General features: G+C 74.4%; 80 protein-coding genes (2 of these 80 running past the window's edge). 41 read left to right on the top strand and 39 right to left on the bottom strand.

Translation table 11 applies throughout. The annotated features are described in order from the left end of the window. Nucleotides 1–235, bottom strand: partial view of an NERD domain-containing protein gene (locus BKA00_RS14305; RefSeq protein WP_221493153.1) — the 5' portion only. It extends 533 nt beyond the left edge of the window; 235 of the gene's 768 nt are visible here — the first part of the coding sequence; the start codon lies at nt 233–235; the stop codon falls past the left edge of the window. A gap of 286 nt (nt 236–521) precedes the next feature. Here BKA00_RS14305 and hrpB point away from each other — a divergent pair, with 286 nt between their 5' ends. Beyond that, nucleotides 522–3029: an ATP-dependent helicase HrpB gene (hrpB, locus tag BKA00_RS14300; protein ID WP_185025357.1), complete on the top strand. Its 2508-nt coding sequence runs from the start codon at nt 522–524 to the stop codon at nt 3027–3029. On the opposite strand, the gene BKA00_RS14295 is transcribed toward hrpB, so the two are convergent. Next, nucleotides 3016–3765 carry a TetR/AcrR family transcriptional regulator gene (locus BKA00_RS14295; protein ID WP_185025356.1) on the bottom strand — a complete coding sequence of 250 codons (750 nt, stop codon included), beginning with the start codon at nt 3763–3765 and terminating at the stop codon, nt 3016–3018. The two genes, hrpB and BKA00_RS14295, sit on opposite strands and share 14 nt — an antisense overlap. Before the next feature lie 92 nt (nt 3766–3857). On the opposite strand from BKA00_RS14295, the gene BKA00_RS14290 reads away from it, so the two are divergent. After that, entirely contained in the window at nt 3858–4814 is a 957-nt protein-coding gene (locus BKA00_RS14290) for an ATP-binding cassette domain-containing protein (protein ID WP_230299084.1), read from the top strand. Then, nucleotides 4811–5650, top strand: a complete 840-nt coding sequence (locus tag BKA00_RS14285; RefSeq protein ID WP_185025354.1) for an ABC transporter permease — start codon at nt 4811–4813, stop codon at nt 5648–5650. Before BKA00_RS14290 ends, BKA00_RS14285 begins: the two co-directional genes overlap by 4 nt. Here the strand turns inward: BKA00_RS14285 and BKA00_RS14280 are convergent. The 3 genes from BKA00_RS14280 to BKA00_RS14270 are packed head-to-tail and all read right to left on the bottom strand — an operon-like array spanning nt 5647 to nt 7815. Then, nucleotides 5647–6378: a hypothetical protein gene (locus BKA00_RS14280; protein WP_230299083.1), complete on the bottom strand. Its 732-nt coding sequence runs from the start codon at nt 6376–6378 to the stop codon at nt 5647–5649. The two genes, BKA00_RS14285 and BKA00_RS14280, sit on opposite strands and share 4 nt — an antisense overlap. Before the next feature lie 58 nt (nt 6379–6436). Further along, nucleotides 6437–7162, bottom strand: coding sequence for a zf-HC2 domain-containing protein (locus BKA00_RS38900; protein ID WP_185025353.1), 726 nt, complete (start codon nt 7160–7162; stop codon nt 6437–6439). Continuing rightward, nucleotides 7159–7815 (bottom strand): sigma-70 family RNA polymerase sigma factor, encoded by a 657-nt coding sequence (locus BKA00_RS14270; protein ID WP_268248240.1) that lies wholly within the window; start codon nt 7813–7815, stop codon nt 7159–7161. The genes BKA00_RS38900 and BKA00_RS14270 overlap by 4 nt, the downstream gene beginning before the upstream one ends. Before the next feature lie 267 nt (nt 7816–8082). Here BKA00_RS14270 and BKA00_RS14265 point away from each other — a divergent pair, with 267 nt between their 5' ends. The 3 genes from BKA00_RS14265 to BKA00_RS14255 all read left to right on the top strand — a co-directional run bounded on the left by BKA00_RS14265 (nt 8083) and on the right by BKA00_RS14255 (nt 9848). Further along, nucleotides 8083–8766, top strand: a complete 684-nt coding sequence (locus BKA00_RS14265) for a hypothetical protein (RefSeq protein WP_230299082.1) — start codon at nt 8083–8085, stop codon at nt 8764–8766. A gap of 65 nt (nt 8767–8831) precedes the next feature. Continuing rightward, entirely contained in the window at nt 8832–9257 is a 426-nt protein-coding gene (locus BKA00_RS14260) for a PPOX class F420-dependent oxidoreductase (protein WP_185025352.1), read from the top strand. A gap of 141 nt (nt 9258–9398) precedes the next feature. Next, nucleotides 9399–9848 (top strand): SRPBCC family protein, encoded by a 450-nt coding sequence (locus BKA00_RS14255; RefSeq protein ID WP_185025351.1) that lies wholly within the window; start codon nt 9399–9401, stop codon nt 9846–9848. Between the two features lie 120 nt (nt 9849–9968). Here the strand turns inward: BKA00_RS14255 and BKA00_RS14250 are convergent, their stop codons facing one another. The 8 genes from BKA00_RS14250 to BKA00_RS14215 all read right to left on the bottom strand — a co-directional run bounded on the left by BKA00_RS14250 (nt 9969) and on the right by BKA00_RS14215 (nt 22269). Then, nucleotides 9969–12413 (bottom strand): GMC oxidoreductase, encoded by a 2445-nt coding sequence (locus tag BKA00_RS14250; RefSeq protein WP_185025350.1) that lies wholly within the window; start codon nt 12411–12413, stop codon nt 9969–9971. Between the two features lie 3 nt (nt 12414–12416). Then, the gene (locus tag BKA00_RS14245) at nt 12417–13511 is read right to left on the bottom strand and encodes an alpha/beta hydrolase (protein WP_185025349.1); all 1095 of its coding nucleotides are present in this window, start codon (nt 13509–13511) and stop codon (nt 12417–12419) included. 134 nt (nt 13512–13645) lie between these two features. After that, entirely contained in the window at nt 13646–16579 is a 2934-nt protein-coding gene (locus tag BKA00_RS14240; protein ID WP_185025348.1) for a helix-turn-helix transcriptional regulator, read from the bottom strand. Nucleotides 16580–16829: 250 nt separating this feature from the next. Beyond that, nucleotides 16830–18263 (bottom strand): rhamnulokinase, encoded by a 1434-nt coding sequence (locus tag BKA00_RS14235; RefSeq protein ID WP_185025347.1) that lies wholly within the window; start codon nt 18261–18263, stop codon nt 16830–16832. A 103-nt stretch (nt 18264–18366) separates the two neighbouring features. After that, nucleotides 18367–18987 (bottom strand): LutC/YkgG family protein, encoded by a 621-nt coding sequence (locus BKA00_RS14230; protein WP_185025346.1) that lies wholly within the window; start codon nt 18985–18987, stop codon nt 18367–18369. Continuing rightward, nucleotides 18984–20405, bottom strand: a complete 1422-nt coding sequence (locus BKA00_RS14225; RefSeq protein ID WP_221493873.1) for a LutB/LldF family L-lactate oxidation iron-sulfur protein — start codon at nt 20403–20405, stop codon at nt 18984–18986. The genes BKA00_RS14230 and BKA00_RS14225 overlap by 4 nt, the downstream gene beginning before the upstream one ends. Before the next feature lie 83 nt (nt 20406–20488). Then, nucleotides 20489–21202 (bottom strand): (Fe-S)-binding protein, encoded by a 714-nt coding sequence (locus BKA00_RS14220; protein ID WP_185025344.1) that lies wholly within the window; start codon nt 21200–21202, stop codon nt 20489–20491. Next, nucleotides 21199–22269 carry a LacI family DNA-binding transcriptional regulator gene (locus BKA00_RS14215; protein WP_185025343.1) on the bottom strand — a complete coding sequence of 357 codons (1071 nt, stop codon included), beginning with the start codon at nt 22267–22269 and terminating at the stop codon, nt 21199–21201. Before BKA00_RS14215 ends, BKA00_RS14220 begins: the two co-directional genes overlap by 4 nt. Before the next feature lie 312 nt (nt 22270–22581). On the opposite strand from BKA00_RS14215, the gene BKA00_RS14210 reads away from it, so the two are divergent. The 19 genes from BKA00_RS14210 to BKA00_RS14120 all read left to right on the top strand — a co-directional run bounded on the left by BKA00_RS14210 (nt 22582) and on the right by BKA00_RS14120 (nt 57974). Next, on the top strand, nt 22582–24120 hold the full coding sequence (locus tag BKA00_RS14210; RefSeq protein WP_185025342.1) for a sugar ABC transporter ATP-binding protein: 1539 nt from the start codon (nt 22582–22584) through the stop codon (nt 24118–24120). Between the two features lie 4 nt (nt 24121–24124). Continuing rightward, on the top strand, nt 24125–25213 hold the full coding sequence (locus BKA00_RS14205; protein ID WP_185025341.1) for an ABC transporter permease: 1089 nt from the start codon (nt 24125–24127) through the stop codon (nt 25211–25213). Next, complete coding sequence (locus BKA00_RS14200) at nt 25210–26199, top strand: ABC transporter permease (RefSeq protein WP_185025340.1); 990 nt, start codon at nt 25210–25212, stop codon at nt 26197–26199. The genes BKA00_RS14205 and BKA00_RS14200 overlap by 4 nt, the downstream gene beginning before the upstream one ends. 78 nt (nt 26200–26277) lie before the next feature. Beyond that, on the top strand, nt 26278–27363 hold the full coding sequence (rhaS, locus tag BKA00_RS14195; RefSeq protein WP_185025339.1) for a rhamnose ABC transporter substrate-binding protein: 1086 nt from the start codon (nt 26278–26280) through the stop codon (nt 27361–27363). A gap of 57 nt (nt 27364–27420) precedes the next feature. Then, entirely contained in the window at nt 27421–27750 is a 330-nt protein-coding gene (locus BKA00_RS14190; protein WP_179847793.1) for an L-rhamnose mutarotase, read from the top strand. Between the two features lie 29 nt (nt 27751–27779). Continuing rightward, nucleotides 27780–28994 carry an L-rhamnose isomerase gene (gene rhaI, locus BKA00_RS14185; protein WP_185025338.1) on the top strand — a complete coding sequence of 405 codons (1215 nt, stop codon included), beginning with the start codon at nt 27780–27782 and terminating at the stop codon, nt 28992–28994. A 2-nt stretch (nt 28995–28996) separates the two neighbouring features. Beyond that, nucleotides 28997–32227: a family 78 glycoside hydrolase catalytic domain gene (locus BKA00_RS14180; RefSeq protein ID WP_230299093.1), complete on the top strand. Its 3231-nt coding sequence runs from the start codon at nt 28997–28999 to the stop codon at nt 32225–32227. 28 nt (nt 32228–32255) lie between these two features. Next, nucleotides 32256–34307 (top strand): bifunctional aldolase/short-chain dehydrogenase, encoded by a 2052-nt coding sequence (locus BKA00_RS14175; RefSeq protein WP_185025336.1) that lies wholly within the window; start codon nt 32256–32258, stop codon nt 34305–34307. A 242-nt stretch (nt 34308–34549) separates the two neighbouring features. Beyond that, nucleotides 34550–35968 (top strand): L-fucose/L-arabinose isomerase family protein, encoded by a 1419-nt coding sequence (locus tag BKA00_RS14170; RefSeq protein WP_185025335.1) that lies wholly within the window; start codon nt 34550–34552, stop codon nt 35966–35968. Between the two features lie 65 nt (nt 35969–36033). Continuing rightward, nucleotides 36034–39996 (top strand): family 78 glycoside hydrolase catalytic domain, encoded by a 3963-nt coding sequence (locus BKA00_RS14165; protein ID WP_185025334.1) that lies wholly within the window; start codon nt 36034–36036, stop codon nt 39994–39996. Further along, on the top strand, nt 39993–43715 hold the full coding sequence (locus tag BKA00_RS14160) for a glycosyl hydrolase (protein WP_185025333.1): 3723 nt from the start codon (nt 39993–39995) through the stop codon (nt 43713–43715). The genes BKA00_RS14165 and BKA00_RS14160 overlap by 4 nt, the downstream gene beginning before the upstream one ends. Nucleotides 43716–43819: 104 nt before the next feature. After that, nucleotides 43820–44149, top strand: a complete 330-nt coding sequence (locus tag BKA00_RS14155; protein WP_185025332.1) for an alpha-L-rhamnosidase C-terminal domain-containing protein — start codon at nt 43820–43822, stop codon at nt 44147–44149. Between the two features lie 33 nt (nt 44150–44182). Beyond that, nucleotides 44183–47350 carry a family 78 glycoside hydrolase catalytic domain gene (locus BKA00_RS14150; protein WP_185025331.1) on the top strand — a complete coding sequence of 1056 codons (3168 nt, stop codon included), beginning with the start codon at nt 44183–44185 and terminating at the stop codon, nt 47348–47350. Beyond that, the gene (locus BKA00_RS14145; protein WP_185025330.1) at nt 47347–50301 is read left to right on the top strand and encodes a glycosyl hydrolase; all 2955 of its coding nucleotides are present in this window, start codon (nt 47347–47349) and stop codon (nt 50299–50301) included. The genes BKA00_RS14150 and BKA00_RS14145 overlap by 4 nt, the downstream gene beginning before the upstream one ends. 92 nt (nt 50302–50393) lie before the next feature. Further along, nucleotides 50394–52451 (top strand): alpha-L-rhamnosidase-related protein, encoded by a 2058-nt coding sequence (locus BKA00_RS14140; RefSeq protein ID WP_185025329.1) that lies wholly within the window; start codon nt 50394–50396, stop codon nt 52449–52451. 37 nt (nt 52452–52488) lie between these two features. Then, nucleotides 52489–55683 carry a family 78 glycoside hydrolase catalytic domain gene (locus BKA00_RS14135; protein WP_185025328.1) on the top strand — a complete coding sequence of 1065 codons (3195 nt, stop codon included), beginning with the start codon at nt 52489–52491 and terminating at the stop codon, nt 55681–55683. Between the two features lie 203 nt (nt 55684–55886). Further along, nucleotides 55887–56678 carry an aldo/keto reductase gene (locus BKA00_RS14130; RefSeq protein ID WP_185034195.1) on the top strand — a complete coding sequence of 264 codons (792 nt, stop codon included), beginning with the start codon at nt 55887–55889 and terminating at the stop codon, nt 56676–56678. A gap of 132 nt (nt 56679–56810) precedes the next feature. Continuing rightward, nucleotides 56811–57029, top strand: coding sequence for a hypothetical protein (locus tag BKA00_RS14125; RefSeq protein ID WP_185025327.1), 219 nt, complete (start codon nt 56811–56813; stop codon nt 57027–57029). A 39-nt stretch (nt 57030–57068) separates the two neighbouring features. After that, the gene (locus BKA00_RS14120; RefSeq protein ID WP_185025326.1) at nt 57069–57974 is read left to right on the top strand and encodes a PfkB family carbohydrate kinase; all 906 of its coding nucleotides are present in this window, start codon (nt 57069–57071) and stop codon (nt 57972–57974) included. A gap of 1 nt (nt 57975) precedes the next feature. Here the strand turns inward: BKA00_RS14120 and BKA00_RS14115 are convergent, their stop codons facing one another. Further along, the gene (locus BKA00_RS14115; RefSeq protein WP_185025325.1) at nt 57976–58404 is read right to left on the bottom strand and encodes a PH domain-containing protein; all 429 of its coding nucleotides are present in this window, start codon (nt 58402–58404) and stop codon (nt 57976–57978) included. A gap of 75 nt (nt 58405–58479) precedes the next feature. Between BKA00_RS14115 and BKA00_RS14110 the strand changes: the two genes are divergently transcribed. Next, on the top strand, nt 58480–59409 hold the full coding sequence (locus BKA00_RS14110) for a Ppx/GppA family phosphatase (RefSeq protein WP_185025324.1): 930 nt from the start codon (nt 58480–58482) through the stop codon (nt 59407–59409). Nucleotides 59410–59425: 16 nt separating this feature from the next. On the opposite strand, the gene BKA00_RS14105 is transcribed toward BKA00_RS14110, so the two are convergent. The 4 genes from BKA00_RS14105 to BKA00_RS14090 form a co-directional block, all read right to left on the bottom strand. Beyond that, on the bottom strand, nt 59426–61420 hold the full coding sequence (locus tag BKA00_RS14105; RefSeq protein ID WP_185025323.1) for a protein kinase domain-containing protein: 1995 nt from the start codon (nt 61418–61420) through the stop codon (nt 59426–59428). 129 nt (nt 61421–61549) lie between these two features. Then, the gene (locus tag BKA00_RS14100; protein WP_185025322.1) at nt 61550–64819 is read right to left on the bottom strand and encodes an error-prone DNA polymerase; all 3270 of its coding nucleotides are present in this window, start codon (nt 64817–64819) and stop codon (nt 61550–61552) included. 51 nt (nt 64820–64870) lie between these two features. Beyond that, complete coding sequence (locus BKA00_RS14095; protein WP_185025321.1) at nt 64871–66385, bottom strand: DNA polymerase Y family protein; 1515 nt, start codon at nt 66383–66385, stop codon at nt 64871–64873. Continuing rightward, entirely contained in the window at nt 66382–67176 is a 795-nt protein-coding gene (locus BKA00_RS14090) for a hypothetical protein (RefSeq protein WP_230299080.1), read from the bottom strand. The genes BKA00_RS14095 and BKA00_RS14090 overlap by 4 nt, the downstream gene beginning before the upstream one ends. 146 nt (nt 67177–67322) lie before the next feature. On the opposite strand from BKA00_RS14090, the gene mtnA reads away from it, so the two are divergent. Then, on the top strand, nt 67323–68369 hold the full coding sequence (gene mtnA, locus BKA00_RS14085; RefSeq protein ID WP_185025320.1) for an S-methyl-5-thioribose-1-phosphate isomerase: 1047 nt from the start codon (nt 67323–67325) through the stop codon (nt 68367–68369). A gap of 13 nt (nt 68370–68382) precedes the next feature. Here mtnA and BKA00_RS14080 read toward each other — a convergent pair whose 3' ends face one another. Then, the gene (locus tag BKA00_RS14080) at nt 68383–69681 is read right to left on the bottom strand and encodes a serine hydrolase domain-containing protein (protein WP_185025319.1); all 1299 of its coding nucleotides are present in this window, start codon (nt 69679–69681) and stop codon (nt 68383–68385) included. 255 nt (nt 69682–69936) lie between these two features. On the opposite strand from BKA00_RS14080, the gene recD2 reads away from it, so the two are divergent. Further along, complete coding sequence (gene recD2, locus BKA00_RS14075; RefSeq protein ID WP_420829683.1) at nt 69937–72168, top strand: SF1B family DNA helicase RecD2; 2232 nt, start codon at nt 69937–69939, stop codon at nt 72166–72168. Here the strand turns inward: recD2 and BKA00_RS14070 are convergent. Genes BKA00_RS14070 through BKA00_RS14055 form a run of 4 tightly spaced genes read right to left on the bottom strand, consistent with a single transcriptional unit; the run spans nt 72159 to nt 75640 of the window. Continuing rightward, nucleotides 72159–72944: an MBL fold metallo-hydrolase gene (locus tag BKA00_RS14070; RefSeq protein ID WP_185025317.1), complete on the bottom strand. Its 786-nt coding sequence runs from the start codon at nt 72942–72944 to the stop codon at nt 72159–72161. The two genes, recD2 and BKA00_RS14070, sit on opposite strands and share 10 nt — an antisense overlap. 11 nt (nt 72945–72955) lie before the next feature. Next, nucleotides 72956–73519, bottom strand: coding sequence for a TetR/AcrR family transcriptional regulator (locus tag BKA00_RS14065; RefSeq protein WP_185025316.1), 564 nt, complete (start codon nt 73517–73519; stop codon nt 72956–72958). Between the two features lie 31 nt (nt 73520–73550). Beyond that, nucleotides 73551–74093: an NADPH-dependent FMN reductase gene (locus BKA00_RS14060; protein ID WP_185025315.1), complete on the bottom strand. Its 543-nt coding sequence runs from the start codon at nt 74091–74093 to the stop codon at nt 73551–73553. Nucleotides 74094–74110: 17 nt separating this feature from the next. Beyond that, nucleotides 74111–75640, bottom strand: coding sequence for a peptide ABC transporter substrate-binding protein (locus BKA00_RS14055; protein ID WP_185025314.1), 1530 nt, complete (start codon nt 75638–75640; stop codon nt 74111–74113). Between the two features lie 164 nt (nt 75641–75804). Here BKA00_RS14055 and BKA00_RS14050 point away from each other — a divergent pair, with 164 nt between their 5' ends. Then, a complete protein-coding gene (locus tag BKA00_RS14050; protein ID WP_185025313.1) occupies nt 75805–77241 on the top strand; it encodes an LVIVD repeat-containing protein in 1437 nt (478 codons plus the stop codon). Nucleotides 77242–77282: 41 nt separating this feature from the next. On the opposite strand, the gene BKA00_RS14045 is transcribed toward BKA00_RS14050, so the two are convergent. The 3 genes from BKA00_RS14045 to BKA00_RS14035 all read right to left on the bottom strand — a co-directional run bounded on the left by BKA00_RS14045 (nt 77283) and on the right by BKA00_RS14035 (nt 80782). Continuing rightward, nucleotides 77283–78650, bottom strand: a complete 1368-nt coding sequence (locus tag BKA00_RS14045) for an aromatic acid exporter family protein (protein WP_230299079.1) — start codon at nt 78648–78650, stop codon at nt 77283–77285. Between the two features lie 72 nt (nt 78651–78722). Beyond that, the gene (locus tag BKA00_RS38895) at nt 78723–79256 is read right to left on the bottom strand and encodes a CGNR zinc finger domain-containing protein (RefSeq protein ID WP_230299078.1); all 534 of its coding nucleotides are present in this window, start codon (nt 79254–79256) and stop codon (nt 78723–78725) included. Nucleotides 79257–79336: 80 nt separating this feature from the next. Continuing rightward, nucleotides 79337–80782, bottom strand: coding sequence for a type I glutamate--ammonia ligase (locus BKA00_RS14035; protein WP_221493150.1), 1446 nt, complete (start codon nt 80780–80782; stop codon nt 79337–79339). Between the two features lie 99 nt (nt 80783–80881). Here BKA00_RS14035 and BKA00_RS14030 point away from each other — a divergent pair, with 99 nt between their 5' ends. The 5 genes from BKA00_RS14030 to BKA00_RS14010 all read left to right on the top strand — a co-directional run bounded on the left by BKA00_RS14030 (nt 80882) and on the right by BKA00_RS14010 (nt 90245). Next, nucleotides 80882–82006: an amidohydrolase family protein gene (locus BKA00_RS14030; RefSeq protein WP_230299077.1), complete on the top strand. Its 1125-nt coding sequence runs from the start codon at nt 80882–80884 to the stop codon at nt 82004–82006. A gap of 41 nt (nt 82007–82047) precedes the next feature. Further along, entirely contained in the window at nt 82048–83436 is a 1389-nt protein-coding gene (locus BKA00_RS14025) for an FAD-dependent oxidoreductase (RefSeq protein WP_185025311.1), read from the top strand. A gap of 37 nt (nt 83437–83473) precedes the next feature. Beyond that, nucleotides 83474–86827: a DUF4132 domain-containing protein gene (locus BKA00_RS14020; protein ID WP_185025310.1), complete on the top strand. Its 3354-nt coding sequence runs from the start codon at nt 83474–83476 to the stop codon at nt 86825–86827. A 12-nt stretch (nt 86828–86839) separates the two neighbouring features. Then, nucleotides 86840–89008 (top strand): DUF4132 domain-containing protein, encoded by a 2169-nt coding sequence (locus BKA00_RS14015; protein ID WP_185025309.1) that lies wholly within the window; start codon nt 86840–86842, stop codon nt 89006–89008. 76 nt (nt 89009–89084) lie between these two features. Next, complete coding sequence (locus BKA00_RS14010; RefSeq protein WP_221493078.1) at nt 89085–90245, top strand: IS30 family transposase; 1161 nt, start codon at nt 89085–89087, stop codon at nt 90243–90245. A gap of 34 nt (nt 90246–90279) precedes the next feature. Here BKA00_RS14010 and BKA00_RS14005 read toward each other — a convergent pair whose 3' ends face one another. Then, the gene (locus tag BKA00_RS14005) at nt 90280–91392 is read right to left on the bottom strand and encodes a cystathionine gamma-lyase (RefSeq protein WP_185025308.1); all 1113 of its coding nucleotides are present in this window, start codon (nt 91390–91392) and stop codon (nt 90280–90282) included. Nucleotides 91393–91556: 164 nt separating this feature from the next. Here BKA00_RS14005 and BKA00_RS14000 point away from each other — a divergent pair, with 164 nt between their 5' ends. After that, nucleotides 91557–94859, top strand: a complete 3303-nt coding sequence (locus BKA00_RS14000; RefSeq protein ID WP_185025307.1) for a DUF4132 domain-containing protein — start codon at nt 91557–91559, stop codon at nt 94857–94859. 64 nt (nt 94860–94923) lie between these two features. Here the strand turns inward: BKA00_RS14000 and BKA00_RS13995 are convergent, their stop codons facing one another. Both BKA00_RS13995 and BKA00_RS13990 read right to left on the bottom strand, forming a co-directional pair. Then, nucleotides 94924–95712, bottom strand: coding sequence for an SDR family oxidoreductase (locus BKA00_RS13995; RefSeq protein WP_185025306.1), 789 nt, complete (start codon nt 95710–95712; stop codon nt 94924–94926). 85 nt (nt 95713–95797) lie between these two features. Continuing rightward, entirely contained in the window at nt 95798–96373 is a 576-nt protein-coding gene (locus BKA00_RS13990; RefSeq protein WP_185025305.1) for a TetR/AcrR family transcriptional regulator, read from the bottom strand. A gap of 107 nt (nt 96374–96480) precedes the next feature. On the opposite strand from BKA00_RS13990, the gene BKA00_RS13985 reads away from it, so the two are divergent. From BKA00_RS13985 to BKA00_RS13970, 4 genes are read left to right on the top strand one after another with little or no spacing between them, the layout of a single operon-like run. Then, the gene (locus BKA00_RS13985; protein ID WP_185025304.1) at nt 96481–97644 is read left to right on the top strand and encodes an ATP-binding protein; all 1164 of its coding nucleotides are present in this window, start codon (nt 96481–96483) and stop codon (nt 97642–97644) included. Continuing rightward, a complete protein-coding gene (locus BKA00_RS13980; protein WP_185025303.1) occupies nt 97644–99953 on the top strand; it encodes a DUF5682 family protein in 2310 nt (769 codons plus the stop codon). The genes BKA00_RS13985 and BKA00_RS13980 overlap by 1 nt, the downstream gene beginning before the upstream one ends. Next, nucleotides 99950–101113: a VWA domain-containing protein gene (locus BKA00_RS13975; RefSeq protein WP_185025302.1), complete on the top strand. Its 1164-nt coding sequence runs from the start codon at nt 99950–99952 to the stop codon at nt 101111–101113. Before BKA00_RS13980 ends, BKA00_RS13975 begins: the two co-directional genes overlap by 4 nt. Beyond that, nucleotides 101110–103068, top strand: coding sequence for a hypothetical protein (locus tag BKA00_RS13970; protein ID WP_185025301.1), 1959 nt, complete (start codon nt 101110–101112; stop codon nt 103066–103068). The genes BKA00_RS13975 and BKA00_RS13970 overlap by 4 nt, the downstream gene beginning before the upstream one ends. Nucleotides 103069–103075: 7 nt before the next feature. Here the strand turns inward: BKA00_RS13970 and BKA00_RS13965 are convergent, their stop codons facing one another. The 10 genes from BKA00_RS13965 to treS all read right to left on the bottom strand — a co-directional run bounded on the left by BKA00_RS13965 (nt 103076) and on the right by treS (nt 114418). Further along, nucleotides 103076–104014 (bottom strand): MBL fold metallo-hydrolase, encoded by a 939-nt coding sequence (locus tag BKA00_RS13965; protein ID WP_185025300.1) that lies wholly within the window; start codon nt 104012–104014, stop codon nt 103076–103078. Nucleotides 104015–104072: 58 nt separating this feature from the next. After that, on the bottom strand, nt 104073–105131 hold the full coding sequence (locus BKA00_RS13960; protein WP_185025299.1) for a rod shape-determining protein: 1059 nt from the start codon (nt 105129–105131) through the stop codon (nt 104073–104075). A 187-nt stretch (nt 105132–105318) separates the two neighbouring features. After that, nucleotides 105319–106206: a metal ABC transporter permease gene (locus tag BKA00_RS13955; RefSeq protein ID WP_185025298.1), complete on the bottom strand. Its 888-nt coding sequence runs from the start codon at nt 106204–106206 to the stop codon at nt 105319–105321. Next, nucleotides 106203–106871, bottom strand: coding sequence for a metal ABC transporter ATP-binding protein (locus BKA00_RS13950; protein WP_185025297.1), 669 nt, complete (start codon nt 106869–106871; stop codon nt 106203–106205). The genes BKA00_RS13955 and BKA00_RS13950 overlap by 4 nt, the downstream gene beginning before the upstream one ends. Further along, the gene (locus tag BKA00_RS13945; protein ID WP_230299340.1) at nt 106868–107779 is read right to left on the bottom strand and encodes a metal ABC transporter solute-binding protein, Zn/Mn family; all 912 of its coding nucleotides are present in this window, start codon (nt 107777–107779) and stop codon (nt 106868–106870) included. The genes BKA00_RS13950 and BKA00_RS13945 overlap by 4 nt, the downstream gene beginning before the upstream one ends. A gap of 146 nt (nt 107780–107925) precedes the next feature. Continuing rightward, the gene (locus tag BKA00_RS13940) at nt 107926–108777 is read right to left on the bottom strand and encodes an SAM-dependent methyltransferase (RefSeq protein WP_185025296.1); all 852 of its coding nucleotides are present in this window, start codon (nt 108775–108777) and stop codon (nt 107926–107928) included. 67 nt (nt 108778–108844) lie between these two features. Then, entirely contained in the window at nt 108845–109840 is a 996-nt protein-coding gene (locus BKA00_RS13935; RefSeq protein WP_185025295.1) for an aldo/keto reductase, read from the bottom strand. A 100-nt stretch (nt 109841–109940) separates the two neighbouring features. Further along, nucleotides 109941–110843 carry a C40 family peptidase gene (locus BKA00_RS13930; RefSeq protein ID WP_185025294.1) on the bottom strand — a complete coding sequence of 301 codons (903 nt, stop codon included), beginning with the start codon at nt 110841–110843 and terminating at the stop codon, nt 109941–109943. A 246-nt stretch (nt 110844–111089) separates the two neighbouring features. Next, on the bottom strand, nt 111090–112526 hold the full coding sequence (locus BKA00_RS13925; protein ID WP_185025293.1) for a maltokinase N-terminal cap-like domain-containing protein: 1437 nt from the start codon (nt 112524–112526) through the stop codon (nt 111090–111092). Between the two features lie 2 nt (nt 112527–112528). Next, nucleotides 112529–114418, bottom strand: a complete 1890-nt coding sequence (gene treS, locus BKA00_RS13920) for a maltose alpha-D-glucosyltransferase (protein WP_185025292.1) — start codon at nt 114416–114418, stop codon at nt 112529–112531. A 528-nt stretch (nt 114419–114946) separates the two neighbouring features. Between treS and BKA00_RS13915 the strand changes: the two genes are divergently transcribed. Both BKA00_RS13915 and BKA00_RS13910 read left to right on the top strand, forming a co-directional pair. Then, nucleotides 114947–115213, top strand: coding sequence for a hypothetical protein (locus tag BKA00_RS13915; protein ID WP_185025291.1), 267 nt, complete (start codon nt 114947–114949; stop codon nt 115211–115213). 3 nt (nt 115214–115216) lie between these two features. Next, nucleotides 115217–115343, top strand: partial view of an STAS domain-containing protein gene (locus BKA00_RS13910; protein ID WP_185025290.1) — the start only. It continues 713 nt past the right edge of the window; only the first 127 of its 840 coding nucleotides appear in the window; its start codon is at nt 115217–115219; its stop codon lies beyond the right edge, outside the window.

The raw sequence follows: 115343 nt of genomic DNA, 5'->3' as shown, positions 1-115343 counted from the left end.
CGCTGTAAATGCGCCAATGGACGAGCGTGTCCGCGACCGCCACCAGAACGGCCATCGCGATTCCGAAAACGGCGTTGACCAGCAGCCCGCACAGCACAAGCGTCGCCGCGGCCAGAAAGGCGCGTGTCCGCAATCGTCCTTTTCGGCCCCGCTGCCAGAGTTCCTCGTACACCGCCTGCGGCGAGCCGCCGGTGAATGCGGGGCGGTCCCTGAGGTAGATGGAGCTGCCGAACATGTCCGTCCTCCCAGCACCTGCTTAGACGCCACCAGTATGGGGATTCTCAAGCATTGCCGCCACACTTCGCGAGGTGACTTAAATCAAACTCCCGCGCCACTTCTTGGGCCTGGAACATTGCTCACCTGCCCGTTCGGGTGTGATTGGGTGAGACGATTCGGGGAACACCGGAGAAGAGCCGCGAGGATTGGCTGAAAGGCGCGGTGCAACTATCACCGCAACATTCAAAGCCTTTTTCGATGCAATTGATTGCTCGCGGGCGCGGGCGGCGCGGCACACTGGGACGATGCACCTCAGCGCCGCCGAAGGCCTCCCCGTCCGCCACGCCGTCCCCGCCCTGCGCGCGGCCCTGGACGAGCACGGCGCGGCGGTGCTGGCGGCGCCTCCCGGCACCGGGAAGACCACCCTGGTCCCGCTCGCCCTCGCCGGCCTCGCCCTCGCGCAGGGGCAGGGCGCCCCGCCCGCGCCCGGCAAGGTCCTGGTCCTGGAGCCCCGACGCCTCGCCGCCCGCGCCGCCGCCCGCCGCATGGCCTGGCTCCTCGGCGAGCGCCCCGGCGGCCGGGTCGGCGTCACCGTCCGGGGCGAGACCCGCCCCGGCTCCCGCGTCGAGGTCGTCACCACGGGCGTGGTCCTCCAGCGCCTCCAGTCCGACCCGGAACTCGACGGCGTCGGCACGGTGATCCTGGACGAGTGCCACGAGCGGCACCTGGACGCCGACACCGCGCTGGCGTTCCTGCTCGACGTCCGCGCCGCGCTGCGCCCCGACCTGCGCGTGGTCGCCGCGTCGGCCACCGCCGAGACGGCCCCGTGGTCGCGCCTGCTCGGCGGCGCCCCGGTCGTGGAGACCGCGGCGGCGCTCCACCCGGTCGAGACGGTCTGGGCGCCGCCGCCGCGCCCCCTCCCGCCGCCGCACGGCATGCGCGTCGACCCGGGGTTCCTCGCGCACGTCGCCGCGACCGCCCGCCGGGCGCTGGCCGAGCGCGACGGCGACGTCCTGTGCTTCCTGCCGGGCGTCGGCGAGATCGCCCGCGTCGCCGGGCTGCTGTCCGGCGCGCCCGCCGAGGTCCTGCAGATCCACGGCCAGGCGCCGGGGTGCGTGCAGGACGAGGTGCTCGCGCCCGCGTCCCGCCGCCGGATCGTCCTGGCCACCTCGGTGGCCGAGTCGAGCCTCACCGTCCCCGGCGTCCGCGCGGTCGTCGACTCGGGTCTCGCCCGCGAGCCCCGCACCGACCACGCCCGCGGCCTCGGCTCGCTCACCACCGTCCGCGCGTCCCGCGCCACCGCCGACCAGCGCGCCGGACGCGCCGGACGCGAGGCCCCCGGCACCGTCTACCGGTGCTGGACGCAGGCCGAGCACGACCGGCTCCCCGCCCGCCCCCGCCCCGAGATCGAACTGGCCGATCTCGCCGGCTTCGCCCTCCAGGCGGCCTGCTGGGGCGACCCCGGCGCGTCCGGCCTCGCCCTCCTCGACCCGCCTCCGCCCGCCGCGATGGACGCCGCCCGCGGCGTCCTGCACGCCCTCGGCGCCCTGCGGGACGGCCGCGCCACCGACCGCGGCCGCCGCCTGGCCCGCGTCGGCCTGCACCCCCGCCTCGCCCGCGCCCTCCTCGACGGCGCCCCGCGGGTCGGCGCCCGCGACGCGGCGCAGATCGTCGCCCTGCTGTCCGAGCCGCCGCCCCGCGCGGCGGGCGACGACCTCACCGCCGTCTGGCGCGCCCTGCGCGGCCGGAGCCGGCCCGCCGATCCGCACGCCGCGCGCTGGCGCGACGAGGCGGCCCGCCTCCGCAGGTCGCTCCCCGCGCAGGGCGGCGCCCCGCCGTCCCGGAGCGACGACCACGCGGCGGGGGTCGTGGTGGCGCTGGCGTTCCCCGAGCGGGTGGCGCGGGCGCGGCGGGGGAGCGGCTACCTGATGGCGTCCGGGACGGGGGCCGAGCTGGCGGACGGGTCGGCGCTGGCGGGGGCGCGGCCCGGCTGGCTCGCGGTCGCGGCGGCCGACCGCCCCGCCGGGGCGGCGTCGGCGCGGGTGCGGCAGGCCGTGGTGATCGACGAGGAGGTCGCGCGGTCCGCGGCGGCGCCGCTGGTGGAGACCGCCGAGGAGGTCGTGTGGCGCGACGGCGACGTGGCCGCGCGCCGCGTCGAGCGCCTCGGCGCGATCGAGCTGGAGGCGCGCCCGCTCCGCGACCCGGACCCCGGTCTCGTGCGCGCCGCCCTGCTGGACGGGGTGCGCGCGGAGGGGCTCGGGCTGCTGCGCTGGACGCCGGGGGCGGTCGCGCTGCGGGAGCGGCTGGCGTTCCTGCGCGGGGCGCTCGGGGAGCCGTGGCCGGCCGTCGACGACGCGGCGCTGCTGGAGCGGGCGCCGGAGTGGCTGGCGGGCGCGCGGCGGCGGGCCGACCTGGCGAAGGTCGACGTCGCGGGCCTGCTGCGCGGCCTGCTGCCGTGGGACCTGGCGAAGCGGCTGGAGGAGTACGCGCCCGAGCGGGTCGAGGTCCCGTCCGGGTCGCGGATCCGGGTCGACTACTCCGGGGAGCGCCCCGTCCTCGCGGTGAAGGTGCAGGAGCTGTTCGGGTGGGACGCGGCGCCGCGGCTCGCCGGCGGGCGGGTGCCCTTGGTGGTGCACCTGCTGTCGCCCGCGGGACGCCCGGCGGCGGTCACCGCCGACCTGGCCTCGTTCTGGCGCGAGGGGTACCGGGCGGTCCGGGCCGAGCTGCGCGGCCGGTACCCCAGGCACCCGTGGCCGGAGGACCCGGCGAGCGCCGTGGCGACGAAGCGGACCGGGCGGGCTAGCGGGAGCTGACCAGCGCCTCGATGCCGTCCAGGACGCGGGCGAGGCCGAACTCGAAGGCGCGTCCGGGCGCGACGGCGGAGCCGTACTCGTTCCCGACGGCGGCGCCGACGCGGCTTCCGAGCGGGTAGTCGTCCTCGTTCACCAGGGTCTCCAGGAGGGGGGCGCTCGCCTCCCACCACTGCTCGTCGGTCATGCCGCTGCGGCGCTCGGCCTCGGCGGCGTTGACCGACACGCGGGCGGCGCTCTCGGCGAAGCCGGTCACGAGTGCGACGACCGAGTCCATCTCCACGTCGCTGAGGCCGAGGCCGTCCACGGCGCGCAGCTCGTACTCGAACTTGGCGCACGTGTTCGGGCCGAGCGGCGGCCGGACCGTGGTGATCTGCAGCAGCCACGGGTGCCGGTGGTACAGCGCCCAGTTGTCGCGGGCGATGTGCTCCAGGCGGTCTCGCCAGGAGCCGCCCCCGGGCGGCGCCAGCTCGCCGAACGCGCGGTCGACCATGACGTCGACCAGCTCCGCCTTGCCCGGCACGTAGGTGTAGATCGACATGGGGGAGACGCCCAGCTCCTCGGCGATGCGGCGGATCGACAGCCCGTCCAGGCCCTCGGCGTCGGCCAGCCGGATCGCCGCCCGGACGATCTCCTCCGCGGTCAGCCGCGGCTTGGGCCCGCGCCTGGGGCGCTCCCGCACCCCCCACAGCAGCTCCAGGGTGCGCTTGGGGTCGCCCGCCCCGCTGTACTCGGTCACCGGCCGATCCTCTCAGGATGAAACTCTGTACTGCGTACGTTATATTGGTCGCGATGGTAAATCCGTACTGCGTACATAGTTTTGGAGGACGGGTGACGGAACCACGGTTCGCGGTCGTCGCCGAAGGGCTGCGCAAGCGCTACGGCGGCACCGAGGCCCTGGCCGGGCTGGACCTGCGCGTCCCCGCCGGGACGGTGCACGGCCTGCTCGGCCCGAACGGCGCGGGCAAGACCACCGCCGTCCGGATCCTGACCACGCTGGCCCGGCCGGACGGCGGCGGCGCCCGCGTCGCCGGGCACGACGTGGTCCGCGACCCGGTCGCGGTGCGGCGCCGCATCGGCCTCGTCGGGCAGCACGCCGCGGTCGACGAGGTGCTCGGCGGGCGGCAGAACCTCGTCATGTTCGGCCGCCTCCACCACCTCGGGGCCGGGCGGGCGCGGCGGCGGGCGGACGAGCTGCTGGAGCGTTTCCGGCTCACCGACGCCGCCGCCAAGCCCGCGGGGGAGTACTCCGGGGGCATGCGGCGGCGGCTCGACCTGGCCGCCTCGATGATCCTCGCGCCGCCCGTGCTGTTCCTGGACGAGCCGACCACCGGCCTGGACCCGCGCAGCCGGGGCGAGGTGTGGGACGCGATCCGCGACCTGGTGGAGGGCGGCACGACCGTCCTGCTCACCACCCAGTACCTGGAGGAGGCCGACCGGCTCGCCTCCGGCGTCTCGGTGATCGACCACGGCCGCGTCATCGCCGAGGGCACCCCCGACGAGCTCAAGGCGCGGCTCGGCGGCGACCGCGTCGAGGTCGTCGTGGACGACCCCGGGAACCTCGCCGCCGCCGCCGGGATCGTCGGCCGGGTCGCGTCCGGCGAGGTCGACGTGGACGCCGACGCCCTGCGGGTCGGGGCGCCGGTGCGGGGGCGGGCGGCCGCCCTGACCGAGGCCGTCCGGGCCCTGGACGAGGCGGGCGTCGCGGTCGCCGACATCGGCCTTCGCCGCCCGACGCTGGACGAGGTGTTCCTGCACCTCACCGAGAAGGAGGAAGTGCCCTCATGAGCGAAGCGGACCTGGGGGTCGTGCCCCCGAGGAGCGGACGCGTGAGCGTCCAGGCGGTGCGGTGGGCCGCGGCCGACGGGTGGGTGCTGACCTCGCGCGCCCTCGCCCACTGGGCGCGCAAGCCGGGCGAGGTCGCCGTCGGGCTGCTGTTCCCGGTGATGGTCGTGCTGATGATGGGCTACCTGTTCGGCGGGCAGATGGACGTGCCCGGCGGCGGCAGTTACCGGGCGTTCATCGTCCCCGGCATGTTCGCGCTGACGATGGCGTTCGGGGTCGAGACGACGTTCGCCGCGATCGCGAGCGACGCCAGCAAGGGCGTGACCGACCGGTTCCGGTCGATGCCGATGGCCTCGTCCGCCGTCGTCGTGGGCCGGGCCACCGCCGACATGCTGCACTCGGTCGTCGCGCTGGCCGTGATGGCGGCCTGCGGCGTGCTGATCGGCTGGCGCGTCCACGACGGCGCGGGCAAGGCCCTCGCGGGGCTCGGCCTCCTCCTGCTCCTGCGCTTCTCGCTGGTCTGGCTCGGCGTCTACCTCGGCCTGATGGCCAAGGGCCCGGAGTCGGTGGCCGCCGTGCAGATCCTGGTCTGGCCGATCGGGTTCCTGTCCAGCGCCCTGGTGGCGCCGAGCACGATGCCGGGCTGGCTGGGCGCGGTGGCCGAATGGAACCCCATGTCGGCGACGGTGACGGCGTGCCGGGAGCTGTTCGGCGAGCCCGTGGCCGGCGGGTCGTGGGCGGCGCAGCACAGCGTGCTGATGGCGGTCGTGTGGCCGCTGGTGATCGCGGCGGTGTTCTTCCCGCTGTCGGTCCGCCGCTACCGCGCCCTCGGCCGCTAGGGCAGGAGGGACACCCGGTGCCGGGCCAGCGCCAGCGCCGGGTAGCACGCCTCGGGCAGGGGCGGCGCGCCGCCGCTTCCGGGGGACGGGCGCCCCCCGCCGAGCGCGGCGCGCAGCCTCGCGCCCACGGCCGCCGCGTCGTAGGGCTGGACGACGCACAGCTCGGCCTGCATCGCCTGCCGCGCCGCGGCCATCAGCGCCGGGACGTCCCCGACGACGACGATCTCGGCGGGGGCGTCGCCGTAGGAGAGCCGGACGGCGAGGGCGTGCATGCCGGCGGTGCCGGCGCCCTCGTAGCGGAACTCGCAGACCAGGCGGTCGCCGTCGAGGGGCCCCTCCTGGATCAGCCACGCCTGGCCGGGGACGACCCGCCCGAGCGAGTCCTCCCAGGGCGCCGCCGGGACGCCGGCGAGGCCGTCGGCGGCGCGGGCCGCGGCCCTGCGCCCCTCGGCGGGGCCGATCGCGGCGAGCGCCCGCAGGAAGGCCCGCGCGCCCGGGGTGGCCGCCGCGTGCAGGCGGCCGATCAGGTCGCCGAGCGCGGCGCTGCGCGCGGCGGCGTGCGGGGCCGCCGCCTCCAGGCCGCCGAGCTGCGCGGACGTCCACATCTCGGCCTGGAGTGCGCCGGGCTGCGCGGGCAGGGCGCCGGCCTCCCGGACGTAGGCCGCGTACACCTCGGCGAGCCCCGGCAGCATCAGCTCGGGACCGGCGGACGGTCGGGTCGCACTCACGGAATCAGCCTATGAGATCCAGGGGAGCGGCCCGGCCGCGCGTTCCGGGAGGCGGGGCCTACACGGGGACGGTCAGCAGCGTGCGGCCCTCGCCGATCGTGCGGACCTCGAACCGGCTGATCTCCCCGGGCGGCAGCGCGGTGCCGCCCTGCAGCGCCAGCTGGGGCCGCGGCGAGCCCGGCAGGCCGTACCCCTTGGCGGGGACGGACCAGCCGACGACGGTGTGCGCCCTGCCCCGCCGGTCCACGGCGACCAGTTCGCACGCGAGCGGCCCGTCGACCTTGCTGAGCCGCAGTGCGACCAGGCTGCCCCACGCCTTCCGCTGCGTCGCGACCGTCCCGGTCACGCCGGTGCCGGCGTCGGTCGCCGACACCGCCCGGCCGTCCCGCAGCAGCTGGGCGGTTCCGCCGTCCTGCGCGGAGGCGGCGGGGCCGCGGTCGGTGCCCAGCGTGTACCCGGTGCCGAGCGCGGCGCCGAGCAGCACGACGCCGGCGGCGGCCGCGGCCAGCGCACGCGCGGCCCGGTGCCGCCGCTCCCGGCGGATCCGGTGCCGGATCAGGTCGGTGACCGCCGCCGGCTCGGGCGGCGCGGGCATCGCCCCCACCGGGTCGGCGATCGGGCCGATGCCGTCCAGGGTCTGGGCGATCCCGCTCAGCGCGCCGAGTTCCTCGTGGCAGGAGAAGCACGTCGCCAGGTGCGCCTCGAACGCGCGGCGGTCGGGGACCTCCAGCAGCCCGAGGGCGTAGGCGCCGACGTCGACGTGCGGCATGTCCGGCGCTCTCATGGCGTCACGCCCCTCTCCTCCAGGGCGACGCGCAGTGCCCGGAGCGCGTAGTAGACCCGGGACTTCACGGTGCCCACGGGGATCCCGAGATGCTTGGCGGCCTCGTTCACCGAGCGGTCCCGGAAGAAGGTCTCGTTGAGGATCTCGCGGTGGGCCGGGGACAGGGCGAGGAGGGCCTCGGACACGACGACGGAGCGCAGCAGATCCTCCATCCCGTCGGGCACGCGCATGTTCTCCAGCGGGCCCTCGCCCGCCTCCTGCGGCCGTGCGTTCTTGCGGCGCTGGTCGTCGATGACGATCCGGCGGGCGACCGTCGCCAGCCAGGGCAGCAGCGACGCCGCGTTCTCGTCGAGCTGGTGCGCGCTGCGCCAGGCGCGGATCATCGTCTCCTGGACGACGTCCTCGGCCCAGTGCCGGTCGCCGCCGGTGAGGCGCAGGACGAACGACAGCAGCGGGCGGCCGTACACGCGGTACAGCTCGGTCACGATCACCTGGTCGTCCACGCCGGCGGCGGGCCGCGGGCCGCGGAACCAGCTCCACGGTCCGGGCGGGCGTTCGCGGGCGGCCGACGCGGCGGCCGGTGATCTGTGGGCCATCGGGGTCTCCGGCGGGGGTGCGGGGGTGCGGGGCGACGCGGTGACCGTGGGTGTCACGTTGGGAGGCAGTACGGGACCCCTGCGCCACGCGGTTCAACCGAGGCCGTTTCGTGGGGGATTTTCCGCATTGCCACTAACTTGTTCGCCACCATTTCCTTACCGTCCGATCCCAGGGATGATCGAAATGCGTCTCAGGGTGCGTACGGGAGGCGGCGACTCCGACCCGCGCATCGGAACTTTCGCCGGGCAACGCTCACTCCACGCATTGGAGCGAATGCGGGCATCGGGCCCATTTGCCTACAGAGACCGAGGGCGGGGATCGGCATGGTGAAGGAGAACGGGGACGTCCAGCTCAGCTACCGCCTGCTGCTGGCGGTGGACATCCAGGGGTACAGCAGGCGCGACACGCGCGAGCAGTTGCGCGCGCAGCGGCTGCTGACGGAGGCGCTCGACGGCGCCGCCCGCGGCGTCGGACTCGACCGCGCCGGCTGGGACAAGCAGGTCGGCGGGGACGGCGAGCTCGCCACGCTGCCCGAGGGCGTCGACCCGGCGACGGTGGCCGGCGACTTCGTCATCCTCCTCGACGGGGCGCTGCGCGAGGCCAACCGCGACGCCGGCCGCTTCCGCCTGCGCGTCCGGCTCTCGCTGCACCACGGCACGCTCACGGCCGGGCCGTTCGGCCCCGCGGGCGACGCGCCCATCGTCGTCCAGCGGCTGCTGGACGCCGCGCCGCTGCGCCGCGTGCTGGCCGACGACGCGGACCGCGACCTGGCCTACGTCGTGTCGGACTCGCTGTTCGACGACGTCGTGCGGACCGGGTTCTGCGCCCTGCCGCCGCGCGGCTTCCGCGCCGTCAGGGTCGCGGCGAAGGGCGCGGTGTTCCGCGGCCACATCCTCACCGGCCGCGCCGCCGCCGAGGACGCGGGCGAGGAGCCGGGCGAGGACGCGGGCGGACCGGGCTCCCGGTCCGCCCGCGTCCTCGACTTCCCGGCCCTCGCCCTGGGCTGACCGGGAAGCGATCGGCGCGCCCCGCGGTTGACGCCGGTAGGACCGACGACCGATGGAGGCGGACGATGGCGGACGAGGCGGCGCTGGTGAAACTCCTGGCCGGACGCGACATCGGGGTGCTGGCCACGCTCAAGCGCGACGGGCGGCCCCAGCTGTCCACGATCAACTACCACTTCGACGAGGGGCGCCGGCTCGTCCGGATCTCGATCACCGCCGACCGCGCCAAGGCCCGCAACCTCGCCCGCGACCCGCGCGCGAGCCTGCACGTCGGTTCGCCGGACGGCTGGTCGTGGGTGGTCGCCGAGGGCACCGCCGAGCTCACGGCGGTCGCCGCCGATCCGGGCGACGCCGCCGTCGAGGAGCTGGTCGCCCTGTACCGCGACATCCGAGGCGAACACCCCGACTGGGACGAGTACCGCCGCGTCATGGTCGAGGACGGCCGCCAGGTAGTCCGCCTGCAAGTAGATCACCTATACGGCCAAGCGCACTAACGGCCCGCCAAGGGCGTTGACTTGCGGCGTGTTGCCCTTCTGGGGGCGCTGATAAGGGCAACACGCCGCAAGTCAACGGAGCAGGGCAGCCTGGGCCTGCTGGGGCTGCCGGTTTCGCGGGCGTGGCTGTAGCGTGTGGCGATGATCCAGGCCACCGCCACCACCGCCGCCTCACCCGAGGACCTCTTCCGGCACCTGGCCGTCCCCGAGGCGTGGGGCGCCTGGGGCAGGTTCCCCACCCCGGCGCGGCGGACGCGCGCGGGCGACACCTCCCCCTACGGCGTCGGGACGGTCAAGAAGATCTGGCCGGCCAGTGAGCGGACCGTCGCCTACAAGCCCTACGAGCACTTCGGATACGTCGCGCTGGCGGGCCTGCCCGTGCGCCACTACCGCTCGGACGTCCGGCTGGAGCGCCGGGACGCCGGGACGTTCCTGCGCTGGGAGGCGACGTTCGAGCCGCTGATCCCCGGCACCGGCCCGGTCGTCGGCTTCGCGCTCCGGCAGATGCTGAAGGCCTTCGCCCGGTGGCTGCCCGCGCACGTCGAGCACTGCCCGCCGGACTGCCCCGCCCGCAGGGCCGAGGGCATCTGACCCCGCGCCCGGGGTAGTACCGAAGCCGGAGGCCGTGCGACCCCCCGCACGGCCTCCGGCAGAAAAGGTGCAGGCCGAGAGCACCCCGCAGTTCCCTCGGCCTGCACGACCATGGACCCCTCAGGCGGGGTCGGGACCGTAGACCTCCCACAGCTCCCCGGCGAAGAACCTGCCGAAGTCGAGCAGCCTGCCCGCCCCGTCGGGCCCCGTCGTGCGGAAGGTCGTCAGCTGCCGCGCGAAGTCGGTCAGCTGGATGTGCAGCACGCCCGCCGCGACGACCCGCGCGCCGCCCTCCTCGTCCTCGGCGACGTGCCCGTCCAGCAGCCGCACGTAGAGGGTGGAGGTGTCCGGCCAGATCCGCGTCGGCGGCCCGTGCAGGACGTTCTTGTGCCCGCTCAGCGTTCGCCGCCGCCCCTCGCCGTCGGTGTAGAAGAGCCGGTACTTCATCAGCCGCCGGTCCTCCGGCCCGTCCGCGACGAACAGGTTGAACGTGCCCCGCTCGACCGGGCGGCGCCCCCCGTGCCCGGCCGCGTCGACCCATCCGGCGGCCGTCGCCTCGTGGTCCGGCTCGGCCAGGAACCGCTCGATGTCCACCGCGGTGATCGTCAGGCGGAACGACAGGGGCCGGCGCCCCTCGGCCAGCTCGCCGATCCGCGTGTCGGTCTCGCCGTAGGTGACGAACCCCTTCATCTCCTCGGTGAACGACAGCGACGTACGGCCGGCGGCCGCGGTGGACGGTCCCCGTGTCCCACCGTGGCTCCCCGATGCCGGACCGTACGCCGAGCCGTTCCCCGCCCCGCCTGGCGAGCCGGCTCCCCCGGCCGGCTCGGCCCCCGTGGCGGGCGGGGCGGCCGGTCCTCCCGCCCCCCGGCGGGCGGACGTCTCCAGAAGCCGCGTGGCCAGCCGATCGGCCTGCGCGGCGATCGTGAGCGAGGGGTTCGGGCCCACCGGGCCGGGCATCGCCGCCCCGTCGGCGACGTAGAGGCCCGGGAACCCGAACACCTCGCCGAAGGCGTCGCAGACGCCCTCGCCCGGGTGGCCGCCCATGGGGGCGCCGCCCAGCGGATGGACGGTGATGATGCGCTTGCGGAACCACATCGGGTTGTCGGCGAAGTCGGCGCCGAGCACGTCCGCGATGCCCCGCATCGTCTTGCGGACGCGGTTGAACAGCTCCTCGCTGGTCCGGGCGTTCCAGTCGGCCGCGAGCCGGCCGTCCCGCAGGTGCAGCCGCCCGTCGGCGGTCTCGCGGCCCATGCCGAGCAGCGGCAGCGAGCTGACCGTCAGCGCCCCGTCGCCGATCAGGTCCGAGAGCTCCTCGGACAGGTTGGTGTCCGGCGCGTCCTTGAAGAACTCCCGGAAGCGGCCCCACAGGAACTCCGCCGCGCGCTCGACCTCGCCGCGGACGTCGAAGCCGTTCACGATCCAGTCGGTGAACCCGGGGTAGCCGCCGTCCTGGATGTAGGCGCCGCGGCCCGCGCCGGGCACGCCGTCCAGGTCGTCCGGCAGCCGGATCGCCGTGGTGATCACCGGTCCGCGGCTGGCGTTCAGCGGGCGGACCCGGTTGCGGTCCTTGGCCCGCATCAGAAACGTCAGCAGGTCGCCGTTGCCGCAGAACCGGCTGCCGAGCGCGGAGCTGAGGCCTGGGAACGCCCCGCGCGACTTCAGCAGCAGGTACGTGGTGCCGTACGTGCCGGCGCCCAGCACCAGCCGGTCGCACGTGATCGTCCGGACCGGCAGGCGGCGCTTCCTGGCCGCCAGGTCGGTGTGGTGGACGTAGTCGACCTCGTACCCGCCGCCCCGCCGCGGCCGGATCGCCTTCACCTCGTGGGAGGTGCGGATGTCGGCGCCGTGGTGCGCGGCCGCCGACAGGTAGTTGTGGTCGAGGCTGTTCTTGGAGCCCTCGTTGCAGCCGATGTCGCACTCGCCGCACAGCTTGCACGTCCGGCGGCGGGCGCGGTGCAGGTTGCCGTACGCGGGGTCGGCGATCGGCAGGCTCACCCCGGGCGTGCCGCCCGGCTCGGAGGCGAAGCTGACCGCGAGCGGCGGCAGCGTGCTGTGCAGGCCGAGCTCGGCCGCCGCGTCCTGCATCGCGTGCGTCTTCGGGGTGTCGTCGTAGGGGACCTGGTCCAGCGGGTACGGCGTCGCGCCCATCATCCGCTCGACGGCGTCGTAGTGCGGGTCCAGGTCGGCGCGCGAGACCGGCCACGGCTCGTTCCCCCCGCCGGGCACCGGCCGGTCGTGCACGAACCAGCGCTCGTCCTTGCGCAGCAGGACGTTCGCGTAGATCAGGGAGCCGCCGCCGAGGCCGGAGGACACGACGGAGTCGCAGCCCTTGAACCCCCACACGTCGTACATCCCGTACAGCCCGGCGTCGGGGTCCCAGAAGGCCCGGCCCATCTCGGCGGGGGACCGCGGGAAGCTGCCGGGCGGGTACGGCTGCCCGCGCTCCAGCAGGACGACCCGCTGCCCGGCCTCCGCCAGCCGGTACGCGGTGACGGATCCGCCGAACCCGGACCCGACCACCACCGCGTCGGCGTGCTCGGCCGCGCCGCTGGCTCCGGTCATCGCTCAGCCCGCCTTCCGCTTGAGGAAGTCCACGACCTGCGGGAACACCTCGGTGGCGGAGGCGGCGCCCATGAACGGGTCCTGATGGCCGTAGCCGGGCAGGACCGCCAGTTCGTGCAGCCCTGGAGTGATCTTCTCCAGGGTGCGGTGGCAGACGATGTTGGAGTCGGTGAACACGTGGTTGCGGTCTCCGGTGAGGAACAGGATCGGCGTCGTGACCGTGGCGGCGCGCGACAGGTAGTCGTCGGGCAGCGCGGCCGACCGGGGGTCGCGCGGGTGGCGCTTGACCGCGCGGCCGGCCTTCACCATCGCGTGCAGGTGCCGGTAGTAGTTGACGTTGCAGGCCCCGAACAGGTCGGGCAGCCGGCCGTGCGTGACGGGCGACATCTTGGCGTGCGTGAAGATCGGCTTTCCGCCGCCCCACATGAAGCTGAGCATGTGGCAGGCCGGCTCGCGGCACTCGCGGTGGAACGGGGCGACGGCCTTGGCGAGCATCCAGCCGCGCGTCAGCAGGGGGGCGTTCGCGTACCGGGGGTCCAGGTGGCAGGGCCCGAGCACGTACTCCATGAGGGCCGGCCCGTACCCGAGCTTGATCTTCGACCAGCGCGGGGTGCGCGGGGTGAGCGAGACGCTGTTGCAGACCAGGCTGGTGACGCCGGTGACGGTGGCGGCGAACAGCGCCATCGAGAACGAGATCGCGCCCACGCAGTGGGAGATCACGTGGACCCGGCGGTCCCCGATGTGGCGCCGCAGCTCGGCGAGCACCGCCGGGTGGTCGTGGAGCGCGATGGCGTCCAGATCGTGGCGCGAGGCCTCGGCGTTGTAGGGGAACCGTCCGCTGATCCGCAGGTCGGCCGCCCACACGTCGCCGAACCCGGCGTCGTGGAGGTGGTTCACCAGGTTGGCGTGCTCCGGCATGATGTACATGTCGCTGGACGTGGTCAGCCCGTGCAGCAGCAGGACGACGTCGTCGCAGTCGTTCCGGCGGAAACGGGTCAGGTTCAGGCCGAGGCCGTCCTCGGTCGCGAAGGGGTGCGCGGACACCTCGGCGTCGGCGACGCCCGCGTGCGTGAAGCGCGCGATCCGCTGCTGCTCCATGTCCATCTCCTCCGCTTCCTGACGGTCCAACCCTGCCAAACGCCGAGATCGGCGCGGCATCGTGGATAACCCGTACTTACGGTTCCGGGATCACCCGCCCGACGTACGGGACGTACGTGAAGTAAGAGTCGGATCTACTCGGAACGGTTCATCGCGGTCGCGACGCCGACCCGGGAGGACACGCCGATCTTGCCGAAGACGCGGGAGAGGTGGGTCTCGACCGTCCGGACGCTGAGGTACAGCCGCTCGGCGATCTGCTGGTTGCTGTTCCCCTCGGCGACCAGCAGCGCGATCTCGTGCTCGCGCGGGGAGAGCCCGAACGGCAGGTCCTTCCCGCCCTTGGCGCTCCGCGCGGGCGCCCCGGGGGAGGGGACCCGGACACCGAGCCGGCGCTGCTCGCGCACGACCTGCGCCAGCAGCCCCTTCATCCCGCACGACTCGAAGACCTCCGCGGCGGCGCGCAGCCGGTCCCGGGCCCGGGCGCGGTCGCCGGCGGCGGCGTGCGCGAGCCCGGCGGCCAGTTCGGCGCGTCCGGCCTCGGGCCGCCGCCCCGCCTTGGCGAGCAGGTCGGCGGCCTCCGCCGCCACCGCCGCGGACCCGGCCGGGTCGGCGGCGCGCAGCGCGTGCGCCCGGGTCAGCCGGGCCAGGCCGGTGTCGCCGGCCAGCAGCGGGTCGGCGATCGCCTCGGCGATGTCGGCCCAGTTCGCGGCGTCGGCGCCGTCCTCCTGCGCGGCGCGGACCGCCGCGAGCGCCTCCGCGCAGATCACCAGGGTGCTGAAGTCCAGGCCGAGGGTGCCGTCGCCGCAGGCGGCGATCAGCGCGGTGGCGCCCTCCTCCAGCCGGCCCTCGTTGATCACCGCGATGGCGCGGGCGACGTGCGCCATGTGCGTCCACCACTCGCCCGACCCGGTGTCGTTGGCGACGGCCTCGTCCCCGGCCCGCAGCGCCCGCTCGTGGTCGCCCATCAGGGACGCGGTCAGGCACTGCTGGATCAGCCCGTAGGCCAGCACCTCCTGCGAGCGCAGGTCGCGGCCGACCGCGGCGGCCTCGTCGGCGACGGCGGCGGCCTCCTCCAGCCGCCCCAGCTGGGCCAGGACGCGCGACTGCCCGGACAGCATGTAGCCGAGGACGAACGTCTGCCCGGTCGTGCGGGTGATCGACACCAGCCGCTCGGCGTGCCGCAGCGCCTCGTCGTACATGCCGAGGAACGACTCGGCGAAAACCAGCCAGGCGAAGCAGTCCAGGCAGTCGGCGAAGTCGTGGTCGGACGCCGCGGAGAACAGCCGGTCGGCGGTCTGGGCGCGGGCGATCGCCTCCGCGACCTCGCCGCGCCCGTAGGCGACCATCGGGCGCATCGCCGCGACCGCCGCCGTGAGGCCGGAGCCCCACCCGGGGGCGCTGTCGGGGATCGTCTCCAGGATGGCGTGCGAGCCGCGGGTGTCGATCCGCTGGATCCGGTCGGCGACGAGCCGGATCCGCAGCAGCACCGCCTCGGGGGTCTGCCGGTCGGTGCTGCGGCGCAGCTCGTCCAGGACCAGGGCGCGGGCCTCGTGGATCCGGCCGAGCTGGCGCTCCATGATCGCGCACATGTGCACGGTGCGGGCGCGGCGGACGGTGTCGTCCTGGGGCAGCAGCCCGAGCAGCGTGCGGGCGGTCTCGCGGCCCTCCTCGGCATGGCCGCTGACGGCCTGGACCTGGGCCAGCTCGACCAGCAGCTCCACCCGGTCGGGAAAGGCGTCGGCGGCGGCGCCGGGCATCAGGTCCAGCGCGGCCTGTAGCCAGTAGGCGGCGGTCGCGGGCGCCTGCTGCGCGACGGCACGGGCGGCCTCCAGCAGCGTCCGGATCGCCTCGGCGTCGCCGAACCGCGCCGACCGCACCACGTGGTGCGCGCGCACGGCCGCCGGGGCGCCCAGCTCCGCCAGCCGCTCCGACACCCGCGAGTGCGCGGCGATCCGCCAGCCCGCCGCCGTCGAGGCGTAGGCGACGTGGCGCACCAGGGGGTGGCGGAACCGGAACCGGCCGCCCGGCGCGGGACGCACCACGTCGTGGCCGGTCAGCACGTCCAGGGCGGTGAGCGCGGCGTCGCGGTCCATCTCGGCCGCGACCGACGCGAGCGCGGGCTCGAACACGTCCGCGGCCACCGCCGCGCCCTGCGCCATCAGCAGCGCCTGCGGCGGCAGCGCGCTCAGCTCGACCTGCAGCGCCGCCCGCACCGCCGGCGGCACCTCGGTCAGGTTCGCCACGCCCTTCTCCCAGTGGCGGTCCAGCCCGGCGCCGGTCGCGGGCACGGCCCCGCCCGCCATCCTGGCGAGCGCCTCAAGGTAGAACGGGTTGCCGCCGCTGGCCTTGAACAGCGCCTCGCACCGCGCGCGGCCGACGTCGGGGCCGAGGAACTCGCGGACCTCGCTCTGGCTGAGCGGGTCGACCGCCACCCGCACGCCCTGCGGGCCCGCCGCGTCCACCAGGGCCGCCAGCCGCGGCGACGCCTGCGCGGGACGGTAGGCGACCGCCAGCAGCACCCGGGCCCGCGGCGGATGCCGGACCAGGTGGTCCAGCAGCTCGATCGTCGCGTCGTCGGCCCAGTGCAGGTCGTCCAGGATCAGCACCAGCCCGGACGGCTCGGCGAGCGCCTCCAGCAGGTGCCGGACGGTGCGGTGCAGCTGGTAGCGCGCCACCCGCGACTCCGGCGAGGCGGCGGGCGGGTCGCCGGACAGGTCGGCGAGCGCGGGGAACACGGTGCCGAGCAGGCGCAGCGCGCCCGGCGGCAGGTCGAGGGCGTGCTCTTCGAGGCGGTCGTCGAGCGCGTCGACCACGGCGCCGAACGGCATCTCCTGCTCGAACTCGGCCGCGCGCCCCGCGACGAACGGCAGCTTGCGGGCGATCGCGCCGTCGGCGAGCTCGTTCAGCAGCCGCGTCTTGCCGGCGCCGGGCTCGCCGACCAGCGCGACGAGGCCGTAGCCGTCCTCGACCGCGTCGAGAGCGCGGTCGATCCGCTGCAGCGCGTCCCGGCGCCCCACCAGCGGAGCGTTGCCGGGACCCCCGGCGGCATGGGCCGCACGACCCTCCATGTCCACACCCCAACAGCGACAGGCGGCCGATACGCCGTGACCATGCTTCTTGTTGTGGTACCTCTGAACGAGCGGGATTTACCTTATCGGGTGGAACGTCAATAAGGCGGGACAACACGCCCTGCCTGCGCCTTGCCCGCTCGCGACGGCGTCCTTGGACCGTATGTACATAGCTATGAACGGCCCTCGCGCGGCCCATGTCAACCTCGGGAGGGTAAACCGTCCCGCGACCGTGACATCCGCCGCCGGGTCAGCCCTCCAGGCCGAGGCGGGCGGCCGCCTCGGCCCAGCGGGCCTCGTCGCCCGACGGCTCGTAGCGGCGCAGGTCCTGGGTGGCGGCGACCAGGGCGCGGGACTCGGCGAGGTCCCCGACGGCGCCGTGCGCGCGGGCCTGCGCCAGCACGTTGCCGAGAGCGGTCGCCTCGACGGGCCCGGCCACCACCGGCAGTCCGCTCGCGTCGGCGGTCAGCCGGCACAGCAGGTCGTTGCGGCTGCCGCCGCCCACCAGGTGGACGACGTCGATCTCCCGCCCCGACAGGCGCGCCGCCTGGCGCAGCGCGGCGCGGTGCGCGAGGGCGAGGCTGTCGAGGATGCAGCGCACCGTCTCGGCGCGGGTGGACGGCTCGGGGAACCCGCGGCGGCGGCAGTGCGCGGCGATGCGGGCCGGCATGTCGCCGGGCGGCAGGAACTCGGGGTCGTCGGGGTCGATGAGGCGGCGCAGGCCGGGCACGTCCGCGGCCGCGGCCACCAGGCCCGGCAGGTCGGCCTCGCCCCAGGTCCGCAGGGACTCCTGGATGAGCCACAGGCCCATCACGTTGCGCAGGTAGCGGACGGTCCCGTCGACGCCGCCCTCGTTGGTGAAGTTGGCCTTGCGGCTCTCGTCGGTCAGCACGGGGGCGTCCAGTTCCACGCCGACCAGCGACCAGGTGCCGCACGAGATGTAGGCGAACCGGTCCGTGGCGGCGGGGACGGCGGCGACGGCGGAGGCCGTGTCGTGCGAGCCGACGGCCGTGACGCGCAGGGCGCCGTGGCCGATCTCGGCCGCCACGTCCGCGCGCAGGGTCCCGATGTCCGCGCCGGGGTCGTGCAGCGGCGGGAAGATCCGCGCGGGAAGGCCCAGCCGGTCGATGAGGTCCGCCGACCAGGTGCCGCCGCGGACGTCCAGCAGCCCGGTGGTGGAGGCGTTCGTGCGCTCGGCGCCGACCTCCCCGGTGAGCCAGTGGGCCAGCAGGTCGGGGACGAGCAGCAGCGTCGCGGCCCGGGACAGGTCCTCGGCCGCGAGCTGGTAGATCGTGTTGAACGGGAGGAACTGCAGGCCCGAGGTCCGGTAGAGCAGGTCCTCGCCCAGTTCGGCGCGCACCCGCTCCATCACGCCGTCGGTGCGGGCGTCGCGGTAGTGGACGGGGTTGCCGAGCAGCCTGCCCTCCGCGTCGAGGAGCCCGTAGTCGACGGCCCAGGAGTCGATGCCGACCGAGGACAGGCCGCGCGGGGCGGAGCGGAGCCCGTCCAGGACGTTGCCGTAGAGGCCGAGGATGTCCCAGTGCAGGGTTCCGTTGACACGGACGGGACGGTTCGGGAAGCGGCGGATCTCCTCCAGGGCGAGGGTGCCCGGCCCGACGCGCCCGGCCATCACCCGCCCGCTGGACGCCCCGAGATCGACGGCCGCGAACATCGCTTCACTCATGCTGTGTCTTTGTGGGGGGCGACCCCCCACACCCCCCGGTTCGCTTCGCTCATGCTGTGTCTTTGTGGGGGGGCGACCCCCCACACCCCCCGGTTCGCTTCGCTCATGTGAGGACCAGAACCTCCAGAGTCCGCGGCCCGTGCACGCCCTCCACCCGGGACAGCTCGATATCGCTCGTCGCGGACGGCCCCGACACGAACGTCAGCGGGCGCCGCGGGTCGAGCCGTTCGAGCGCCTCGGGCACGTCGGCGGCGACCTGGCCGGCGAGGACGACGATCAGGTGGTAGTCGGGCACGAGCGACAGGGCGCGCGGCCCCTGGCCGGCGCCGTGGTCCAGCACGATCGTGCCGGTCTCGGCGACCGCGGCCGCGCAGCCGGTGACCGCCCCGGCGAGACCGTCGAGGTCGGCGGGCGACGGGTCGCGCACGAGCGCCGCGCCGGTCGCGGACGTCCACTCCTCCGGCAGGCCGGAGGGGACGCCGTAGGCGCCGGGACGGGCCGCGAGCCGTTCGGCGACGGCCGCGGCGACCTCGGCCTCCGCGACCCGCAGGACGGTCGCGCGGTAGTCGGCGACCCGCTCGGCGAACAGGTCGATGACCGCCCCCTCGTGGTGGCGGCGCAGGTAGCCGCGGTCGATCCGGTCGTAGGCGGCCGCGACCTCGGCGGCGGGCCGGCCGGGAGCCGCCCGCTCGATCCGCCGGAGGATCTCCTCGCGCGCGTTCACCGTTCCCCCTCCTCGCGCCCGCCGCCGGTCCGGGCCCACCAGGCGCGGAACGACTCGGGCGGCGGCGCGGGCGCGTCCCGCGTCTCGGTCCAGGCGCGCAGCGGCCCGGGCAGCCGCCGGATCCGGCCGCCGCGCGCCACGGCGCGGCGGCTCGCGGACGCGGCGCGCTGCGCGAGCGCGAGCCGGGTGGGGGAGCGCAGCGTCCACCCGGCCGCGGCCATCGCCACCCGCTCCAGCGGATGGCGGGGCCCCTTCTCGACGGCGCGGGCCCGCAGGTGCACCAGCACCTCCGGGATGTCGATGGCGACCGGGCACGCCTCGAAGCAGGCCCCGCACAGCGTCGACGCGTACGGCAGCGACGCGTCCACCTCCGACTCGATGCCCCTGATCTGCGGGGACAGGATCGCGCCGATGGGGCCGGGGTAGGGCGAGCCGTAGGCGTGGCCGCCCGCGCGCTGGTAGACCGGGCACACGTTCAGGCACGCCGAGCAGCGGATGCAGCGCAGCGCCTGCCGGCCCACCTCGTCGGCCAGGGTGGCGGTGCGGCCGTTGTCCAGCAGGACGAGGTGGAAGTCGCGGGGGCCGTCGCCGGGGGACACGCCCGTCCAGGTCGAGGTGTAGGGGTTCATCCGCTCGGCGGTGGACGAGCGGGGCAGCAGCTGGAGGAACACCTCCAGGTCCCGCCAGCTCGGCACGATCTTCTCCACGCCCATCACCGAGATGAGCGTCTCGGGGAGCGTCAGGCACATCCGGCCGTTGCCCTCCGACTCCAGCACGACGAGCGTGCCGGTGTCGGCGACGGCGAAGTTCACGCCCGACACCCCGACCTTCGCCGACAGGAATTTGGCGCGCAGGTGCCGCCGGGCCGCCTCCGCCAGCTCCGCGGGCGCGTCGGTCAGCCCCTCCGGGGCGTCGTCCATCGCGCGCAGGAAGATGTCGCGGATGTCGGAGCGGTTGCGGTGGATGGCCGGGACGAGGATGTGCGAGGGCCGGTCGTCGCCGAGCTGGACGATCAGCTCCGCGAGGTCGGTCTCGTAGGCGGTGATCCCCTCCTCGGCGAGGAACTCGTTGAGGCCGATCTCCTGCGTCGCCATCGACTTGACCTTGACGACCTCGGTCTCGCCGGTGGCCTTCACCAGGTCCGCGACGATCCGGTTGGCCTCGGCCGCGTCGCGGGCCCAGTGCACCGTCCCGCCCGCCTCGGCGACCTTGCCCTCCAGCTGCCGCAGGTAGTGCCCGAGGTTCGCCAGGACGTGGTCCTTGATCTGCTTGCCCGCCTCGCGGAGCTCGGGCCAGTCGTCCAGCTCGGCCACCGCGGCGGCGCGGCGCCCCCGGATCGTGGTGGTGGCGTGCGCGAGGTTCGCGCGCAGCCGCGGGTCCGCCACCGCGCGGCGCGCCGCGTCGGGGAACGACGGCATCCCGAGGTAGGTCGGCATCGCCTGAGCGGAGCGAACCGGGGGGTGTGGGGGGTCGCCCCCCCACGGGGTACGCGCCGTTGAGGTCATGCTGGCTCCTCCTGTGTCGAGGCGAGGATCTCGGCCAGGTGGACGGTCCGCACCCCGGCGCGGGTGCGGGTGAGGGCGCCGCCGATGTGCATCAGGCAGGAGTTGTCCGCCGCGCACAGCGTCTCGGCGCCGGTCTCCCGGACGGCGGTGACCTTGTCCGCGCACATCGCGGCCGACACCTCGGCGTTCTTCAGCGCGAACGTCCCGCCGAACCCGCAGCACTCGGCCGCGTCCGGGAGCTCGACCAGGTCGATGCCGCCGACCTCGCGCAGCAGCCGCAGTGGGCGGTCGCCGACGTGCAGCATCCGCAGCGAGTGGCACGTGGGGTGGTAGGTGACGCGGTGCGGGTAGTACGCGCCGACGTCGGTGACGCCGAGGACGTCCACCAGGAACTCCGTCAGCTCGTACACGCGGGAGGCGACCCCGGCGGTGCGCGGCGCCAGCCGGGGGTGCCAGTCGCGGATCATCGCCGCGCAGGACGCGGACGGCGTCACGACCGCGTCGTAGGGCTCGAACGTCTCCGCGAACCCCTTCACCAGCGGGAGCGCCTGCTTCCGGTAGCCGGTGTTGAGGTGCATCTGCCCGCAGCAGGTCTGCGACTCGGGGAACTCGACGTCGTGGCCGAGGCGCCGCAGCAGCCGCACCACCGCCTTGCCCGTCCCCGGGTACATCGTGTCGTTGACGCAGGTGAGGAACAGCGCGACCTTCACAGTGCCTTCCTCCCGAGGGCGGGGCCGCCCAGAGCGGAGCGGCTGGATTCGCGGACGACCAGCTCGGGCTGGAACATCACCTGCTGGTGGGCGTGCCCGCCCGAGTCGTCGCACTCCTCCAGCAGCAGCTCGGTCGCGATCCGGCCGAGCTGGTAGGTGGGCTGCCGCACCGAGCTGAGCGGGACGGCGGCCGCGGCCGAGAACTCGATGTCGTCGTACCCGATCAGCGCGACGTCATCCGGCACCTTGATCCCGGCCTGCAGCAGGACGCGCAGCACGCCGAGCGCGAGCAGGTCGTTCGCGCAGAAGATCGCGTCGGGCAGCGGCGGGCCGGCCTCCAGCAGCCGGCGGGCCGCCTCCTGCCCGGACCGGGCGTTCATCGCCCCGACGGCGACCTCGCGCATCGCGTCCCGGCCGAGCCCGGCGGCGCGCAGCGCCCGCAGCGCGCCCTTGCGCCGGTCGACGCACTGGCGCAGCACGGCCGGGCCGGTGACGAGCGCCAGCGTCCGGGCGCCCGCGTCCAGCAGCTCGCGGACCGCGAGCTCGCCGCCCGCGACGTCGTCCACGGCGACCGAGCACTGGTTGGCGCGCGGCGTCGGGTGGTCGAGCAGGACCACCGGGACGCCCCGCTCGCTCAGCCGGTCGGCGGCCTCGCCGTCGTCGCCGACCGGGGTCAGCAGGACGCCCCGGACGCGCTGCTCGGCGAACACCCGCAGGTTGCGCAGCTCCCGCTCGTCCGACTCGCCCGAGGAGGACAGGATCACCGCGTAGCCGCGCTCGCTGGCGGTGTCCTCCACGCCGCGCGCCACGTCGGTGAAGAACGGGTTGGCCAGGTCGAGGACCATCAGCCCGATCGTGCTGCTGTGCCCGGCGCGCAGCGTGGACGCCGAGCCGTTGCGGACGAAGCCGAGATCGCGGATCGCCTGCTCGACGCGGGCGCGGGTGGCCTCGGCCACGCGCTCGGGCCGGTTGAGCACGTTGGACACGGTGCCGGGGGAGACGCCGGCGTGCGCCGCGACCTGCTTGATGCCGACCGTCCGGCGCGGCGGCGCGGAGCGGCCGGTCACGTCTGCGCCCAATCTGTGTGCCCCCGAGTCGTCCGCTGCTGTGTCGCCGCTCACTTTGGGTCATTCGATTAAAACGTGTCAACCCGAGGAGGGGGTCCACCAGGCGCGAAACCGGACGGCCGGTCCTGGCCGCGAACGGATTCCGAACTTCACCGACCCTTGCGGATACGGGCTTTCCGCAGCGTCGGGCAGTGGTGGCGGCACGTTCCCCTCTTGACGGGTGCTCCGGGTCACATCTAGCGTCCTCCGCAACATCCTGTTAAAACGTTTTTCATCTGTACGTCACAGACGACCCCCGCGAGGAGGGCCGCGATGAGTGCACCGGGCCGCTCGGCGCCGCCGACATTGGCACTGGTCAACGTGAGTAAGTCGTTCGGCGCGGTCCGCGCGCTGCAGGGGGTCACCCTGGAGCTCCACGCGGGCGAGGTGCACGCCCTTGCGGGGGAGAACGGCGCCGGCAAGTCCACCGTTGTAAAAACGTTCGCAGGCGTGCACCGCCCCGACGCGGGCGAGGTGCGGGTGGACGGCGAGCCGGTGGCCTTCAACGGCCCCGCCGACGCGCAGGCCGCCGGAGTCGCGGTCATCTACCAGGAGCCCACGCTGTTCCCCGACCTGTCGGTCGCGGAGAACATCTTCATGGGCCGCCAGCCGCGCGGCGCGCTCGGCCGCATCGACCGCCGCGCCATGCACGCCGAGACGGCCCGGCTGTTCGATCGGCTCGGCGTCGCGCTGGACCCGCAGCAGCCCGCCCGGGGCCTGTCGATCGCCGACCAGCAGGTCGTCGAGATCGCCAAGGCCATCTCCCGGGACGCGCGGGTGCTCATCATGGACGAGCCGACCGCGGCGCTCACCGGCCAGGAGGTCGCCCGCCTGTTCGCCGTGACCCGCAGCCTGCAGGAGCACGGCTGCGCGGTGCTGTTCATCTCGCACCGGCTGGAGGAGATCTTCGAGATCTGCCGCCGGGTCACGACGCTGCGCGACGGCACCTACGTCGGCACCGACATGGTCGCCGACATCACCCCCGACGACCTCGTCCGCCGGATGGTCGGCCGCGACCTGGACGCGCTCTACCCCAAGCAGGACGTCACGCCCGGCGAGGTCGCGCTGAAGGTGAGCCGGCTGACCCGCGAGGGCGCCTTCACCGACGTCTCCTTCGAGGTCCGCCGCGGCGAGATCGTCGCGCTGGCCGGGCTGGTCGGCGCCGGCCGCAGCGAGGTCGCCCGCGCCGTCTTCGGCGTGGACCGCTGGGACGCCGGGACGGTCGAGGTCGGCGGGCGCGCGCTCCCGGCGGGCAGCCCCACGGCCGCGATGTCGGCCGGGCTGGCGCTCGTCCCCGAGGACCGCCGCCAGCAGGGCCTGGTCATGGACATGTCGATCGAGCGGAACATGGGCCTGACCCAGCTGAAGGCGCTGCGCCGCGAGACCGGCCGCGGGGGCCTGATCTCCCGGAAGGTGGAGCGGGACCGCGCCGCCGACTGGGGCCTGCGCCTCCAGCTGAAGTACTCCCGCCTCAGCGACGCCGTCGGCGTCCTGTCGGGCGGCAACCAGCAGAAGGTCGTGCTCGCCAAGTGGCTGGCCACCGAGCCGGCCGTGCTGATCGTGGACGAGCCGACCCGCGGCATCGACGTCGGCACCAAGGCCGAGGTGCACCGCCTGCTGTCGGAGCTCGCCGCGCAGGACCTGGCGGTGCTGATGATCTCCTCCGACCTGCCGGAGGTGCTCGGCATGGCCGACCGGATCCTCGTCATGCACGAGGGGCGGCTGACCGCGCAGATCGCCCGCGCGGACGCGACCGAGGAGAGCGTGATGGCCGCGGCCACCGGCCGCCCCGGCACCGGAAAGGCGGCCTGAGCCGATGACCGTCCTCACCCAGTCCCCGGCCAGGCCGGAGTCGGGCGGCCCGCCGGGCGGCGGGCGCCGCCTCGTCGAGATGGTGCTGCGCGCCCGCGAGCTGAGCATCCTCGGCGCGCTGGTCGTGCTCGTGCTCGGCACGACGATCGCCAACCCGCGGTTCCTGTCCGGCCAGGGCCTCAAGGACATCTTCCTCAACGCCTCGATCCTGGTGCTGCTCGCCGTCGGGCAGAGCATGGTCGTCGTCACCCGCAACATCGACCTGTCGGTCGGGTCCGTCGTCGGGCTCGTCGCGTTCAGCGCCGGGAAGTTCGCCTCCGGCGGGGACCGCAACGTCGTGCTGGTCGTGCTGGTGGGCGTCGGGATCGGCCTGGTCTGCGGGCTCGTGAACGGGCTGCTGGTCAGCTTCTGCCGGGTGCCCGCCCTCGTCGTCACCCTCGGCACCCTGTACGTGATCCAGGGGCTCGACTACCGCATCGCGCACGGCGACCAGATCGGCGCCGCGGACCTCCCGGCGTCGCTGCTGAGCCTCGGCAACGACGGGATCCTCGGCATCCCCTACCTGCCGATCATCACCGTGGTGGTGATGGCGGCGGTCGGCTACTACCTGCGCTCCTACTCCTCCGGGCGCGAGTACTACGCGATCGGCTCCAGCCCGGAGGCCGCGATGCTCGCCGGCGTGCCGATCCGCCGCCGGGTCCTCACCGCCTACCTGGTCAGCGGCGCCCTCGCCGGCCTCGCCGGGGTGCTGTGGCTCGCCCGGTTCGGCACCGTCGTCGCGGACGCGGCCAACGGCTGGGAGCTGAAGGTCGTCAGCGCCGTCGTCGTCGGCGGCGTCGCCATCACCGGCGGCGTCGGCACCGTGTACGGGGCGGCGCTCGGCGCGCTGCTGCTCACCACCATCGGCAGCGTGCTGGTGGTGCTCAAGGTCAACTCGTTCTGGCAGGACGCGATCACCGGCGTCCTGCTGCTGCTGGCCATCAGCGTCGACCGGCTGCTGGCGCTGCGCGTCACCCGGGCGCTGAAACAGCGGTCCCTGGCGTCGGCCGCGCACCGCGCCGCCGCCCCGGAGAGCAAGGAGGGACGGTCATGAGCCGCCTGATGCGGTGGGAGACCGCCGTCACCCTGCTGCTGGTCCTGGTCTTCGCGAGCGGCGCCGGGTTCTCGCCGGACTTCGCCAACAACGACAACCTGTCGTTCGCGCTGGACGACCTCAGCGAGATCGCGCTGATCGCGCTGCCGATGACGCTGCTGGTCGTGTGCGGGCAGGTGGACCTGTCGGTCGCCTCGATCCTCGGGCTGTGCAGCGCCCTCACCGGCAAGCTGTGGGACGGCGGGATGTCCATCGAGGCGATCATCCCGCTGGTGCTGGTCGTCGGCGTCGTGTGCGGGCTGGTGAACGGCCTGCTGGTGACAAGGCTCGGGCTGCCGTCCCTGGCCGTGACGATCGGCACGCTGACCCTCTACCGGGGCCTGGCGTACGTGACGCTCGGGACCGGGGCGGTCTCGGAGTTCCCGACCGCCTACACCGACCTCGCGACGTCCTCCATCCCGGGCACACCGATCCCGTACCCGGTCGCGCTCTTCGCCGTTCTCGCCGCCGTGACCGGCGTCGTCCTGCACGCCACCGGCGTCGGGCGGTCGCTGTTCGCGATCGGCGCGCAGGAGGACGCCGCCTACTTCGCCGGCATCCGCGTCAAGCGCATCAAGCTGATCCTGTTCGCGGTGTCCGGCCTCGTCGCCGGGTTCGCCGGCGTCGTCTACACGCTGCGCTACGGCAGCGCCCGCGCCGACAACGGCATCGGCCTGGAGCTCGCCGTCATCGCGGCGGTGCTGCTCGGCGGCGTCGACTTCGACGGCGGCAAGGGCACCCTCGGCGGCGTCATCGCGGCCGTGCTGCTCATCGGCCTGCTCCGCAACCTGCTGATGCTCAACGACGTCTCCACCGAGGTCCAGTCGATCGTCACGGGCCTGCTGCTCATCATCAGCGTCCTCACGCCGCGGCTGATCGCCGTGGCGCGCGAGGCCCGAGGCCGGCGGCGGGGCGCGAGACCCGCGGTCCCCGCCGCCGCACCCTGACGCACCGCACCACCCCCGCCCCCCCGCCGTACGCCCACCCACCCCGTAGCACGACCCGGAACTGTGAAAGGCACTCTGATGACCATTCGTTTGCGCGCCCCGCGCCGGCTGGCGGCCGCCGCCACGGCGGGCGCTCTGGCCCTCAGCCTGGCCGCCTGCGGCGGGACCACCAAGGACTCCGCGTCCGACTCGGGGGACGCCAAGGCCGGGGGGAACGCCTCGGCGAACCCGAACGCGCCGCTGAAGAAGGGCCTGAAGCTGGCCTTCCTTCCCAAGCAGGTCAACAACCCCTACGAGACGATCGTCGACAACGCCGGCATCGCGGCGGCCAAGGAGTTCGGCGGTGAGGCCAAGGAGGTCGGCCCGTCCGACGCCTCGGCGTCCTCGCAGGTCTCCTACATCAACACGCTGATCCAGCAGCGGCACGACGCGATCCTCATCGCCGCCAACGACGAGAACGCGGTGTGCGGGCCGCTCAAGCAGGCGATGTCCAAGAACATCAAGATCGTCGCCTACGACTCCGACACCAACCCCGACTGCCGGGACCTGTTCATCAACCAGGCCAGCTCCGAGGAGATCGGCCGCAGCGAGGTCAAGCTGCTGTCCGAGCAGATCGGCGGCGAGGGCGAGATCGCGATCCTGTCGGCGACCGCGAACGCCACGAACCAGAACACCTGGATCAAGTTCATGCAGGACGAGCTCAAGAAGCCCGAGTACTCCAAGATGAAGCTCGTCAAGGTGGCCTACGGCGACGACGACGACCAGAAGTCGTTCCAGCAGACCCAGGGCCTGCTGCAGGCGTACCCGAACCTGAAGGGCATCATCTCGCCCACCACGGTGGGCATCGCGGCCGCCGCCCGCTACATCTCCGGCTCCAAGTACAAGGGCAAGGTCGCGCTGACCGGCCTCGGCACCCCCGACCAGATGCGCAAGTTCGTCAAGGACGGCACGGTCAAGGGCTTCGAGCTCTGGGACCCGAAGAACCTCGGCTACCTCGCCGCGTTCGCGGCGGCGGCGCTGTCGTCCGGCCAGATCACCGGCGCGGAGGGCGAGAAGTTCAAGGCCGGCAAGCTCGGCGAGCGCACGATCGGCGCCAACGGCGAAGTGATCCTCGGCCCGCCGACCGTGTTCGACGCCAAGAACATCGACCAGTACCACTTCTGAGCCTGAGCGAAGCGAACCGCTAGGCGTGGGGGCCGCCCCCCACGAGGAGACACACAGATGTCCGGAAGCACGAAGCGCGTCTGCTTCCTGCTGAAGGTCAGGCAGGACCGCCTGGAGGAGTACAAGCTGCGCCACCAGGCGGTCTGGCCCGACATGCTCAGCGCTCTGCGCGACACCGGCTGGCACAACTACTCGCTGTTCCTGCGCGAGGACGGCCTTCTCGTCGGCTACCTGGAGACCGACGACTTCGAGGCCGCCCAGGAGGCGATGGCCCGCACCGAGGTGAACGCGCGGTGGCAGGCGGAGATGGCGCCGTTTTTCGAGGACCTCGACGGCCGCCCCGACGAGGGGATGCGGACGCTCCCCGAGGTCTTCCACCTGGACTGACCAGGTGACCGGATAGAAGAGAGGCAAGCGTGAACAACACCAGCGCGGTGAAGGACGCCCTGCGCCGCCAGCAGATCGAGACCCCTTCGTGGGCGTACGGGAACTCGGGGACCCGGTTCAAGGTCTTCGCCCAGCAGGGCGTGCCGCGCACCCCGTGGGAGAAGATCGACGACGCCGCGCAGGTGCACCGGTTCACCGGCGTCGCGCCCAGCGTGGCGGTCCACATCCCCTGGGACCGGGTGGACGACTACGCCGCGCTGGCCGCCCACGCCGAGAAGCGGGGCGTGCGGATCGGGGCGGTGAACACCAACGTCTTCCAGGACGACGACTACATGCTCGGCAGCGTCACCAACCCCGACCCGGCCGTCCGCCGCAAGGCCCTCGACCAGCTGCTCGAGGCGGTCGACATCATGGACGCCACCGGGTCCCGCGACCTGAAGCTGTGGTTCTCCGACGGCACGAACTACCCGGGGCAGGACGACATCCGCGACCGGCAGGACCGGATGGCCGAGGCCCTCGCCGCCGTCTACGACCGGCTCGGCGACGACCAGCGGTTCCTGCTGGAGTACAAGCTGTTCGAGCCGGCGTTCTACACGACCGACCTGCCGGACTGGGGCACCTCCTACGCGCACTGCCTGAAGCTCGGCCCGAAGGCGCAGGTCGTGGTCGACACCGGCCACCACGCGCCCGGCACCAACATCGAGTTCATCGTGGCGTTCCTGCTGCGCGAGGGGAAGCTCGGCGGGTTCGACTTCAACTCCCGCTTCTACGCCGACGACGACCTGATGGTGGGCGCCGCCGACCCGTTCCAGCTGTTCCGGATCATGTACGAGGTGGTGCGCGGCGGCGGCTACGACGCCTATCCCGGTGGGGGGACGACCCCCCACGCCCCCCGGCAAGAGAGCGGGGGAGCGGGCGTGGCGTTCATGCTCGACCAGTGCCACAACATCGAGCCGAAGATCCAGGGCCAGATCCGCTCGGTGATGAACGTCCAGGAGGCCACCGCGAAGGCGCTGCTGGTGGACGCCGACGCCCTGCGGTCGGCGCAGCGGTCCGGTGACGTCCTGGAGGCGAACGCCGTGTTCATGGACGCCTACAACACCGACGTCCGGCCGCTGCTCGCCGAGCTGCGCGAGGAGATGGGCCTGCACCCGGACCCGGTCGCCGCCTACAAGGCGTCCGGCTACTTCGAGCGGATCGCGGAGGAGCGCAAGGACGGCCAGGCGGCCGGTTGGGGCGCGTGAGCATGCCGCGCCGCCCCGTCGTCCTCGTCGCCGCCGCCGGGCTCGTCCTGGCCGTGGCCGTCCCCGCGCACGCCGTGGAGAACGCCGCCCTGGGCATCGGCGGCCTGGAGACCGAGCACGCCACGACACCGAACGCGGTCTCGGCCGCCAAGCCGCGGTTCGGATGGGTGCTGAGCGCGGGGGAGCGCGGTCAGCGGCAGACGGCCTACCGCGTCTCCGTCGCCACCGCCGACGGCCGCCACACCGTCTGGGACTCGGGCGCGGTCGGCTCGGCGCGCGGCTACGACGTGCGCTACGACGGGCCGGCGCTCAGGCCCGCCACCCGCTACACCTGGCGGGTCAAGGTCGCCGACGCCCGCGGGCACTGGACGCGCTGGAGCAAGACGACCTGGTTCGAGACCGCGCTCGGCGCGGACGGCTGGCGCGGCTCCTGGATCGGCGCCCCGGAGAACGCCGCGTCCACCCCCGACCTGCGCGGCACCAGCTGGATCTGGTACCCCGAGGGCGACCCCAAGACGCAGGCGCCCGCCGGCTCGCGCTACCTGCGCGGCGCGTTCGACCTGGCCGCGGTGCCGCAGGGCGCCCGCCTGGTCATGACGGCCGACGACGGCTTCACCGCCTGGGTGAACGGCGCCGAGGCCGGCGGCCGCGACCCCGACCCGGTGGCGGAGAACTGGCGGCGCCCCATCGTCGTCGACGTCACCTCCCACCTGCGGGCGGGCCGCAACGTCGTCGCCGTCAAGGCGACCAACGGCAAGGCCAGTCCCGCCGGGCTCCTCGGACGCCTCGAACTGCCGGGCCAGGACCCGAAGCAGTTCGACACCGGCGCGGCCTGGCGGGCCGCGGACGAGGAGCCGTCCGGGGACTGGAAGGCGGCGGACTACGACGACGCGGGCTGGCCGCAGGCCAAGGTGCTGGCGGCCTGGGGCGGCGCCCCGTGGGGCGAGGTGAACCCCGAGAAGCCCACCCTTCCCGAGCCGCTCCTGCGCCGCGACTTCACCGTCTCCGGCAAGAAGATCGCCAAGGCGCGGCTGTACGCGGCGGCCGGCGGCTACGCCGAGCTGAGCCTGAACGGCAGGCGCGTGGGCGACGAGGTCCTCCAGCCCGGGTTCGTCCGCTACGACAAGCGCGTCGAGTACGTCACCCGCGACGTCACCCGCATGCTGCGGCACGGCGGCAACGTGATCGGGGCACGGCTCGGCCGCGGCTTCTACGGCATGACGCAGAAGAACGCCTGGAACTGGAACGCCGCCCCGTGGACCGGCGAGCCGCGGCTGCTCGCCCAGCTCGTGGTCACCTACGACGACGGCAGCACCCAGACGGTCGCGACCGACGGGGGGTGGCGCTACACCGAGGGCCCCGTCCGCTACGACTCCCTCTACGGCGGAGAGACCTACGACGCCCGCGAGGACAAGCCCGGCTGGGACCGCCCCGGCTTCGACGCCTCGTCCTGGCGGCAGGCGGCGACGGTCACGGCCCCGACGGCCACCGTGGTGCCCGAGGAGCACGAGCCGATCAAGGTCGCCCGCACCCTGCGGCCCGTCGAGGTCACCAGCCCCAAGCCGGGCGTCCACGTCTTCAAGATGCCCCACAACACCGCCGGATGGGCCCGCATCCGGACCCGCGGCCCGAAGGGCGCGACCGTCAGCCTCAAGTACGGCGAGCGGCTCAACTCCGACGGGACCGTCCAGGCCGGCAACGGCCTCGTCACCGGGCGCTTCCAGACCGACGAGTACGTCCTGGCCGGGACCGGGGCCACCGAGACGTGGGAGGCCCGCTACAGCTACAAGGGCTTCCAGTACGTCCAGGTGACCGGCTGGCCGGGGGAGCCGCCGACCGCCGACGACCTCGACGGCCGCGAGGTGCACAGCGACCTGCGCTCGAACGGCTCGTTCCGCAGCTCCAACGACCTGTTCGACACGCTGGAGACCATCACCCGGCAGACCGTCGTCAACAACTGGCACGGCATCCCGACCGACACCCCCATGTACGAGAAGAACGGGTGGACGGGCGACGCGCAGCTCATGGCCGAGATGGAGATGGGCCGGTTCGACCTGCGCCGGCTGTTCGCCAAGTGGATGACCGACCACCGCGACAGCCAGGGCTCCGACGGCGTCATCCCGGGGATCGTGCCCGACAACGGCTGGGGCCTCGGCTCCTACGGCCAGGCGCCGCCGTGGCACGCCTCCTTCACCGAGATCCCCTGGCAGATGTACCAGCGGTACGGCGACCGCGACGTCCTCGCCGCGAACTACCCGGCGATGCGGGCGTACCTGGACGGCTGGCTCAAGCGCGCGGACGGGGAGGGGCTCTACCCGAGCAGCCTCAACGACTACCTCGCCCCCGGGTACAACGGCAACACCCCCGAGGACGGGCGCCTGCACGGCACCGCCTACACCTACTCCAACGCGCTGATCATCGCCGATGTGGCGGAGGTCCTCGGCCATGGCGACGACGCCGCCCGCTACCGGGAGGCCGCCGCCCGCGCCAAGGACGCCTTCAACAAGGCGTTCCTGCGCGGCGACGCCTACGTCACCAGGTCCGACCCCGGCTACCGGCAGACCAGCGCGCTGCTCGCCCTGGCCCTCGGGCTCGCGCCGCAGGAGTCGCAGAAGGCCGTGACCGACCGGCTCGTCCGGGACGTCGAGGAGCGGGGCGACCACCTCAACACCGGGGCGCTCGGCACCAAGTACCTGCTGACGGAGCTGACCAGGCGCGGGCACGGCGACCTCGCCTACCGCGTCGCCGACCAGCGCACCTACCCGGGCTGGGGGTACTGGGCCGCGAACGGCGCCACCACGCTGTGGGAGCGCTGGGACCTGGACTCCCGGTCGCGCGACCACGTGTTCCTCGGCGGCGCCGTCGGCGAGTGGTTCACCGAGGACCTCGCCGGGATCACTCCCGCCGCGCCCGGGTTCGACCGGGTGAGGATCGCGCCGCAGCCGGTCGGCGACCTGGCCTCGGTGAACGGCTCCGCGCCGACCCCGCACGGCCCGGTCGCGGTCCGCTGGACCCGGTCCGCCTCCGGGTTCGACCTGCGCGTGAGCGTCCCCGTCGGCGCCACCGCCGAGATCGAGGTGCCCGCCGCGTCCGCGGACCGGGTCGCCGAGAGCGGGCGGGCGCTGACCGCCGCCCGGGGCGTGCGCGTCCTCGGCGCCGGGCAGGGCGCCAACGGGAGCGTCGTCCGGGTGGAGGCCGCGTCCGGCACCTACGACTTCCACGTACGTCCGTGAAACCACGCACCCACATGAGGAGTATCCGATGACCGCCACTCCACCCGAGGTGGAGCATCTGCTGGAACGCGCCAACTCCCTCGGCTCGGACCCGCGCAACACCAACTACGCGGGAGGGAACGCGTCCGCGAAGGGCACGGTGACCGACCCCGTGACGGCCCGCGACATCGAACTGATGTGGGTGAAGGGTTCGGGCGGCGACCTCGGCACCCTCACCGAGAAGGGCCTGGCCGTCCTGCGGCTGGACCGGATGCGCGCCCTCGTGGACGTCTACCCGGGCGTCGAGCGCGAGGACGAGATGGTCGCGGCGTTCGACTACTGCCTGCACGGCAAGGGCGGCGCCGCCCCGTCGATCGACACCGCGATGCACGGCCTCGTGGAGGCCGCGCACGTCGACCACCTGCACCCCGACTCCGGCATCGCGATCGCGACGGCCGCCGACGGCGAGGAGCTGACGCGGCGGATCTTCGGCGACCGGGTGGCGTGGGTGCCGTGGCGGCGCCCCGGCTTCCAGCTCGGCCTGGACATCGCCGAGATCAAGCGCGCCAACCCCGGCGCCATCGGGGTGGTCCTCGGCGGGCACGGCATCACCGCCTGGGGCGAGACGAGCGAGGAGTGCAAGGCCAACTCCCTCGACATCATCCGCACCGCCGAGGCCTACATCGCCGAGCACGGCAAGGCCGACCCGTTCGGCGAGGTCGTCCACCCGGTGCTGCCCGAGGACGAGCGGCACGCGCGCGCCGCCGCGCTGTTCCCGCTCGTCCGGGGCCTGGCGTCCACCGACCGCCCGCAGGTCGGGCACTACACCGACAGCGAGGCCGTCCTCGACTTCGTCTCGCGGGCCGAGCACCCGAGGCTCGCCGCGCTCGGCACCTCGTGCCCGGACCACTTCCTGCGCACCAAGGTCGCGCCGATGGTGCTGGACCTGCCGCCGGACGCGCCGCTCGACGACGCCAAGGCGCGGCTGAGGGAGCTGCACGCCGCCTACCGCGAGGAGTACGCCGCCTACTACGACCGGCACGCCGGCCCGGACTCGCCGCCGATGCGCGGCGCGGACCCGGCGATCGTGCTGGTGCCGGGCGTCGGGATGTTCTCCTTCGGGGCGAACAAGCAGACCGCGCGGGTCGCCGGCGAGTTCTACGTCAACGCGATCAACGTGATGCGCGGCGCCGAGGCGCTGTCGTCGTACGCGCCGATCGACGAGGCGGAGAAGTTCCGCATCGAGTACTGGGAGCTGGAGGAGGCCAAGCTGCGCCGGATGCCGGCGCCCAAGCCGCTCGCCTCCCGCGTCGCGCTCGTCACCGGCGGAGGCTCCGGCATCGGTGCGGCCACCGCCCGCCGGCTCGCCGCCGAGGGCGCCTGCGTCGTCGTCGCCGACCGGGACCTCGCGGCCGCCGAGAAGGTCGCCGCGGAGATCGGCGCCACCGCGCTGCGCGCCTCCGACGCCGCCGTCGCCGCCGGGGCGGACGTGACCTCCGAGGACGAGATCGCCGCGGCCGTCCGGGAGGCCGTCCTGGCCTTCGGCGGCGTGGACCTGGTCGTCAACAACGCCGGCCTGTCCATCTCCAAGCCGCTGCTGGACACGACCGTCGCCGACTGGGACCTCCAGCACGACGTCATGGCGCGCGGCTCGTTCCTGGTGTCCCGCGAGACCGCCCGCGTCATGGTCGAGCAGGGGATGGGCGGCGACATCGTCTACATCTCGTCCAAGAACGGGGTGTTCGCCGGGCCGAACAACATCGCCTACGGCGCGACCAAGGCCGACCAGGCGCACCAGGTGCGGCTGCTGGCCGCCGAGCTCGGCGAGCACGGCGTCCGCGTCAACGGGATCAACCCGGACGGGGTCGTGCGCGGGTCGGGGATCTTCGCCGGCGGGTGGGGCGCCAAGCGCGCCGCCGTGTACGGCGTCGAGGAGGAGAGGCTCGGCGAGTTCTACGCCCAGCGGACTCTGCTCAAGCGCGAGGTGCTGCCCGAGCACGTCGCCGCCGCCGTCTTCGCCCTCACCGGCGGGGACCTGACCCACACCACCGGACTGCACATCCCCGTGGACGCGGGCGTCGCCGCCGCGTTCCTGCGCTGAGGAGGACGCCCCACCGAGAAGGACGGCCGGCGGCCCGGACCGCGCGGCCGCGGCGCTCACCCCGCCGCCGCCGCGCCGTCCCCACCGGGCCGCCGGCCGTCCCCGCTGGGCCCGCTCGACCAAGTGAACCCGAAGGGACAACGATGCCGCCGGCCGAGAAGTTCGCACCCTCTTTTGTGTCCGTCGTCACCTCCCGGGCCCGGGAGGCCGCGTCCGGTGGGCATTTTAGGAGAGGACAAGCAATGGCAGACACCACAGCGCCGCCGCCCGTCAAGGTCGGCCTCGTCGCCGGCGGGCTCGGTGCCTACTGGCCGCAGTTCCCCGACCTGCTGCCGCAGCTCAAGCGGTCCGCCGAGCGCGTCTCGGAGCGGATGCGCGGGCTCGGCGCCGAGGTCGTCGACGTCGGGTTCATCTCCGACGCGCAGGAGGGCGCGGCCGCGGCCGAGCGGCTGCGCGCCGAGGGCTGCGACATCATCGTCGGCTTCCTGACCACCTACATGACCGCGACGATGCTGGTCCCGGTGGCGCAGCGGGCGGACGCGCCCGTCCTGCTGATCAACCTGCAGCCGACCGAGTCGATGGACCACGCGACCTTCGACACCGGGCAGTGGCTCGCCTACTGCGGCGCCTGCCCGCTGCCGGAGATGGCGAACGCGTTCGCGCGCTGCGGCGTCCCGTTCCGCTCGGTGTCGGGCTACCTGGAGGACGAGCGGGCCTGGGCGAAGATCGGCCGCTGGGTGCGCGCCGCCGGGGTCCGCGCGGCACTGCGGCGGGGCAGGCACGGGCTGATGGGCCACCTCTACCCGGGCATGCTCGACGTCTCCACCGACCTCACGCTCGTCAGCGCCAACTTCGGCGGGCACGTCGAGGTGCTGGAGTTCGACGACCTGCGGGTCCGCGTGGAGAAGGTCACCGACGCCGAGACGGCCGCCAAGAAGGCCGAGGCGGAGAAGACCTTCGAGCTGGACGCGTCCGTCAACGACGACGACCTGACCTGGGCGGCCCGCGTCTCGGTCGGCCTCGACCGCCTCGTCGAGGACTTCGGGCTGGACAGCCTCGCCTACTACCACCGCGGCCTGGACGGCGAGATCCACGAGCGGCTCGGCGCCGGGATGATCCTCGGCGCGTCGCTGCTCACCGCCCGCGGGATCCCGGCGGCCGGGGAGTACGAGCTGCGCACGTCCCTGGCGATGCTGGTCGCCGACCGGCTCGGCGCGGGCGGCTCCTTCACCGAGCTGCAGGCGCTGGACTTCCGCCGCGGCCACGTCGAGATGGGCCACGACGGGCCCGCCCACCTGGCGATCAGCGCCCGCCGCCCGCTGCTGCGCGGCCTCGGCGTCTACCACGGCAAGCGCGGCTACGGCGTGTCCGTCGAGTTCGACGTCAAGCACGGCCCGGTCACCGCGTTCGGGATCATCCAGCGCCGCGACGGCCGGTTCGCGTTCGTCGCGTCCGAGGGCGAGACCGTGGACGGGCCGCTGCTGCAGATCGGCAACACCACCTCCCGCGTCGACTTCGGCTGCGACCCCGGTGAGTGGACCGACGCGTGGTCGGCCACCGGCATCTCCCACCACTGGGCCCTCGGGACGGGCCACCGCGTCGCCGACCTGAAGGCTCTCGCCGACCTCCTGGAGATCGAACTGGTCCATGTGAACCCCTGACGACACCCTGACGGCGCGACGACGCCACCCCCCACCCCCCGCGCAGGTCCGAAGGATGTTCCGTCATGCCCGAAATCCCCCCACCACGCGGTGCCGTATGCGGCGTCGCCCTCTGCCTCGCACTCACCGCCGCCACCGCCCTGCCCGCCCGCGCGGACGCCCCGGGGCTCCGCGCCACCGGGCTGCGGACCGACGCGCTCGACGACCCCATCGGCATCGACGACACCACCCCCACCCTCAGCTGGCGCCTGTCGGCCCCGGGCCGCGGCTCGGCCCAGGCCGCGTACCAGGTGGTCGCGGCGACGTCCCGGGACCGGCTCGGCCGCGCCGACCTGTGGGACTCCGGACGGGTGGCCTCCGCCGCCGCCGGCGCCGTCTACCGGGGCACGGCGCTCACCTCCCGCCGCCAGGTGTGGTGGCGGGTCCGGGTCTGGGACGGCTCCGGGCACGCGTCGGGCTGGAGCGCCCCGGCCCGGTTCGAGACGGGCCTGCTCGCCAAGGACGACTGGTCCGGCAAGTGGATCGGCGACGAGCGCTGGCTGAACCGGGCGCCGACCCCCGCCACGGTCGCGCTGCCCGCCGGGACCAGGGCCCGCCACCTGCGGCTGGACGTGACGAAGCTGGGCCTTCCCGTCAAGGAGGGCAGTTCGCTGCTGTCGCGGCTCCAGCTAGCCGAGATCGAGGCGCTCGACCCGTCCGGGACGAACGTCGCGAAGGGCGCGAAGGTCACCGCGTCCGAGGTGCGCGAGTACCCCGGCAAGTGGATGCCCGAGTTCGTCGCCGACGGGGCCCTCACCACGCAGACGGCGCCGTTCGGCTACACCAGCCCCGCCTACGGCTCGCAGGACCCGGGCCATCACATCTGGCTCCAGCTCGACCTCGGCGCCGTCAAGGACCTGGCGTCGGTCAGGCTGTATCCGCGCACCGACCTGATGACGAGCGACGGCAAGACGCCGAACTTCCCCGTCGACTACACGGTGCAGACCTCCGACTCGGCGGACGGCCCGTTCGCCACCGCCAAGACCGTCACCGGCCAGGAGCCGCCGCCCGCCTACCAGACGGACCTGCCCCGGCTGCCCCTGCTCGCCCGGCAGTTCTCGCTGAAGGACGAGGTGCGGTCGGCTCGGCTCTACATCACCGCGCTCGGCATCTACGACGCCACCGTCAACGGCCGCCCCGTGAGCGACGCGGTCCTTGAACCGCCGAACACCGACTACCGCAAGCGCGCCGAGTACGCGGCCTACGACGTCACGAAGCTGCTGCGGCGCGGCGGCAACGCGATCGGCGTCCGGCTCGGCAACGGCACCTACAACGTCACCTCCACCAGCGACCGCTACACCAAGTACGTCGGCGCGCAGGGCGCGCCGAAGCTGCTCGCCCAGCTGGAGGTCACGCTCGCGGACGGGACGACCGCCCGGGTCGCGACCGACTCGTCCTGGCGCACCGACCTCGGCCCCACCACCTTCACCCACTGGTACGGCGGTGAGGACGAGGACGCCCGCCTCGCCCGCGAGGGCTGGGACGAGCCGTCGGCGGACCTGGCGACCTGGCGCCCGGCCGCCGAGGCGCCCGACCCCGGCATCGCGCTCACCGCGCGCATGTCACCGGCGATCGTGCCCGCCGGCCGCCGCCGGACCGTGAAGGTCACGCGGCCGGAGAAGGGCACCTACGTCTTCGACCTCGGCGAGAACGTCGCGGGCTGGCCGCAGATCCGGGTCAGCGGCCCGCGCGGGACGCAGCTGGCGCTCAAGCCGGGCGAGCGGCTCGGCGCGGACGGCCTCGTCGAGCAGGGCACGATGATCGCCGGTGGCGCCCGGCGCCCCCCGGTCGAGGACCACTACACCCTCGCCGGGAAGGGCACCGAGACCTGGCACCCCCGCTTCGTCTACCACGGCTTCCGCTACCTCCAGGTGACGGGACTGCCGTCCGCTCCGGACGCGGACGCCGTGTCGGCCGTCGTGCTGCGCGCGGGCAACGCCTCCGCCGGCTCGTTCGAGAGCTCCGACCTGCTGCTGAACGGCATCCACAAGATCATCGACCGGTCGATCCAGGGCAACATGTTCAGCATCCTCACCGACTGCCCCGACCGGGAGAAGCTCGGCTGGCTGGAGGAGACCCAGCTCGTCCAGGGGTCGGTCACCCGCAACTACGACGTCGCGGCCTACTACCCGGCGCTGCTGCGGAACATGGCCGAGGCGCAGACGCCCGACGGGCTCGTCCCCGACATCGCGCCCGAGTACGTCCAGTTCTCCGGCGGCGTCCGCGACGACCCCAACTGGGGGAGCGCCATCATCCTGGCCGCCTGGCAGCACTACCGAACCTACGGCGACGCCCGCCCGCTGCGCGACTTCTACCCGAACATGCGGCGCTACCTGGACTACCTGACCTCCAAGGCGAAGGGGAACCTGCTCGACTACGGCCTCGGCGACTGGGCCGCCGTCGACAAGACCACGCCGCGCGGGATCGCCGCGACCTACGGCTACCAGCGCAGCGCCGCCGCGCTCGCCTCCGTCGCCGGCCTGCTCGGCAAGGACGACGACGCCGCCCGCTACCGCAGGCTCGCGGGCGACATCGCCGGCGCGTTCAACGCCAAGTACCTGGACGAGGCCGGGCACACCTACGGCTCGGGCAGCCAGGCCGGGGACGCGTTCGCGCTCGACCTCGGCATCGTCCCGGAGTCCCAGCGGCAGGCCGTCCTCGACCACCTCGTCGCGTCCGTCAAGGCGAAGGGCCACCACCTCACGGTCGGTGAGATCGCCCTGCCCGCGCTGTTCCGGGTCCTGTCGGCGGCCGGGCGCGACGACGTCATCCTCGCCGTCGCGCAGCAGGTCACCGACCCCAGCTACGGCTACCAGGTCGTGCACGGCGCGACCGCGCTCACCGAGTACTGGGACGGCCCGACCGGCTACGGCTCACAGAACCACTTCATGCTCGGCGCGATCGACGAGTGGTTCGGCGCCGGGCTCGCCGGGATCGGCCAGGCCGGCGACTCGGTCGCGTTCGGCAAGCTCGTGGTCCGGCCCGCCGTCGTCGGCGACCTGACCCGCGCCTCCTCCACCTACCGCACCCCGCGCGGCGCGGTCTCCAGCGCGTGGCGCCGCTCCGGGCACGACCTGCGGCTCGACGTGACCGTCCCGCCGGGCGCCCCCGCGCGCGTGGAGGTGCCGCTGCTCGGCGCGTCCGGCGCCACGGCCCCGGCGGGCGCCCGGTCCCTGGGCGTCCAGGACGGGCGCGCCGTGTACGAGGTCGGATCCGGGTCCTGGACGTTCAACGTCCGCACGCCCGAGGCCGTGCAGCAGGACCGCACCCAGCTCGCCGTCGAGCCCCCCTTCGGCACTGACATCCCCGTCGTCGACGGCGAGTCCTCGAAGGCCCGTTTCCGCGTCACCAACCTTGAGCGGCACGCCGTCACCGTCCCGGTGAAGGCCGCCGCGACGGACGGGTTCACCGCCGCCGCCGCTGGACGGGTCACGATTCCCGCCGGCGGCTCCACGGAGGTCCCGGTCACGGTCGGGCGCGACGGCGGCGGGACGGACGGCACCGTCACCCTCACCGTCGACGACGAGAGCGTGCGGGCTCCGGTGCGCGTCACCGGAAACCTCGTGCGCGTCGCCGAGATGTCGGCCTCCAGCGTCCACAGCGGCTCCTCGGCCGCGTGGACCAACGACGGCGGCACCGACTCCGGCGTGTGGCTGAACGGCGTCGGCGGCTGGAACGACGACACCGCCGGGGACTTCCCCGACACCCTCACCGCCACCTGGGACGAGCCGCGCCGCGTCGGCCGCGTGAAGGTCTTCACTCTCGACGACCCGGCGCACCCGGCCGCCAAGACCGGAATCCGCGACTTCGACGTCCAGGCCCGCGTGGACGGGACGTGGACGACGGTCGCGACGGTCGCCGCCAGCACCGCGGGGACGGTCGAGAGGACCTTCGCGCCCGTCCGGGCGTCGGCGCTCCGGCTCCTCGTCCGCGACTCCAACGACCACAACTACAGCCGCGTCATCGAGCTGGAGGGCTACTCCTCGTGACTCATTCCAAAGCCCGGCTCCTCGCGGTGCCGGCGGCCGCGCTCCTGGCCGTGTCCGGGCTCGCGGCCGCCGGGGCCGCCGAGGCCGCTCCGCCGTTCGGACCGGACGTCCCGGCCCTGACCGCCGGGACCTTCGCCGACCCCCCGGCGTCCGTGCGGCCCAAGTACCGCTGGTGGCAGCCGCTCGCCCACACCGACGACAGGGAACTGGCCGCGGAGCTCGAACAGATCAGGAAGGCGGGCGGCGGCGGCGCGGAGGTCGCCCCGTTCAGCGTGGAGGGCACCGGCAACAACTCGCCGGAGTTCCTGAAGACCTACGGCTGGGGTACCCCGCTGTGGGCGCAGAAGACCCGGACGATGCTGGCCGCGGCCAAGGCCAACGGGCTCGGCCTGGACTTCACCATCGGCCCGCGCTGGCCCGCGATCGTCCCCACCGTGAACGACGTCAACGACCCGAGCGCGCAGCAGCAGGTCGTCTTCTCCCATGAGTTCCACAAGGGAGGGACCAGCAGGTCCGGCGCGCTGCCGGCCAACTTCAACGTCGCGCCGCCCGCCGGCGCGAAGAAGACGCTCATCGCCGCGCTCGTCGCCAAGTGCTCCGACGCGGGCTGCGCCGCCTCGACCGGGCCGCGGATGCTGGACCGCGCCGGCGTCACCGACGTCACCTCGAAGGTGGACGCGCAGGGCGGCCTCACGGTCGACTTCCCCGGCGACGGTGAGAGCACCTACGCGCTGATCGCCTTCTACCAGACGCCCAGCGGCCAGTCCCTGTCCGGCTACACCGCGACCGGCACCAACTACGCACTCGACCCGTTCAGCGAGGCGGGCGCGAAGGCCACCACGGACTTCTACGACGAGCACATCCTCACCCCGGACGTGCGGAAGCTGCTCGCGCAGATGGGCGAGAGCGACCTGTTCGAGGACTCGCTCGAACTGGGCACCACCCAGAAGTGGACGTCCGAGCTGGTCGACCAGTGGACGAAGCGGCGCGGCTACTCCCCGGTCGAGGTGCTCCCCGCCCTCGCCGGCGCCGGCGACCAGGGCATCACCGACCGGCCGTTCTTCGACTTCGGCGGCGGCGTCGGCGCCCGGGTCCGCACCGACTACCGGCAGACCCTCAGCGACCTCTACATCCGCAACCGGCTCGACGTGCTCCGCGAGTGGGCCCACACGCACCACATCAGCACCCGCATCCAGCCCTACGGCATCCCGGTGGACGTGGCGGAGGCCGCCTCGCACGTCGACGTGCCCGAGGGCGAGTCCCTGGCGTTCGGGCAGTCGGTCGGGGCCTACAGCAACGTGCAGGACTACCGGGTCGTCGCGACGGGCGCGCACGTGTCCGGGCGGCCGGTGGTGTCCGACGAGTGCTGCGCCTTCTCCGGCTCGGTGTGGGGCTCGACGGCCGGCGCCGGATCGGACGCCTCGAACCTCCAGGCGGTCTACCGGGGCCTCGCCGGCGGCGTGAACCAGGTCGTCTGGCACGGCTTCCCGTACCTGAGCAGGGGACCCGCGGGCGCCGGGCCGCAGTCGGCCTGGCCCGGCATGACCTACGGCGGCAACGCCTCCTACTCGGAGGCGTTCGGCGACAAGGGCGGCCCCAACTGGGCCGACTACCGCGCGGTCAACGACAACCTGGCCCGGATGCAGCTCGTGCTGCGGCAGGGCAAGCCCCGGTTCGACCTGGCCGTGTACTGGCAGGACTTCGGCATGAACGGCACCGGTACCACCGGGAGCGGGTCGAACAAGCTGATCCAGAGCTCCTCGGCGCTGGCGTCGGCCGGATACACCTACGAGTACCTCAGCCCGGCGCTGCTGCGCCGCAAGGACGCGTCCTTCTCCCGCGGCGCCCTGTTCGGCGACCGCTCCGCCTACCACGCGGTGTTGCTGAACAACCAGAAGACGATGCCGGTGGACGCCGCGGAGAAGCTGCTGCGGCTGGCGCGGCAGGGTCTTCCCGTCGTCATCGTCGGAGACGTGCCGAGCGCGGTGCCCGGCAACGGCGACGCCGCGCGGCAGGACGCGCGCCTGAGGTCGGTGGTCTCCGAACTCCTCCGGCAGCGCGGCGTGGTGCGGGTGGCGAGCGAGGCGGACGCGCCGGACGCGCTGCGGCGCCTGCGCGTCACGCCGGCCGCCACGCCGCACGACGGCTCGGGCGCCATCCTGGACGTGCGCCGCCAGGCGGACTCCACCGACTACTACTACCTGTACAACCAGACGAACACCGCGACCGCGCAGAAGATCACCCTGACCGGAGAGGGCGTCCCCTACCGGCTGGACACCTGGACCGGCAAGATCACCCCGATCGCCGGCTACACCTCCGGCCACGGCACCGTCACCGTCCCGGTCCGGCTGGCCGCGAACGACGCCGCGGTCATCGCGGTCACGCCGCGGCACGACGCCACCTTCACCGGCCGGGCGGGCGGCTCCCGCCCGCAGGGCGCGCAGGGCACGGCGGCCGTCCCGCAGCCCGTGCGGCTCGACGAGTGGTCGCTGTCGGTCGACTCCTGGGGGCCCGGGCCCTCCGGCAGGCCCGGCGACACCGCGCACAAGGCGCTCGGCCCGGTCACGGTGAAGGCCGGGGAGGGCGGCGCGCTGCCCGCCTGGTCGGCGATCACCAAGGCCAACGGCTACCCCGTGGACCTCGCGGACGTCTCCGGCGTGGGCACCTACACCGCGAACGTCACCCTGGACGACGGCTGGAAGGGCATCGACCGGGCGGCACTCGATCTCGGGACACCGGTCGACACCGTCCGCGTGAACGTCAACGGGCACGACCTGCCGCCGCTGAACCAGGCGGACCTGCGGCACGTCGAGGTGGGCCGGTACCTGCGGCCCGGGGCCAACACGATCACCGTGCGGGTCGCCTCCACGCTGCTCAACGCGGTCCGCGCCGCGCCCGGCACCGGGGCCTCGGCGCGGGCGCCGATGGACTACGGGCTGTTCGGCCCCGCCACCCTCACGCCGTCCGGAGGCGACCGGCCGGTGCTGGCCGTCGAGGCCCTCGAACCGGAGCTGCCGCTGGCGGACGGCGGCTACAACCGCGCGACCGTCCTGGTCACCAACGCCTCCGGGCGCGCGGCGAACGTGACGGTCGCCGCCTCGGCCCCCGAGGGGATCAGCGCCGAGCCGGAGCGGGGCCGCGTCACGGTGCCCGCGGGCGGGTCGGTGACGGTGCCCGTCGCGCTGCGCGACAAGGGGGTCGCGTCCGGCGCGAGCACGGTGAAGGTGACCGCGCGCAGCGGCGCCGGACCGTCCGCCGCCGCGGCGGTGACCCTGCGGCACTCCGGCGACCTCGCCCTCAACCCGGGCGGCACGCCGTTCCCGCGGGTGGTCGCCGACGCCGGCCAGGACCGGTACCCGGCCAAGCTCGCCGTGGACGGCTCGCCCAGCACGTTCTGGGTGTCGTGGGGCCGCGCCGCCGGGCAGGGGCCGACCCCCGCCGACCCGGTGCGCTACGGCGTCGACTTCGGCGCGCCGGTCGAGTTCGGCTCGGTCGTCGTGGGCGGGCGCTCCAACTACGGGCCGCGCGACTACGGCGTGCAGGTCTCCTCGGACGGACGGACCTGGCGCACCGTGGCCACGGCCGCGGACACGCCGAAGGAGGGCGGGACGACGGCCTTCGCCAAGGTCAGCGCCCGCTACGTGCGCCTGGACATCACCAGGAGCTGGGACGGCGTCGGCGCGAACGTGCAGATGAGCGGGTTCTCCGTACGGCCGTAGCCGGGAGGGGCCGGGGCGGGACCGCGCCCACGCGGGCGCGGTCGGCCCCGGCTCCTTCCGGCGGATGACCGCAAGCCGCAGCAACGACGTGGAGGTTGCTTCACATGATTCGCCGTGACACGACGCGCGCCGCCGAACGCCGTGCCGTCCTCGTCGCCGTCAAGCCGCCGCTGACCGGGCTGGAGCGCGCGTCCGGGACCGTCCCGCTGCAGCGCGGGGACGTCGGCGTCACGTGGAAGCGGGCCGGCCGCGGCTTCTCGCTCGACGCGGACATCCCCGTCAACGTCCGCGCCGAGATCCACGTCCCCGCCCGTTCGGCGGGCGACGTGCACGTCTCCGGGCCTGGCGGCGCCCGCTTCACCGGCATGAGGGACGGCTACGCCGTCTTCGAGGCCGGCTCTGGACACCTCACCTTCCGTTCCGACCACCTCTGAGGACCGGCGATGACCGAACGACCAAGAAGCGGGATGAGCAGGCGGCACTTCCTCGGCGCGTCGGTGGCCGGGGCGGCGGGCGCGGTCGTCCTCGGCTCCGCCGGGGGCGCCGCGTCGGCGTCCCCGGCCGCCCCGGCGGCCCGGACCCCGTCCGGGCTGCTGACCTCCCTGCTGCCGGACGGGCTCGGCGTCACGGCGGCCCGGCCGAGGCTGAGCTGGCAGGTCGCCGACCTCGGCCCGGGGACGAAGCAGACGCACTACCGGGTGCAGTTCGCCACCACGCCGGCCCGCCTGGAGCGCGGCCCGTACGCGTGGGACAGCGGGAAGACCGCGTCGGAGGCGTCCGTCGCCGTGCCGTACGGCGGCCCGGCGCTGTCGCCGCGGACGCCGTACTGGTGGCGGGTCCGGACGTTCGACGGACCCAGGGCGTCCCGCTGGTCCGAGCCCGCGCTGCTGGCCACGGGCGTCGGCGAGTGGTCCGCCGAGCCGATCTGGACGTCGGCCGCGCCGGCGCCCGGCGACGGCGTCCTCACGGTCCGGCTGCAGATCACCGCGGTCGCGGCGAGCATCTGGTTCCGGGCGTCCGGGACGAGCGCCAACTACCTGTGGCAGCTGCGCGCCGGCTCTCCGGGCGTCCTGAAGAAGCACGTCTGCGTGAACGGCGCCTACCAGGTGCTGGAGGAGAAGCGGCTGCCGTTCCCCGTCGAGACGGGCCGCTGGTACGACGTGGCGGTCGAGATGACGGGCTCCACCTTCCGGACGTCCATCGACGGGGCCGAGGTCGACACCGCCACCGACGCCACGTACCGGACCGGCACGGTCGGAATGCGCAACGGCTCCACCGAGGCCAACGTGTGGGACCGCATCACCTTCACAGGCCCGGACGGCAAGGCGGTCATCGACGAGGACTTCACCGACGGCCGCGGCACCTTCGGCGCCGGCACGGTCGCCGGCGGGGCCCTGACCCTCGGCAAGGGCCAGTCGACGCTGTCCTCCGCCGGGTCGCCCGACGACTCCTGGGCGCTGCTGCGCACCGAGTTCGTCCCGAAGGGCAAGCCGATCGCGGCGGCCGTGCTCCACGTCGCCGCCCAGTCTCCGGCGTCCATCCGCCAGTACCCGGCGAAGATCTGGGTGAACGGCGAGGTGGCCGGCTTCGCCTCCATGCGGGGTGGGGCGGGGGCGCCGAAGTACCACTCCTTCGACGTGACCAGGGCGCTGGAGCCGGGCCGGCGCAACGCGCTCGCCGCCCTGGCGTTCACCCCCGAGGACAAGCGCTTCCTCGCCGAACTCGTCGTCACCTACGCCGACGGAACGTCCACCACCGTCAGGAGCGGCCCGGCGTGGAAGGCGCGCCGCCAGGCGGGGCTGCTGCGCGACGCCGGGACGATCGGCTCCGGCTTCTACACCGGCCCCCAGGAGTACTGGGACATGCGGCAGGAGCCGGCGGGCTGGACGAGACCCGGCTTCGACGACTCCGGCTGGGAACCGGCGGTGGTGAAAGCGGCCATCGGCGGGCTGGAGCCCGCGCTCGTCGAACCGGTCGGGCTGTACGACGCCGCCCCCGCGTCCGTGCGGAAGACGGCGCCGGGCATCTGGCTCGTGGATCTCGGACGGGAGATCGCGGGCGGTCTGCGCCTCTCCGTGCGGGGCGAGGCGGGGCAGACCGTCGAGGTCCGGCTCGGCGAGGAGCTGAACGCCGACGGGACCGTCAGGCACGCGCTGCGCGCCGGCGTCACCTACCGGGAGGTCTGGACCCTCCGCGACGGCGAGCAGACCATCGAGCACTGGGGCTACCGAGGGTTCCGCTACGCGCAGCTCGTCTGCGACGACGACCTCGACCTGTCGCAGGCCGTCACCGGACGCGCCTGGCGTGCCGCCTGGCGCGACTCCGACGCGTCGTTCTCCAGCTCCAGCCCCGACCTGGACCGCGTGTACGAGCTGTGCCGCTACTCGATCGAGGCGACGCGCGGGGACCTCTACACCGACACGCCGACACGCGAACGCGGCCCCTACGAGGGCGACGCGCTCATCAACCAGGCGTCCGAGTACGCGGTGCAGCGCTCGTTCGCGCTGGCCCGCGCGTCCGACGCCTACCTGGCCCGCAACCCCACCTGGCCGACCGAGTACCGGCTGATGAGCGTCATGTCGGCCTGGCAGGACTACCTGCACACCGGTGACCCGGAGCAGCTCGCCGCGGACTACGACATCCTCGCGTCCAAGCACCTGACGGCGCACCTCGGCGACGACGGGCTCGTCCACAAGAAGCCCGCCTCGCCCACCCAGGACCTGGTCGACTGGCCCACGTCCAATCGGGACGGCTACGTGTTCACCGACGTGAACACGGTCGTCAACGCGTGCCAGTACGCCGCGTTCACCGCCATGGCCGACATCGCGAACGCCCTGGGCAGGACGGCCGACGCGAAGACCTGGCGCGGGCGTGCCGACACGCTGGCCACGGCGATGCGGGAGAAGCTGCTCGACGCGTCCAACGGGCGGTTCATCGACGGGGCGGGCACCACCCACAGCGCGCAGCACGCCACCGTCTACCCGGTCGCGCTCGGTGTGGCCGGGCCGGGCACGGTGCCCGACTCCGTCGTCCGCGCGTTGGGCGACACCCTCGCGGACGGCGGCATGAAGGTCAGCGTCTACGGCGCGCAGTTCCTGCTGGACGCCCTGTTCGCCACCGGCCGGGCCGACGCCGCGATGGGGCTGATGACGGCCACCGGCATGAGCTCCTGGCTGCACATGCTGGACGACCTGGGCGCGACCATCGTGGCCGAGGCCTGGGACCCCTCCCTCAAGCCCAACATGACGTTCTCGCACGCCTGGGGCTCGGCGCCCGCGAACGTCATCCCGCGCCATGTCCTCGGTGTGCGGATCACCGCGCCGGGGGCCGCGGAGGTCGAGGTCCGGCCGCGCCCCGGCGGTCTGACCCGGGTCTCCGGTCGGGTCCCGACGATCCGCGGCCCGGTCTCCGTCGCGCTCGACCGCGGCGAGCGGTACCGCCTGGACGTGGACGTGCCGCCCGGCGTGTCGGCCCGCGTGGTCGTCGAGCTCGGCGACGACGACCCGCGCGCCTACGGCGTCACCGGCCCCCATGCCCGCGCCCCCCGCGCCACGAGCCAGGACGCCACCGGCCGGCTCCTCACCATCGGCCCGGTCGGCTCCGGCCGCATCACAGTGATCAGGAGAAGACAGTGAACGACGAACGCACGGGGCAGGGGTTCACCCGCAGGCGCGTGCTCCAGATCGGCACCGCCGCCGCCGTCGCGGCGGGCGCGGGCCCGGTCCTCGGGGGCGAGGCGGCCGCCCAGGCCGCGCCCGGCCTCCCCGCGGGGCCGGCGGCGGGCGGGTTCGCCCGCCCCGGCGCGGCGGCGCGGCCGCGGTTCCGCTGGTGGTGGCCGGACGGCCTGGTCGACCCGGCGGAGATCCGGCGCGAGGTCGACCAGATCGCGGACGCCGGGTTCGGCGGCGCGGAGATCGTCGCGGTGCACCACAGCATCCGCGACAAGTCCGTCCTGGACCCGGCGGGCCACGGCTGGGGCACCCCGGCCTGGAACGCCGGCGTGGAGGCCGCGCTCGACCAGGCGGCCCGGCGCGGCGTGACCGTCGACCTGACGATCGGCCCGGCCTGGCCCGCCGCCGTCCCGACGATCACACCGGACGACGAGGCCGCCGTCCAGGAACTGGCGTACGGGACGGTGGCCGTCGCCGGCGGCGCCACCCATGACGGCCCGGTCCCCGAGCCCGTCACCGCGCCCGAGGGCGGCGTGACGAAGCGGCACCTCGTCGCCGTCCACGCCGTCCGGACCGCCGCCGCGAACAGCACCCGCAAGGAGACCGGCCTCGATCCCGCGTCGTTCACCGACCTGACCGCCGAGGCGGCGGGGGAGCGGATCACCTGGACGGCCCCGGAGGGCGGCGACTGGCTGCTGTTCGCCTACTGGCGGCGCGGCAGCGGGCAGCGGCCGGAGTCCGGCCCGCACTCGTCGCCCGACAGCTTTGTCGTCGACCATTTCAGCCGCGCCGGGACCCGCGCCGTCACCGCGTTCTGGGAGGCGCGCCTGCTCACCCGCGACATCCGCAGGCTGGTCAAGCGGGCGGGCGGGACGCTGTTCGAGGACTCGATCGAACTGGAGACGGCGGCGCTCAACTGGACGCCCGACCTTCCCGCGGAGTTCAGGCGCCGCCGCGGCTACGACCTCATGCCGTACCTCCCGGTGATCGTCCGTCTCAAGGAGAACACCAAGTTCGCCTACGACGCGGCGACCACCGCCCACGTCCGCCACGACTTCTGGCAGACGGTGTCCGACCTGTTCAACGAGTTCCACTTCGCGGCGATCGCGAAGTGGGCGCACTCGATCGGGCTGGAGTACCGCGCGCAGCCGTACGGGCTGGAGACCGACGCCATCCACACCGCCGCGATCCTGGACGTCCCGGAGGGCGAGTCGCTCGGGTTCAAGAACCTGGACGACTACCGCGCCCTCGCCGGAGGCCGCGACATGGGCGGCAGGAAGATCCTCTCCTGCGAGGCGGGCGCCTACCAGGGCGGCGCCTACAACACCACCTGGGGCAAGCTCCTGCGCACCATGGGCGGCGCCTACGCGGCCGGGCTCAACCAGACCGTCCTGCACGGCTTCTCCTACGCCACCGCTCCGGGGGCGGCGTGGCCGGGATTCGCGGCCTTCACCCCCTACAACGGCGGCGTCGGGTTCTCCGAGTCGTGGGGACCGCGCCAGCCCACCTGGCGGCACGTCCCCGACGTGGCCGGCTACCTGGCGCGCGTCCACCTGGCCATGCAGGCCGGCAGGAGCCGCGTCGACGTGGCCGTGTTCCGCCAGAAGGGCTACACCAAGACCGGTATCGGCGCCGGGTGGTTCACCAAGAGCGGTGTCCCGCTGGGCTGGACGCACCAGCTCATCAGCGCGCCGCTGCTCGACCTCCCGTCCGCGACCGTGTCCGGTGGGCGGCTCGCCCCCGGCGGCCCCGCCTACAAGGTCGTGTTCGTCGAGGGCGACCGGTTCGGCGGCAACGAGTGCACGCTGCCGCTCGGCACCGCCCGCACCATGCTGAGGCTGACGAAGGCGGGCCTGCCTCTGCTGTTCCTCGGCGACTGGTCTGCCGCGACCGTCCCGGGCCTGGCCCGCGACGGCGAGAACGAGCGGCTGCGCGCCGTCCTCACGCAGCTGTTCGCGCAGCCGCGCGTGCGCGTCGTCGCCGCCGAGGCCGACGTGCCCGGGGCGCTGGCCGACCTCGGCCTGCGCCCGGCGGTCGCCTACGCGGAGGCGTCCACGCTCCTCACCGCCCACCGGCGCGACGGCCGCGCCGACTACTTCTACCTGTGCAACGGCAAGCACGCCGAGACCGTCAAGCCGCCGGTCGCGGCGATCGACCACGAGGTCACCTTCACCCGGTCCGACCGCGAGGCCGTCCCGTACCGGCTGAACCTGTGGACGGGCGAGACCGAGCGGATCGCCGTCTACCGCGAGGACGGCGACACGGTCACGCTGCGGGTGGCGCTCCAGCCCTCCGAGGCCACCGTGATCATCCTGGCGCGGGGCGGGGAGGCCCCGTCCGCCACCGCCTCGCAGGCCGAGCTCCGCGTCGAGGGGCAGCGCCTGATCGCCCGCGCGCGGGCCGCGGGCACCTACTCCACCACGCTGCCCGGCGGCCGCACCGTGCGGACCGAGATCGGCGCCGTGCCCGAGGTCCGGACCCTCAGCTCCTGGCGGCTCCGGGTGGAGGACATGACGCCGGACGGCGTGAAGCGGCACGACCTGGAGCTCGACGGGCTCAAGCCGTGGCCGGACATCCCCGAACTCGCGGACGTCTCCGGCGTCGGCACCTACACCGCCACCGTGGACTGGACGGGCGGCGGCGCGGTGCTGGAGCTCGGCGAGGTCTTCGACACCTGCCGCGTGACCGTCAACGGGCACCGGCTCCCGGTCAGCGTGATCGTCCCGGTCGTGGACATCGGCCCCTGGCTGCGGCGCGGCGCCAACACGATCGAGGTCGAGGTCGCCACGACGCTGAACAACCGGCTCCGCGTCTGCGACCCGGGCGTGTACGGCGGCGCGTCCCGCCAGAGGTACGGGCTGATCGGCCCCGTCCGGCTCGTCCCCTACGGCGAGGCGGTGGTCTCCACCCGCTGACCCCGAACGTGCGGGAGGGCGTTGGCCCGCCCTCCCGCACGGTGGACCCCGCTCATCCCATGTCCCGTTAAGACCGGAATCGCGAGGAACCCATGCGCACCAGCGTATCCAGGCGCCGCCGCGGCGTAGCCGCCGTCGCTCTCGGACTGTCCGCCCTGACCGCCGCCCAGGCGGCCCCGCTCGGCACCGCGTGGGCCGAGCCGGGCCGCGACGCGGCCCCGTGGCAGCGTTACAACCTCTCCCCGTCGTCGCGGACGCTGCACCCGGTGTCGGTCTTCAGATCCACCGGCACGGTCGCGGACCCGGGCGCCGTCCTGAAGGGCCGCGCGACCGGCCTGGCCGGGGCCGGATCGTCCGTCACGCTCGACTTCGGCAAGGAGGTCAGCGGACTCACCACGCTGCGCTTCGCGGGGTCGGACGGCCCGCAGAAGGTCGGTGTCGCGTTCTCCGAGTCGTCCACCTACGTGGACACGACGAGCGACGCCTCGACCGGAGGCCCCCGCAGCCGCGACGGGGCCCTGTCCGTCGACGTCGACGGCGCCACGTCCTACACCACGCCCGCCGAACTGCTCCGCGGCGGCTTCCGCTACCTGACGATTGTCCTGGAGTCCGGCGGCCGGGTCGACCTGGACAAGGTGTCGCTGCACTTCACCCCCGCGCCGACGATGGAGGACCCGTCCAGGTACGCCAACTACTTCTATTCGAGCGACGACCTGCTCAACCGCATCTGGTACGCGGGCGCCTACACCGTCCAGCTCAACACGATCTCCCCGAAGACCGGGCGGGTCTGGGAGCCCCCGGCGGCACTGTGGAACAGCACCGGCGACATCGGCGTCGGCGACACCATCCTCGTGGACGGCGCCAAGCGCGACCGGACGGTCTGGCCCGGCGACCTCGGCATCGAGATCCCGAGCGCCTACGCGGCGTTCAACGACACCGAGTCCGCCCGCAACGCGCTCACCACCGTGTACCAGCACCAGCGCGACACCGGCGAGCTGCCCTACGCCGGGCCCGAGCTGAACAAGTACGGCTCGGACACCTACCACCTGTGGACCCTCGCCGCGAGTTGGGACTACTACCGCTACACCGGCGACACGGCCTGGGTGTCGGGCGTCTGGGACCGGTACCGGAAGGGCGTCGACTTCATCACCCGGAAGATGGACGACAAGGGCCTGGTGTCCATCACCGGGACGTCCGACTCCGTCCGGATCCTGGCCAAGGGCGAGAACCTCATCGCGAACGTGCTGATGTGGCGCGTCCTCGACACCGGCTCGCGGCTCGCCAAGGCGCAGGGCGACGACTCCCTGACCGCGTCCTACGCCGAGCGGGCCGCCGCGCTCCGCACCGCCATCAACGCGAACTTCTGGGACGAGGCCGCCGGCGCGTACAAGTTCTATCCGAACTCGACGATCCACCCGCAGGCGGACAACTCCCTCGCCGTCTGGTACGGCCTCGCCGACCGGCGGCAGGCGCGCCGCATCAGCGAGTCCCTCAAGGGCAACTGGAACGAGGTCACCTCGACCGCACCCGAGAACAAGGGCAACCCCGGCGTCTTCTCCGGCTCCATGGAGGTGAACGCCCACTTCGCCGCCGGCGGCCAGGCCGCCGACCAGGCCGGCGTGGACATCATCCGGCGCCAATGGGGCTACATGCTCGACCACCCGGAGGGGACCGGCAGCACCTTCTGGGAGTCGTTCCGCAACCCGCAGGACGGGTGCGTCTTCTGCAGTTCCTACGTCAGCCTCGCGCACGCCTGGGCGACGGGCCCGACACCGGCCCTCACGTTCTCCGTGCTCGGCCTGAACCCCACCGGTACGGGCGGGCGGTCGTTCGACTTCGTCCCGCACCCGGCCGACCTCACGTTCGCGCAGGGCCGGATCACCACGCCGGCGGGCGCGGTCGACGCGTCCTGGAAGGTCGACGGCGGGACCTACACCGCGCACCTGAAGGCGCCGGGCACCACCGTCGGCCGCGCCGGCGTTCCGACGTTCGGCGCCCGGATCGAGGTCCGCGTCGACGGACGCCTCGTCTGGGACGGCACCCGCGCGCGGGCCGCGGCCGGCCTGAGACTGCGCGTCCACAGCGACGGCGAGTACGTGTACGTCGAGGGCCTGCGCGGCTCGCACCGGCTGCGGAGCGACCGCGCATGACCGTCCTTTCCGCTCCACCACCCCTGAGGAGCCCAGCATGAACGAGTTGTCGCGGAGAAGGTTCGTCCAGGCCGGCGGGGTCGCCGCCGCCGCCGCGGTCACGGCGAGCGGCGCGGTCGCCGCGCCCGCCCTCGCGTCGCCCGCGGCCGCCCCGCCCCGGGAGTTGCGCCCCGCCGGCCTGCGGGTCGACCACCTGCCGTCCCCGCTCGGCATCGACGACACGGCGCCGACGCTCGGCTGGCGGTTCGCCGCCGGGCCGCGCGACGCCGTCCAGACCGCCTACCAGGTGCGGGTGGCGAGCACGGACGCCCGCCTCGCCCGCCCCGACCTGTGGGACTCCGGCAAGGTCGCCGGAGGCGCCGTCTCGGCCGTGTACGCGGGACGCGCGCTGAAGTCCCGGCAGCGGGCCTCGTGGCAGGTCCGCGTGTGGGACGGGCAGGGCCGCGCGTCCGCGTGGAGCGACCCGTCCCACTTCGAGATGGGTCTGCTCGCTCCCGCCGACTGGACGGCCGGGTGGATCGGGAACCCGGTGTGGTCGGCCGACCCCGCGCCCGCGCCCGCCACGGTCGCGTTCGCCCCCCGCACCGCCCGGTACGTGCGGGTGAACGTGACCCGGCTCGGGCTGCCGATCAAGGAGGGCTGGCCCTACAAGGTGTCGCGGCTCCAGCTCGCCGAGGTCCAGGTGCAGAACGGGGCGTCCGGCCCGAACCTGGCGGCGAAGGCGCCGGTCACCGCGTCGGAGAGCTACACCGTCGGAGGCCAGTGGGAGCCCAAGGCGGTCACCGACGGCAACCTCACCAGCGACTCCGCGCCCTTCGGCTACACGAGCCTGGAGCGCAGGGACCAGGACCTCACCGCGCCCATCTGGGTGCAGATCGACCTCGGCGGGGAGCAGACGTTCGACCGGATCCTGCTCTACCCGCGCACCGACGAGACGACCGACGACGGCAGGACCCCCAACTTCCCGGAGGACTTCACCGTCCAGACCTCCGGCGACGGCGCGGCGTTCGACACGGCCGCCACGGTCAAGGGCCAGGAGGCGCCGCCGCCGCTGCGCCGCCAGCCCGAGGCCCTGCCCGTCTTCAGGCGCGAGTTCGCCATCGGCAAGCGCGTGCGCACGGCCCGGCTCTACGCCACCGCCCTCGGCGTCCTGGACGTCACCGTGAACGGGCGCCCCGTCAGCGACGCCGTCCTCGAACCGCCCTACAGCAAGTACAAGGAGCGGATCGTCTACGCCACCTACGACGTGACCAGGCTGCTCCACCGCGGCGGCAACACCGTCGAGGTGGAGCTGGGCACCGGCATGGCCCACGTGCCTCCGACGCCCGGCCGCTACGAGAAGCTCACCCGCTCGGACGGCAAGCCCGCGTTCATCGGCCAGCTGGAGATCACCTACACGGACGGGTCGCGCGAGGTCGTGGCGTCCGACGCGTCCTGGCGCACGGCCCTCGGCGCCACCACGTTCACCAACTGGTACGGCGGCGAGGACCACGACGCGCGCCGCACCCGGCGGGAGTGGACGGCCGCGGTGCGCGTCGCCGCGCCCACGGCCCGGCTCGCGGCCCGCATGGCGCCGCCGATCGTCCCCGTCGAGACCCTGCGCACCAAGAAGATCACGAACCCGAAGGACGGCGTCCACGTCGTCGACCTCGGCGTCAACTTCGCGGGCTGGCCGCTGCTGCGCGTCAGCGGCCCGGCCGGGACGAAGGTGACGATGCGCCCCGGCGAGCTCCTCAACGCCGACGGGACCGTCAGCCAGCACACCACCGGCTCGCCCATCTGGGACACCTACACCCTCTCCGGCGACGGCACCGAGACGTGGCACCCCCGGTTCTGCTACCACGGCTTCCGCTACGTGCAGCTCGAAGGGCTGCCCGGCGACCCGGACGACGGCACGGTCACCGGGATCGTCCTGCGCGCGGGCAACGCCAAGGCGGGCTCGTTCACCAGCTCGCACGGCCTCCTGAACGACATCCACAAGATCATCGACCGGGCCGTGCAGAGCAACATGTACTCCGTCCTCACCGACTGCCCGCACCGCGAGAAGCTCGGCTGGCTGGAGCAGGCCAACCTCGTGTTCCCCGCCGTCGCGCGCAACTACGACGTCACCGCCTACTACGGCGAGCTCGTCCGCGACATCGCCGAGGCCCAGACCGAGGACGGGCTCGTCCCCGACATCGCACCCGAGTTCACCGTGTTCTCCGGCGGGTTCAGGGACGACCCCAACTGGGGCAACGTCATCGTGTTCGCGCCCTGGCAGATGTACCGCGCGTACGGCGACGAGGCGACGCTGCGCACCTACTACCCGAACATGGTGCGCTACGTGGACTACCTGTCCGCGAAGGCGAAGGGGCACCTGCTCGACTACGGCCTGGGCGACTGGATCACCTTCGACGACAGCACCCCGAAGGGGGTGACCGCGACCTTCGGCTACCACCGCGCCGTCACCGCCCTCGCGCGGATCGCCGAGGTCGTCGGGAAGGGCGCCGACGCCGCGCGGTACAAGGCCCTCGCGGGCGAGATCGGCTCGGCGTTCGACGCGAGGTACGCCACCGGCGACACCTACGGGTCCGGCAGCCAGGCGTGCGACGCCCTCGCCCTCGACATGGGCGCCGTGCCGGCGGACAGGAGGGACGCCGTCCTCGCCCACCTCGTGAAGAGCATCGAGGCCAAGGGCTACCACCTGACGGTCGGCGAGATCGCGCTGCCGTCGGTGTTCCACGTGCTGTCCGCCGCCGGGCGCGACGACGTCATCCACGCGGTCGCCACGCAGACCGGCAACCCCAGCTACGGCTACCAGGTCGTGCACGGCGCGACCTCGCTGACCGAGAACTGGGACGGCCCCACCTCGGGCGCCTCGCAGAACCACTTCATGCTCGGCGCGATCGACGAGTGGTTCCACGCCGGCCTCGCGGGCCTCGGCCAGACCGACGACTCGATCGGGTTCGCGACCCTCCGCGTCCGGCCGGCGGTCGTCGGTGACGTCACCTACGCGGCAGCGACCTACGAGACGCCGCGCGGGCGCGCCGCGTCCTCGTGGCGCCGCGCCGGCAAGCGGCTCCGGCTGGAGGTCACCGTCCCGCCGGGCACGCGGGCCCGCGTGGAGTACCCGCTCCTCGGGGGGTCCGCGCGGCCGAAGGCGCCGGAGGAGGCCAGGTGGATCGGCGTCCAGGACGGCCGCGCCGTCTTCGAGGTCGGCTCCGGCGACTGGACGTTCCAGGGGGCGTCGTGACGGCCGGATGAACGTCCGCCGCGAACCCGGCCCGGGCGGCCGCCGCGCCGAGCGGACGGTACCCGCCGGGCGCGGGCCGGGTTCGCGGCGGGCCCGGTCATGTTTGACGGCACGTCTCCGGGCAGGAGAGCGCACGGCACCACAGTCGAGGAGGGAGGGACACCGTGACCGTACCGAACGTGGATCTCATCGACGGGACCGCGATGCCGCAGCTCGGCTTCGGGGTCTTCCAGGTGGGGAACGACGAGGCGGAGAGCGCCGTGACGATCGCCCTGCGGAACGGTTACCGCAGCATCGACACCGCCAGCGCCTACGGCAACGAGGAAGGCGTGGGGCGCGCCCTGCGCGCGTCGGAACTGCCGCGCGATGAGCTGTTCGTCACCAGCAAGGTCTGGAACAGCGACCAGGGCTACGACGACACCATGCGCGCCTACGAGGCGAGCCTGCGCCGCCTCGGCCTGGAGTACCTGGACCTCTACCTGATCCACTGGCCGATGCCGGGCCGCGACAGGTACCTGGAGACCTGGCGGGCGCTGGAGCGGCTGAAGCACGACGGGCGGGTCCGGTCGATCGGCGTGTCCAACTTCACCGTGGAGACGCTGCGGCGCGTCATCGACGAGGCCGACGTCGTCCCCGCCGTCAACCAGATCGAGCTGCACCCGTACTTCCAGCAGGACGGGATGCGCGCCTTCCACCGCGACCACGGCATCCGCACCGAGGCGTGGGCGCCGCTCGGGCAGGGGCACGGGCTCCTGGACGACCCCGCGCTCGACCGCATCGCCCAGGCCCACGGCCGCACCCCCGCCCAGATCGCGCTGGGCTGGCACCTGAAGATCGGGAACGTGGTCATCCCGAAGTCGGCGACGCCGTCCCGGATCGCCGAGAACATCGACGTCTTCGGCTTCGAGCTGACGCCGGACGACATGAAGACCCTCGGCGAGATGGACAAGGGCCTGCGCTTCGGCCCCGACCCGGCGACCTTCGAGTCCGACTAGCCGGCCCGGGACGGGCGCAGCTCCCCGACGCCGACGCCAGGTGCGGCAGGATCGGCGAACACCGGCGCGGCACCCCGGGCCGGAGCCGCCCCAAGATCGTGACTGTGAGTGCGGGAGCGTAACGTTCCGTGCATGGGGGAGGATCGGGGGACCTGGACGGGGCCCGGCGGGTTACGGGTGACGGCGGTGCGGCTGACCGGCGCGCACCGGGTGTGGGCGGACTTCGCCGGCGTACGGGGGGCCACGGCGCTGCTGGTGACGCGGGACGGGGCGCCCGTCGGCCGCGGCTACTACCCGTCGGTCGAGGATCTCGCCGAGGTCGTCGACCTGGCGGAACTGCGCTCGGGGTGACGGTTGCGCGCGGGCTCCCGCCCGTGTAGTCGGTTACAGGTGGGACAGCGCAGGTGTGACGTCGCCGTGGTGGGGTCGCTCAACGCCGACCTGGTGGTGGGCGTGGAGCGGCGGCCCGCGCCGGGCGAGACCGTGTTCGGCTCCGACCTGGCCACGCATCCGGGCGGCAAGGGCGCCAACCAGGCGGTCGCGGCCGCGCGGCTCGGCGGCCGGGCCGCGATCGTCGGCCGGGTCGGTGACGACGGGCACGGCGCCCTGCTGCGCGACGCCCTGGCGGCGGGCGGCGTGGACCTCGCGCACCTGGCGGCCACGCCGGGCGTCCCGACCGGCGTCGCGCTGATCACGGTCGGGCCGGACGGCGACAACAGCATCATCGTCTCGCCCGGCGCCAACGCCAGGCTCGGCCCCGCCGACGTCGAGGCGGCCCGCGCGCTGATCGAGAGCGCCCCGGTCGTGTCGCTGCAGATGGAGGTGCCGCTGCCCGCGGTCGAGGCCGCCGCCGGCGCCGCCGCCCGGGCGGGCCGCCGGGTCGTGCTGAACCTCTCGCCGCCCGCGCCCGTCCCGGACGGGCTGCTCGCCCTCTGCGACCCCCTCGTCGTCAACGAGCACGAGGCCTCCTTCCTGCTCGGCGGGAGCGGCGACCCCGCCCGGATGGCGGCGGCGCTCGCCGGGGCCGGGCCCCGCTCGGTCGCGGTCACGGCCGGCGCCGGCGGCGTCGTCGTCGCCGACGGCCGGGGCACGGCCGCCGTCCCGTCCCCGCGGTCGGAGGCGGTCGACACGACGGGCGCCGGAGACGCCTTCACCGCCGCGCTGTGCCTGCGGCTCGCGCGCGGCGACTCCCTGCGGGACGCGGCACGCTACGCCACCCGGGCCGGCGCCGCCGCCGTCCGCCGCCCCGGCGCGCAGAGTTCGTTCCCCACGCCGGAGGAACTGCCCGCCCCGTAGGTCACGGGCCGGTGCGGGCGCGCAGCCGGTACAGCTCGTCGGCGGCGTCGTGGACGTCCGAGCCCAGGTCGAACGCGCTGAGCAGGTACAGGTCGCCGGCGGTCTCGATCTCCAGGATCCGCGTGTGCAGCAGCAGCCGGCGCCGCTCGTCCACCCGGATGGAGACCACCTCGTCCCAGCGCAGGCGGTGGCGCCTGGCGTAGCCGGTCACGACGGTGAGGCCGTCGCGGTCGGCGGCGAGCCGGACCGGGGCGATCAGGTCGCGCAGCGCGAGGACGTTCAGGCCGATCGCCGCCGCGCCCGCCAGGAACCGGAACTGGGGGTCGTGGGAGTACAGCACGAGCAGCGCCGTGACGGCCGCCGCGGCGGCGCACTTGACCACCACATGACCTGGCGGTACACGCCACCGCCGCTCCTGAGCCGCCTCCATGCCGCCGACCCTAGCCCCCGCCGCGGCCTGCCCGTGCCATGGATCGGTCCGATTTGGTCCGATAGCGTCGGTTCCATGCGACTCGGTGTGCTGGACGTGGGTTCGAACACGGTCCATCTCCTGGTGGTGGACGCCCACGAGGGCGCGCGGCCCCTCCCCGCGTACTCCCACAAGGCGGACCTGAGGCTCGCCGATCATCTGGAGGACGGCGAGCGGCTCTCCGAGGAGGGCGAGACGCTGCTGCGCGACTTCGTCGACGAGGCGCTCCAGGTCGCCGAGGACAAGGGCGTGGAGGACCTGGTCGCGTTCGCCACCTCCGCCGTCCGCGACGCCTCCAACGGCGAGGACGTCCTGGCGCGCATCCGCGAGGACAAGCGGATCGACATCCGGGCGCTGTCCGGCGAGGAGGAGGCGCGGCTGACGTTCCTCGCCGTCCGGCGCTGGTTCGGCTGGTCCTCGGGGCGGCTGCTGGTGGTGGACATCGGCGGCGGCTCGCTGGAAGTCGCCTCCGGCATCGACGAGGAGCCGGACGCGGCGTTCTCCCTGCCGCTCGGCGCCGGGCGCCTCACCCGCGACTGGTTCACCGCCGACCCGCCGCCCGCCGAGGAGGTCCGCAACGTGCGCCGGCACGTCCGCGCGGAGATCGCGCGGCGGGTCGGGGACGTCGCCCGGTACGGGGCGGCCGACCACGCCGTCGCCACGTCCAAGACGTTCAAGCAGCTCGCCCGGATCGGCGGCGCCGCCCCGACGGCCGACGGCCCCTACCAGCGGCGCGTCCTCGCGGGCACGGCCCTCACCGAGTGGACCGACAAGCTCGCCGCGATGCCCGCGGCCGAGCGCGCCGAGCTGCCCGGGGTGTCCGAGCGGCGCGCCCCGCAGCTGCTGGCGGGCGCGATCGTCGCCGACGCGGCGATGGACCTGTTCGAGCTGCCGGAGCTGGAGATCTGCCCGTGGGCGCTGCGCGAGGGCGTCATCCTGCGCCGCCTCGACATGATCACCGGCTGAGCGCGGGGAGCGGTCCTCACGACCAGTCCGGGTGGCCGAGCACCCGGCCCTCGGGCGTGACGGCGCGGTCGCCGGTCCCGTCCGCGCGGACGGCGCTGATCACCGGGTCGGTGACCTCGCCGCGCACGTAGGCGAGCCAGCGGCCGTCGCCCGACCACGCCGGGTCCATGTCGCGCGCGGGCCCGGACGTCAGCGCGTGCGCCCCGGACCCGTCGGCGTTCATGATCCAGATGTCGCTCCCGGTGGCCGGCCCCCGGACGTAGGCGACCTTGGAGCCGTCGGGGGACCATTCCGGGTCGACCGCGCGCACGCCGTCCCTGCTGAGCCGCGTCCAGGCGCCGCCCGGCCGGTCCGCGTCCATGGTGTAGATCTGCTCCACGTCGGCGTCGCGCTTGCTCCAGAACACGAGCTTGCCCTTGGACGACCACATCGGGTCGTCCTTGAGCGAGTCGTCGGTGGTCAGCTGGGTGGCCGGGCCGCCGTCCACGGCGACGGTGAAGATCTGCCGGACCCCGCCCTTCTCGCCCACGTAGGCCAGGCGGGAGCCGTCGGGCGACCACGTCACGCGGGTGCCGCGCACGATGCCCGTCACCTTCCGGGCGCCGGACCCGTCGGCGTTCGCCACCCACGCCTCGCCGCTCCTCTGGTCCATCCTGGTGAACGCGAGGCGCCTGCCGTCCGGCGACCGCTCGGGGAGGATGTCGCAACTCGGCCCGCCCACCAGCGTCTTCGCGGACGCGTCGCCGGGCCGGTAGACGCCGATGTCGGCGTTGCACGACGTCGGCCACCCGGGCGCGGTGTCGATCCGGACGAGCATCGGCGCGGTCGGGAACGCCGCCGCACGCGCCGCCGTGTTCCGCGCGCCGTCGGACTTCCGCCCGGCGAGGTAGACGGCGCCCGCCACGACCCCCGCGACGAGCAGCACCGCCGCGCCCGACGCGGCGAACACGCCGCGCCGCGACCGCCCCGGGGCGGGAGGCGGCGGGTACTCCCGCGCGGTGGGCGGGTCGGTACGGCGCTCGTACACGGGCTCGGTCCGCGGCTCCGGCTGGGGGAGCGGCAGCGGCCGCGGGACCGGCGCCGGAACGTCCTGGGACGTGGCGGACGGGTCGGCGGCCCGCGTCACCTCCGGGGCGCCCGCGGGCGGGGCCGCCCACATCTCGCCCAGCTCGGTCGTCACGGCGGCCTCGCCGGCCCCGCCGACCAGGGCCAGGAGCAGGTCACGGGCGCTCGGCCGCTGCGCGGGGTCCTTGCGCAGCGACGCCTGGACGAGCCCCGCCAGCGACGGCGGCAGGTCTCCGATCTCCGGGTCGGCGTGCACGGCGCGGGCCGCCATGATCTGGAACGAGCCCTGCCCGAACGGGTTGCGCCCGCTGGCGGCGAACGCCACCAGGCACCCCCAGGCGAACACGTCCACGGCAGGGGAGACCTGCTGCGTCGTGATCTGCTCGGGCGCGATCCAGCCGGGCGTGCCGACGACCTGCCCGGTACGGGTGTGGGAGGAGGCCATGTCCAGCGCGCGGGCGATCCCGAAGTCGATCACGCGCGGCCCGGAGATGGACAGCAGCACGTTGCTCGGCTTCAGGTCGCGGTGCACCAGGCCCGCGCTGTGGATGGCGACGAGCGCGGCGGCCACGCCGACCGCGACGCCGTGCAGCATCCCCGGCGACAGGGCCCCGTTCGCGCTGACGTGCTGGAGCAGCGACGGCCCGTCGATGTACTCGGTCACCATGTAGGCCATGCCGAGGTCCTCGCCGTGCTCCAGGACCTGCGCCGTGCAGAACGACGCGACGCGCTGGGCGTTGGCGGCCTCGTCGTGGAAGCGCGCGAGGAACGTCCTGTCGCCCGCCAGCTCGGCCCGCACCACCTTCACCGCCACGGCCCGCCCGCCGGTGTCGCGGCCGAGGTAGACGGCGCCCATCCCGCCCTCGCCGATCTTGGCCTCGATCCGGTACCGGCCGATCCGGGAGGGGTCGTCCGGGCGCAGCTCACCCAGGGAGGTCGCGTCCATGGAGTCTCACCTTCCGCCCCCACGGAGCCACGTCTTGGCGACCGCCTCCACGGCGGCACGCGGCCCCAACGCCTCCATACGATGACAGAGGACGCGGTGAGGTTCTAGCGCGGGCCGCCCGATCTCGTCTCAGTGGAAGTTCCGGGCCTGGACGCGGCCGGGGACCGGCAGGCGGCGCAGCCGGGTCGCCCGCACGTTCGTGACCCCGTCCACCCGCTCCAGACGGCCGCTGACCAGCAGCGCCTGGGAGTCGACGGCCAGGCCGCGGTACCGCTGGAACACCTGCGGCGGGCACACCACGTTGATGATGCCGGTCTCGTCCTCCAGGGTCATGAACACGATGCCGCCGGCCGTCGGCGGGCGCTGCCGGTGGGTGACGAGCCCGGCGACGACGACGTTGGTCTCCCCCGGCGTCTCCGGGAGCCGCGCGGACGGCAGCGCGCCCAGCTCGTCCAGCGCCTCCCGGACGTGCGCGACGGGATGGGTGTGGGAGACGCCGGTCGCCCACAGGTCGGCGAGGGTCTCCTCGATCGGCGTCATGGCCGGGAGGGCGGGCGCGGACGCGCCCGGCGTGACGCCCTCGATCCGCCCCGGGCCGGAACCCGCCAGCGCGCCCGCCGCCCAGAGGGCCTCGCGCCGCGACAGGCCGAACCGGTCGAACGCCCCCGCGGTGGCGAGCGCCTCCAGGGCGCCGGCCGACAGCGGCACGCGGCGGGCGAGGTCCTCCATGCCCGTGTAGGGGCGTCCGGCCGCGACGGCCTCGGCGGTGTCGTCGCCGAGGTTGCGGATGCCCGACAGGCCCAGGCGTATCGCGGGCTGCGGCGCGGCGGGCGCGTGGGGATGGCCGGAGTCGACCTCGACGGGCTCTTCCAGGGTGGGATGGACGCCGCTGGCGTTGATGTCCACGCCCCGGACCACGACACCGTGCCGCCGGGCGTCGGTGAGGAGGCTCTGCGGGCTGTAGAACCCCATCGGCTGGTTGCGCACCAGGGCCGCGGTGAACGCGGCGGGGTGATGGCGCTTCAGCCAGGCGCTCGCGTACACCAGATGCGCGAAGCTCTGCGCGTGCGACTCGGGGAACCCGAACCCGGTGAAGCCGAGGATCTTCTCGTACACGCTCTCCGCGACGGGCTCCGGGATGCCGCGCTCGGCCATCCCGTCGAGCAGCCGCCGCCTCAGCCGCTCGACGCGCTCGGGGGCGCGCTTGGCGCCCATCGCCTGCCGGAGCTGGTCGGCCTCGGCCGGGGTGAAGCCCGCGCAGTCGACGGCGAGCTGCATCATCTGCTCCTGGAACAGCGGGACGCCGAGCGTCCGGGACAGGGCCGGCTCCATCAGCGGGTGCGGGCAGTCGGCGGGTTCCAGGCCCTTGCGCCGCCGCAGGTAGGGGTGCACGGATCCGCCCTGGATCGGCCCCGGCCTGATCAGCGCCACCTCCACCACCAGGTCGTAGAACTCGCGGGGCTTCAGGCGGGGCAGCGTCGCCATCTGCGCCCGCGACTCGACCTGGAACACCCCGACCGTGTCGGCGTCGCACAGCATGTCGTAGACCTCCGGGTCGTCCGGGGGGATCGACTGGAGGTCGTGCCGGACCCCGTGGTGCTCGGCCACCAGGTCGAAGCAGTCGTGCAGCGCCGCGAGCATCCCGAGGCCGAGCAGGTCGAACTTGACGAGCCCGGCCGCCGCGCAGTCGTCCTTGTCCCACTGCAGGACGGTGCGGCCCGGCATCGTCGCCCACTCGATCGGGCAGATCTCCCCGACGGGCCGGTCGGCGATGACCATGCCGCCGGAGTGGATGCCGAGGTGGCGGGGCAGCGCCAGCATCCGGTCCGCCAGCTCCTTCACCGGCGCCGGGATCCCGGCCTCCGTCCCGACGGGGTCGCGCGGGTCGATGCTCTTCGACCACGCGTCCTGCTGGCCGGGGGAGAAGCCGAGCGCGCGCGCCGCGTCGCGGACGGCCATGCGCGGGCGGTAGCTGATGACGTTCGCGACCTGCGCCGTGCACTCCCGCCCGTACTTCTCGTAGACGTACTGGATGGCCTCCTCGCGGCGCCGGTGCTCGATGTCCAGGTCGATGTCGGGCGGGCCGTCACGTCCGGGCGACAGGAACCGCTCGAACAGCAGGCCGTGCCGGACGGCGTCGACCCCGGTGATGCCGAGCGCGTAGCAGACCGCCGAGTTGGCCGCCGAGCCCCGCCCCTGGCACAGGATCCCCTTGCTCCGGCAGAACTCCACGATGTCGTGCACGATCAGGAAGTAGCCGGGGAAGCGGAGCTGCTCGATGACGTCCAGCTCCCGGGCGATCTGCTCGTGGGCGCCGGTGACGCGCTCCCGTTCGGGCGGCCCGTACCGCTTCAGCGCGCCCTCCTTCGCCAGGTGCCGCAGCCAGCTCGCCTCGTCGTGCCCGTCCGGGACGGGCCAGTCGGGCAGCCGGGGCGCGACCACGTCGAAGTCGAACCGGCACTCCTCCGCCAGCGCGACCGTCCGCTCGCGGACGCCGGGGAACCGCGCGAGCCGCCGCGCCATCTCCGCGCCGCTGCGGACGTGGGCGGTGCCGGCCGCCGGAAGCCAGCCGACCATGTCGTCCAGGCCGCGCCGGGCCCGGACGGCGGCCATGGCCTGCGCGAGCCGCGCGTCGGCGCCGGGCGCCGCGAAGTGCACGTTGTTGGAGGCCACCGCATCGACCCGGACCCGGCGCGCCAGCGCGAACAGGGCGTCGTTGCGCAGGTCGTCGTCGGGCTGGTCGTGGTCGATGAGCTCGACGAACACATTGTCGCGGCCGTAGGCGCCGACCAGCTCGCGCAGCTCCCGCTCCGCCGCGTCGGGGCCGCCCGCCTCCAGCGCCGCCGGGACCGGGCCCTTCCGGCAGCCGGTGAGGACGGCCCAGTGGCCGCCGTGCGCGCCGGCCAGCGCGTCCGCGTCGTAGACGGGCCTGCCCTTGCGCCCTCCCGCGAGCTGCGCGGACGTGATCGCCGAGCAGAGCCGCGCGTACCCCGGTGCGCCCCGGGCGAGGACCAGCAGGTGCCGGCCGGCCGGGTCGGGCTCGCCGGTCCGCGGCCCGGGCAGGCCGAGGCCGAGCTCCGCGCCGAACACCGTGCCGATCCCGGCCTCGCCCGCGGCCCGCGCGAACTGCACCGCCCCGTACATGCCGTCGTGGTCGGTGACGGCCATCGCCTCCACGCCGAGCCGCGCCGCCTCGGCGACCAGCGAGGCGGGGTCGCTCGCCCCGTCCAGGAAGCTGAACGAGGAGTGGACGTGCAGCTCCGCCCACGGCACCCGCGCCTCGGCGCGGCGGGGGACGCCGGCCGGCTCCGGCGGCGGCTCGGGCGCCCGCCCGCCGGGCCGCCACGACAGCCGCTCCTCGAACTCCCGCCACGGGATCGGCGGATTGTGCCACCCCATCAGCCGGAGAGCCCTTCGGTCACGGACGGTAGCTCGGTCGCAGAAGGCCGCTCAGTCATAGACAGCCTCGACGTGCCAGCGCCCGCCCTCGACGGCGAGCAGGTAGGCGGCGCCGTCGTCGGTGGTGACCTGGAACCGGGCGCGGCGGCGCGCGGCGGCCGGGTCCCACCAGCGCTCGTCGGCGGGCCACGGGCCCGTCCAGCCGGTCACGGTGGCGGGACGGCCGCCCACGCGGAGCGTCGCGGGCGGCGCCGACACCTCGCACCGCGCCGACACCACGACCGCCGCGCCGGACGCGTCGGCCAGCTCGGCGGGCGCCGGGGCCGCGGGGACGACCGCCGGCGCGGGCCCGGACACGCTTCCGGGCCACGGCCCCTCCCGCGGTTCGGCGGGGGCCAGGTCGCCGACCGGGACGCGGACGACGCGCTCGCCCGGCCCGCGCCCGCCGACCAGCACCGGCCGCGCGATCCCGTGGTGGCCGAGGAGCGCCTGGATCCGGTCGGCGGCCCGCGCGATGCGGTCGGTGACGGTGGTGCGCCCCCAGAGCCCCTCCTGCCGTCCGAGATCGGGGACGAGCTGGTCGGGCGCCAGCTCCACCCACGTCACGCCGCCCCAGCCGTCCTCGCCGCCCCCGGCCGGACGGTGGGCCGACAGCTGCCACCGCACCCGCTCGGCGACGGCCAGCGCCGACAGCCCGTCGTGCCGCCACAGGCGCCGCAGGACGTGCCCGTCGGCGAACCCGACCGCGACCTCCAGCCGGACGCACGCCAGCCCGCCCGCGGCGAGGCCCTCGTGCAGCTCGCCCGCCAGCCGCTTCGCCGCGAACACGACCCGTTCCGCCTGCTCGGCGGGCGGGTCGAAGCCGCCGCGCACCGACAGGTCGGCGGCGGCGCGGACCGGCGCGAGCGGGCGCGGCTCCTCGCCCCGCGCCAGCCGGTGCGCGAGCGCCCCGTCGGTGCCGAAGCGGCCGGCGACGTGCCCGGACGGCAGCGCCGCGAAGTCGCCGAGGGTCCGGACGCCGAGCCGGCGCAGCAGGTCGGCCAGCTCCGGCCGGTCGAGCACCGACAGCGGGTACGGCGCGAGGAACGCCGCCGCGCCGCCCTCCGGCACCACGATGCCGCCCTGCCCGGCGCGCGCCGCCAGCTCGGCCGCGAACAGCCCGTCCGCGACGCCCGACCCGCAGTCGTGGCCGGCCTCGACGACCGTGTCCTGGACCAGGACGCGCAGCGCCTCCTCGCCCCCGTAGAACCGGGCGGGGCCGTGCGCCGGGATCGCGCACAGCCCCGGCCGCACCACCTCCACGCGCGGCGTCAGCTCCGCGACCGCCTGCGCGACCGCCTCGAAGCGGCGTCCCTCGGCGTCGGTGTCGCGCTCGCGCACCACCAGCTCGGGGCACCGCCGCTGGGCGTCGCGGATCCGCTGCCCGCGCCGCACCCCCTCGGCGCGGGCCGCCGCCGAGCAGGCCGCCACCTGCCCCCGCACCACCACGGCGCCCGGGGCCGCCGCGTCGATCCCGACCGCGGTGACGGGCCAGTCAGGGCACCACGCCGCCAGGACCCTGGTCACGCGATCCCCTCCTCCGCCGGCACCCGCACGAGCGGCGGGGGACCGGATGGCCGGGGGTGGACGGGCGCGCCCGCCGCCACGGCGCCGGGCACCAGCTCCAGCGGCGGCCGCGCGGTCTCCACCGGCCGGACGGTGCCGTCGGGCGCGGGGAGCCAGAGGTCCGCGCGGCGGCCGGGGCCGGGGGCGTCGCGCCCCTCGGCGACGACCCGGACGCGGCGGCCGGTGAGCCGGCCGTGCCCCTCGGCGAGCCCCTCCCAGACCGGGTCCTCCACGCGGAGCCGGAGCCGGGTGCCCGGCCAGTCACGGGCGAACGCGCCGGTCAGCGCGAGGACGCAGCCGTGCTTGCGGGCCAGCGCCGACAGCCGCCGGACCGCCGCGGCGCCGGGACGCTCCGGCGGGCTCAGCAGGATCAGCTCGACGGCCTCGGCCAGGGCGGCGACCACGTCCGGCCAGCGGTCGCCGGGCTCGTCGACGAGCAGCAGCCGCTCGGGCGCGGCGCCCATGCCCGCCGCGGCGGCCACGCCGAAGCCGGGCAGGCCGACGACGGCGCACCAGCCGCCGGCGCCGTCCTCGCCGCCGTGCCGGGACACGCCCGCGGCGAGGGCGAGGCAGAGGGAGGCGGCGCCGGGACCGTCCAGCCCGACGACCGAGCCGGGGCGCAGCCCGCCGCCGGGGACCACGGTCCGCAGCGCGGGCAGCACCGGCACGGTCCCGGTTCCGGCGCCCGTGAGCGCCGCCGGCCCGGTGTCCTCCAGCGCCGCCGCGAGATCGCGCAGGGCCGCCTCCGGCACGCTCGTCCTCCTCTCGCAGTCTCCCGCACAAATCTCGAACACGAGTTCGACCCGTGTCAAGTTGTCGCAGGTCACGTGGGGGAGGCGGACAGGTCCGAAAGCCCGATAGGGCCGGGCTTCACGGCATTTTTGGGCATGATGTAGATATGACGACCGATGTGCCGACCATCGAATGGACGGGCGACGCCCTGCGCCTGCTGGATCAGACCGTCCTGCCCCACCGGGTGGAGTTCCTCGCGGTCCGCGACGTCGACGCGCTCGTGGACGCGATCCGGCGGCTGGTGGTGCGGGGCGCCCCCGCGCTGGGCGTGGCGGGCGCCTTCGGCGTCGCCGTCGCGGTGCGCCAGGCCGAGCGCGAGGGCTGGGACGCCGCCGGGCGCGACGCCGCGATCGCCCGCGTCCGGGAGGCCCGCCCCACGGCGGTGAACCTCGCCGCCGGGGTGGACCGGGTCCTGCCGTTCGTCGCGAAGGGCGCCGACGCGGTGGCGGCCGAGGCCCAGGCCCTGCTGGACGAGGACGTGCGCGGCAACCGGGCCATCGGGGCCTTCGGCGCCGACTGGATCCTCGCCCGGACGGGGGACCGGCCCCTGCGCGTCCTGACGCACTGCAACGCCGGCGCGCTCGCTACCGCCGGCTGGGGGACGGCCCTCGGCGTCGTCCGGGAACTGCACGGCCGGGGGCGCGTCGAGATCGTCTACGCCGACGAGACCCGCCCCCTCCTGCAGGGCGCGCGGCTCACCGCGTGGGAGCTCGACCAGGCGGGCATCCCCTGCGTGGTGCAGGCGGACGGCGCCGCGCCGAGCACCGTCCTGCGCGGGCTGGTGGACGTCGCGGTCATCGGCGCCGACCGGATCGCCGCCAACGGCGACACCGCCAACAAGATCGGCTCGGTCGGCGTGGCGCTGGCCTGCCGGGAGGCCGGGATCCCGCTGGTGGTCGCCGCGCCGTGGAGCACGGTCGACCTCGCGCTCCCCGACGGCGCGGGCGTGCCGATCGAGGAGCGCGACGCCGGGGAGGTCCTGGCCTGGGGCGGCGCGCGGACCGCCCCGGACGGGGTGGGCGCGTACAACCCCGCGTTCGACGTCACGCCCGCCCGCCTGGTGACCGCCCTGGTCACCGAGACGGGCGTGCTGGAGGTCTCGGCGGGCGCGACGCCGGCGGCGGCCGCCGGGGCCGGCCGGGTCCGGGGCTAGCGCGGCGGACGGATCAGAAGTACGTGCCGAACAGGTTCGTGGACGGCCAGGTCGCCACCGCGTTCGCGACCTTGTGCAGCGGCGCGCTGAAGTCGTCGTAGTCGTAGGTGAGCCCGGACGGGTCGTCGCGCTGGTCGAACAGCAGGGCCCAGGTCACGCCGTCGTAGCGGCGCGTCACGATCGTGCTGGTTCCGTCGAGCGCGCCGGAGTGCCAGGTGTTCCGGCCTCCCGTCACGTCGCGCACGTACCAGCCGAAGCCGTAGTAGGACCCGCCCGAGTTCAGGCCCGTCTCCGGCTTGGCGAAGATCGAGGCGATCGAGGAGGAGTTCAGCACGCTCGTCCCGCCGTCGTGGATCTGGGTGAAGCGCACGTAGTCGACGGCGGACGCGAGCCAGCCGCCCATCGGGGTGCGGTTCTCCAGGTTGAACGTGCCGTAGGGGGCCGGGAGCGTCGTCCCGGCCTGGTCGAACACCGACGGGCCGGTCCGCTGCGAGAAGTAGGGCACCTCACCGGGCGCGCGGTCGGCCTTCAGCGACCGGCCGGGCCGCATCCGGGTGATCCCCATGGGGCCCAGCACGTTCTGCTGGACGTACTGCTCGTAGCCCGTACCCGCGGCCTTGGCGATGATCTGGCCCAGCAGCAGGTAGCCGTAGTTGCTGTAGGCGAAGGTGGTGCCGGGGTCGTGGTCGAGTTTCAGGCCCGTCCCGTACTGGACCATGTGCTCCCGGGTGATCGGCAGCGGAACGCCCAGCAGCTGCGCGGTGGCGCGGTCGCGGTAGGTCGGGTCGCCGGAGATGTCGCGGTCCCAGCCGCCGAGGTGCTGAAGCAGCCGCCGCACCGTCACCTGGCCGAGGCGCGGGTCGGCGGACTGGCCGGGCGGCGGCGTCAGCGTCAGCAGGTCGGTCACGCGCGCCGACAGGCTGAGCCTGCCGTCCTGGACGAGCCGGGCGACCGCCGTCGCGGTGACGGCCTTGCTGAGGCTGGCGAGCCGGAACAGCGACGTCGGCTGGACGCTCAGCGCAGCGTCGTCGCTCCAGGTGTAGCCGCGCGCGAGCACGAGCCTGCCCTTGCGCATCACCGCGAGCGAGCCGCACGGGATGTTCCGGGCCTGCATCAGCGACTTGACGGCGGTGTCGAAGCCGCCGAGCCCGGCGCCCGCCGTCCCGGAGACCCGCCACGTCCGCGTGCCCGCCCGCGTCGCCGCGCGCTGGGACGCCGTCCCGCATCCGGCGGCGAGTGCGGGCGCCGCGAGGCCGAGCCCCGCGGATCCCATGAGCCTGCCGAAGTCCCGCCGACTGAGCCCCTGCGCCATCGCGTCCCCTCCCGATCACCGTCCCCGCATGATCCACATGGGGGTGAGCGGGGAAAATAACATGATCTTGGGGTGGCATGGCCGGTTTCCGGCGGGAATGCCTTCCGGATCACCCCTCCGGGGTGAGGGTGCGGGTGGCCGCGCGCAGGCTCTCGAATGTACGGGTACGTCCGGAACGCATGTCGATCAGGGGAAGATCTGGAACGTCTGCCGGATCCGGCCATCCCACCGGGCCGATCGGGCACCATGGTGGGCGTGCCGACCTCCCCGAACCCACCCGCCACGCCGCGTCCGGCGGAGCTGGAGGCGGTGCTGGAACGGATCACCTACGCCAACGAGGACACCGGGTACACCGTCGCGCGCGTCGCGACCGCCAAGAGCGGGCCCGACCTGCTCACCGTCGTGGGCGCGCTGCTCGGCGCGCAGGTGGGGGAGAGCCTGCGCCTGGTCGGGCGGTGGCGCTCGCACCCGAAGTACGGCAAGCAGTTCGAGGTCGACTCCTACACGACCGTCCTGCCGGCGACGATCCAGGGCATCCGCCGCTACCTCGGCTCCGGCATGATCAAGGGCATCGGCCCGGTGATGGCCGACCGGATGGTCGGCCACTTCGGCACCGACATCCTGCGCGTCATCGAGGAGGAGCCGGAGCGGCTCGTCGAGGTCCAGGGCCTCGGCCCCAAGCGCACCAAGCGGATCGGGGACGCCTGGCAGGAGCAGAAGGCCATCAAGGAGGTCATGGTCTTCCTGCAGGGCGTCGGCGTGACCACGTCACTGGCCGTCCGGATCTACAAGCAGTACGGGGACGCCTCGATCGACACCGTCCGCAAGCGGCCCTACCAGCTCGCCTCGGACGTGTGGGGCATCGGGTTCAAGACCGCCGACACCATCGCGCAGGCCGTCGGCATCCCGCACGACAGCCCCGAGCGGATCAAGGCGGGCCTTCAGTACACGCTGTCGGAGGCGGCCGACGACGGGCACTGCTTCCTGCCCGAGCCCAACCTCGTCACGGCGGCCGAGAAGATCCTCGGCGTCGGGCGGGAGCTGATCGTCCCGGCGCTGGACGAGCTGGCGGGCGAGGAGGGCGTCGTCCGGGAGCCGATCCCGGGGGACGGCGAGGACGCCGCGACGATCCCGGCCGTGTACCTCGTCCCGTTCCACCGGGCCGAACGCTCCCTGGCCCGCGGGCTGCTGGAACTGCTCGACGCGCCCGCCGACCGGCTCGAGGCGTTCGCGGGCGTCGACTGGGGCAAGGCGCTGCCGTGGCTGAAGCAGCGCACCGGCCAGGCCCTCGCCCCCGAGCAGGAGGACGCGGTCAAGCTGGCGCTGACGTCCAAGGTGGCCGTGCTGACCGGCGGCCCCGGCTGCGGCAAGAGCTTCACCGTCCGCTCGGTGGTGGAGCTGGCCGCCGCCAAGCACGCCAAGATCGTGCTGGTGGCGCCGACCGGCCGGGCGGCCAAGCGGCTCGCCGAGCTGACCGGCCACGAGGCCGCGACCGTGCACCGGCTGCTCCAGCTCCAGCCGGGCGGTGACCCCAGGTTCGACCAGGACAACCCCCTGGACGCCGACCTGGTCGTCGTCGACGAGTGCTCCATGGTCGACCTGATCCTGGCCAACAAGCTGGTGAAGGCCGTCCCGCGCGGCGCGCACCTGCTGCTCGTCGGGGACGTCGACCAGCTCCCCTCCGTCGGCGCGGGCGAGGTCCTGGCCGACCTGCTCGGCGCCGAGGCCGTCCCGCGCGTCCGGCTGACCAGGATCTTCCGGCAGGCCCAGCAGTCGGGCATCGTCGTCAACGCGCACCGCGTCAACTCCGGCGACCACCCCCGCACCCGCGGCTACCCCGACTTCTTCCTGTTCCCCTGCGACGAGCAGGACGAGGCCGCCGAGCTGACGGTGGACGTCGTCGCCAACCGCATCCCGCGCAGGTTCGGCCTCGACCCGCGCCGCGACGTCCAGGTCCTCGCCCCCATGCACCGGGGCGCCGCCGGGGCGGGCGCGCTGAACTCGCTCCTCCAGGAGGCGCTGACCCCGCACGACGACGCCCGTCCCGAGCGCCGCTACGGCGGCCGGGTGTTCCGCGTCGGCGACAAGGTCACCCAGCTGCGCAACAACTACGACAAGGGCGAGGCCGGCGTCTTCAACGGCACCGTCGGCGTCGTCACGTCCGTGTCGCTGGAGGAGCAGTCGCTGACCGTCGTGACCGACGAGGACGAGAGCGTCGACTACGCCTTCGACGAGCTGGACGAGATCGCCCACGCGTACGCGATCACGATCCACCGCTCGCAGGGCAGCGAGTACCCGGCCGTCGTCATCCCGCTCACCACCGGCGCGTGGATGATGCTGCGCCGCAACCTGCTCTACACGGGCATCACCCGGGCCAAGAAGCTGGTGGTGCTCGTCGGTTCGCGCCGGGCCCTGGCCGCCGCCGTCCGCACCGCCGGCGCCGGCCGCCGCCACACCGCCCTCACCCACCGCCTCGCTCAGCGGTAACGGGCGAGTTCCCAGGGGTCGTGGGCGCAGAAGACCTCGACCTCGCCGCCGCGCGCCAGCTCGCGCAGGCGCGCCACGTTCGCCAGCCGCAGCTCGCGGTCGACCTCGCCGCCCGCCTGGACGAGGTCCATCAGCGGATGCGTGACCGGCTCGGGGCGGTCGACCTCGCCGTGGTACATGTACGCGTCTCCCGCGTGCAGCAGCCAGCGGTCGCCGTCGCGGACCGCCACGCCCGCGTGCCCCGGCGTGTGGCCGCCGAGCGGCACCAGCAGGACGTCCTCCGGCACGCCCTCCAGTGACCGGACGCCCTCGAAGCCGTGCCAGGTCTCGCCTGCGGCGTCCGCGTAGGCGACCCACTTCGGGCCGTGGGCGAGCTGAGCCGGGGTCTTGCCGCCGTCGGCCAGCTCCGCCTCGAACAGGTGCACCGCCGCGTCCGGGAAGTCGCTCAGCCCGCCCGCGTGGTCGCGGTGCAGGTGCGTGGGGACGACGTGCCGGACGTCGGCCGCCGCGTACCCGAGCGCCTCGATCTGCCGGACGGCCGTCGCGGCAGGGTCGAGGGTCGGCCCCGCCATCTCCACCCAGTCGTCCAGCAGCCGCTCGGACGGGCGCTCGATGTCGCCGAGCCCGATGCCGGCGTCCACGAGCAGGAGCCCGGCCGAGGCGGTCTCCACCAGCAGCACGTGGCCCGCGGCCGGCGCGGGCCGCAGCGGGCTCTCCGGACCGTCGGCCGGTTCGATCTCCCTCATGGGAGCGCAGTCGAGATGGTGAACGCGCATTGTTGCTCCTTCTAGACCAGGTCGCCGAGCTGGCGGGTGACGTCGTGGATGACGGACACGTCCCGCCGGACCCGGGCGAGCATGACGGCGCCCTGGACCGACGACAGGACGAGCGCGGCGAGGGGATCGGCGCGCTCGTCAGGCACGCCCCAGCCGCGCAGGGCCATGGCGATGCCGTTCTGCCACGCGGCGTAGGTGCCGTCGCAGGCGGCGCGGATGGTCTCGCTCTCGGCGGCCGTCTCCAGCGCCACCGTCGCGACCGGGCATCCCTCGGCGAAGCCGGACTCCAGCAGGGCGTTCGCGAAGTGGTCGCCGAGGGCCGCCAGCCCGGCCCGGCCGTCCGGCGCGGCGAGCAGGGCGCCCGCGAGCGCCTCGCCCACCGCGCGGCCGGACAGCGCGACCGACTCCGACGCGAGCTGCTCCTTGCCGTCCGGGAAGTGGAAGTACAGCGAGCCCTTCGGCGCCCCGCTCTCCGCGAGGACCTGGTTGAGTCCGGTGCCGTGGTAGCCCTGCCGCTGGAACAGCTCCGCCGCCGTCCGCAGCACGCGCTCGCGCGTCTCGCCCCGAGGTGTCATGGGACGAGACTAGGTAGACTGGTCTAGTAAGTCAACTCCGGAGCGCGACGTGCAGCGCCTCCACCGCCCCGGCGATCCGCGCGCGCGGCTCCGCGGTGCGGACCAGGCCGTCCTCGCCCACGTCGGGCCGGGTCACCGGGATCCGCGCGCACGCGGCCTCGACGATCTCGGTGCCCGCGTAGCCGAGCACCCTGCGCAGCGAGGCGTGCGCGTCGCCGCCGCCCGTGGGCGCGGACGGCGAGGCCACGTTCAGCCAGGCGACGGGCTTCTCGTAGATCTCGCCGCCGCCGATCGTCCAGTCGAGCAGGTTCTTGAACGAGCCGGGCAGCGCGCCCGCGTACTCCGGGGTGCAGATCAGCAGGGCGTCCGCGGCGCCGATCGCCGCGCGCAGCCCCGCGACGGCCGGGTGCAGCGGCTCGCGGTCGTCGTCGGGGTTGAAGTGCGGCAGGTCGCCCATGCCGGCGTAGAGCGTCGCGTCGACACCGTCGGGGGCCACGGCCTGGGCGGTGCGCAGCGCCGCCTCGTTCGTGGACCCCTTGCGCAGGCTCCCGCAGAGCATCAGCACGTTCGTCATGATCGTCAGGCTACGCGTCAGTCCGCGACGGTCAGCCGGTCGAGGCGCAGGCCGGTGAAGGCGTCGGCGGTGACGCCGCGGGCGCGCTCGGACCAGACCAGGTGGTCGTGGCGGGACCACAGCGGCATCGCGGGCATGTCGCGCAGCAGGGCGCTCTCGGCGAGGCGCGCGGGGACGACGCCCTCGTCGGGGGCGGCCGCGCGCTCGGCCTCGGCGAGGAGGCCGGTCGCGTACTCGTCGTCGAGACCGGTTCCGGCGTCCAGCAGCGGCGCCAGTGCGGCGACCGGCGCGGGGTAGGCGGCGGTGGTGTGGACGACGAAGGGGCCGTCCACCTGGCGGGAGTCCACGGCCTCGCGCAGGTCCGCGACGGGATGCGGGCGGGCGTCGAGTTCCAGTTCCCTCCCGAGCTGCTCCGCGACGGCCTTCACCCAGGCGTCGTCGCCCCGGCCCGTCTCGTACCAGAGGTTCAGCGGGCCCTTGAGCCCGCCCGCGTCGGCCAGCGCGGCGACGGCAGCCTTGGAGTCGTGGACGCACAACCGGCACTGCCCTTCGCGGTGGCCGGGGCGGATGCCCGGCGCGACGAGCGAGTCGGCGGGGGAGTACTGGTGGCCGAGGGGCCCCTCCGTGACGGCGGACCGGTCGATCGCCATCGACAGCGCCGTCCGGACGGTCGGGGACGACAGCCGCTCCACCCGCGCCGGGAACGCCAGGGAGGTGACGTCGCGGCCGGGGACGGCGAGGTGCCGGTCGCCGAAGTCGGCCTCCATCGACTCGTGCCGGTCCGGCGGCACCAGCGTGGCGACGTCCAGCTCGCCGGCACCGGCCGCGGTGTACTGGCGCTTCGCGTCCGGCATCGCCCTGACGGCCACGGACCGGCCCTCGCCCGAGCGGCGGCGCAGGACGATCTCCCGCGCGTTCCGCGACCTCACCCGGAAGGGCCCGTTGCCGACCGGGGCGCGGCCGTAGGACGCCCAGTCGCGCGACGCGAGGACGCTCTCCGGCACCGGGAAGAACGCCGGGTCGCCGAGGAGGGCGGGGAACCCGCTCAGGGGGCGGTCGAGCGCCACCTCGAAGGTCCGCTCGTCCCTCACCTTCAGGCCGGGGACCCCGTCCTCGCCCGCGCGGGCGCCCCTGACGCGGGCGACCTCGGTGAACAGCCGCGACCCGGCCCAGCGCTCGCGCAGCACGGCCGTCCAGGCGCCGGTGAACGAGCGGGACGTGACGGGCGAGCCGTCCTGGAACGTCGCGCCGGGGCGGAGCCGGACCGTCCAGACGCGCCGGTCCGGGCTGGTGACGGACTCGGCGGCCGCGTTCACGGGTGCGCCCGTCTCCGGGTCGTAGGAGACCAGGCCCGTCCACACCGCGTTCGCGATCATGCGGCCGGCGGCGTCGCGGACGTCGCCGGGCAGCAGCGTCGCGGGGGCCGGTGCGCCGACCGAGATCCGCGGGTCGGCGGGCTCGCTCCACGCCTTCAGGGCCGCGACCGGCGCCACCAGGACCGCCACGGCGCCGGCGACCAGGGCGGCGGTGCGGGCTGAGCTCTTCACTGGCCTCTCCCGGGAGCTGGGCGGTCCCAGGGGAGGGTAGACCACCGTGTCAGGTCCCACCAGTCCTCACGGTGCTGAGGCCATTTCGTGACCGCCGACCTGTTGATCAAGTCGGCGGCGGCGGTCACACTGGCGCTTGCGAAGATCCATTCCGTGGAGGCGCGATGCTCCCCCGCACATCCTTTCCCTCCGGACGCCTGCTGCAGGGCGGCGTCGCGGTCGCGGCGTCCGTGGCGCTGACGGCCGGCAGCGCCTGGGCGTGCCCGCCCGAGCCGGAGAAGACCCAGACCAGGCAGGCCGCCGCCACCGCGGGCGAGGGCACCGGCGGCCACGCCGGGCACTACCGCCGGGCGGCCCCCGCGAGCACGAAGTCCGAGGCGGTCAAGGGAGTGCGGCGCGTCGGCGGCGTCTCCGACGCCAAGGGCGCCATCTCGCTGATGTTCATGGACTACGGCCGCGGCCCGCACAAGCGGACGATCATGTACGCGACCGGCGAGTTCGGGCTGAAGGCCTACGACGTCAGTGCCGACCCCCGCGTCCCCAAGCTCGTCGGGCAGCTGAACATGCCGGGCATGTGGGAGACCGAGGACACCGACTTCGACCCCAAGCGCAAGATCATCTACCTGTCCCGCGACCCGCGCGCGTTCGGCGGGAACACCGCCACCGGCGAGTCGGGCATCTACGTCGTGGACGCCTCCAAGCCGGAGAGCCTGCGCCAGATCACCTACGTGACGGTGCCCGCGGGGCACACGACGACCTGTGTGGACGACTGCAGGTACCTGTGGACCGGCGGTCCGGCGAAGGCCAGCTGGATGCCCGCGGACTGGGGCGGGCGCCCCGTCTGGGTCACCGACGTCCGCAATCCCGCCAGGCCGAAGGTCCACAAGGACCCGATCGACACGGGACGCAACGACGGCAAGACCGACTACACCCACGACATCCAGGTCGACTCCGAAGGAGTCGCCTGGGCCTCCGGGCGCGGCGGCGTGCGCGGCTACTACACCACCGGCCGCCACTACGACCCGGTGAAGAGGAAGTGGCGCAAGGCCACCGCGGTCGACCCCGTCCCGTACGCGGGCGGCGGCCTGGACGAGGCCACCACGAACTCCACCTTCATGCACAACAGCTACCGGGCCGTCGGGCGGACCCGCGACCAGGCCGCCGACCCGCGCAGGTGGGGCGACGGGAAGCTGCTGTACGTCACCGAGGAGACGTTCAACGACGGCTGCGCCAACGACGGCCTGCTCGTCATCGCGTCGCTGAAGGGCTCCTACGGCGGTGAGGGCTGGCGGTCCACGCCGGAGCGCAAGTTCCGCCTGAACACCGTCGCGACGTGGGGCGTGGCGGGCAAGGAGGGCAGCGACCCCGAGAGCACGGACTGCTCGGCGCACTACTTCGACGTGCGCGACGGCGTGATCGCCCAGTCGTTCTACTCGCAGGGCACCCGGTTCCTGGACGTCACGGACCCGACGAACCCGCGGCAGGTCGCTTATTACCGCCCGGCGGACGCCGCGTCCTGGCAGCCGTACTGGCACGGCAAGTACGTCTACGTCGCCGACAACACCCGCGGCGTCGACGTCCTGGAGCCCACCTTCCGCTGACCGTCCCACCGGGGGCTTCCGCCCCGCGCGAAGGCCCGCCCCTATCCCCCCGGGGGCGGGTCTTCGCCCCGTTCGGGCCGGGTGACGCGCGTTTCGGTCTCGCCCGCGCCGCGCTCGGCCGCCGCGACCGCGGACCCGGCCGCCCGGCGCAGCTGCTGCCCCGCCTGCTGGACGACCTGGACGGGCCGCTCGGGCAGGTGCCGCGAGGCGCCGCGGTGGCGCCGCCAGTGCTCGCGGGCGCGGGTCCGGTGCTCGACGCGCAGGTTCTCGATGAGCCGGTCGATGTCCATGGACACCTCCCCGTACAGCGGCCACAGGTCCCCGGCCGCGGCCCGCTCGTGCAGCCGCCGGGTGAGCCGGGCGCGCCGCTCGCGGGCCACGTCCACCCGCACCTCCAGCTCGTGCTCGGCGAGGAACGGCCGGGCGTCGCGGGTCAGGTCGGAGCGGGCCAGCCGGCCGTAGGAGGCGACGCTGGCGGCGATCCCGGCCAGCGCGTCGCCGAGCTCGCGGCGCAGCTCGGGGTCGGTCAGCAGCCGGCCCCGGTCGCCGAGCCGCTCGTCGTCGGCCAGGGACCGGGTCAGCCCTCGCAGCGACAGCGTGAAGTGCTCCAGGGTCTCCATGGCGTTGCGCAGCGCGACGCCGGCGTCGATGAGCCGCCGCGCCCGCGTCCGCGGGTTGAGCCGGACGCTCTCCTCGGCGGCGCCGAGCTCGCGGTCGGTGCGGCCGAGCTCGCGGGCGAGCCGCTCGGCGTCGGCCTGCCAGCGGGCCGCCTCGTCGTGGGTGCGCTCGCCGCGCAGCCCGTCGGCGATGCCGGCGATCAGCTCCCGCAGCCTCTCGGTGACGTCCTGGACGGCCTCCTCCGCGGGCCGCACCCGCACCGTCGGCACCAGCAGCGTCGCCGCCAGCCCGGTGGCGGCGCCGATCAGCGTCTCCAGGACGCGGTCGGCGGCGCCCGCCTCGCTGGCCGACCCCAGCGCGAAGATCAGCATCGCGGAGATCGGCGCCTCCAGCACGTGCTCGCCGAGGCGCAGCGCGTGCCCGATGACCAGGGCCGCGAGGATCGTCAGGCCGAGCGTCCACCAGGAGAACCCGATGGTGCCCGCGGCCAGCACCGCGATCAGCACCCCCGAGGTGACGGAGGCGACCCGCAGGACGCTCGCCTTGATCGTCTGGTAGACGGAGAACTGGACGACGAGCAGCGCGGTCAGCGGGGCCAGCAGCGGCTGCGGCCCCCCGGCCGGCAGCACCGCGAGGGCCAGCACGAACGCCAGCGTGGCGGTGATCGTCAGGCGGGCGATGCGGTACGCGGTGGACCGCACCTCCGTCGCCACGCGCAGCGGCGAGCGGCCGCCTCGATCACCCTCGCCGGAGCGGCGGCGGAAGAACACGAGCGACATGCGCACTGTCATTCCCACAGGCGGGCAAAGGTCACAGGGATGGATAAAGATCACATATCGGCGGCGGTTCGGGGAAGGCGCTGGTCACTCCCGCCGGCGCGCGCGGAACGCGGCGACGTTCGTCCGGTTCGCGCAGGCCTCCGAGCAGAACCGGCGCCGCCCCGCCCGCGAGGTGTCGGCGTACACGCGGTCGCAGCCGTCGGCGGCGCACACGCCCGTCCGGCCGAGCCCGTGCTCGACGATCAGCTCGGCGAGGTTCATCAGCGTGGTCGCGCGGAACCGCTCCACCAGGCGGGACGACGGCGGCGCGTAGTGCATGTGCAGGCCGTGCGGCTCGTGGACGGCCAGGTGCGGGTGCATGGGGATCTCCAGCATCAGCCGGTTGAGCATCGCCGTCGCCTCCTCCAGCCGATCCGCCTCGAAGAAGGGGCGCAGCACCCGGCCCCAGCGCCGGAAGTCGGCGGCGTCGGCGTCCTCGAACTCCTGCCAGAAGAACTCGTTCTCCCGCAGGAGGCGGCGCAGCGCGTCCGGGGAGTCGTCCCCGGCGGCCGCCGTCACGGCGTTGACCAGCGCGGCGGCGGCCGCCACCCCGTGACTCTTGTATCCAGTGATGCGCATTACCCGGGCCTCCGGTCCCGCAGCCGACCAGTAGATGGTAGGTCGCGGCGGGCGGACGCGGCGGCGGGCCCGGAGCACCGCTAGTGCCGCCAGCGGGTGGCGGCGGCCACCTGCCGCGGCGTCGCGCCGTCCAGCAGCGCGATCTCCCCGCGCCGCACCGCCGCGACCGTGTCGGTGACGGCCTCGCCGAGCGCCTCGCGCAGGACGGCGTCGGCCTCGAACGCCGCGACGGACTCGGCCAGCGACGCCGGCAGCGGGGCGATGCCCCGCGCGGCGCGCTCCTCCTCGGTCAGGGCCGCCGGGTCCACGTCGACCGGCTCCGGCAGCCCCAGGCCGGCGCCGAGGCCGTCCCGGCCGGCCGCGAGCAGCGCCGCCAGCAGCAGGTACGGGTTGGCGGCGGCGTCGACGCACTTGACCTCCAGGTTCGCGGCGGTGGCCCGCTCGCCCTCGGCGCCCGTCACGAACCGCAGCGCGGCCTCCCGGTTCTCCAGCCCCCAGCACGCGTACGCGCCCGACCAGTGCGACGGGACCAGCCGCAGGTAGCTCGCCACCGACGGCGCGCCGACCGCCAGCAGCGCGGGCAGCCGCCGCAGGACGCCCGCGGCGAACGCCTCCCCGGCCGCCGTCATCCCGAACGGCCCGGGGCCGCCCGCCATCGCGTTGACGGCACCGCCCTCCGCGCCGTCCCGCCACAGGCTGAGGTGGGCGTGCGCGCCGTTGCCGACCGAGTCGGCCTCCACCTTGGGGGAGAACGAGGCGGCCATCCCGTGCCGGATCGTCACCGCCCGGATCGTCTCCCGGACGAGCACGGCGGTGTCGGCCGCGCCGACCGGGTCCTCGGCGGCAACCGACACCTCGTACTGCCCGGGCGCGTACTCCGGATGCAGCTGGACGACCGTGACGCCCGTCGCCTTGAGCGACTCCAGGAGGTCCCGCAGGTAGCCCGCCAGCTCGGTGACCCGCGTCATCCCGTAGGCGGGGCCCTTGCAGGCGGGGGAGAACTCCTCGCCGCCGCCGTCCGACACCGCCCACTCGATCTCGAACGCGGCCTTCACCGCGTAGCCGTCCCCGGCGAGCCGGTCCGCCTCGCGGCGCAGCAGGGCCCGCGCGTCCAGCGGATGGACCGACCCGTCCTGGGCGTAGCGGAGCGCGGGCGCGTGCGCCCAGCCCGGCAGCGCGGCGAGCGGGACGAGCCGGTCCAGGTCGGGGTGCAGCCGCAGGTCCCCGCTCGGTCCGCCGATGTGGCGCCCGGACACGATCGAGTCGTCCAGCAGGAACACGTCGAACACCGGGGACATGCCGACGCCCCACGCCGCGGCGTGCTCCAGCCGCTCCACCGGGACGGTCTTGGTGCGGGTGATCCCGCTGACGTCCACCCAGGTCAGCGCGACGGCGACGATGCCGTCGCCGGCCAGCCTGCGGGCCGCTTCGGCCGCGCGGGCGCCCAGCCGCGCGCGGTCGTGCCCGTCCAGGACCTGCTCTCCGGCGTCGCCGCCCTGGAGGGCGCTGTGCGAGGTGGGTTCCACGGTTGCTGGCTCCTGGTCGGGCGGCGGGTGGAGATGAACACGCTCCGTAAGGGCATCGTAGGAGGGACGTAGTCGTGTTTCAGGGAGAATGTGGGAGCCGTGCTGGAGTATCTGGAGTCGCTGCGGCTGGTCGACCACCACTGCCACGGTGTCCTCGGCGAGGACGTCGGCAGGACGGCGTTCGAGGAGGCGCTCACCGAGGCGGAGACCGCGGGGCCGCCCGGCGTGAGCATGTTCGACACCCAGGTCGGCTTCGCGCTGCGGCGCTGGTGCCCGCCCGTCCTCGGCCTCGACGCCCACGCCGAGCCCGGGGAGTACCTGGCGCGCCGGGCCGAGCTGGGCGCCGCCGAGGTGAACCGGCGGTTCCTGTCCGCCGCGGGGCTGGACGCGCTCTGCGTGGACACCGGCTACACGCCGGAGGCGATCCTCGGCCCGCCCGCACTCGGCCGGCTGGCCGGGGCGGAGGCGCACGAGATCGTCCGGCTGGAGCCGGTCGCGGAGCGGGCGGCGGCGGACGGCGTCGAGGCGGGCCGGTTCGCCGGCGAGGTGCGCTCGCGGCTCCACGCCGCGTTCGCCGCGGGCGCGGCGGGGGCCAAGTCGATCGCCGCCTACCGGGCCGGGCTGGAGCTGTCGGGCGCGCGGCCGGCGGAGGGGGAGGTCGCCGCGGCGGCCGGGCGGCTGATGCTCGCGGCGGAGCGCACCGGCGGCCCGCCGCGCGTGTGCGACGAGGTCCTGCACCGGTTCCTCGTCTGGTGCGCGGTGGACGCGGGGCTGCCCGTCCAGTTCCACGTCGGCTACGGGGACGCGGACGCCGACCTGCGCCGCGGCGACCCGCTGCTGCTCATCGAACTGCTGCGCGCCATGGACCCCGTGCCCGCGATGCTGCTGCACAACTACCCGTTCCACCGGCACGCCGGGTACCTGGCGCAGGTGCTTCCGAACGTGTACGTCGACGCGGGGCTGGCGACCCACAACCTCGGGCACCGCTCGCCCGCGCTCATCGCCGAGCTGCTGGAGCTGGCGCCGTTCGGGAAGGTGCTGTACTCCTCGGACGCGTTCGGGCTGGCCGAGCTCTACCACCTGGGGGCGCTGCTGTTCCGGCGAGGCCTCGCCGGTTTCCTGGCGGGGGGAGTGGAGGACGGCGCCTGGACCGCCCGCGACGCCGAGCGGGTCGCGGGGCTGGTGGCCTCCGGCAACGCGCGCCGGGTCTACGGTCTGGAGTGAGCCGATCTTTCCGGCGGAACCGGCAATCGGGAGGAACTGGAATGGCCGCACGTGAACGCCTGCTCGTCATCGGGGGCGACGCCGCGGGGATGAGCGCCGCGTCCCAGGCCCGCAGGCTGCGCGGCCCGGACGACCTGGAGATCGTCGCCGTGGAGCGCGGGCGCCACGCGTCCTACTCGGCGTGCGGCATCCCCTACTTCGTCGGCGGCGTGGTGGACGGGCCGGACGCGCTCGTCGCCCGCACGCCCGCCGAGTTCCGCGAGCGCGGCATCGACCTGCGGCTGCGCACCGAGGCCGTGGAGATCGACACGGGCGGCGGCCGGGTGCGGATCCGCTCCCTCGACGGCGGCGGCGAGCGCTGGGAGCCCTACGACCGGCTCGTGATCGCGACCGGTGCCGTCCCCGTGCGCCCGGACCTGCCCGGAGTGGACGCCGAGGGGGTCCACGGCGTGCAGATCCTCGACGACGGCGTGGCGATCCGCCGTGCCGTCGAGGAGCGGAGCCCGCGCCGCGCCGTCGTGGTGGGCGGCGGCTACATCGGCCTGGAGATGGCCGAGGCGATGGTGATGCGCGGCCTGGAGGTCTCGCTCGTGGACGTCGCCGACCAGCCGATGCGCACCCTCGACCCCGACATGGGCGCGATCGTCGCGGAGGCGATGCGCGGCATCGGCGTGCGGCTGTACCTGGGGGAGCCGGTCGAGGGCTTCGACACCTCCCCGGAGGGGCGCGTCACCGCCGTCCGCACTCGGAACCACACGCTGCCCGCGGACCTGGTCGTCCTCGGCCTCGGCGTGCGGCCGGCCGCCGGACTCGCCGAGCGCGCCGGGATCGAGACCGGCCCGACCGGCGGGATCGTCACCGACCGGCGGATGCGCACCCGCACCGAACGGGTGTGGGCGGCGGGCGACTGCGTCGAGACCCGGCACCTGGTGTCGGGCGCGCCGGTCGCCATCGCGCTCGGCACGCACGCCAACAAGCAGGGCCGCGTCGCCGGGATCAACCTCGGCGGCGGCTACGCCACCTTCCCCGGCGTGGTCGGCACGGCCGTCTCCAAGATCTGCCGGGTGGAGGTCGCGCGGACCGGGCTGAACGAGGCCGAGGCGGCCGCGGCCGGGTTCGAGACGCTGAGCGCGGCCGTCGAGTCCACCACCCGGGCCGGCTACATCCCCGGCGCCGCCGCGATGACGACCAAACTGATCGCCGAGCGCCGCTCGGGCCGGCTGCTCGGCGCGCAGATCGTCGGCGAGGAGAACGCCGCCAAGCGCGTCGACGGCCTGGCGATCGCGCTGTGGAACGGGATGACGGTCGAGGAGATGACGGGCCTCGACCTCGGCTACGCGCCGCCGTTCGCCCCCGTCTGGGACCCCGTCCTGGTCGCCGCCCGCAAGGCCGCCGACGCCGTCGAGCGGGACATGCGCTCCGGCTCCTGATCCCCTTTGTCGGTGATCTCCCTTACGGTGTGGCCTCATGGCGACTGCGGGGCCGGTGGCGGCCGACGAGAGCACCTGGGAGATGCCGGACGCGTGGCGGCGGATCGCCCATCCGCGCCGGGACCGGCCGTGGCCGTGGCCGCGGGCGCGGATCGACGCCGCGGCGGCGGGAAGGGCGCGGGCGCTGGTGGAGGCCGCCAGAGCCGGCGTCGAGGACGTCCTCGCGCTGCCCGGCACGACGCCCGAACTGGCCGAGCACGGCCGCGCCTGCCTGAAGGGCGAGGCCGACGCGCTGGGCGCCGCGGTGGTCGCGACCGTCGCGGTGTCCAAACGCGGTCTGGGCGACGTCGGCGGGAAGGCCCCGTTCCTGGACGCCTGGGCCGCCGAGCACGGCCTGCCGTTCGCGGCGGCCGCCTACGCCGAGCTGTGCGACGTCACGTCCGACTACGTGCAGGCGGGGAGCAAGGCGACCTGGACCGGTGCGCGGCGGGCCCTCCCGTCCGACTACCAGGGCGGCTGGTGGGCGGAGGAGAGCGCGGCGAGGCACCTGCGCGCCCTGCTCGCCGCCGCCGACGACGACGTCCACGCCAGGGCCGTCGAGGAGCTGGCGGTACGGCGCCGGACGCCGCTGCAGCGGATGGTCGTCTCCTACCTGGTGCCGACCCGGCGGGACTGGTTGGACGAGGTCCGCGCCGACCCGGCGGTCATCGGCCTGCCGCCCCACTCGCAGCACCGCTGGATGCTCTTCTGCTCGCTCGGCGACCCGGCGCAGGTCGACCCGGCCGCCCTGCCGCTCGGCTACTACGACCGGAGCACGAGCGTCGTCGCGACCCTCGTGGACGGCGTCGGCCCGTCCGGCGCGGTGCCGCTGGTGGCCGGGGCGCTGGAAGGCCAGTACACCGGCACCGACACGTACCGGAAGCTGCTGGACGTGCTCGCCCTGCTGCCCGTGGACGAGGCGTTCCAGGCGCTCCTGGACCGGATCGGCCACAAGTACGTCCAGCCCGCGGTGATCGCCGCCGCGCGGGCGCAGCCGCGGCGGGCGCTGCGCCTGCTCGCCTCGGCCGCGGGGGCGCCGGAGGTGGAGGAGGTGCTGCGCGCGCACCTGCTCACCCATCCCGAGCTGGTGGAGGAGATGCTGCCGGAGCTTCCGGAGGAGTCCCGCGCGGCGGTCGGCGCGCTCCGCGAGACCATCGTCCGGGCACCGGAGGCGTCCGCCGGCGCCCTGCCGCCGCTGCTGGTGGACCCGCCGTGGACCCGGCCCCGGACGAAGGCCAAGCCCGTCGTCATCAAGGACCTGGCGTCGCCCGGGACGCGCCTGATCGCCTGGGAGCCCGGCGAGCGGGACGCCTGGACGGTGGACCTCCACCACCTGTGGCGATGGGTGAAGCGGCTGGAATGGCCCGTCCAGATCGAGAAGTTCAGGAACGGCGCGCTGCCCTCCCACCAGCAGCCCGTGCTCTTCATCGAGGCGCCCGAGGACCTCGTCCGCCCGCTCCTGGCGGGCTGGGAGCCGCCCGACCCCTGGTACGTGGTCGAGTGGATGCGGGTCGTCGTCGCCCGGTTCGAGCTCGACGCGCTCGACCCGGCCGTCTTCGCGGCGCGGCGCGACCCCGCGGGCGCGGGCGCCGTCCTGCTGCCGTTCCTGAGCGACGAGGTCGCGCGGCTCATGGCCGACTGGCTCGTCCGGCTCAAGCAGGCGGGCAGGACCGCGCAGGCCTGGTTCCGGCGGCACGGCACGGCCGCCGTCCCGGCCCTGGTGCCGCCCGCGCTCGGCAAGGCCGGCGCCCAGCGCCGCGCCGCCGAGGCCGCGCTGAGGCTGCTCGCCGACCGGCACGGCGCCGAGGCCGTCGTCGCGGCGGCCCGCGTCCACGGAGACCGGGCGGCGGACGCGATCGAGGCGCTGGTCACGGGCGACCCGCTGGAGGTCCTGCCCGCGAAGCCGCCGTACGTCGGCGACTGGGCCGACGTTCGGCTGCTCCCGCAGATCCTGCTGCGCGGCCGCGGGCGGGCGCTGCCGGACTCCGCCGCACGGCACGTCCTGACGATGCTCGCGATGTCCCGCCCCGGCGAGGCCTACGCGGGAGTGGACGTGGTCCGCGACCTGTGCGACGGGGAGTCCCTCGCCGAGTTCGGCTGGCGGCTGTTCCGGCAGTGGGAGACGCAGGGCGCGCCGTCCAAGGACGGGTGGGCGCTGGCGCAGCTCGGCGTGACCGGCGACGACGAGACCGTCCGCCGCCTGACCCCGGTGATCCGGGCGTGGCCCGGCGACGGCGGGCACTCCAAGGCCGTCGCCGGCCTGGACGTCCTCGCCGGCATCGGCACCGACGTGGCGCTCATGCACCTGCACGGCATCGCGCAGCGGGTGAAGTTCAAGGCGCTCAGGGCCAGGGCGCAGGAGAAGATCGAGGAGGTCGCCGCCGGGCTGGAGCTGACCGCCGGGCAGCTCGCCGACCGGCTCGTCCCGGACTTCGGGCTGGACGCCGACGGCACCCTCACGCTCGACTACGGCCCCCGCCGCTTCGTCGTCGGGTTCGACGAGCAGCTCAAGCCGTACGTGGCGGACGAGGGCGGCGCCCGCCGCAAGGCGCTGCCCAAACCCGGCGCCAAGGACGACCCCGAGCTCGCACCGGCCGCCTACAAGGCGTTCTCGACGCTGAAGAAGGACGTGCGGAGTGTCGCCGCCGACCAGCTCCGCCGCCTGGAGGCGGCGATGGTCGCGCAGCGCCGCTGGCCCGTGCGGGAGTTCCGGGAGCTGCTGGCCGGGCACCCCCTCGTCCGGCACCTCGTCCGGCGCCTGGTGTGGCTCGCGTCCGACGGCGGGGAGGAGGGCGCGAGGACGACCGCGTTCCGTGTCGCCGAGGACGGCACGTTCGCCGACGCCGACGACGAGACCGTCGAGATCGCCGACACGGCGCGGGTCCGGGTCGCGCATCCCGTCGACCTCGGCGGCTCGCTCGCCGCCTGGTCGGAGGTGTTCGCCGACTACGAGATCCTGCAGCCGTTCCCGCAGCTCGGACGCCCCGTCCACGCCCTCGCGAGCGGGGAGGGGGAGCGCGGCAGGCTCGAACGCTTCGAGGGCCTGACCGTCCCGGTCGGCAAGGTGCTCGGCCTGACCTCCCGCGGCTGGGACCGGGGCGTGCCGCAGGACGCGGGCGTGGAGCCCTGGATCTCCCGGCGGCTCCCCGGGGGCCGCTACATCGTCATCGACCTCGATCCCGGCATCGCCGTCGGCGCCGTGGACGCCCTGCCCGACCAGAAGCTGGACGCGGTCGGCCTGGCGGACCGTCCCGAGCAGAGGTGGCTCGGCGGCGGCGCCACGGGCTCCTTCTCCGACCTCGACCCGGTCACCCTGTCCGAGATCCTCGCCGACCTGGCGACGCTCACCTGAGGAAGAGGACCCATGGATCTGCCGAAGGCGCTGCTGGACCCGCCGTGGGCGCGCAGGCCGGCCCCCGCGCCGTCGGGCGACGAGCCGGTCCTCGTCCCCGGCCTGACGGCGCCGGACGACCGCGCGGTCGTCTGGGAGCCCGGCGAGCGCGAGAGCTGGGCCGCGGTCCCTAGCTACGGGTCCTGGAAGGACGGCGCGTGGGAGGAGGCCGCCGAGGAGTTCCGCGACGGGCGGATGGGCTACGAGCCCACGCGGGCGGGCTTCCTCGCCCAGGCGCCCGAGCATCTCGCACGGCCGCTGCTGGCCGGGTGGAAGCCGCACGTGACCTGGGACTTCGACCACTCCCTCAAGCCGATCGTGGCGCGCTTCGAGACCGAGGCCTGGGACGTCGCGGTCCGGCTGGCCAAGCAGAACCCGTACGGGACGGGCCCGGTCGTGCTGCCGTTCCTGTCCGCCGACGTGGCCCGGATGGCCGCCGACTGGCTGTACCGGCTCAAGTCGGCGCAGAAGCTGTCCCGCGCGTGGTTCGCACGGCACGGACTCGCCGCCGTCCCGTACCTGGTGCCGGACGCGCTGGGCAAGCGCGTCGGGCCGCGCCGGGGCGCGGTCAAGGCCCTGCGAACCATCGAGGGCGACGTCGCGGAGGCCGCCCGCGTCCACGGGGACGAGGCGGCCGAGGCGGTCGCGCGGCTCCTCGCCGCCGCGCCGCCCGGCACCGCGCCCGTCGAACCGCCGGTGAGGGCGCCGTCCCTGCCCAGGTGGCTCGACGCCGACGCCCTTCCCCGCCCGGTCCTGCGGGACGGCGGGGAACTGCCGGGCGAGGCGGCCCGCAACCTGCTGCTCGCCCTGACGGTGAGCCCGGGCGCCCGGCTCGACGTGACCGGCGTCGTGGACGGGGCCGCCGAGGTCTGCGATCCGGAGTCGCTGACCGCGTTCGTCTGGGCGCAGTTCGTGGCGTGGCAGGCGGCGGGCATGCCCAAGGGCAGCGGCTTCGTGCTGTCGGCCCTCGGACGCTTCGGCGACGACGTGGTCGTCCGCATGCTCGCCCCGCTGGTCAGGGAGTGGCCGGGACGCAGCGGCGGGTACAGCAGCGCCGTCCAGGGGCTGGAGGCGCTGGTCGGCATCGGCACCGACCTCGCCCTGACGCACCTCAACGGCATCGCGCAGAAGTCCCGGTACAAGGGGCTGCGGGGCGAGGCGCAGCGCAAGCTGGCGCAGATCGCGGAGCGGCGCGGCCTGACGGCCGGGCAGCTCGCCGACCGGCTCGTCCCGGACTTCGGGCTGGACGCCGACGGGACCCTCACGCTCGACTACGGCCCGCGCCGCTTCGTCGTCGGGTTCGACGAGCAGCTCAAGCCGTACGTGGCGGACGAGGACGGCGCCCGGCGGAAGGCGCTGCCCAAACCCGGCGCCAAGGACGACCCCGAGCTCGCACCGGCCGCCCACCGGCGGTTCGCGGAGCTGAGGAAGGACCTCCGGGCGGTCGCCTCCGCCGAGGTGGCCCGGCTGGAGTCGGCCATGGTCACGGGCCGCGCGTGGACGCCGGCCGAGTTCGGCGCGTTCCTCGTCGCGCACCCGCTGATGCGGCACCTCGCCCGGCGGCTGGTCTGGCTGAGCGGCGACCGGGCGTTCCGGCTCGCCGAGGACCGGACGTTCGCCGACCTCCACGACGAGACCGTCGAGCCCGCCCCGTCGGCGGACGTCCGGATCGCCCATCCGGTGCTGCTGGGCGACTCCCTGGCCGCCTGGTCGGAGGTGTTCGCCGACTACGAGATCCTGCAGCCGTTCCCGCAGCTCGGACGCCCCGTCCACGCCCTCGCCGACGGCGAGGGGAAGAGCGGCAGGCTCGAACGCTTCGAGGGCGCGGCCGTCCCCACCGGCAGGGTCCTCGGCCTCACCCGCACGGGGTGGAGGCGCGGCTCCCCGCAGGACAACGGCATCGAGCACTGGATCTCCTGGACGCTCGCGCCCGGGCTCTCCGTCGTGGTCGACCTGAGCCCCGGCATCGCGGTGGGCTACGTCGACCTGAACCCCGTCCAGACGATCGAGCGGGTCTGGATCGCCCCGGCGCCCGGCGCCCCGACAGACGCGCTAGAGGACGCCCTAAAAAGCGCCGACCCGGTCCGAGTCTCGGAACTACTGGCAGACCTAACGGACCTGACCACCGCGCCCCCACGTTGACTTGCGGCGTGTTGCCCTTATCGGCGCTGGCGGTCTCTAGTGTCTGTTGCAACGAGATCCCTGGAAGGATCTTGTTGTGCCGGGAAGACGTCTGACAGCTGCTGAGCGCGCGCAGATCGAGGTGTTGTTCGGTGCGGGCCGGTCGTTTCCGCAGATCGCGGAGGCGATCGGCCGGGACCGGTCAACTGTGTGGCGGGAGGTGCGCCGTAACCACTCCTATCGGCGGTCGGACGCCGGTGGGGGCGGGGCGCGGTATCCGGGCCGGGCGACCACCGCGTGTCCGGGCGGGCTGGGCGGGCTGTACCGGTGGACGTACTCGCATGTGGCCGCGCAGCGCAAGGCCGATGAGCGGGCGCGTCGGCACCGGCCGGGCAAGTTGATCGGCAACAGCGGGAACAAGGGCCGGGCCTGGTGCCAGGGCCGGTTGTGGCCGGTGGTGCGTGATCTGCTGGTGCGGCGGTGGTCGCCGCAGCAGATCGCGGCGCACCTGCGCGCCGCCTATCCTGACCAGCCGGAGATGCGAGTGTCGCACGAGACGATTTATCAGGCGATCTACTACCAGGCCCGGGGCCGGATGCGGGCCGAGCTGGCCCGGCAGCTGCAGTTGCGGCCGGGGGAGGGGTCGGTGCTGCGCAGCGGCCGCGCCGCCCGCCGTCCGCCCTCGCGTCTGGCCCGCGCCGAGAGCGCGGCGCGCAGCCGCCGGCCCTGGATCCAGGGCCTGCACATCTCGGCCCGGCCCGCCCAGGCGGCCGACCGGGCGGTGCCGGGGCACTGGGAGGGCGACCTGGTGATCGGGGCCCGCGGATCCAGCGCCATCATCACCCTGGTCGAGCGCACCACCCGGTTCGTGATGCTCGGCGCGTTGCCGCACTCACGCGTGTCCGAGCAGGTCACCGGCGTGCTGACCACTTTGATGCGGCGGTTGCCGGCCGAGCTGGCCGCGACCTTGACCTGGGACCAGGGATCGGAGATGGCCCAGCACGCCGACTTCACCCTGGCCACCGGGTGCCGGGTCTACTTCTGCGACCCGCACGCGCCCTGGCAGCGCGGCTCCAACGAGAACACCAACGGGCTGCTGCGCCAGTACTTCCCCCGCTCCTCCACCGACTTCCGCAACTACACCCAGCACGACCTCGACGAAGTCGCCCGCCAGCTCAACGGACGACCCCGCCAAACCCTGAACTGGAAAACCCCAGCCCAAGCACTCAACGAATACCTCGTTGCAACAACCGCTTGACACCGCCGCTCGCATAAGGGCAACACGCCGCAAGTCAACGGACGCCCTCCGTCAGGGCTTGGAGGACGTCGGCCACCAGGTCGGCGGTGTCCTCGACGCCGGCCGAGAAGCGCACGAAGCCGGGCGCCACGGCGTCGCCGCCCCACCGGGCGCGCCGTTCGGCGGAGCTGTGCACGCTGCCGAAACTGGTGGCCTGCATGACGAGCCGCAGCGAGCCGAGGAACCTCTCGGCGGACGCCTCGTCCCTCAGGGCGAACGACACGACGGAGCCGAACCGGCGCATCTGCCGGGCCGCGACCTCGTGGGACGGGTCGTCCGGCAGCCCCGGATACCTGAGCCCGGACACCTCCGGACGCTCCCGCAGCGCCTCGGCGACGGCCAGCGCGTTGGCGGCCTGCCGGTCCAGCCTCAGCTGGAGCGTGGCGAGCGACCGGTGCGCCAGCCACGCCTCCATCGGCCCGGGGATCGCGCCGACGGTCCTGCGCCAGACCCGGACGGACTCCGCCAGCGCCGGGTCACGGGTCGCGACGTGCCCGAGCAGCAGGTCGCCGTGCCCGGTCAGCGCCTTGGTGTCGCTGGCGACGGAGAAGTCGGCCCCGAGGTCGAGCGGCCGCTGCCCGAGCGGGGTGGCGAGGGTGTTGTCCACCGCCACGAGCGCGCCCGCCCGGTGCGCCGCCTCGGAGACCCGCCGGATGTCGCACACGTCCAGGTTCGGGTTGGACGGCGTTTCGAGCCAGACCAGCCGCGCGCCCTCCAGCAGCCCGATCTGGGCGTCGCCCGCGGTCGGCCCCATCCGGACCACCGCCCCGTACGACTCCAGGCGCTCCTTCAACGCCCGGGTCGTGTGGTAGCAGTCGTCCGGCAGGACCACGACGTCGCCGGACCTGACCTGCGCCAGCAGCACGCCGGCCACCGCCGCCATCCCCGAGGAGAACGAGACGACCTCCGCGCCGCCCTCCAGCTCGCCGATCGCCCGCTCCAGCAGCGTCCACGTCGGGTTCGACTCGCGCCCGTAGGTGTAGGGCCCGCTCGCCTCCCCGGCCAGGTGGTAGTGCGCCGCGAACACCGGCCCGGGCAGCCCCGGCGCGTGGTTCTCCGCCTCCGGCCTCCCGGCGCCCACGGCCAGCGTCCCGTCCCCGATCTCCATGAACGTCCCTTCCTCGCGTCCGGCCTCCCATCGTCCCACCTGCGAGTTCGGACGGCCGCGCGCCCCACCCGCCGCGCCGCAGCCGGCGGACCAGACCCGTCCCGCCGCCGGTGATCCATCGGATCCTCCGGATATGTCGGCGCGCTCCTCTACGGTTGGGCGCCATGGAAGATCAGCTCCCCGGTGAGGACGACCTGGTGATCCCGGACGCCTGGCGGCGTTCGCTGCACGCGCGGCGCGGCGGCGCCCCCGGTCCCAGGATCAAGGTGGCCGGACCGGCGGCGGCGGCGCGCGCCGTCCAGGGCTTCGTGGAGCGGAGCCGCGGGGTGGTCGAGGCGCTGCTGAGGGGCGGCGCCGGCGAGCCCGAGCTGGCCGAGGCGGCGCGGCGGCACCTGGACGGGCGGCCCGATCCGGCGGGCGCGGCGGTGGTCGCGGCCGTCACCGCGATGGGCGTGGGCGGCTACGACTCGGAGAAGGTGTACCGGGCGTACGTCGACGCGTGGGTCGGCGAGCACGGGCTCGGGTTCGCGGCGTGCGCGCTGGTCGAGCTGAGCCGGACGAAGGCCGTCCGGAAGGGCGGCGGCACCTGGCTCGGCACCTCCGTCGGCGCACAGCGCATCACGGACGAGTACGCGCTCCGGATCCCGGAACAGGAGGCGAAGCGCGTCCGCGGGCTGCTGGCCGTCGCCTCCGACGCCGACTACGCCGACGCGGCCCGGCGCCTCGCGGCGCACAGGTCCGGCCGGTGCGCGAGCTGGCTGGTGTCGTACCTCGTCCCGACGCGGGAGGACTGGGTCGACGAGTGCTGCGCGGCCCCGGGCCCGCAGATGCGCCGCGACGACCTGCTGTGGGTGGTGATGCCGGCGCTGGGCAAGGCGGAGCAGCTCGCGGCGCCGTACCCGGCGGGCGGCCTGCACTGGGGCCAGGCGACCCGTGCCCTGCTGGCGAGCATGGCCGACGGCATCGGACCCGGCGTCCTGCCTTTCCTCCTCACCGAGGTGGAAAGGCTCTCCCTGGAGTCCGAGGACCGCAAGCGCATCTTCGAGACGATCGCGATCCTGCCGACGGACGAGGCGTTCCAGGCCCTGCTCGACCGGCTCGACCGCAAGCACGTCCGGGCCGCCCTCGGGGAGGCCGCGCGCAGGTTCCCGGTGCGGGCGCTGCGGCTGCTGGCGCGCGCGGGCGCGGACGACCTGCTCGCCTCCCACATCGAGGCCCACCCCGACCTGGCCGCCGCGGCCCTTCCCGGCCTGCCGGAGGACGCCGCCGCCGTCCGGCGCGTCGCCGCCGCGTCCGCCCGCGTCCCTGAGGCGGCGCCCGACGAGCTGCCCGCCGTGCTCGCCGAGCCGCCGTGGCTGAACCCCCGGCGCCCCGTCCTCAAGGGCCTCACCGTCCCGGAGGCACGGCTCGTGTGGCAGGAGGGCGAGCGGGAGGAGTGGCTCCAGTGGGACCCGAAGACCGAGAAGCCCGACGACCCCGACTGGGAGGCGCTGGTCGAGGCCTACACGTCCGCGGGCCACGACTCGGGCAACGTGCAGCTGATGGTCTACGGGCCGCCAGAGCTGATCCGTCCTCTCATGCCCCGCTGGAAGGGCTACGGCGTCCGGTGGGCTCACGTGTGGATGCGGCCTCTCGCGGCCCGGTACGAACTCCACGCCCTGCCCCCGGCCGTCCGGACGGCCAAGGCGTTCCCCGACACCTGCTGCGAGCCGCTGATGCCGTATCTGGACGGCGGGGTGGCGAGGCTCATGGCGGAGGGGCTCGTCAAGCGCGGGGCGCTCCTCTACCCGGCCCGCCAGTGGTTCGGCCGCCACGGGGCCGACGCGGTGCCCCTGCTGGTCCCGGCCGCCCTCGGCGACAAGCCCAAGGACTGGCGGCCCGCCGAGACCGCCCTGCGGTACCTGAGCGACCTGCGCGGTCTCGACGGCGTGGTGGCGGCGGCCCGTGACGCGCACGGCGATGAGGCCGCCGAGGCGATCCGGACGCTGCTGTCCACCCCGCCGGTCGAGACGGGCCTCGACAAGCCTCCCGCCGTCGGCGCGTGGGTGGATCCGACGCCGCTCCCGCAGGTGCTGCTGCGGGGGCGCGAACGCGCCCTTCCCCGGGACGCGGTCGGCCGTCTGGTCGAGCTGCTCGCCCTCCCGGCCCCGTACGCGATGGACGAACTGGCGGAGGCGTGCGCGCCGGGCACGCTGTCCGGATTCGGGTGGGCGCTGTTCCAGCAGTGGCTCGACGCCGGCAAGCCGTCCAAGGACGCCTGGGCCCTGCGGCAGCTCGGCCGCACCGGCGACGACGACACCGTCCGGCGACTCACCCCGGTCATCCGGGCGTGGCCGGGGGAGGGCGGGCACAGGAACGCCGTCCACGGCCTGGACGTGCTCGCCGAGATCGGCACCGACGTGGCGCTGATGCACCTGCACGGCATCGCCCAGAAGGTGAAGTTCAAGGGGCTCCAGGCGGAGGCGCGGGACCGGATCCGGCAGGTCGCGAAGCGGCTCGACCTGACCACCGACCAGCTCGCGGACCGGCTCGTCCCCGACTTCGGCCTCGACGCCGAGGGCGGCATGACCCTCGACTACGGCCCGCGCCGCTTCCTCGTCCGGTTCGACGAGCAGCTCAAGCCGTTCGTCGCCGACGAGGACGGCAGGCAGCGCAAGTCCCTTCCCAAGCCCGGCGCCAAGGACGACCCCGAACTCGCGCCCGCCGCCCACCAGGCGTTCGCCGGGCTCAAGAAGGACGTCCGCACCGTCGCCGCCGACCAGATCCGCAGGCTGGAGCAGGCGCTGGTGACGCGGCGCCGCTGGACGCCCGCCGAGTTCGGCGAGTACATCGTCCGGCACCCGCTCGTCTGGCACATCGCCCGCCGCCTGGTCTGGCTGGCGGAGGACGGCGGCACGACCGCCGCGTTCCGCATCGCCGAGGACCGGACCTTCGCCGACGCCGCCGACGAGGCGTTCGCCCTCCCCGAGGCGGCCCGCGTCGGCGTCGCCCACCCCCTGGACCTCGGCGACACGGTGAAGGCATGGTCGGAGGTCTTCGCCGACTACGAGATCACGCAGCCGTTCCCCCAGCTCACGCGCCCCGTCCACACGCTGACCGAGCAGGAGCGCGGCAGCGGGCGGCTGGAGCGGTTCGAGGGCCTCAAACTGCCCTTCGGCGACGTCCTCGGCCTGGTGAAGCTGGGCTGGGAGCGCGGCGCGCCGCTGGACGCCGGGGTCGAGCGGTGGATCCACCGGCGCGTCGCCGACCGGCGGTACGTCGTCATCGACCTCGATCCCGGCTTCGCGGTCGGCGCGCTCGACGCCACCGGCGACCACCAGGTCCTCTCGTACGTGTGGCTCGCCGTGGAACCCGCCGACTTCTGGCCGAGCAGGGGGACGCCGCTGACGTTCGGCGAGCTGCACCCCGTCATGGCGTCCGAGATCCTCTCCGACCTGACCGCCCTCGCCGGCAAGGCGGAGAAGTGAGCGACACGACCGGCCGCCCGGCCACCTGCACCGCCAGGGGGCCGAGCGGCCGCACGCGGCCCTGTCAGGCGGTCTTGAGAGTGCCGCCGTCGATGACGTGGTCGGCGCCGTGGATGCTGGCGGCACGGCCGGACAGCAGGAAGGCGACCAGGTCCGCGACCTCCTCGGGTTCGGTGAGGCGCCCCGAGGCGATGCCGAACTGGCCGGGCAGGCCCGCGAGCAGGTCGTCGTGCCCGATCCCGTACGCGGCGGCCACCCTGCCGCCGAAACCGTCCGGGTCGGTCCAGAGCGGGCTGGCGACGACGCCAGGGGAGACGGTGTTCACGCGGACGCCGCGCGGCGCCAGTTCCTCGCTGAGCCGCTTTCCGAACAGGGTCAGCGCCGCCTTGGCCTCCGCGTAGCCGACCGGCGAGCCGCTGGGCGTACGGGCGTTGATCGAGGAGATGTTCACGATCGCGCCCTTGCGTTCCAGGATGCTCGGCAACGCCGCCTTGGTGGTCCACACCGCGCTGAACAGGTTGAGATCGAACATCCTCTGCCACTGCTCGTGGCCGACGTCGAGGAACCCGCCGAGGGTCAGCCCGTCAGGGTCGCCCGCGCCGACGTTGTTGACGAGGAAGTCGATCCCGCCGACCGCGGCGAGCGCCTCATCGACGATCGACGTCGCCCCGTCGCGGGTGCTGAGGTCGACGGACACGGCCGCGGCGGCGACCTTCTCCAGCTCGGGGGTGACGGTGCGGGCGGCGCCGACGACCCGGACGCCCTCCGCGGCCAGGTTCCGAGCGATCGCGAGGCCGATGCCGCGACTCGCGCCGGTGACCAGAGCGGTCCTTCCGCTGATGCCGAGATCCATGATCTGCCTTTCTTAACCGAGAGTTCTTGAACTTGAGGTCAAAAATGAGGGCGAAAAAAAGGGCCGTCGCCCGAGTGCTCGCGCCTCAGAGGGCCGCCAGGGCGGTGTCGATGATCCGATACAGCGCCGGCCGGTCGAACGTCTTGGCCATGACCCGCAGCCCCGCGAGGGTGGTCTGGAGGAGGAGCGCCTGCGCTCTGGCGTCGACGCCCCGGTCGACGTCACCGTCCCGCTGCCCTTGCTCGATGCGGGCGGCGAACAGCTCGATGATGCGCTCCTCCATCCGGTGCACCGCCCGGGTGGCCTCCTCGTCGCGTCCGCCGAGTTCGCCGACCGTGTTCTGGGCCAGGCAGCCGCGGCGGACCGGCCCGTCCAGGTCCATGTCGACGAGCAGTGCGAAGTACGCGCGGAAGCACTCCCTGGCGGTGCCCGGCCGCCAGAGGAGCTCTTCGGTCAGTTCCGCACCGGCCCGGCTGTAGAGGTCGAGCGCCTTGGCGAACAACTCGCGCTTGGAGCCGAAGGAGTGGTACAGGCTGCCCTTGGCCACCCCGGTCGCCTCGGCGAGGTCGGCGGGGGACGTGTCGGCGTAGCCCTTGGTCCAGAACGTCTCCATCGCCTGAGCGATGACCACGTCCGGTTCGAAGCCCTTCGGTCTTCCCATGCCAAGACCGTAGCGAGTTTTTGACCTGGAAGTCAAATATTCGCGCCGGTGGGGAAGATGGGGATCTCTGGGCGGAGTGTCCGATGGGTCCCCTAGCGTTGGGGGGCATGAAAGATCATCCCTCGGAGGGGTCCGAGGACGTGGGGACGGCGGCGTACCAGCGGCCGCCGGCGGAGGTGCGGTTCGCCGGCGAGCTGGAGAGGCTCCGCGAGAGCGACACCGGGCCGAGGCCGCCCGGCTGGGCCCTCGGGCTGACGGCCGCGCGGCGTTTCATCGTCGGGGACGAGGCGCTCGGCGTCCGCCGCAAGTTCGTCGGCGACACCGCCCTCATCGACCGGGCGCTGGTCACCCTCGCCACCAGCCGGGGGCTGATGCTCGTCGGCGAGCCCGGGACGGCGAAGTCGCTGCTGTCGGAGCTGATCGCGGCGGCGGTCAGCGGCACCTCCACGCTGACGATCCAGGGCGGCGCGGCCACCACCGAGGACCAGATCAAGTACTCGTGGAACTACGCGCTGCTGGTGTCGGAGGGGCCGTCCACGCGCTCCCTCGTCCCGGCGCCGCTGCTCACCGGGATGGCCGAGGGCAGGGTCGTCCGGTTCGAGGAGATCACCCGCTGCCCGCTGGAGGTGCAGGACTCGCTGCTGTCGCCGCTGTCCGACCGCGTCCTGGCGATCCCGGAGCTGTCCCGCGCGGCCTCCGGCGGAGGCGGGGCGCCCCACGGGGCGCAGAGCGCGGACGCGATGGTGTTCGCCCGCGACGGGTTCAACGTCATCGCGACCGCCAACACCCGCGACCGCGGCGTCAACGAGATGAGCGCAGCGCTCAAGCGGCGGTTCAACTTCGAGACCGTGTTCCCGATCGCCGACTTCGCGACCGAGCTGGACCTGGTCGAGCAGGAGGCGGGGCGGCTGCTGGAGCACAGCGGCGTCGAGGTCGCGCCGCGCCGGGACGTCCTGGAGGTGCTCGTCACCGTGTTCCGGGAGCTGCGCGACGCCACCACGGAGGAGGGCCGGTCGATGGACCGGCTGTCGGCGGTGATGAGCACCGCCGAGGCGGTCTCGGTCGCCCACCAGATCGGGGTGCGCGGCTGGTTCCTGCGCGGCGAGGAGGGCGGAGCCGCCGACATCGTCGAGTGCCTCGCCGGCACCGCGGCCAAGGACAACCCCGAGGACCTCGCCCGGTTGCGCCGCTACCTGGAGCAGCAGGCTCCCCGCCGCGACGGGGAGCAGTGGAAGGCGCTGCACGCCGCCCGGCACCTGCTGCCCGGCTGATGGCCGTCACGTTCGTCGGCGTCCGGCACCACAGCCCCGCCTGCGCCCGGCTCGTCCGGGAGACGATCCGGCGGCTGCGGCCCGCGTACGTCCTGGTGGAGGGGCCCGCCGACTTCGGTGACCGGATCGGCGAGCTCCTCCTCGGCCACGAGCCGCCCGTCGCGGTCTACAGCTACTACCGCGACGACGAGCGCGTGCACGCCTCATGGTCGCCGTTCTGCGCCTACTCCCCGGAATGGGTGGCGCTGAACGAGGGCCGGGCCGCCGGGGCGGAGCTCCGCTTCATCGACCTGCCCGCCTGGCATCCCGCCTTCGCCGACCGCAGCAACCGCTACGCCGACGCCGAACGCCGCTACGCGGAGGTGACCGAGCGGCTGTGCCGCGAGTTCGCCGTCGACAACACCGACGTCCTCTGGGACCACCTGTTCGAGATCGACGCCGAGGGGGCGGGGGAGCGGCTCGACGCGTACTTCGCGCTCCTGCGGGGCGAGGCGGAGGCCGGAGAGGACGACACCGCCCGCGAGTCCTACATGGCGGAGTGGGTGCGGGCCGCCGGGGCCGACGCCGGAGACCGCCCCGTCGTCGTGGTGACCGGCGGCTTCCACAAGCCGGCCCTCGAGGCGCTCGCCGCGTCCGGCGGCACGGCGTGGCCGGGCGTGCCCGAGCCGCCCGGCGACGCCACCGGCGGCAGCTTCCTCGTCCCGTACTCGTTCCGGCGCCTCGACGCGTTCACCGGCTACCAGTCGGGCATGCCGTCGCCCGAGTACTACCAGCGGCTCTGGGAGGACGGCCCCGACGCGGCGGCCGGGGCGCTGGTGGAGACGGTCACGGCCCGGCTGCGCGAGCGGGGGCAGGTCGTGTCGACCGCCGACCTGATCGCCGCCCGCACCCTCACCGCGGGGCTCACCCGCCTGCGCGGCCATCCCGCGCCGGCCCGTACCGACCTGCTCGACGGCCTGGTGTCCGCGCTGGTGAACGACGACCTCGACCAGCGGCTCCCGTGGACCTCACGGGGCGCGCTCGCGCCGGGGGCGCACCCGGCCGTCGCCGAGATGGTGGACGCGCTGAGCGGCGACCGGACCGGGCGCCTGCACCCGGACACGCCCGCCCCGCCGCTCGTCGGCCACGCGACGGCCGAGCTGGCGCGGCTCGGGCTCGACCGCGGCGGCCCGCTCGTGCTGAAGCTGACGACCCCGCGCGGGCTGGAGCGGAGCCGGGCGCTGCACCGCCTGCGCGTCCTGCGGATCCCGTTCGCGGACCGCCGGTCCGGTCCCGCCACGGGCGCCGACCCGGAGCTGGAGGAGCGCTGGACCGTGGACGCCGCCGACCGCGACGGTCGCCGCCACGCCGCGCTCATCGAGGCGGGCGCCTACGGGCCGACGCTGGCCGACGCCGCGGCGGCCGCCCTGGACGAGCGGACGAACGCCGCGGGCGCCGACATGGAGCGCCTCGCCGCCGTGCTGTTCGACGCGGCGCTGTGCGGCTGCGCGGACCAGTCCGGCCGGATCGCCGAGTCCATCTCCGCCGGGGTCGCGGGCGCGGCGGACATCGGCGCGCTCGGCGCCGCGCTCGAATCCGTCCTCGGGCTGTGGCGGCACGACCGCGTCCTCGGCACGGCCGGCAGCCCGCTGTTCGGCACGGTCGTCGAGGAGTGCGCCGACCGGATCCTGTGGCTGGCCGAGGGCGTGCGCGGCGGCCCCGCGCCCGCCGACCTGCGCCGGCTCCGCGCCCTCGCCGCCGTCCGCGACGCGCTCCTGCACGCCTCCGGCACGCTGCGCCTCGACCGGGACGCGGCGCTCGGCGTCGCCCGCCGCGTCGCCGCCGGATCCGGCGCCCCGGCCGACCTGCGCGGCGCCGCGTTCGGGCTCGCCCGCGTTCTCGGCGATGCCTCCGACCCGGCCCGGGCGGTGCGCGGAGCGGCGGTCCCGGCGACGTTCGGCGACTGGCTCGCCGGGCTGTTCGCGCTGGCCAGGCAGGAGGTGCTCGACCCCGGCGCCGCCCTCCTCGGCGCCCTGGACGAGCTGGTCGCCGGGCTGGGCGAGGAGGAGTTCCTCGTCGCGCTGCCCGCGCTGCGGCAGGCGTTCGAGTTCTTCCCGCCCCGCGAGCGCGCGTCCATCGCCCAGGGGCTGCTGGACCGCCGGAACCTTCGCGGCTCCGCCCGCGTGCTGCTCCGCACGCCGGACGCTCCGCTGCTCACCGCCGAGGCCCTCGCCCTGGACGCCCGCGTGGACAAGGCCCTCGCGGCGGCGGGCCTCGCGGCGGACGCCGAAGGCCGCCCCATGACGAAGAGCGGGGAGGGGACATCATGATCCCGCCTGACCTGGAACGCTGGCGGCTCGTCCTCGGCGCGCCCGCCGAGCCGTGCACGGGCGCGCTCGGCGGCGGTGCCGCCGCACGGGACGCGGCGCTCGACTGGCTGTACGGGCGCGACCCCGAGCTCGCCGAGCGCGGCGTGCGGCGCGGCTCCGGCGGAGGCGGCGACGGCGAGCCCGAGCGGTCCGACGACCGCACCGGCGGGACCGGGCCGTCCCAGCTCACCACCGTCGACTGGCTCGACGCCGTGCACCGGCTCTTCCCGAGGGAGACGATCGAGCGGCTCGAACGCGACGCCGTCGAGCGGTACGAGATCCACGAGATCGTCACCGACCCGGCGGTCCTGGAGCGCATCGAGCCGGACGAGGCGCTGCTGCGCGCCGTGCTGCGGACCAAGCACCTGATGAACCCCGAGGTCCTCGCGCTGGCCCGCAGGATCGTCGAGGCCGTCGTCCGGCAGCTGATGGAGCGGCTGGCCACCGAGGTCCGGCAGGCGTTCCACGGCACCCGCTCGCGGCGGCCGAGCCGGGTGAAGAACTCCCGCAACTTCGACTTCCACGGCACCGTCCGCGCCAACCTCGCCCACTACCGGCCGGACGAGCGCCGCCTCTACATCGAGAACCCGAGGTTCGTGTCCCGGACCAGGCGGCACGTCGAGCAGTGGCAGATGATCCTGCTCGTCGACCAGTCCGGCTCCATGGTCGGGTCCGTCGTGCACGCCGCCGTCACCGCCGCGTGCCTGTGGGGGCTGCCCGGCCTCAAGACGCACCTCGTCGCGTTCGACACCTCCGTCGTCGACCTGAGCTCCGACGTGACCGACCCGGCGGAGCTGCTGATGAAGGTGCAGCTGGGCGGCGGCACCGACATCGGGCGGGCCGTGGCCTACGGGGCAGGCCTGGTGGAGAACCCGCGCCGCTCGATCGTCGCGGTCATCACCGACTTCTTCGAGGGCGGGAGCGAATGGCGGCTCGTCGAGGAGGTGCGGCGGCTCGTCCAGCAGGGCACGCACGTGCTCGGGCTGGCGGCGCTCGACGAGGAGGCGAACCCGTCCTACGACCGGAGGACGGCGCAGCGCCTCGCCGACGAGGGCGCCCACGTCGGCGCGATGACGCCGGGGCAGCTCGCCGAGTTCGTCGCGGAACGGATCGGCCGGTGACCCGCGCCGACCTGCTCGCGCTGACCCCCGACGCGCTCGCCGCCCTCGCCAACCGCGGCCTGGTCAAGCGCGCCGCCAAGGATCTGGACGCCGGCGCCGGTCCCGAGATCACCGTCTCCCCGGACGGCGGGATCGACGGCGCCTTCCCCGACGGGACCGCGGCGTCGCTGCCCGCCGGGGCGGGGCTGGAGGCCGCGCGGTGCTCCTGCGCGGCGACCGGCACGTGCCGCCACCGGATCTGCCTCGTCCTGGCCTACCAGCGGACCGCCGCCGCACCGGACGCGCCCGAGACGCCCGAGACGCCGGGGCCCGCGGCCGGCTGGTCGCCGGGAGACTTCGACGACGACGCGCTCGCCCGCGTCCTCGGGCGGCGCGCCCTCACCGCCGCGCGCCGCGCGCTCCGCGCCGGGTACTCGGCGACGATCCGCCGCCCCACCGAGCGGGATCCGGTCGCGCAGGCGGAGCTCCAGACCTGCACGGTCCGGTTCCTGGTGCCGGGTGAGCTCGGCTACGTCCACACCGACGCCGTGGCGGCGGTGCGCGGCGAGGTCACGGTGCTCGCCGTCTGGGCGTTCCGCGCCGCCGCCGAGCGCGGCCTGGACGGCGAGGAGGTCCGGCTGGAGGTCGGCGGCTCGGCCGGGGCCGGCGGGGACGGCCTCGACGCCGCGCTCGACCTCGCCGACCAGGTCCTCCTGGAGGGCGCGGCGCACGCCGGGCCGGTCCTCGCGACCGCGCTCGGGCGCACCGGCTCCGACCTGGCGACGTCCGGCCTGCACTGGCCCGCCGCCGCGCTCGCGGACCTGGCCGGCCAGCTGGCCGCCCACCACGACCGCCGCGCCGACCACGACCCGGCGCGCGTCGCGGAGCTCCTCGCCGAGGTCCACGCCCGGCACCGCGCCGCGCGCGGCGGCGCCGACCGCTCCCAGGTGCTCGGCACGCGGGAGGCGGCGGACACGCCGCTGCGCCGCGTCCGCCTCGCGGCCCTCGGCTGCCGTGTCGGCGGCACGCCCGGGGCCCGCACCGCCGACGTCTACCTCGCGCACACCGGCACCGGCGTCGTCCTGGTGCTGAAACGGCGCTGGGACGTGCCGGACGGCGACCGGCTCACCGGCGCCGACCTGGCCGGACGCCGAGTCCTCGGGTCGCCGCTGCGGTCCCTCGCCGCCGCGAACGTCGTGTCCGAGAGCGCCTCGCGCAGCCCCGGGCGGGTCGTGCGGGTCACCGCCGGGCGGATCGCGAAGACGACGGTCACCCCGCTCGGCGACACCTGGGAGGGCCTGCCCCCAGCGCTGCTCGTGCGCGACCTGGCCGCCGAGGGCCGGGCCCTGGACGCGCTCCCGCCCCGGCTCGTGCGGCCCCGCGTGGAGGCGGAGCTGGTCCGCGTCGTCGAGATCGCCGAGGTCCGCCACATCGGCTACCGCCCCGGGGCACAGCGGCTGGAGGCCGTGGTCGCCGACGCGGCGGGCGTCCCGGCCGTCGTCTCCGCCGGCTACAGCCCGCACCGCCCCGCCGCGCTGGACGCCCTGGCCGAGGCGCTCGCGGCGGAGCCCCGGTTCGTCTCGGGCGCCGTCCGCAGGGACCGCGGGGGCCTCGTCATCGACCCGTTCGCCGTGCTGACCGCCGGCGGTCCCGTCGTCCCCGACCTGGCTCCGGGCGAGGGCACCGCCGCCCTCGGGGCCCCGCCCGAGGCCGTGCCCGATCCGCTCGGCGATGCCCTGGACGAGGCGCTCGCCGCCTGCGCGCAGGCGGCCCACCGCGGCCTGCTGCGCCTGCCGTCCGGGGTGCGGGAGCGTCTCGCCCGCGCGAGCGGGACGCTGGAGCGCGTCGGCCTGCGCACCTGCGCCGGGACGCTCGCCGCCCTCACCGCCGCGCTCGCCGCGGACGACCCGGAGGGCATGACCCGCGCCTGGGCCACCGCCCACATCCGCCTGGTCACCGCGGCCGAACTGCGCTGACGCGCCGCTACGCGCGGCAGGTGAGCGGGCGGCCCCCGTTGAGGGCGACCATGTCGCCGAGGGCGGCGACCAGGTCGATCGGCGCGCCGGGCGGCTGCCCGTCCAACTCGGCGTAGGCGCGGTGCAGGTTGCCGGCGAGGCGCTCGGGGTCGGTCAGCTCCGCGTACGGGCCGAGGTCGGCCTCGCGGGCGGCCTCCAGGGGCGCCAGCCCGGCCCGCCGGGCCTCGGCCGCGGTCGCCTGGACGAACCGCGCGTAGCCGATCACCCGGTCGATGAGCTCGGGACCGGCGACGGGCCCGTGCCCGGGGACGATCGTCTCCGCGCCGAGCGGCGCGACGACCTCCTCCAGCACCCTGATCGCGCCCGCGACCGAGCCCTGCATCAGGAACGGGGTGCCGCCGTTGAACAGCAGGTCGCCGCAGAACAGCACCCGCCGTTCGGGGATCCAGACGATGGAGTCGTTGGTGGTGTGCGCGGGCGTCCCGACGTGCCGGACCTCGCAGCGCAGGTCGTCCACCCACAGCGTCACGCCGTCGGCGTAGGTGAGGAACGGCGGCTCGATCTCGACGCCGCCCCAGTCGACCTTCGTCCAGAACGGCTCGTCGAACGGCATGCCCCAGCTGAGCGCGCCCTCCCGCGTGCCCTCGTGGCCGACGACGGTCGCCCCGGGGAACAGGTAGTTGCCGAAGGTGTGGTCGCCGTGGTGGTGGGTGTTGACCAGCGTCCGGACGGGACGGTCCGTGACCGACCGGATCGCCTCCAGGTACGCGCGGGTGCGGCGCTCGGTCGAGCAGGAGTCGACGCTCGTCACCCCCCGCGCGCCCGCGAGGAAGCCGGTGTTGTTGATCCACCAGGTGCCGTCGGGCTGGAGGTAGGCGAAGATCCCGTCGGAGACCTCCTGCAGCCGCGGGCTTCCCGGTCCCTCGCGGTCGGGTGCGTCGCTCATGGGTGTGGAAGTGTAACCGGCACCGGACGGGCCGCCGGCCGCCCGCGGCCGAAGGCGGTCAGTACTCCGCCAGTGTCGTCAGCAGGTACGGGCGCGGTGAGCCCTCGCGGGCGGACGGTTCCCGCGTCCCGGCGGACCGCAGCACCTCCCCGGCGCCGAGCACGGCCGCGTCGCCGGTGTCGTCGCCGACCCGCGCGCCCAGCCCCGTGCGGTCCCGGACGAGCCGCTCCAGGCCGGGCAGCCGGGCGCAGCCGCCGGTGAGCGTGATGCCGACGCCGAGCAGGTCGCCGGAGATCTCGGGGGAGCAGCCGGCGAGCGCGGCGCCGATCGCGTCCACGATCCGCGCCACCGGGGCGGAGATCGCGCGGGCGACGTCCGCGGTGGTGAGGACGATGCCGCGCGGCATGCCCGTCGCGATGTCGCGCCCGTGCACCACGGTCTGCCGCACCGGGCGGCGGCCGAGCGGCGGCACCGCGCCGACCTCCAGCTTGGCCGCCTCCGCGCCCGCGAGCGACAGCGCGATGCCGTGCTCCTGGCGGACGAGCGCGGCGATGGCGCGGTCCAGCGCCGACCCGCCGATGTGCGCGGTGTGCGAGGTGACGAGGCCGCCGAACGCGATGACGCCCACGTCGGTGACGTCGGCGCCGATGTCGGCGACCACCGTGATGTCGGGCCGCCCGCAGGAGGTCATGCCCATGCCGATGGCGGCGGCGATGGGCGTCGGCACGAGCGTGAGGCGGCGCGCGCCCGCCTGGTAGGCGGAGAACTGGAGCGCCCGGTAGTGGACGGAGGTCAGGCCGCTCGGGACCGTGACGACCAGGCGGGGGCGCGCGGTGTAGTGGCGCCTGTGGTGGCGGCGCACGAGGTGCCGCATCAGGTACTCGGCCTCGTCGGTCTCGGTCGGCGCGCCTTCGCGGATGGGTCGCACGAGCGTGACGTCGGGATTGCGTCCGGCCATCTCCCGCGCGGGGACGCCGAGGGCGAGTATGCGCCCGGTGTCGCGGGAGCGTGCGAGCAGTGACGGTTCGCGGCAGACGACGCCGCGTCCCTTCACATGCATCCGCACGGTCGCGCTTCCCAGGTCGATAGCGGTGTCCCGGCCCGCGAAATCCCACATCGCGCCCTCCCAATCGCCCTGTTCGCCGCAAGAGTCCAGATGATTCGATTCCCGTGCGGCCTGCGGCGATGCCCACGGCCGGGTAAGCGAATCGCAACGACCTGGCGATCTGGGATCGGACATGTCGGGAACGCGGGGCGCGGTGCGGCGCCCGCCCGGCCCGCAATCCCGGGCGGGCGCCAAAAGATCATGTGGGGACGGTGCCGGGACGCGTTCCCCGCGCCGTCCATCCCCGCCGGGCCCGGACGGCTCCCACCGCGCGGCACACCCCGTACAGCAGGAACGAGACCGTGGTGACGTACGGGCTGATCGGGATGCTGGACCCGATCGACAGCAGGATCCCGCCGAGCACCGACACCGTCGCGAGCGCCGCGCTCAGCACCGGTGCCAGCACGGGCGACGCGGTGACCCGCACCGCCGCCGCGGCCGGCGTGCACAGCAGCGCGAGCACCAGCAGCGCGCCCACGACCTGCACGGACACGGCCACCGCCAGGCCGAGCACCAGCAGGAAGGCCGGCGACAGCGCCCGCACCGGCACGCCCCGCGCCGCCGCCACGTCCGGGTCCAGGCTCGCGAAGGCCAGCGGGCGCCACATGACCGCGAGGCACGCCAGCACCACCGCCGACGTCGCGAGCAGCCACGACAGCCGCGGCGTGTCGATCGCCACGATCTGCCCGGTGAGGATCCCGAACTTGTTGGCCGACCGGCCCTGGTAGAGCGACAGGAACAGCACGCCCAGCCCGAGTCCGAACGGCATCAGCACCCCGATGGCCGAGCCGCGGTCGCGCGCCTTCGCGCCGAGCACCCCGATCAGCCCGGCGGCCACCAGGGCCCCCGCGATCGAACCGCCCGCCACGCTCGCCCCGGCCAGCAGGGCGGCGGCCGCGCCGGCGAACGACAGCTCGCTGATCCCGTGCACGGCGAACGCCAGGTCGCGCATGACGACGAACGTCCCGGCGAGCCCGCCGACCAGCCCGAGCACGGCCCCCGCGACGAGCGAGTTGCGCACCAGCCCGAGCAGCGCCCCGTAGTCCCGGAAGTTGAAGATCTCGTGCCACGCCTCCTGCCAGCTCATGCCGTCTCCCGGAGGGAGGCCGGGGCCCCGTGGGCGGTGCCCATGTCGAGGAACCGGTCGGCGAACGGGAGGATCGGGTCGATCTCGTGCGTGACGAACACGACGGTCGTGCCGTGGTCGCGGCAGCGCCGGTCGACCAGCCCGGCGACGACGCGCTGGTGCTCGGCGTCCAGTGAGGCCAGCGGCTCGTCGCACAGCAGGACGCGCGGGCCGGTGGCCAGCGCCTGCGCGATGCGCACCCGCTGGAGCTCGCCGCCCGACAGCAGTTCGAGCGGGACGTCGGCGAACGCGGCGGCGCCCACGTCGGCGAGGGCGGCGTCGACGCGGCGGCGCGCGTCCCGGCGCGGCCGCCAGGGGCCCCAGCGGTGGCCGTCGATGCCGAGCCGCACGAGGTCGCGGGAGCGCAGCGGGGTGTGCGGCGGGACGGCCCGGTGCTGCGGGACGTACCCGACGGCGTCGCTGCCCCGCCGGGGGCGGCGCCCGTCCACCGAGACCGTTCCGGACGACAGCCGCTGGAGCCCGAGCAGCACCCTGAGCAGGCTGGTCTTCCCCGACCCGTTGGAGCCGACGACGGCGAGGAACTCGCCGGGCCGCACGTCGAGGTCCAGCCCGCGCCACAGGGTCCGCTCGCCGTAGGCCAGGGTCGCGCCGCGCAAGGCGATCACGAGAGCGCCTTCTGGAGCGCGGCGATGGTGCCGTCCATCCAGGCGACGTAGTCCCGGCCGGCCGGGAGGGTCTCGGCGACCGGCACCACCGGGACGTCCGCCTCGCCGGCCGCCTCGCGGACCCTGCCGGTCTGCGGGCCGCTCGTCTGCACGTTCACGACGAGCGCCCGCACCTTCCGGCCGGTGAGCAGCGCCAGGGTGTCGCGCAGCGCCCGCGGCGGGACGTCGTCCCCCTCCTCGACCGCCTCGGCGAACTCCTCCGGCGTCCGGTCGACCAGCCCGGCCGCCGCCAGCAGGTGGCCCGGGACGGGCTCGGTGACCGCCACGCCTTCGCCCGAGTGCGCGGCCTTGACCGCCGCCACCCTCCCCTCCAGCGTCTTCAGCCTCGCCTTGAAGGAGGCGGCGTTCGCGGAGAACGTCCGCGCGTCCTCGGGGCTGGCCTCGGCGAGCGCGGCGGAGATCCGGTCGGCCAGCCGCGCGACGGAGGGGAGGTCGTACCAGACGTGCTCGTTCAGTTCCTCGCCCGCCGGGGCGGTCTTCCCGGAGATCTGGACGGCGTTGAGCACCCGGGCCTTCGACCCGGAGCCCTTCAGCAGCGTGTCCATGAAGTCGTCGTAGCCGCCGCCGTTCTCGATGACCACACCGGCCTTGGACATCGCGAGCCTGGTGCGCGTCCCCGCCTCGAAGGAGTGCGGGTCCTGCGCGGGGTCGCTGATGAACGAGGTCACCTTCACCCTGTCGCCGCCGATCTGCCGCGCGATGTCCCCGTACACGTTGGTCGAGGCCACGACCGAGACCGTCTCCGCGGCCCCGGCGCCGGGGGACGAACCGCAGGCGGCGGCGCCGAGCGAGGTGAGGGTGAGGGCGGCGCCCGCCCCGAGGGCGCGGGCGCGCTGAGCAGACATCATGGAAGCTCCTGAAAATGAAAACGATTTTCAGTGGCAACTTAGCATGGCTCGTCCCCTTGGTCCCGTCCTGTTGCCGCCTCGGCAACGCCTGGCACGCGAAAGGCCGCCGTCCCGGTCCCGGGACGGCGGCCTTCGAGGCGGTCGTTCTAGCGCTTGCGCAGCACCCCGCCGTACTCGTAGATGCCGCGGTCCAGCCTGGAGGCGCCCTCGTAGCGCTCCAGCTCGGGCGGGACGGGGGCGAGCGGCGGCTGCACGTCCAGCGGGCGCCAGTCGACCAGGTTGCGCAGGCCCGGCTCGACGGGGTCGAAGTCCGACAGCAGCGCGTCGATCTCGGCGGGCGTCCGCGTCTGCCACGGGATGCCCGCCCCGGTGACCTGCGCGGTCATCTCGGCGCTGCGCACCGGGTCGTCGCAGGCGACCTGGGAGAAGGTCAGGTGGCTGCCCGGCGCCGCCCGGTCCATGATCGTGTTCAGCACGCGGCGGGGGTCGTCGGCGTCGGGCAGGTGGTGGCCGACCGACAGGAACAGGGTCGCGACCGGCTCGTCGAAGTCGATCAGCCGCTTGACCTCGGGGTCCTCCAGGATGGTGTCCTGGTCGCGCATGTCGCCCTGGATGACCGTGGTCGAGGAGTCGCCGGCCAGCAGCGCCCTGCCGTGCGCGAGGACGATCGGGTCGATGTCCACGTAGACGACGCGCGCGTCCGGCACGAAGTCGCGGGCGACCTGGTGCACGTTCGCGTCGGTCGGCAGACCGCAGCCCATGTCGATGAACTGGCGGATCCCCGCCTCGGCGGCCAGGTACCGGACGGCGCGGTACAGGAACAGGCGGTTCTGCCGGGTGATGTCGAGCCCGGCGGGGTGGTGCTCCAGCTGCGCCCGGATGAACTGCCGGTCGACCTCGTAGTTGTCCTTGCCGCCGAGCAGCCAGCCGTAGGCGCGGGCGGACGTCGGGACGTCGTGGGGGATGTCCGCCAGGGACGGCCTGTCTTGATCGTTCACAGGGGGAACGCTACCCCGCCGCGGCGCGGGGCGGGGCGCCCTCGGCGCCCCGGCCCGCGGCCGCGGGTCACCAGGCGAACGCCTCCGGCGCGGGGCCCGGGCCGGGGAAGATCTCGTCCAGGGCGGCCAGGAACTCCTCCGGCAGCTCCAGCGCGGCGGCGCGGACGGCGGAGTCGAGCTGCCCGCGGACGCGCGGGCCGACGATCGGCCCGGTCACGCCGGGGCGGGTGAGGAGCCAGGCGAGGCCGACGTCGCCCGGGTCCAGGCCGTGCTCGCCGCACAGGTCCTCGTAGGCCTGGACGCGCGCCCGCTCCACCGGGTCGTTCAGCATCTCCGCGGCGCGGCCCGACCGGGACCGGGAGCCGTCCCCGTCGCGCTCCTTGCGCAGGACGCCGCCGAGCACCCCGCCGTGCAGCGGCGACCACGGGATCACGCCGAGCCCGTAGGCCCGCGCGGCCGGGACGACCTCCATCTCGGCGCGCCGCTCGACCAGGTTGTACAGGCACTGCTCGCTGACCAGGCCGAGCGAGCCGCGGCGGGCGGCGGCCTCGTTGGCCTGCGCGATGCCCCAGCCGGGGAAGTTGGACGACCCGGCGTACAGCACCTTGCCCTGCTGGACCAGGACGTCGATCGCCTGCCAGATCTCCTCCCACGGCGTCGACCGGTCGATGTGGTGGAACTGGTACAGGTCGATGTGGTCGGTCCCGAGCCGCCTCAGCGACGCCTCGGCGGCCTGGCGGATGTGCAGCGCGGACAGCCCGCCCCGGTTCGGCCAGGGCTCGTCCGGCGCCGCCATGTCGGCGTAGACCTTCGTCGCGAGGACGGTCTTCTCGCGCCGCCCGCCGCCCTGGGCGAACCAGGAGCCGATGATCTCCTCGGTGCGGCCCTTGTTCGCGCCCCACCCGTAGGCGTTCGCGGTGTCGAAGAAGTTGATCCCCGCGTCGAGCGCCGCGTCCATGATCGCGTGTGCGTCGGGCTCCTCGGTGAACGGGCCGAAGTTCATCGTGCCGAGCACCAGGCGGCTGACCTTCAGGCCGGTACGGCCGAGCTGGGTGTACTCCATGGTGATCCAGCCAAGCAGCTGGAGTCCCCTCCAGGTCAAGTGCGACGCGCCCCCCGGCGCCGCGCGCCGCGCGCACGGCGCCGGGGCGGGCGGAAAGGGGCTAGGGAGCGACGTACTTCGCCCACGGCTCGAGGCCGGGGCCGTTCCAGAAGGATCTGGGGTGCGCCACGGCTCTCGGCCGGGGCTCAGGCTTTGACTCGTCCGACGGTCTGTCGCTTCGCGGAGCCTGTGCCGCGGAATCGTCCGGCCTCGCGGAATGGCCGCCGGGTGGTGCGGCCTTTCCCGCCGGGATGTGTCCGGGGGTGGTAATTGGGGGATTGTCGGATTTCTGGTTTGATGTGCTACGTGATGGCGGAATCTGGGGGGTCCGCTCGCTATCAGGGGGCTGGTCGGCCCGCTTCTCGGCGCTCATCCGGTCGATCTTCTCGACGAGCTCCCGCACGGACGGCGACCACTCGCGGTAGGCGGGCGCCCCGGGCCGCACCGCGCCCGCGAACTGCCTCTTGCGCGCCGCGCCGAACCTGTCGACGCGGATCCTGGCCCCCGAATTGGGCGCGTGCAGGAACCGGCCGTGCCCCACGTACATGCCGACGTGGCTGCGGCCGTGGAAGAAGATGAGGTCCCCGGGCTTGAGGCTCCGCATCGCGACCTTCCGGTCCACCTGGCGGTACTGGGAGTAGGTGACGCGGGGGATCTTGACGCCCGCCCGCCGCCACGCGGCCATCATGAGACCGGAGCAGTCGTAGCCGCCCGGCCCGTCCCCGCCCCACCGGTAGGGCTTGCCGAGCTGCTTGCGGGCGAACCGCAGCGCCTTCTTGGCGCGCTTGCGCTGGAGGGTCTCCCGCGTCCGGTACCTGTCGTACGCCTGGACCTTCTCCAGGGTGGCCGCGTCGAGGTGCAGGCTCCTCAGCACCGTCGGGTTCAGCGCGGCGAAGGCCGTGGAACCCAGCGGGACCGTCAGCGCGAGCCCGGTCACGGTGGCCGTGACGGCCGTTCGGAGCATGCTCCGTTTTCGCCCGGCCGCCCGGTAGCGGCCGGGATGGCCCGCGATCGACGCGCTTGCGCTTGCGGGCTCCTGCGAGTGGCGTGCGGTGGACATTCCTGTGGTCTCCGTTTCCGTTCGGGTATCGGCGGGTGATCATCATCCCGCCGAAGGATCGGGTACCCGTTGATCGGCACGGAATTGTCGAGGACGGCCGATTTTACGTGATCATGGCGCGGAATTGGATGCGGCCTTCAGTGTCTTTGATCAAGCGGTCAGATGGGCCAGAGATTTCAGCGGAACGGCGAGCCAGGCCGGCCTGTTCTGCGCCTCGTAGCGCACCTCGTAGACGGCCTTCTCGAATTCGAACGCGCGGATGAGCACCGAATGCGCGGCCGGGTCCGGTCCGCCGCCCGCCGCGTAGCCGCGGCAGAACGCGGCGCGGTTGCGCGCCGCCCACGCGTGCGCCCGGGTCTCCAGTCGCGGCCCCGACTCGCTCGGCACCGCGCCCGCCCTGGTGATGAGGAACCGCGCCGCGTACTCGAACGAGCGGAGCATCCCGGCGACGTCGCGCAGCGGGTGCGCGAGGGCCCGGCGCTCGCTCTGCGTCCGCGCCGGCTCGCCCTCGAAGTCCAGCACCGTCCACCCGGACTCGGTGCGCAGGACCTGGCCGAGGTGGTAGTCGCCGTGCACGCGCTGGACGGGCAGCGGCCCGGCCCGCGCGGCCAGGTCCAGGAACGCCTCGGTGAGCGCCTTGGCGTGCGGCGCGAGGCCGGGCACCGCGCGGCAGGTGCCGGTCAGCTCGGCGTTCATCCGCGCGGCCATCGCGCGGACCTCCCCGGCCGGGACGACCGTCACGCCGAACGCGTCGGCGAGCGCCCGGTGCACCTCGGCGGTGGCCGCGCCGAGCCGCTCGGCCTCGGCGGCGAAGTCGCCGCCCGCGGCGCTCGCGTCCAGCTCCGCCCACTCGTCGCCGCCGGGCGGCGTCGTGTGCGCGAACCAGTCCCGGACGCTGGCGATCGCGAGGCTCCACCCGTCCACGCCGGTGTGCAGGTAGTCCGACAGGAGGGCGAGCGTCACCGGCTCTCCGCCCTCGCCCGCCCGCGCCCCGCGGCCCGGTTCCAGCTCGATCCAGCCGAGGACGGCCGGGACGCGTGCGCAGCCGCCGCGGCTCAGCGCTAGGTTGACCTCCAGGTCGAGGTTGACGCCGGGGGACAGGCGGCGGAACAGCTTGCAGATGTACTCGTCGCCGAACAGTAACGAGGTGTTGCTCTGCTCGGCGGTCATGGGCAGGCTCGCCAGGTCCGTCCGGATGCGGGCGCCGTCCGCGTGGTGGAACCGCAGCGGGCCCGCGGACGCCCCGTTCGCCAGGGCGTCCAGCAGGACCCGGGTCAGGTCCGGGTCGTGCGCGGCGTCGTACAGCCGGGCCTTCGCGGACCGGTCGCCGCAGGGCCCGCCGATCTCGACGTGCCGGAGCCGGTCGGGCAGGTCGCGGCGGGCGCCGAGCAGGAGCTGGTAGTGGTCGGTGGTGTCGTCCTGGCGGACGTCGAGGACGAGGTGGTGCAGGGAGGGGTCGCCGTGCAGGAGTTCGGTGGCGGTGCCGATGGTGAGGTCGTGGATGGGGCCGTCTTTGCCGCCGAACCACCGCTGCCGCGGGAGCCACTCGGCGAGGTCCCGGACGAGGTCCCGCTCTGGAGGAAGCACGGTCAGACGGTCCTTCCCGCGCGGGTGCCCGGCCCCGCGTCCGCGCCCGCCCCGGGAGCGCCGTTCTCAGGTGGAAGCAGCTGGAACCAGAAGAACCCGTGCCCGGGCAGGGTGAGCAGGTACGGGAGTTCGCCGATGGCGGGGAACTGGACGCCGCCCATGCACTCGACGGGGGAGTAGCCCTCGAAGCGCCGCAGATCGAGCTCGACCGGCTGCGGGAACCGGGACAGGTTGCTGACGCACAGGACGGTGTCCATCTCGTCCCACGGGCTCTCGTCCTCGGTGATCTCGCGGGTGAAGGCGAGGACGGAGGGGTTGGAGGCGGACAGTTCGACGTAGGAGCCGACGCCGAAGACGGGGTGGCGCTGCCGGATCTCGATCATTTTGCGGGTCCAGTGCAGCAGGGAGCCGGGGTTGTTGGCCTGGGCCTCGACGTTGACGGCCTGGTAGCCGTAGATGGGGTCCATGATGACCGGGAGGTAGAGGCGGGCGGGGTCGCAGGTGGAGAAGCCGGCGTTGCGGTCGGGTGTCCATTGCATGGGGGTTCTGACGGCGTCGCGGTCGCCGAGCCAGATGTTGTCGCCCATGCCGATCTCGTCGCCGTAGTACAGGACGGGGGAGCCGGGGAGTGAGAGCAGGAGGGCGGTGAACAGCTCCAGTTGGTTGCGGTCGTTGTCGAGGAGGGGGGCCAGGCGTCGGCGGATGCCGATGTTGGCTTTCATGCGGGGGTCTTTGGCGTATTCGGTGTACATGTAGTCGCGTTCTTCGTCGGTGACCATCTCCAGGGTGAGTTCGTCGTGGTTGCGGAGGAAGATGCCCCATTGGCAGTTGTCGGGGATCTTGGGGGTCTGGGCCATGATCTCGGAGATGGGGTAGCGCTGTTCGCGGCGGACGGCCATGAAGATGCGGGGCATGACGGGGAAGTGGAAGGCCATGTGGCATTCGTCGCCGCCGGCGGCGGGGTCGCCGAAGTACTCCACGACGTCGGCGGGCCATTGGTTGGCCTCGGCGAGCAGGACGCGGTCGGGGTAGAGGCGGTCGACCTCGGCGCGGACGCGTTTGAGGTAGGCGTGGGTTTCGGGGAGGTTCTCGCAGTTGGTGCCTTCGCGGGCGTACAGGTAGGGGACGGCGTCCAGGCGGAAGCCGTCGATGCCCAGGTCGAGCCAGAACCGCAGGTTCTCCAGCATGGCGTCCTGGACGTCGGGGTTGTCGTAGTTGAGGTCGGGCTGGTGGGCGAAGAAGCGGTGCCAGTAGTACTGGCCGCGGACGGGGTCGTAGGTCCAGTTGGAGGACTCGGTGTCGACGAAGATGATGCGGGCGTCGGGGTAGCCGGTGTCGTCGTCGGCCCACATGTAGAAGTCCCCGAACGGGCCGTCGGGATCGGTCCGCGACGCCTGGAACCAGGGGTGCTGGTCGGAGGTGTGGTTCATCACCAGATCCGCGATGACCCGGATACCCCGCGCGTGCGCCTGCTCGATCAGTTCGACGAAGTCTCCGAGCTCCCCGAAGTCCGGGAGGATGCTGGTGTAGTTGGCGATGTCGTAGCCGCCGTCTTTGAGCGGCGACTGGTAGATGGGCAGCAGCCATAGGCAGTCCACGCCGAGCCATTGCAGATGGTCCAGCTTGGAGATCAGCCCGCGCAGATCGCCGTACCCGTCGTCGTTGGAATCGGCGAAGCCCCGGACCGACACCTCGTAGAACACCGCCGTCTTGAACCAGTCCGGTGTGCGGGGGGTGTCCTCGTCGAACGGGTCGGGGATGGGGCCGGCGGCCGGTCCCGTGACCGGCCGGGGGACGTCCTCCGGGGCGGCGCCCGTGCCCGGGGTGGTGGCGGCGCCGCCGCCCTGGTCCGGGCGGGTGCTGCGGGTGAAGTTCTTCGGCTGGCCGTCCATGGGTCACCCCGGGTCTGTTGGAGACATCTAGATCAGCAATTCCCTCCGGTCCGGCCAGGTGCGTGCGCGACAGGCAACCATCCGTAAAAGCTTCAGTACGGTCCGTGACCGCCGGGCCGGTTTCGGAACCCGGCGGCGCCGCCCCGCCGTGCGAGCGCGCCCAAGACCGGGGTAGATCGCCCGGGTCCGCGCGCCCACCGGACGCGCGGCCGTCCGCCACGAAGGTCATCGCCCGGTCGCGGCCGGGCAGCGCGCGGAAAAGCAGCGCAAAAGAACGGCGATTCACGGTCCGCCGAGTGGCGCCGGGCGCCATGAATACTTGCCGCGCGGCGGTTGTGTCGTGCCCGTGTTTTTAGGTTGGTCGCTTTTTCTGTCGCAACCCCCGGGTAGGTCATTTCCAACCTCAGAACCCGTCGGATCGGCGGGTTCTGCTCAGTTCGGACGGAATCAGCCCGTCCAGAAGCGATCGGAGGGACAGTGGAGCGCTGGGAGAAGTCGCCATCGGTCGTACCGACGCGGGATGACCTCGTGGCACGGCTGCGCGTCCGTTTCGCCGACATTCCGGTGGAGCGCGTGCGGCGCTGCGTGGACGACCTGTGGTGCTGCTGCGCCCACCTGGGGGTGCGGCCCGAGGAACGGACCATCGAGCGCCTCGCGGCGTCCCGGCTCACGGGCGTCGTGCGGGGCGGCCGCCCGCCCTACCCGGACGAGCGGCCGGGGTCCCGACCGCCCGGCCACCTGACCGCCTCGCACCGGCCCGCCCGCGCGGCGGCCCGCACTCCGATCGGGATGTGACAGATGAAGGACACGGCGGTGCCGGGCCTGAGCACCGAGACCCGGCGAGGGTTCATCGTGCTCAGCCTGCCGGCGCAGATCAGTTGGCAGAACTACGCGGGGATCCGGGAGGAGGTGAGCAAGGCGCTGT

The organism is Actinomadura coerulea, assembly GCF_014208105.1.
GTDB lineage: Bacteria > Actinomycetota > Actinomycetes > Streptosporangiales > Streptosporangiaceae > Spirillospora > Spirillospora coerulea.
Note: the sequence above shows the minus strand (reverse complement) of the source record. Positions and strands in the feature narration are given on the sequence as shown.

What these genes read in the sequence shown, in the direction of transcription:
- hrpB (WP_185025357.1), top strand. Translation starts at nt 522, where the DNA reads ATGCACCTCAGCGCCGCCGAAGGCCTCCCCGTCCGCCACGCCGTCCCC.
- BKA00_RS14285 (WP_185025354.1), top strand. Translation starts at nt 4,811, where the DNA reads ATGAGCGAAGCGGACCTGGGGGTCGTGCCCCCGAGGAGCGGACGCGTG.
- BKA00_RS38900 (WP_185025353.1), bottom strand. Translation starts at nt 7,162, where the DNA reads ATGAGAGCGCCGGACATGCCGCACGTCGACGTCGGCGCCTACGCCCTC.
- BKA00_RS14265 (WP_230299082.1), top strand. Translation starts at nt 8,083, where the DNA reads ATGGTGAAGGAGAACGGGGACGTCCAGCTCAGCTACCGCCTGCTGCTG.
- BKA00_RS14260 (WP_185025352.1), top strand. Translation starts at nt 8,832, where the DNA reads ATGGCGGACGAGGCGGCGCTGGTGAAACTCCTGGCCGGACGCGACATC.
- BKA00_RS14255 (WP_185025351.1), top strand. Translation starts at nt 9,399, where the DNA reads ATGATCCAGGCCACCGCCACCACCGCCGCCTCACCCGAGGACCTCTTC.
- BKA00_RS14250 (WP_185025350.1), bottom strand. Translation starts at nt 12,413, where the DNA reads ATGACCGGAGCCAGCGGCGCGGCCGAGCACGCCGACGCGGTGGTGGTC.
- BKA00_RS14245 (WP_185025349.1), bottom strand. Translation starts at nt 13,511, where the DNA reads ATGGAGCAGCAGCGGATCGCGCGCTTCACGCACGCGGGCGTCGCCGAC.
- BKA00_RS14240 (WP_185025348.1), bottom strand. Translation starts at nt 16,579, where the DNA reads ATGGAGGGTCGTGCGGCCCATGCCGCCGGGGGTCCCGGCAACGCTCCG.
- BKA00_RS14235 (WP_185025347.1), bottom strand. Translation starts at nt 18,263, where the DNA reads ATGAGTGAAGCGATGTTCGCGGCCGTCGATCTCGGGGCGTCCAGCGGG.
- BKA00_RS14225 (WP_221493873.1), bottom strand. Translation starts at nt 20,405, where the DNA reads ATGCCGTCGTTCCCCGACGCGGCGCGCCGCGCGGTGGCGGACCCGCGG.
- BKA00_RS14210 (WP_185025342.1), top strand. Translation starts at nt 22,582, where the DNA reads ATGAGTGCACCGGGCCGCTCGGCGCCGCCGACATTGGCACTGGTCAAC.
- BKA00_RS14205 (WP_185025341.1), top strand. Translation starts at nt 24,125, where the DNA reads ATGACCGTCCTCACCCAGTCCCCGGCCAGGCCGGAGTCGGGCGGCCCG.
- BKA00_RS14200 (WP_185025340.1), top strand. Translation starts at nt 25,210, where the DNA reads ATGAGCCGCCTGATGCGGTGGGAGACCGCCGTCACCCTGCTGCTGGTC.
- rhaS (WP_185025339.1), top strand. Translation starts at nt 26,278, where the DNA reads ATGACCATTCGTTTGCGCGCCCCGCGCCGGCTGGCGGCCGCCGCCACG.
- BKA00_RS14190 (WP_179847793.1), top strand. Translation starts at nt 27,421, where the DNA reads ATGTCCGGAAGCACGAAGCGCGTCTGCTTCCTGCTGAAGGTCAGGCAG.
- BKA00_RS14180 (WP_230299093.1), top strand. Translation starts at nt 28,997, where the DNA reads ATGCCGCGCCGCCCCGTCGTCCTCGTCGCCGCCGCCGGGCTCGTCCTG.
- BKA00_RS14175 (WP_185025336.1), top strand. Translation starts at nt 32,256, where the DNA reads ATGACCGCCACTCCACCCGAGGTGGAGCATCTGCTGGAACGCGCCAAC.
- BKA00_RS14170 (WP_185025335.1), top strand. Translation starts at nt 34,550, where the DNA reads ATGGCAGACACCACAGCGCCGCCGCCCGTCAAGGTCGGCCTCGTCGCC.
- BKA00_RS14165 (WP_185025334.1), top strand. Translation starts at nt 36,034, where the DNA reads ATGCCCGAAATCCCCCCACCACGCGGTGCCGTATGCGGCGTCGCCCTC.
- BKA00_RS14155 (WP_185025332.1), top strand. Translation starts at nt 43,820, where the DNA reads ATGATTCGCCGTGACACGACGCGCGCCGCCGAACGCCGTGCCGTCCTC.
- BKA00_RS14150 (WP_185025331.1), top strand. Translation starts at nt 44,183, where the DNA reads ATGAGCAGGCGGCACTTCCTCGGCGCGTCGGTGGCCGGGGCGGCGGGC.
- BKA00_RS14140 (WP_185025329.1), top strand. Translation starts at nt 50,394, where the DNA reads ATGCGCACCAGCGTATCCAGGCGCCGCCGCGGCGTAGCCGCCGTCGCT.
- BKA00_RS14135 (WP_185025328.1), top strand. Translation starts at nt 52,489, where the DNA reads ATGAACGAGTTGTCGCGGAGAAGGTTCGTCCAGGCCGGCGGGGTCGCC.
- BKA00_RS14130 (WP_185034195.1), top strand. Translation starts at nt 55,887, where the DNA reads ATGCCGCAGCTCGGCTTCGGGGTCTTCCAGGTGGGGAACGACGAGGCG.
- BKA00_RS14125 (WP_185025327.1), top strand. Translation starts at nt 56,811, where the DNA reads ATGGGGGAGGATCGGGGGACCTGGACGGGGCCCGGCGGGTTACGGGTG.
- BKA00_RS14115 (WP_185025325.1), bottom strand. Translation starts at nt 58,404, where the DNA reads ATGGAGGCGGCTCAGGAGCGGCGGTGGCGTGTACCGCCAGGTCATGTG.
- BKA00_RS14110 (WP_185025324.1), top strand. Translation starts at nt 58,480, where the DNA reads ATGCGACTCGGTGTGCTGGACGTGGGTTCGAACACGGTCCATCTCCTG.
- BKA00_RS14105 (WP_185025323.1), bottom strand. Translation starts at nt 61,420, where the DNA reads ATGGACGCGACCTCCCTGGGTGAGCTGCGCCCGGACGACCCCTCCCGG.
- BKA00_RS14100 (WP_185025322.1), bottom strand. Translation starts at nt 64,819, where the DNA reads ATGGGGTGGCACAATCCGCCGATCCCGTGGCGGGAGTTCGAGGAGCGG.
- mtnA (WP_185025320.1), top strand. Translation starts at nt 67,323, where the DNA reads ATGACGACCGATGTGCCGACCATCGAATGGACGGGCGACGCCCTGCGC.
- BKA00_RS14080 (WP_185025319.1), bottom strand. Translation starts at nt 69,681, where the DNA reads ATGGCGCAGGGGCTCAGTCGGCGGGACTTCGGCAGGCTCATGGGATCC.
- BKA00_RS14070 (WP_185025317.1), bottom strand. Translation starts at nt 72,944, where the DNA reads ATGCGCGTTCACCATCTCGACTGCGCTCCCATGAGGGAGATCGAACCG.
- BKA00_RS14065 (WP_185025316.1), bottom strand. Translation starts at nt 73,519, where the DNA reads ATGACACCTCGGGGCGAGACGCGCGAGCGCGTGCTGCGGACGGCGGCG.
- BKA00_RS14060 (WP_185025315.1), bottom strand. Translation starts at nt 74,093, where the DNA reads ATGACGAACGTGCTGATGCTCTGCGGGAGCCTGCGCAAGGGGTCCACG.
- BKA00_RS14050 (WP_185025313.1), top strand. Translation starts at nt 75,805, where the DNA reads ATGCTCCCCCGCACATCCTTTCCCTCCGGACGCCTGCTGCAGGGCGGC.
- BKA00_RS14045 (WP_230299079.1), bottom strand. Translation starts at nt 78,650, where the DNA reads ATGACAGTGCGCATGTCGCTCGTGTTCTTCCGCCGCCGCTCCGGCGAG.
- BKA00_RS38895 (WP_230299078.1), bottom strand. Translation starts at nt 79,256, where the DNA reads ATGCGCATCACTGGATACAAGAGTCACGGGGTGGCGGCCGCCGCCGCG.
- BKA00_RS14025 (WP_185025311.1), top strand. Translation starts at nt 82,048, where the DNA reads ATGGCCGCACGTGAACGCCTGCTCGTCATCGGGGGCGACGCCGCGGGG.
- BKA00_RS14020 (WP_185025310.1), top strand. Translation starts at nt 83,474, where the DNA reads ATGGCGACTGCGGGGCCGGTGGCGGCCGACGAGAGCACCTGGGAGATG.
- BKA00_RS14015 (WP_185025309.1), top strand. Translation starts at nt 86,840, where the DNA reads ATGGATCTGCCGAAGGCGCTGCTGGACCCGCCGTGGGCGCGCAGGCCG.
- BKA00_RS14005 (WP_185025308.1), bottom strand. Translation starts at nt 91,392, where the DNA reads ATGGAGATCGGGGACGGGACGCTGGCCGTGGGCGCCGGGAGGCCGGAG.
- BKA00_RS14000 (WP_185025307.1), top strand. Translation starts at nt 91,557, where the DNA reads ATGGAAGATCAGCTCCCCGGTGAGGACGACCTGGTGATCCCGGACGCC.
- BKA00_RS13995 (WP_185025306.1), bottom strand. Translation starts at nt 95,712, where the DNA reads ATGGATCTCGGCATCAGCGGAAGGACCGCTCTGGTCACCGGCGCGAGT.
- BKA00_RS13990 (WP_185025305.1), bottom strand. Translation starts at nt 96,373, where the DNA reads ATGGGAAGACCGAAGGGCTTCGAACCGGACGTGGTCATCGCTCAGGCG.
- BKA00_RS13985 (WP_185025304.1), top strand. Translation starts at nt 96,481, where the DNA reads ATGAAAGATCATCCCTCGGAGGGGTCCGAGGACGTGGGGACGGCGGCG.
- BKA00_RS13980 (WP_185025303.1), top strand. Translation starts at nt 97,644, where the DNA reads ATGGCCGTCACGTTCGTCGGCGTCCGGCACCACAGCCCCGCCTGCGCC.
- BKA00_RS13975 (WP_185025302.1), top strand. Translation starts at nt 99,950, where the DNA reads ATGATCCCGCCTGACCTGGAACGCTGGCGGCTCGTCCTCGGCGCGCCC.
- BKA00_RS13965 (WP_185025300.1), bottom strand. Translation starts at nt 104,014, where the DNA reads ATGAGCGACGCACCCGACCGCGAGGGACCGGGAAGCCCGCGGCTGCAG.
- BKA00_RS13960 (WP_185025299.1), bottom strand. Translation starts at nt 105,131, where the DNA reads ATGTGGGATTTCGCGGGCCGGGACACCGCTATCGACCTGGGAAGCGCG.
- BKA00_RS13955 (WP_185025298.1), bottom strand. Translation starts at nt 106,206, where the DNA reads ATGAGCTGGCAGGAGGCGTGGCACGAGATCTTCAACTTCCGGGACTAC.
- BKA00_RS13945 (WP_230299340.1), bottom strand. Translation starts at nt 107,779, where the DNA reads ATGATGTCTGCTCAGCGCGCCCGCGCCCTCGGGGCGGGCGCCGCCCTC.
- BKA00_RS13935 (WP_185025295.1), bottom strand. Translation starts at nt 109,840, where the DNA reads ATGGAGTACACCCAGCTCGGCCGTACCGGCCTGAAGGTCAGCCGCCTG.
- BKA00_RS13930 (WP_185025294.1), bottom strand. Translation starts at nt 110,843, where the DNA reads ATGCTCCGAACGGCCGTCACGGCCACCGTGACCGGGCTCGCGCTGACG.
- treS (WP_185025292.1), bottom strand. Translation starts at nt 114,418, where the DNA reads ATGGACGGCCAGCCGAAGAACTTCACCCGCAGCACCCGCCCGGACCAG.